The organism is Bradyrhizobium sp. S3.7.6 (assembly GCF_054061875.1).
In genome coordinates this window covers 1,744,148-1,857,401 of the sequence record NZ_JBSSEQ010000001.1, presented here as the reverse complement: position 1 = coordinate 1,857,401, position 113,254 = coordinate 1,744,148, and the positions used below count along the sequence as shown (strand labels likewise).

The 113,254-nt window shown below is 64.4% G+C and carries 100 protein-coding genes and 4 pseudogenes (2 of these 104 cut by a window edge); 59 read left to right on the top strand and 45 right to left on the bottom strand.

Translation table 11 applies throughout. The features are described from left to right. From urtE to urtA, 5 genes and pseudogenes are all read right to left on the bottom strand, one after another. On the bottom strand, positions 1–98 hold the start of the coding sequence (gene urtE, locus ACVJ5M_RS08775) for an urea ABC transporter ATP-binding subunit UrtE (protein WP_014498215.1). The gene continues 598 nt to the left of window position 1, outside the view; the window shows 98 of its 696 coding nt (coding positions 1–98); it begins with the start codon at positions 96–98; the stop codon falls past the left edge of the window. Between the two features lie 3 nt (positions 99–101). Then, complete coding sequence (gene urtD, locus ACVJ5M_RS08770; RefSeq protein WP_014498216.1) at positions 102–863, bottom strand: urea ABC transporter ATP-binding protein UrtD; 762 nt, start codon at positions 861–863, stop codon at positions 102–104. Between the two features lie 5 nt (positions 864–868). Beyond that, positions 869–2,035, bottom strand: a complete 1,167-nt coding sequence (gene urtC, locus ACVJ5M_RS08765) for an urea ABC transporter permease subunit UrtC (RefSeq protein ID WP_063980977.1) — start codon at positions 2,033–2,035, stop codon at positions 869–871. Beyond that, on the bottom strand, positions 2,032–3,639 hold the full coding sequence (gene urtB, locus ACVJ5M_RS08760; RefSeq protein ID WP_063980976.1) for an urea ABC transporter permease subunit UrtB: 1,608 nt from the start codon (positions 3,637–3,639) through the stop codon (positions 2,032–2,034). The genes urtC and urtB overlap by 4 nt, the downstream gene beginning before the upstream one ends. Before the next feature lie 82 nt (positions 3,640–3,721). Further along, positions 3,722–5,045: pseudogene (urtA, locus tag ACVJ5M_RS08755) on the bottom strand (urea ABC transporter substrate-binding protein). 507 nt (positions 5,046–5,552) lie between these two features. Between urtA and ACVJ5M_RS08750 the strand changes: the two are divergent. The 3 genes from ACVJ5M_RS08750 to ACVJ5M_RS08740 all read left to right on the top strand — a co-directional run bounded on the left by ACVJ5M_RS08750 (position 5,553) and on the right by ACVJ5M_RS08740 (position 7,915). Further along, on the top strand, positions 5,553–7,124 hold the full coding sequence (locus tag ACVJ5M_RS08750) for a DEAD/DEAH box helicase (protein ID WP_063980974.1): 1,572 nt from the start codon (positions 5,553–5,555) through the stop codon (positions 7,122–7,124). A gap of 23 nt (positions 7,125–7,147) precedes the next feature. Continuing rightward, positions 7,148–7,435 carry a translation initiation factor IF-1 gene (gene infA / locus ACVJ5M_RS08745; RefSeq protein ID WP_008131890.1) on the top strand — a complete coding sequence of 96 codons (288 nt, stop codon included), beginning with the start codon at positions 7,148–7,150 and terminating at the stop codon, positions 7,433–7,435. A gap of 267 nt (positions 7,436–7,702) precedes the next feature. Then, positions 7,703–7,915, top strand: coding sequence for a cold-shock protein (locus tag ACVJ5M_RS08740; RefSeq protein ID WP_028148374.1), 213 nt, complete (start codon positions 7,703–7,705; stop codon positions 7,913–7,915). A 188-nt stretch (positions 7,916–8,103) separates the two neighbouring features. Here the strand turns inward: ACVJ5M_RS08740 and ACVJ5M_RS08735 are convergent, their stop codons facing one another. Together ACVJ5M_RS08735 and ACVJ5M_RS08730 are read right to left on the bottom strand one after the other, a co-directional pair. After that, positions 8,104–8,601: a pilus assembly protein N-terminal domain-containing protein gene (locus ACVJ5M_RS08735; protein ID WP_063980973.1), complete on the bottom strand. Its 498-nt coding sequence runs from the start codon at positions 8,599–8,601 to the stop codon at positions 8,104–8,106. Positions 8,602–8,758: 157 nt separating this feature from the next. Beyond that, positions 8,759–9,586: a sterol desaturase family protein gene (locus ACVJ5M_RS08730; RefSeq protein ID WP_063980972.1), complete on the bottom strand. Its 828-nt coding sequence runs from the start codon at positions 9,584–9,586 to the stop codon at positions 8,759–8,761. 269 nt (positions 9,587–9,855) lie between these two features. On the opposite strand from ACVJ5M_RS08730, the gene ACVJ5M_RS08725 reads away from it, so the two are divergent. The 10 genes from ACVJ5M_RS08725 (at position 9,856) to ACVJ5M_RS08680 (ending at position 18,773) form a co-directional block, all read left to right on the top strand. Next, positions 9,856–10,020: a Flp family type IVb pilin gene (locus ACVJ5M_RS08725; RefSeq protein ID WP_014498224.1), complete on the top strand. Its 165-nt coding sequence runs from the start codon at positions 9,856–9,858 to the stop codon at positions 10,018–10,020. A gap of 55 nt (positions 10,021–10,075) precedes the next feature. Continuing rightward, the gene (locus tag ACVJ5M_RS08720) at positions 10,076–10,237 is read left to right on the top strand and encodes a hypothetical protein (RefSeq protein WP_354124360.1); all 162 of its coding nucleotides are present in this window, start codon (positions 10,076–10,078) and stop codon (positions 10,235–10,237) included. A gap of 123 nt (positions 10,238–10,360) precedes the next feature. After that, on the top strand, positions 10,361–10,885 hold the full coding sequence (locus tag ACVJ5M_RS08715) for an A24 family peptidase (RefSeq protein ID WP_014498226.1): 525 nt from the start codon (positions 10,361–10,363) through the stop codon (positions 10,883–10,885). A gap of 126 nt (positions 10,886–11,011) precedes the next feature. After that, on the top strand, positions 11,012–11,806 hold the full coding sequence (gene cpaB, locus ACVJ5M_RS08710; RefSeq protein ID WP_063980971.1) for a Flp pilus assembly protein CpaB: 795 nt from the start codon (positions 11,012–11,014) through the stop codon (positions 11,804–11,806). 11 nt (positions 11,807–11,817) lie between these two features. Continuing rightward, positions 11,818–13,293, top strand: coding sequence for a type II and III secretion system protein family protein (locus ACVJ5M_RS08705; protein ID WP_063986077.1), 1,476 nt, complete (start codon positions 11,818–11,820; stop codon positions 13,291–13,293). Between the two features lie 20 nt (positions 13,294–13,313). Beyond that, on the top strand, positions 13,314–14,048 hold the full coding sequence (locus ACVJ5M_RS08700) for a CpaD family pilus assembly protein (RefSeq protein WP_063980970.1): 735 nt from the start codon (positions 13,314–13,316) through the stop codon (positions 14,046–14,048). Next, positions 14,045–15,310: an AAA family ATPase gene (locus ACVJ5M_RS08695; protein WP_063980969.1), complete on the top strand. Its 1,266-nt coding sequence runs from the start codon at positions 14,045–14,047 to the stop codon at positions 15,308–15,310. Before ACVJ5M_RS08700 ends, ACVJ5M_RS08695 begins: the two co-directional genes overlap by 4 nt. 21 nt (positions 15,311–15,331) lie before the next feature. After that, a complete protein-coding gene (locus ACVJ5M_RS08690; protein WP_071916702.1) occupies positions 15,332–16,795 on the top strand; it encodes a CpaF family protein in 1,464 nt (487 codons plus the stop codon). A gap of 16 nt (positions 16,796–16,811) precedes the next feature. Beyond that, positions 16,812–17,789 (top strand): type II secretion system F family protein, encoded by a 978-nt coding sequence (locus ACVJ5M_RS08685; protein ID WP_063980967.1) that lies wholly within the window; start codon positions 16,812–16,814, stop codon positions 17,787–17,789. 9 nt (positions 17,790–17,798) lie between these two features. Further along, positions 17,799–18,773, top strand: a complete 975-nt coding sequence (locus ACVJ5M_RS08680; protein WP_063980966.1) for a type II secretion system F family protein — start codon at positions 17,799–17,801, stop codon at positions 18,771–18,773. A 62-nt stretch (positions 18,774–18,835) separates the two neighbouring features. Here ACVJ5M_RS08680 and ACVJ5M_RS08675 read toward each other — a convergent pair whose 3' ends face one another. The 3 genes from ACVJ5M_RS08675 to ACVJ5M_RS08665 all read right to left on the bottom strand — a co-directional run bounded on the left by ACVJ5M_RS08675 (position 18,836) and on the right by ACVJ5M_RS08665 (position 21,696). Then, complete coding sequence (locus tag ACVJ5M_RS08675) at positions 18,836–19,648, bottom strand: tetratricopeptide repeat protein (RefSeq protein WP_063980965.1); 813 nt, start codon at positions 19,646–19,648, stop codon at positions 18,836–18,838. A 94-nt stretch (positions 19,649–19,742) separates the two neighbouring features. Continuing rightward, the gene (locus tag ACVJ5M_RS08670; RefSeq protein WP_354100150.1) at positions 19,743–21,242 is read right to left on the bottom strand and encodes a metallophosphoesterase family protein; all 1,500 of its coding nucleotides are present in this window, start codon (positions 21,240–21,242) and stop codon (positions 19,743–19,745) included. A gap of 250 nt (positions 21,243–21,492) precedes the next feature. Further along, the gene (locus ACVJ5M_RS08665; protein ID WP_063980964.1) at positions 21,493–21,696 is read right to left on the bottom strand and encodes a hypothetical protein; all 204 of its coding nucleotides are present in this window, start codon (positions 21,694–21,696) and stop codon (positions 21,493–21,495) included. A 219-nt stretch (positions 21,697–21,915) separates the two neighbouring features. On the opposite strand from ACVJ5M_RS08665, the gene ACVJ5M_RS08660 reads away from it, so the two are divergent. Both ACVJ5M_RS08660 and ACVJ5M_RS08655 read left to right on the top strand, forming a co-directional pair. Beyond that, positions 21,916–23,289, top strand: a complete 1,374-nt coding sequence (locus ACVJ5M_RS08660) for a leucyl aminopeptidase family protein (RefSeq protein WP_063980963.1) — start codon at positions 21,916–21,918, stop codon at positions 23,287–23,289. After that, positions 23,282–24,136 (top strand): C40 family peptidase, encoded by an 855-nt coding sequence (locus ACVJ5M_RS08655; protein WP_063980962.1) that lies wholly within the window; start codon positions 23,282–23,284, stop codon positions 24,134–24,136. Before ACVJ5M_RS08660 ends, ACVJ5M_RS08655 begins: the two co-directional genes overlap by 8 nt. A 100-nt stretch (positions 24,137–24,236) precedes the next feature. Here the strand turns inward: ACVJ5M_RS08655 and ACVJ5M_RS08650 are convergent, their stop codons facing one another. The 6 genes from ACVJ5M_RS08650 to ACVJ5M_RS08625 all read right to left on the bottom strand — a co-directional run bounded on the left by ACVJ5M_RS08650 (position 24,237) and on the right by ACVJ5M_RS08625 (position 32,738). Further along, positions 24,237–25,874 (bottom strand): ABC transporter ATP-binding protein, encoded by a 1,638-nt coding sequence (locus ACVJ5M_RS08650; protein WP_063980961.1) that lies wholly within the window; start codon positions 25,872–25,874, stop codon positions 24,237–24,239. Between the two features lie 7 nt (positions 25,875–25,881). Beyond that, positions 25,882–27,060, bottom strand: a complete 1,179-nt coding sequence (locus tag ACVJ5M_RS08645) for an ABC transporter permease (RefSeq protein ID WP_063980960.1) — start codon at positions 27,058–27,060, stop codon at positions 25,882–25,884. Beyond that, the gene (locus ACVJ5M_RS08640) at positions 27,060–28,169 is read right to left on the bottom strand and encodes a microcin C ABC transporter permease YejB (protein ID WP_028148358.1); all 1,110 of its coding nucleotides are present in this window, start codon (positions 28,167–28,169) and stop codon (positions 27,060–27,062) included. The genes ACVJ5M_RS08645 and ACVJ5M_RS08640 overlap by 1 nt, the downstream gene beginning before the upstream one ends. A 2-nt stretch (positions 28,170–28,171) precedes the next feature. Further along, positions 28,172–30,055 carry an extracellular solute-binding protein gene (locus ACVJ5M_RS08635; protein ID WP_063986075.1) on the bottom strand — a complete coding sequence of 628 codons (1,884 nt, stop codon included), beginning with the start codon at positions 30,053–30,055 and terminating at the stop codon, positions 28,172–28,174. Between the two features lie 14 nt (positions 30,056–30,069). Then, entirely contained in the window at positions 30,070–31,971 is a 1,902-nt protein-coding gene (locus tag ACVJ5M_RS08630; protein ID WP_063980959.1) for an extracellular solute-binding protein, read from the bottom strand. Between the two features lie 212 nt (positions 31,972–32,183). Further along, positions 32,184–32,738 carry a c-type cytochrome gene (locus ACVJ5M_RS08625; RefSeq protein ID WP_063980958.1) on the bottom strand — a complete coding sequence of 185 codons (555 nt, stop codon included), beginning with the start codon at positions 32,736–32,738 and terminating at the stop codon, positions 32,184–32,186. A 219-nt stretch (positions 32,739–32,957) separates the two neighbouring features. Between ACVJ5M_RS08625 and ACVJ5M_RS08620 the strand changes: the two genes are divergently transcribed. Both ACVJ5M_RS08620 and ACVJ5M_RS08615 read left to right on the top strand, forming a co-directional pair. Continuing rightward, complete coding sequence (locus ACVJ5M_RS08620) at positions 32,958–33,698, top strand: 3-deoxy-manno-octulosonate cytidylyltransferase (RefSeq protein WP_063980957.1); 741 nt, start codon at positions 32,958–32,960, stop codon at positions 33,696–33,698. A 21-nt stretch (positions 33,699–33,719) separates the two neighbouring features. Next, a complete protein-coding gene (locus tag ACVJ5M_RS08615; protein WP_014498246.1) occupies positions 33,720–34,580 on the top strand; it encodes a prephenate dehydratase in 861 nt (286 codons plus the stop codon). Positions 34,581–34,702: 122 nt separating this feature from the next. On the opposite strand, the gene ACVJ5M_RS08610 is transcribed toward ACVJ5M_RS08615, so the two are convergent. Beyond that, positions 34,703–35,716 carry an LLM class flavin-dependent oxidoreductase gene (locus ACVJ5M_RS08610; RefSeq protein ID WP_063980956.1) on the bottom strand — a complete coding sequence of 338 codons (1,014 nt, stop codon included), beginning with the start codon at positions 35,714–35,716 and terminating at the stop codon, positions 34,703–34,705. A 399-nt stretch (positions 35,717–36,115) separates the two neighbouring features. On the opposite strand from ACVJ5M_RS08610, the gene metF reads away from it, so the two are divergent. From metF to ACVJ5M_RS08595, 3 genes are all read left to right on the top strand, one after another. Then, entirely contained in the window at positions 36,116–37,057 is a 942-nt protein-coding gene (metF, locus tag ACVJ5M_RS08605) for a methylenetetrahydrofolate reductase [NAD(P)H] (RefSeq protein WP_063980955.1), read from the top strand. Between the two features lie 6 nt (positions 37,058–37,063). After that, positions 37,064–40,912: a methionine synthase gene (metH, locus tag ACVJ5M_RS08600; protein ID WP_063980954.1), complete on the top strand. Its 3,849-nt coding sequence runs from the start codon at positions 37,064–37,066 to the stop codon at positions 40,910–40,912. 686 nt (positions 40,913–41,598) lie between these two features. After that, positions 41,599–42,387, top strand: coding sequence for a hypothetical protein (locus ACVJ5M_RS08595; RefSeq protein ID WP_063980953.1), 789 nt, complete (start codon positions 41,599–41,601; stop codon positions 42,385–42,387). A gap of 12 nt (positions 42,388–42,399) precedes the next feature. On the opposite strand, the gene ACVJ5M_RS08590 is transcribed toward ACVJ5M_RS08595, so the two are convergent. Beyond that, the gene (locus ACVJ5M_RS08590) at positions 42,400–43,029 is read right to left on the bottom strand and encodes a glutathione S-transferase family protein (protein ID WP_063980952.1); all 630 of its coding nucleotides are present in this window, start codon (positions 43,027–43,029) and stop codon (positions 42,400–42,402) included. 195 nt (positions 43,030–43,224) lie between these two features. Here ACVJ5M_RS08590 and ACVJ5M_RS08585 point away from each other — a divergent pair, with 195 nt between their 5' ends. Continuing rightward, on the top strand, positions 43,225–44,379 hold the full coding sequence (locus ACVJ5M_RS08585) for a BBP7 family outer membrane beta-barrel protein (protein ID WP_063980951.1): 1,155 nt from the start codon (positions 43,225–43,227) through the stop codon (positions 44,377–44,379). A 103-nt stretch (positions 44,380–44,482) separates the two neighbouring features. Here ACVJ5M_RS08585 and ACVJ5M_RS08580 read toward each other — a convergent pair whose 3' ends face one another. The 3 genes from ACVJ5M_RS08580 to glpK form a co-directional block, all read right to left on the bottom strand. Then, positions 44,483–45,076 carry a GNAT family N-acetyltransferase gene (locus ACVJ5M_RS08580; RefSeq protein WP_063980950.1) on the bottom strand — a complete coding sequence of 198 codons (594 nt, stop codon included), beginning with the start codon at positions 45,074–45,076 and terminating at the stop codon, positions 44,483–44,485. A 194-nt stretch (positions 45,077–45,270) separates the two neighbouring features. Beyond that, a complete protein-coding gene (locus tag ACVJ5M_RS08575; protein WP_063980949.1) occupies positions 45,271–47,718 on the bottom strand; it encodes a penicillin acylase family protein in 2,448 nt (815 codons plus the stop codon). A gap of 122 nt (positions 47,719–47,840) precedes the next feature. Further along, positions 47,841–49,346: a glycerol kinase GlpK gene (gene glpK / locus ACVJ5M_RS08570; protein ID WP_063980948.1), complete on the bottom strand. Its 1,506-nt coding sequence runs from the start codon at positions 49,344–49,346 to the stop codon at positions 47,841–47,843. A 310-nt stretch (positions 49,347–49,656) separates the two neighbouring features. Between glpK and ACVJ5M_RS08565 the strand changes: the two genes are divergently transcribed. Beyond that, entirely contained in the window at positions 49,657–50,616 is a 960-nt protein-coding gene (locus ACVJ5M_RS08565; protein ID WP_283016890.1) for an IS5 family transposase, read from the top strand. A gap of 128 nt (positions 50,617–50,744) precedes the next feature. Here the strand turns inward: ACVJ5M_RS08565 and ACVJ5M_RS08560 are convergent, their stop codons facing one another. The 6 genes from ACVJ5M_RS08560 to ACVJ5M_RS08535 all read right to left on the bottom strand — a co-directional run bounded on the left by ACVJ5M_RS08560 (position 50,745) and on the right by ACVJ5M_RS08535 (position 59,321). Next, on the bottom strand, positions 50,745–51,518 hold the full coding sequence (locus tag ACVJ5M_RS08560; protein ID WP_039156171.1) for an SDR family NAD(P)-dependent oxidoreductase: 774 nt from the start codon (positions 51,516–51,518) through the stop codon (positions 50,745–50,747). A 162-nt stretch (positions 51,519–51,680) separates the two neighbouring features. Then, complete coding sequence (gene pimD / locus ACVJ5M_RS08555) at positions 51,681–52,823, bottom strand: pimeloyl-CoA dehydrogenase small subunit (RefSeq protein ID WP_063980947.1); 1,143 nt, start codon at positions 52,821–52,823, stop codon at positions 51,681–51,683. A 132-nt stretch (positions 52,824–52,955) separates the two neighbouring features. Further along, entirely contained in the window at positions 52,956–54,146 is a 1,191-nt protein-coding gene (gene pimC, locus ACVJ5M_RS08550) for a pimeloyl-CoA dehydrogenase large subunit (RefSeq protein WP_063980946.1), read from the bottom strand. Between the two features lie 52 nt (positions 54,147–54,198). Continuing rightward, positions 54,199–55,386 carry an acetyl-CoA C-acyltransferase gene (locus ACVJ5M_RS08545; protein WP_063980945.1) on the bottom strand — a complete coding sequence of 396 codons (1,188 nt, stop codon included), beginning with the start codon at positions 55,384–55,386 and terminating at the stop codon, positions 54,199–54,201. Then, positions 55,383–57,065: a dicarboxylate--CoA ligase PimA gene (gene pimA / locus ACVJ5M_RS08540; RefSeq protein ID WP_283017995.1), complete on the bottom strand. Its 1,683-nt coding sequence runs from the start codon at positions 57,063–57,065 to the stop codon at positions 55,383–55,385. The genes ACVJ5M_RS08545 and pimA overlap by 4 nt, the downstream gene beginning before the upstream one ends. Before the next feature lie 159 nt (positions 57,066–57,224). Next, positions 57,225–59,321 carry a 3-hydroxyacyl-CoA dehydrogenase NAD-binding domain-containing protein gene (locus ACVJ5M_RS08535; RefSeq protein WP_063980943.1) on the bottom strand — a complete coding sequence of 699 codons (2,097 nt, stop codon included), beginning with the start codon at positions 59,319–59,321 and terminating at the stop codon, positions 57,225–57,227. Between the two features lie 130 nt (positions 59,322–59,451). Between ACVJ5M_RS08535 and ACVJ5M_RS08530 the strand changes: the two genes are divergently transcribed. From ACVJ5M_RS08530 to ACVJ5M_RS08490, 9 genes and pseudogenes are all read left to right on the top strand, one after another. Next, complete coding sequence (locus ACVJ5M_RS08530; RefSeq protein WP_063980942.1) at positions 59,452–60,318, top strand: IclR family transcriptional regulator; 867 nt, start codon at positions 59,452–59,454, stop codon at positions 60,316–60,318. Positions 60,319–60,384: 66 nt separating this feature from the next. Continuing rightward, entirely contained in the window at positions 60,385–61,182 is a 798-nt protein-coding gene (locus ACVJ5M_RS08525; RefSeq protein WP_063980941.1) for an ABC transporter ATP-binding protein, read from the top strand. After that, a complete protein-coding gene (locus ACVJ5M_RS08520) occupies positions 61,179–61,892 on the top strand; it encodes an ABC transporter ATP-binding protein (RefSeq protein WP_014498266.1) in 714 nt (237 codons plus the stop codon). The genes ACVJ5M_RS08525 and ACVJ5M_RS08520 overlap by 4 nt, the downstream gene beginning before the upstream one ends. A gap of 12 nt (positions 61,893–61,904) precedes the next feature. Beyond that, the gene (locus ACVJ5M_RS08515) at positions 61,905–62,783 is read left to right on the top strand and encodes a branched-chain amino acid ABC transporter permease (RefSeq protein ID WP_354097732.1); all 879 of its coding nucleotides are present in this window, start codon (positions 61,905–61,907) and stop codon (positions 62,781–62,783) included. A 2-nt stretch (positions 62,784–62,785) separates the two neighbouring features. Next, positions 62,786–63,806, top strand: a pseudogene (locus tag ACVJ5M_RS08510) (branched-chain amino acid ABC transporter permease). Positions 63,807–63,846: 40 nt separating this feature from the next. Beyond that, positions 63,847–65,076, top strand: a complete 1,230-nt coding sequence (locus tag ACVJ5M_RS08505; protein ID WP_063980939.1) for an ABC transporter substrate-binding protein — start codon at positions 63,847–63,849, stop codon at positions 65,074–65,076. A gap of 142 nt (positions 65,077–65,218) precedes the next feature. Then, on the top strand, positions 65,219–66,445 hold the full coding sequence (locus ACVJ5M_RS08500) for an ABC transporter substrate-binding protein (protein ID WP_456679279.1): 1,227 nt from the start codon (positions 65,219–65,221) through the stop codon (positions 66,443–66,445). Between the two features lie 240 nt (positions 66,446–66,685). Beyond that, the gene (locus ACVJ5M_RS08495) at positions 66,686–67,915 is read left to right on the top strand and encodes an ABC transporter substrate-binding protein (RefSeq protein ID WP_063980937.1); all 1,230 of its coding nucleotides are present in this window, start codon (positions 66,686–66,688) and stop codon (positions 67,913–67,915) included. 183 nt (positions 67,916–68,098) lie between these two features. Continuing rightward, on the top strand, positions 68,099–69,382 hold the full coding sequence (locus ACVJ5M_RS08490; protein WP_283017993.1) for a glycerate kinase type-2 family protein: 1,284 nt from the start codon (positions 68,099–68,101) through the stop codon (positions 69,380–69,382). Between the two features lie 131 nt (positions 69,383–69,513). On the opposite strand, the gene ACVJ5M_RS08485 is transcribed toward ACVJ5M_RS08490, so the two are convergent. Next, a complete protein-coding gene (locus ACVJ5M_RS08485; RefSeq protein WP_071916733.1) occupies positions 69,514–70,035 on the bottom strand; it encodes a MarR family winged helix-turn-helix transcriptional regulator in 522 nt (173 codons plus the stop codon). A gap of 177 nt (positions 70,036–70,212) precedes the next feature. On the opposite strand from ACVJ5M_RS08485, the gene ACVJ5M_RS08480 reads away from it, so the two are divergent. The 3 genes from ACVJ5M_RS08480 to ACVJ5M_RS08470 are packed head-to-tail and all read left to right on the top strand — an operon-like array spanning position 70,213 to position 73,756. Beyond that, entirely contained in the window at positions 70,213–71,253 is a 1,041-nt protein-coding gene (locus ACVJ5M_RS08480) for a branched-chain amino acid ABC transporter permease (RefSeq protein ID WP_063980936.1), read from the top strand. Positions 71,254–71,258: 5 nt separating this feature from the next. Next, positions 71,259–73,028 (top strand): branched-chain amino acid ABC transporter ATP-binding protein/permease, encoded by a 1,770-nt coding sequence (locus ACVJ5M_RS08475; protein ID WP_063980935.1) that lies wholly within the window; start codon positions 71,259–71,261, stop codon positions 73,026–73,028. Further along, a complete protein-coding gene (locus ACVJ5M_RS08470; protein WP_063980934.1) occupies positions 73,025–73,756 on the top strand; it encodes an ABC transporter ATP-binding protein in 732 nt (243 codons plus the stop codon). The genes ACVJ5M_RS08475 and ACVJ5M_RS08470 overlap by 4 nt, the downstream gene beginning before the upstream one ends. Before the next feature lie 192 nt (positions 73,757–73,948). Here the strand turns inward: ACVJ5M_RS08470 and ACVJ5M_RS08465 are convergent, their stop codons facing one another. Continuing rightward, a complete protein-coding gene (locus ACVJ5M_RS08465) occupies positions 73,949–74,584 on the bottom strand; it encodes a pyridoxamine 5'-phosphate oxidase family protein (protein WP_283017992.1) in 636 nt (211 codons plus the stop codon). 121 nt (positions 74,585–74,705) lie between these two features. Here ACVJ5M_RS08465 and ACVJ5M_RS08460 point away from each other — a divergent pair, with 121 nt between their 5' ends. Then, positions 74,706–75,590 (top strand): LysR family transcriptional regulator, encoded by an 885-nt coding sequence (locus tag ACVJ5M_RS08460; RefSeq protein ID WP_063980932.1) that lies wholly within the window; start codon positions 74,706–74,708, stop codon positions 75,588–75,590. 145 nt (positions 75,591–75,735) lie between these two features. Here ACVJ5M_RS08460 and ACVJ5M_RS08455 read toward each other — a convergent pair whose 3' ends face one another. Further along, entirely contained in the window at positions 75,736–76,155 is a 420-nt protein-coding gene (locus tag ACVJ5M_RS08455) for a PaaI family thioesterase (RefSeq protein ID WP_354099847.1), read from the bottom strand. A 332-nt stretch (positions 76,156–76,487) separates the two neighbouring features. Next, a complete protein-coding gene (pobA, locus tag ACVJ5M_RS08450) occupies positions 76,488–77,657 on the bottom strand; it encodes a 4-hydroxybenzoate 3-monooxygenase (RefSeq protein WP_063980930.1) in 1,170 nt (389 codons plus the stop codon). Positions 77,658–77,917: 260 nt separating this feature from the next. Between pobA and ACVJ5M_RS08445 the strand changes: the two genes are divergently transcribed. The 9 genes from ACVJ5M_RS08445 (at position 77,918) to ACVJ5M_RS08405 (ending at position 87,091) form a co-directional block, all read left to right on the top strand. Continuing rightward, positions 77,918–78,934, top strand: coding sequence for a TRAP transporter substrate-binding protein (locus ACVJ5M_RS08445; RefSeq protein WP_063980929.1), 1,017 nt, complete (start codon positions 77,918–77,920; stop codon positions 78,932–78,934). 228 nt (positions 78,935–79,162) lie between these two features. Continuing rightward, complete coding sequence (locus ACVJ5M_RS08440; RefSeq protein ID WP_014498282.1) at positions 79,163–79,672, top strand: TRAP transporter small permease; 510 nt, start codon at positions 79,163–79,165, stop codon at positions 79,670–79,672. A 2-nt stretch (positions 79,673–79,674) separates the two neighbouring features. Continuing rightward, positions 79,675–80,994, top strand: a complete 1,320-nt coding sequence (locus ACVJ5M_RS08435; protein WP_028151951.1) for a TRAP transporter large permease — start codon at positions 79,675–79,677, stop codon at positions 80,992–80,994. Between the two features lie 211 nt (positions 80,995–81,205). Then, the gene (locus ACVJ5M_RS08430; protein WP_063980928.1) at positions 81,206–81,667 is read left to right on the top strand and encodes a DUF3237 domain-containing protein; all 462 of its coding nucleotides are present in this window, start codon (positions 81,206–81,208) and stop codon (positions 81,665–81,667) included. 260 nt (positions 81,668–81,927) lie between these two features. Continuing rightward, positions 81,928–82,737 carry a crotonase/enoyl-CoA hydratase family protein gene (locus ACVJ5M_RS08425; protein ID WP_063980927.1) on the top strand — a complete coding sequence of 270 codons (810 nt, stop codon included), beginning with the start codon at positions 81,928–81,930 and terminating at the stop codon, positions 82,735–82,737. Continuing rightward, entirely contained in the window at positions 82,734–84,617 is a 1,884-nt protein-coding gene (locus ACVJ5M_RS08420; protein ID WP_283017991.1) for a feruloyl-CoA synthase, read from the top strand. Before ACVJ5M_RS08425 ends, ACVJ5M_RS08420 begins: the two co-directional genes overlap by 4 nt. Positions 84,618–84,642: 25 nt before the next feature. After that, entirely contained in the window at positions 84,643–85,404 is a 762-nt protein-coding gene (locus ACVJ5M_RS08415) for a 3-hydroxyacyl-CoA dehydrogenase (RefSeq protein ID WP_038933541.1), read from the top strand. A 25-nt stretch (positions 85,405–85,429) separates the two neighbouring features. After that, positions 85,430–85,861 carry an acyl-CoA thioesterase gene (locus ACVJ5M_RS08410; protein ID WP_063980925.1) on the top strand — a complete coding sequence of 144 codons (432 nt, stop codon included), beginning with the start codon at positions 85,430–85,432 and terminating at the stop codon, positions 85,859–85,861. 78 nt (positions 85,862–85,939) lie between these two features. Next, positions 85,940–87,091: an ABC transporter substrate-binding protein gene (locus ACVJ5M_RS08405; protein WP_028151958.1), complete on the top strand. Its 1,152-nt coding sequence runs from the start codon at positions 85,940–85,942 to the stop codon at positions 87,089–87,091. A 314-nt stretch (positions 87,092–87,405) separates the two neighbouring features. Here the strand turns inward: ACVJ5M_RS08405 and ACVJ5M_RS08400 are convergent, their stop codons facing one another. Then, positions 87,406–88,134, bottom strand: coding sequence for a glutathione S-transferase family protein (locus ACVJ5M_RS08400; protein ID WP_028157342.1), 729 nt, complete (start codon positions 88,132–88,134; stop codon positions 87,406–87,408). A gap of 68 nt (positions 88,135–88,202) precedes the next feature. Then, positions 88,203–88,475: a hypothetical protein gene (locus ACVJ5M_RS08395; RefSeq protein WP_063980923.1), complete on the bottom strand. Its 273-nt coding sequence runs from the start codon at positions 88,473–88,475 to the stop codon at positions 88,203–88,205. A gap of 112 nt (positions 88,476–88,587) precedes the next feature. On the opposite strand from ACVJ5M_RS08395, the gene ACVJ5M_RS08390 reads away from it, so the two are divergent. Beyond that, positions 88,588–89,286 (top strand): helix-turn-helix transcriptional regulator, encoded by a 699-nt coding sequence (locus ACVJ5M_RS08390; protein ID WP_063980922.1) that lies wholly within the window; start codon positions 88,588–88,590, stop codon positions 89,284–89,286. A 5-nt stretch (positions 89,287–89,291) separates the two neighbouring features. Next, positions 89,292–89,615, top strand: coding sequence for a YkgJ family cysteine cluster protein (locus ACVJ5M_RS08385; protein ID WP_063986074.1), 324 nt, complete (start codon positions 89,292–89,294; stop codon positions 89,613–89,615). On the opposite strand, the gene ACVJ5M_RS08380 is transcribed toward ACVJ5M_RS08385, so the two are convergent. After that, positions 89,612–90,025 carry a hypothetical protein gene (locus ACVJ5M_RS08380; protein WP_028148857.1) on the bottom strand — a complete coding sequence of 138 codons (414 nt, stop codon included), beginning with the start codon at positions 90,023–90,025 and terminating at the stop codon, positions 89,612–89,614. The genes ACVJ5M_RS08385 and ACVJ5M_RS08380 overlap by 4 nt on opposite strands. 379 nt (positions 90,026–90,404) lie before the next feature. Then, positions 90,405–90,752 carry a DUF3307 domain-containing protein gene (locus tag ACVJ5M_RS08375; protein ID WP_038933545.1) on the bottom strand — a complete coding sequence of 116 codons (348 nt, stop codon included), beginning with the start codon at positions 90,750–90,752 and terminating at the stop codon, positions 90,405–90,407. A gap of 403 nt (positions 90,753–91,155) precedes the next feature. Here ACVJ5M_RS08375 and ACVJ5M_RS08370 point away from each other — a divergent pair, with 403 nt between their 5' ends. The 4 genes and pseudogenes from ACVJ5M_RS08370 to ACVJ5M_RS08355 all read left to right on the top strand — a co-directional run bounded on the left by ACVJ5M_RS08370 (position 91,156) and on the right by ACVJ5M_RS08355 (position 95,000). Then, positions 91,156–92,601, top strand: a complete 1,446-nt coding sequence (locus ACVJ5M_RS08370) for a TAXI family TRAP transporter solute-binding subunit (protein ID WP_354099846.1) — start codon at positions 91,156–91,158, stop codon at positions 92,599–92,601. A gap of 114 nt (positions 92,602–92,715) precedes the next feature. Further along, positions 92,716–92,933 (top strand): annotated as a pseudogene (locus tag ACVJ5M_RS08365) (hypothetical protein). Positions 92,934–93,092: 159 nt separating this feature from the next. Then, a complete protein-coding gene (locus tag ACVJ5M_RS08360; RefSeq protein ID WP_063980920.1) occupies positions 93,093–94,202 on the top strand; it encodes a cyclic nucleotide-gated ion channel in 1,110 nt (369 codons plus the stop codon). Between the two features lie 12 nt (positions 94,203–94,214). Continuing rightward, entirely contained in the window at positions 94,215–95,000 is a 786-nt protein-coding gene (locus tag ACVJ5M_RS08355) for an enoyl-CoA hydratase/isomerase family protein (RefSeq protein WP_063980919.1), read from the top strand. Here ACVJ5M_RS08355 and ACVJ5M_RS08350 read toward each other — a convergent pair whose 3' ends face one another. Together ACVJ5M_RS08350 and ACVJ5M_RS08345 are read right to left on the bottom strand one after the other, a co-directional pair. Next, complete coding sequence (locus ACVJ5M_RS08350) at positions 95,001–95,435, bottom strand: DUF6157 family protein (protein WP_063980918.1); 435 nt, start codon at positions 95,433–95,435, stop codon at positions 95,001–95,003. 17 nt (positions 95,436–95,452) lie between these two features. Further along, complete coding sequence (locus tag ACVJ5M_RS08345) at positions 95,453–96,097, bottom strand: glutathione S-transferase family protein (protein WP_063980917.1); 645 nt, start codon at positions 96,095–96,097, stop codon at positions 95,453–95,455. Between the two features lie 84 nt (positions 96,098–96,181). On the opposite strand from ACVJ5M_RS08345, the gene ACVJ5M_RS08340 reads away from it, so the two are divergent. After that, positions 96,182–97,165 (top strand): helix-turn-helix transcriptional regulator, encoded by a 984-nt coding sequence (locus ACVJ5M_RS08340; RefSeq protein WP_063980916.1) that lies wholly within the window; start codon positions 96,182–96,184, stop codon positions 97,163–97,165. Between the two features lie 138 nt (positions 97,166–97,303). After that, entirely contained in the window at positions 97,304–97,537 is a 234-nt protein-coding gene (locus ACVJ5M_RS08335) for a hypothetical protein (RefSeq protein ID WP_014498305.1), read from the top strand. Between the two features lie 56 nt (positions 97,538–97,593). On the opposite strand, the gene ACVJ5M_RS08330 is transcribed toward ACVJ5M_RS08335, so the two are convergent. From ACVJ5M_RS08330 to ACVJ5M_RS08320, 3 genes and pseudogenes are all read right to left on the bottom strand, one after another. After that, positions 97,594–98,541, bottom strand: a complete 948-nt coding sequence (locus ACVJ5M_RS08330; RefSeq protein WP_063980915.1) for a fatty acid desaturase — start codon at positions 98,539–98,541, stop codon at positions 97,594–97,596. Positions 98,542–98,556: 15 nt separating this feature from the next. Beyond that, a pseudogene (locus ACVJ5M_RS08325) lies at positions 98,557–99,575 on the bottom strand (alpha/beta fold hydrolase). A 157-nt stretch (positions 99,576–99,732) separates the two neighbouring features. Beyond that, entirely contained in the window at positions 99,733–100,536 is an 804-nt protein-coding gene (locus tag ACVJ5M_RS08320; RefSeq protein WP_354097734.1) for an MBL fold metallo-hydrolase, read from the bottom strand. Positions 100,537–100,664: 128 nt separating this feature from the next. Here ACVJ5M_RS08320 and ACVJ5M_RS08315 point away from each other — a divergent pair, with 128 nt between their 5' ends. Further along, positions 100,665–100,910 (top strand): hypothetical protein, encoded by a 246-nt coding sequence (locus ACVJ5M_RS08315; protein WP_063980913.1) that lies wholly within the window; start codon positions 100,665–100,667, stop codon positions 100,908–100,910. Positions 100,911–101,267: 357 nt separating this feature from the next. Here the strand turns inward: ACVJ5M_RS08315 and ACVJ5M_RS08310 are convergent, their stop codons facing one another. Then, positions 101,268–101,408, bottom strand: coding sequence for a hypothetical protein (locus tag ACVJ5M_RS08310; RefSeq protein ID WP_245328534.1), 141 nt, complete (start codon positions 101,406–101,408; stop codon positions 101,268–101,270). Here ACVJ5M_RS08310 and ACVJ5M_RS08305 point away from each other — a divergent pair. After that, positions 101,407–102,096 carry a helix-turn-helix domain-containing protein gene (locus ACVJ5M_RS08305; protein ID WP_245328533.1) on the top strand — a complete coding sequence of 230 codons (690 nt, stop codon included), beginning with the start codon at positions 101,407–101,409 and terminating at the stop codon, positions 102,094–102,096. The two genes, ACVJ5M_RS08310 and ACVJ5M_RS08305, sit on opposite strands and share 2 nt — an antisense overlap. Here the strand turns inward: ACVJ5M_RS08305 and ACVJ5M_RS08300 are convergent. The 3 genes from ACVJ5M_RS08300 to ACVJ5M_RS08290 all read right to left on the bottom strand — a co-directional run bounded on the left by ACVJ5M_RS08300 (position 102,093) and on the right by ACVJ5M_RS08290 (position 105,566). Continuing rightward, positions 102,093–103,100, bottom strand: a complete 1,008-nt coding sequence (locus ACVJ5M_RS08300) for a zinc-dependent alcohol dehydrogenase family protein (protein ID WP_063980911.1) — start codon at positions 103,098–103,100, stop codon at positions 102,093–102,095. The genes ACVJ5M_RS08305 and ACVJ5M_RS08300 overlap by 4 nt on opposite strands. 16 nt (positions 103,101–103,116) lie before the next feature. Then, positions 103,117–104,730 (bottom strand): acyl-CoA synthetase, encoded by a 1,614-nt coding sequence (locus tag ACVJ5M_RS08295; protein WP_063980910.1) that lies wholly within the window; start codon positions 104,728–104,730, stop codon positions 103,117–103,119. 68 nt (positions 104,731–104,798) lie between these two features. Beyond that, positions 104,799–105,566, bottom strand: a complete 768-nt coding sequence (locus ACVJ5M_RS08290; protein ID WP_283017990.1) for a FadR/GntR family transcriptional regulator — start codon at positions 105,564–105,566, stop codon at positions 104,799–104,801. Between the two features lie 165 nt (positions 105,567–105,731). Here ACVJ5M_RS08290 and ACVJ5M_RS08285 point away from each other — a divergent pair, with 165 nt between their 5' ends. Further along, complete coding sequence (locus ACVJ5M_RS08285; protein ID WP_085403529.1) at positions 105,732–106,937, top strand: ABC transporter substrate-binding protein; 1,206 nt, start codon at positions 105,732–105,734, stop codon at positions 106,935–106,937. Between the two features lie 42 nt (positions 106,938–106,979). Here ACVJ5M_RS08285 and ACVJ5M_RS08280 read toward each other — a convergent pair whose 3' ends face one another. Beyond that, a complete protein-coding gene (locus tag ACVJ5M_RS08280) occupies positions 106,980–107,924 on the bottom strand; it encodes a helix-turn-helix domain-containing protein (protein ID WP_063980908.1) in 945 nt (314 codons plus the stop codon). A gap of 261 nt (positions 107,925–108,185) precedes the next feature. Here ACVJ5M_RS08280 and ACVJ5M_RS08275 point away from each other — a divergent pair, with 261 nt between their 5' ends. The 4 genes from ACVJ5M_RS08275 to ACVJ5M_RS08260 form a co-directional block, all read left to right on the top strand. Then, a complete protein-coding gene (locus ACVJ5M_RS08275; protein ID WP_063986072.1) occupies positions 108,186–110,087 on the top strand; it encodes an AMP-binding protein in 1,902 nt (633 codons plus the stop codon). Positions 110,088–110,127: 40 nt separating this feature from the next. Then, a complete protein-coding gene (locus tag ACVJ5M_RS08270; RefSeq protein ID WP_014498319.1) occupies positions 110,128–111,099 on the top strand; it encodes an ABC transporter permease in 972 nt (323 codons plus the stop codon). 41 nt (positions 111,100–111,140) lie between these two features. After that, positions 111,141–112,157: a sugar ABC transporter substrate-binding protein gene (locus ACVJ5M_RS08265; RefSeq protein ID WP_063980907.1), complete on the top strand. Its 1,017-nt coding sequence runs from the start codon at positions 111,141–111,143 to the stop codon at positions 112,155–112,157. Between the two features lie 77 nt (positions 112,158–112,234). Next, on the top strand, positions 112,235–113,254 hold the 5' end (the start) of the coding sequence (locus ACVJ5M_RS08260; protein ID WP_063980906.1) for an ABC transporter permease subunit. The gene runs 1,104 nt beyond the window's last position; only the first 1,020 of its 2,124 coding nucleotides appear in the window; its start codon is at positions 112,235–112,237; its stop codon lies beyond the right edge, outside the window.

Genomic DNA, 113,254 nt, shown 5'->3' with positions numbered 1-113,254 from the left:
AGCACGCAGGTGACCTTGCCGGGCTCCGCGGCGATGGAGACGCCGCGCAGCGCCTGCGCCGCGCCGTAGAACAGGTTGATGTCCTTGACCTCAAGCATCGCTCAGCGCCCCAGATAGACTTCGATGACCCGCTCGTTGGACGAGACCTGGTCGATGGTTCCTTCCGCAAGCACGGTGCCTTCATGCAGGCAGGTGACCTTGACGCCGAGCTCGCGCACGAACGTCATGTCGTGCTCGACGACCATCACGGTGTGGGTCTTGTTGATTTCTTTCAGCAGCTCGGCGGTGAGATGGGTCTCGACGTCAGTCATGCCCGCGACGGGCTCGTCGACGAGCAGCAGCTTCGGATCCTGCGCCAGCAGCATGCCGATCTCGAGCCACTGCTTCTGACCGTGGCTGAGGCTGCCGGCGAGCCGGTTGCGGGCATCGGTGAGGCGGATCGTCTCCAGCACCTTGTCGATGCGCTCGGACTCCGCCCTGCTGCCGCGCCAGAACAGCGTGCCCTTGACGCTGTGGTCGACATTGAGCGCGAGCAGGAGGTTGTCCTGCACGGTCTGGCTCTCGAACACGGTCGGCTTCTGGAATTTGCGGCCGATGCCGAGCTCGGCGATGCGGGTCTCGTCCAGACGCGTCAAATCGGTGACGCCGTCGAACAGCACCGTGCCCTCGTCGGGCTTGGTCTTGCCGGTGATGATGTCCATCATCGTGGTCTTGCCGGCACCGTTCGGGCCGATGATGGCGCGCATCTCGCCGGGCGCGAGCGTCAGCGACAGATTGTTGATGGCGTGGAAGCCGTCGAACGAGACGTGCACGCCGTCGAGATAGAGCATCGCGGAGGTCGCGCGTGTATCCATCACGTTCATTGCGCCTACTCCGCCATCTTGGGTTCGGTGACGCCATCTTCGGCCGCGGCGCTCGCGCTGGCTGCGGTGCGTTTTTCTTTGGACGACTCCCACCAGGCATTGAAGGTGCCGACGATGCCCTTCGGCAGCAGCAGCGTCACCAGGATGAACAGCGCGCCCAGCATGAACAGCCAGTAGGGCGCGAGCATGCCCGAGGTGAAGAACGTTTTTGCATAGTTAACGACGACGGCGCCGAGTGCCGCGCCGATCAGCGTACCGCGCCCGCCGACCGCAACCCAGATCACCGCCTCGATCGAATTGCCGGGTGCGAATTCGCTCGGGTTGATGATGCCGACCTGGGGCACGTAGAGCGCACCGGCAACGCCGGCCATGCAGGCCGACAACGTGAACACGAACAGCTTGTAGGATTCGACGCGGTACCCGAGGAACCGGCTGCGCGATTCCGCGTCGCGAATTGCGATCAGAACCTTGCCGAGCTTGGAGGACACGACGGAGCGGCAGATCAGGAAGCTCAGGATGAGCGCCAGGCAGCTCAGCGCAAACAGCGCGGCACGGGTGCCCTCGGCCTGGACGTTGAAGCCGAGGATGTCCTTGAAGTCGGTCAGGCCGTTGTTGCCGCCGAAGCCGAAATCATTGCGGAAGAAGGCAAGCAGCAGCGCATAGGTCATCGCCTGCGTGATGATCGACAGGTACACGCCGGTGACGCGGGAGCGGAAGGCGAGCCAGCCGAAGCAGAAGGCGAGCAGGCCCGGCACGAACAGCACCATCAGCGCCGCAAACCAGAACATGTCGAAGCCGTACCAGTACCAGGGCAGCTTCGAATAGTTCAGGAACACCATGAAGTCGGGCAGGATCGGGTTGCCGTAGACGCCGCGGGTGCCGATCTGCCGCATCAGGTACATGCCCATCGCGTAGCCGCCGAGCGCGAAGAAGGCGCCGTGGCCGAGCGAGAGGATGCCGCAATAGCCCCAGATCAGATCGATCGAAAGCGCGAGGATCGCGTAGCAGACATATTTGCCCCAGAGCGCGACCAGATAGGTCGGCACCTGCAGGAACGAGCCCGCGGGCAGCAGCAGGTTTGAGAGCGGGATGAGGATGCCGCAGACCGCGACGATGGCGAGAAAGATCGTCGCGCCGCGGTCCAGCGATCGGGTCAGCATGTGAGGGGTCATGCTTCCACCGCACGGCCCTTGAGCGCGAACAGGCCGCGCGGCCGCTTTTGAATGAACAGGATGATGAGAACGAGGATCGCGATCTTGCCGAGCACGGCGCCGGCGACCGGCTCCAGGAACTTGTTGGCGATGCCGAGTGTGAAGGCGCCGACCAGCGTGCCCCAGAGATTGCCGACGCCGCCGAACACCACGACCATGAAGCTGTCGATGATGTAGCTCTGGCCGAGATTGGGGCTGACATTGTCGATCTGCGACAGCGCTACGCCTGCGATGCCGGCAATACCGGAGCCGAGACCGAAGGTCAGCGCGTCGACGCGCGAGGTGGCGATGCCCATCGAGGCCGCCATGCGGCGGTTCTGCGTCACCGCGCGCATCTCGAGGCCGAGCGCGGTGTAGCGCAGCATCGCGAGCAGGATCGCGAACACCGCGAGCGTGAAGACGAGGATCCAGAGCCGGTTGTAGGTGATGGTGATCTGGCCGAGCTCGAACGCGCCGCTCATCCAGGAGGGATTGCCGACCTCGCGGTTGGTCGGGCCGAACATGGTGCGCACCGCCTGCTGCAGCACCAGCGACAGGCCCCAGGTTGCCAGCAGCGTCTCCAGCGGACGGCCATAGAGGAAACGGATGATGCTGCGCTCGATCAGCACGCCGATGCCGCCGGCGACGAGGAAGGCGAGCGGCACGGCGATCAGCAAGGAATAGTCGAACAGGCTGGGATAGCGGGTGCGGATCACCTCCTGCACCACGAAGGTGGTGTAGGCGCCGATCATCACCATCTCGCCATGCGCCATGTTGATGACGCCCATCACGCCGAAGGTGATGGCGAGGCCGATCGCGGCGAGCAGCAGCACCGAACCGAGTGAGAGGCCGTACCAGGCATTCTGCACCGTGGACCAGACCGCGAGCGAAGACTGGATCGAGCTGATTGCGCTCGCAGCGGCCTTGGTCACCGAGGCCGGCTGATCGCCCATGCCTGTCAGCAGCGCCATCGCCTCCTGGTCGCCGCGCGCCTTGAGGGTCGCGACCGCCTCGAGCTTCTCGACCTCGGTGGCATCGGACTTGAACAGCAGGATCGCGGCGCGGGCATCGCCGAGTGCGGCCTTGACCGATTTGCTGGTTTCCTTGGCGAGCGCGGCATCGACCGGCTCGAGCGCGGTCTCCTCGTGCGACTTGAAGACGGATTGCGCCGCCTGGAGGCGCGTTCCGACATCCGGCGACTGGAGCGTCAGGCTGCCGATCGCAGCGTCGACGCTGCGGCGCAGGCGGTTGTTGAGGCGCACCGCGCTGGCGCTGTCGGGAACGCTGGCGACGGGCTCGCCGGTCGCAGCATCGATCGACTTGCCGTCGGCACCGGTGACGTAAACCTTCTTGCTATCAGGGTCGGCCATGAGGCGACCGTCCTGGAGCGCGCTGATGATGGGGAAAGCCAGCTTGTTGCCGCTGCTCGCGACCACGCCGATCGCCTCATCGGTGTCGGAGAAATCGTCATTGGCGAATTTGGCGACCGCATCCTCGAACGGACCGGCAAAGGCCGGCAGTGCGAACGCGATCAGGAACAACGAGAGGACGAAGGTACAGAGACGAGCGGACAAATTGGTTGGCACTTTGAATCACCCCGGCAGAAGTGGGGAGAAGGCGGCGGAATAGCCGCCTCCTCCCGTCGTGCAATGAACCGACAGATCGGGATCAGGAGCCCGAGCCGAGGCACTTGTTGGTCTTGGTGTTGAAGTTGCCGCACTTCTTGCCGACCCAGTCGCCGACCAGGTCCTTGGAGCCATCGAGCTCCTTCGACCAGGCGTCGCCTGCGACAAGACCCGGGGTCTTCCACACCACGTCGAACTGGCCGTTGGCTTTGATTTCGCCAATGAACACCGGCTTGGTGATGTGATGGTTCGGAAGCATCTTGGAGGTGCCGCCGGTCAGGTTCTTGGCTTCGATGCCGGGCAGCGCGTCGATCACCTTGTCCGGATCGGTCGACTTCACCTTCTCGACCGCCTTGACCCACATGTCGAAACCGATGACGTGCGCTTCCATCGGATCGTTGGTCACGCGCTTCGGGTTCTTGGTGTAGGTCTGCCAGGCCTTGATGAACTTCTCGTTCTCGGGCGACTTGATCGACTGGAAGTAGTTCCAGGCGGCGAGATGACCGAGCAGCGGCTTGGTGTCGATGCCGGCGAGCTCTTCCTCACCCACCGAGAACGCGACCACCGGGATGTCCTTGGCCTTGATGCCCTGGTTGCCGAGCTCCTTGTAGAAGGGAACGTTGGCGTCGCCGTTGATGGTCGAAACCACCGCGGTCTTCTTGCCGGCCGAGCCGAACTTCTTGATGTCGGCCACGATCGTCTGCCAGTCGGAATGACCGAACGGCGTGTAGTTGATCATGATGTCTTCCTGGGCGACACCCTTCGACTTCAGGTAGGCCTCCAGGATCTTGTTGGTGGTGCGCGGATAGACGTAGTCGGTGCCCGCGAGCACCCAGCGCTTCACCTTCTCGTCCTTCATCAGATAGTCGACGGCGGGGATCGCCTGCTGGTTCGGCGCAGCACCCGTGTAGAACACGTTGCGCTCGCTCTCCTCGCCCTCGTACTGCACGGGGTAGAACAGGATGCTGTTCAGCTCCTTGAAGACCGGGAGCACGGACTTGCGCGACACCGAGGTCCAGCAGCCGAACACGACCGCGACCTTGTCCTTGGTGATCAGCTCGCGCGCCTTTTCAGCGAACAGCGGCCAGTTCGAGGCAGGATCGACCACGACGGCTTCGAGCTTCTTGCCGTTGACGCCGCCCTTCTTGTTCTGCTCGTCGATGAGGAAGAGGATGGTGTCCTTCAGCGTGGTTTCGCTGATGGCCATGGTGCCGGAGAGAGAATGAAGAGACGCCGACCTTGATGGTGTCGTCCGCGGCCTTGGCGCCAGTCAATGAAGCCAGACCCATCATCAGTCCGGCGGTCGCGGCGAGAACGCCACGGCGGCTAAATGACGCCGCTATATCGTGAGTGGATTTGTTAAGCATGGATGTATCATCTCCCTGACGCAGACGTGAAAAAGACGCTGCGAAACGGCCCCACGGCCGCCTGCGATTAATGGAATCGCAAGAACCATGCCATGGGCTGGGCACATGCCAACCTATTGGTCAGATTATATAATTTCGCTGCAATCCAACTTTCGCCGCAGTCCGATTGCCCAAATCTTGGGCGAATAAAATGTATGCCAATGCGGCAGACAGGTTATTTTTTAAGCAAAACAATAACCCTGTCTAAATTTCCGGCATAACTATTTCTGCACTGCAATCACGGTTTGAGGCCGCGTTGCCTTGAAACCGCCCCCTGAATGTTCCATATGGAGGTTCGAGACCTCTTGCGAATCAAGGGGTCGTAGCGAGCCGCGTGTTCTTAAGCCCTTTCCGGGCCTCTGGCTTGCCCCATCCCATCAAGCCATCCGACACCCCAAACACGCAGGTGTCCATTCGACACCCTTATTGCGCGTGCCCCGCTGATTGCGCCGGGCGCTCGCTTTCGACATGGAAAGAACCCATCTTTTGACTTCCTTTCAGGACTTCGGCCTTGCCGAACCCATCGCGCGTGCTCTCGCCGAAGAGAATTACGTCACCCCCACCCCCATCCAGGCCCAGACGATTCCCACGGCACTGACCGGCCGCGACGTCGTCGGCATCGCCCAGACCGGCACCGGCAAGACCGCGTCCTTCGCGCTGCCGATCCTGCACCGCCTGCTCGAGAACCGCATCAAGCCGCAGCCGAAGACCTGCCGCGTGCTGGTGCTCTCGCCCACCCGCGAGCTGTCCGGCCAGATCCTCGACAGTTTCAACGCCTACGGCCGCCACATCCGGCTGTCCTCGACGCTCGCCATCGGCGGCGTGCCGATGGGCCGCCAGGTTCGCGCGCTGATGCCTGGCCTCGAGGTCTTGGTGGCGACCCCCGGCCGGCTGCTCGACCTCGTACAGAGCAACGGGCTGAAGCTTGGAAGCGTCGAATTCCTCGTGCTCGACGAGGCCGACCGCATGCTCGACATGGGCTTCATCAACGACATCCGTAAAATCGTCGCCAAGCTGCCGATCAAGCGGCAGACGCTGTTCTTCTCGGCCACCATGCCGAAGGATATAGCCGAGCTCGCCGACGCGATGCTGCGGGACCCCGCCCGCGTTGCGGTCACCCCGGTGTCCTCGACCGCCGAGCGGATCAACCAGCGCATCATCCAGGTCGATTTCTCCGCCAAGCCCGCCTTCCTGACCAAGCTCCTGAAGGACGAGCCGGTCAATCGCGCGCTGGTCTTCACCCGCACCAAGCATGGTGCCGACAAGGTCGTGAAGACGCTTGAGAAGGCTGGCATCGCCGCCAGCGCCATCCATGGCAACAAGTCGCAGAACCATCGCGAGCGGACGCTCGCCCAGTTCCGTTCGGGCGAGATCCGCACCCTGGTCGCCACCGACATCGCCGCCCGCGGTATCGATGTCGACGGCATCAGCCACGTCATCAATTTCGACCTGCCGAACGTGCCGGAGACCTATGTGCACCGCATCGGCCGCACCGCGCGCGCCGGCGCCGACGGCACCGCGATCTCGCTGGTCGCCGGCGGCGAGGAACTCAGCTATCTCCGCGACATCGAGCGGCTGATCAAGGTAACGCTATCGCGTGAGGATCACCGCACCGATGCCGGGCGCCGCGATGCGGGTCCGCCCCCGCCGCAGCAACGACAGGGCCGGCCGGGCCGCCCGGGCCAGCGTCCGCAAGGCGCAAGGCATGGTGAGGGACGTCACACTGACGGACGACGCACCGACGAAAGGCATGCCGACGGACGCCACCATAGCGCCGCCAAGCATGGCGACGGAAGGCCCGGCGAAGGTCGGCACGGTGACGGAAGGCATGTTGACGGACGTCCCGGTGGTAGCCAGAAGGTCTCGAAGGGGTCTCGCCGCCAACGGTCCGGTGGTAAGACGCATTCTTCCCCAACCGAGCGCCCGGAACAGCGTTCCGCGCATAGCGCCGGCAAGCCCGATGGGATACAAGGCGTGGCCTTTTTACGCCGCGAGAGTCGGCCGATGGGCCAACCGACCCGCAAACCCTATTCGCACTAGCCGTCCACGACCTGGAGAAATTCATGGCTAAGGAAGAGCTGATCCAGTTCGAAGGACTGGTCACCGAAATCCTCCCCGACGCGCGCTACCGCGTGCAGCTCGACGCCGGGCACGAGATCGTCGCCTACACCGCCGGCAAGATGAAGAAGAACCGCATCAAGACGCTGGCGGGTGACCGCGTGACCGTGGAAATGTCGCCCTACGACCTCGAGAAGGGCCGGCTGATTTTCCGCCACAAGGACGAACGTCCGAGTGGCGTGGGCGGGCCTCCCCGTCCCGGACAGCGCGGTGGCCAGTTCCGCCGCCGTTGATCCGCTTCCGGCATCTCGGCTGCGAAAGTAAAATTCTGACCTGTATGCTGATCCGCCGTGTCGATCGCGGCGGATCAAAAAATCGTGCACGTCAGGATTGTTTTGGTGCCTTAATTCCAATAAAATCACTCATCGATTTTCGGCCGGACGACATTGGCATCCACCGGTACAGCCGGTTCAGACACGCTGACGACCCTTCCAGAAACTCGATCTAACCCGCCTGCGAAAGTAGGCTTCGACACTGCACATCTGAGAAGGAACTACCCCGTGAGCATGGGAACCGTGAAGTGGTTTAACGCGACCAAGGGCTTTGGCTTCATCCAGCCCGACGATGGCGGCCAGGACGTCTTCGTACACATCAGCGCCGTCGAGCGCGCCGGTCTCGGCACGCTGCGTGAAGGTCAGAAGGTCTCTTACGAGATCGTGGCCGACCGTCGTTCCGGCAAGTCGGCAGCGGACAACCTCCGCGCCGCCGGTTGAGCCCACGGGCCTTTGGCCCGGACGGCTCTAGCGAGCAAGCAAAAGGAAAAGGCCGTGCGCAACGCACGGCCTTTTTTTTATGTCCGAAAGAGCGGATGGACTCAGCAGATCGTACCGGCCGCATCCGCGCTGTCGTGGACGCTGGACAACGCGTCGGTCTTGCCAGTTCGTCTTGCGAGCTCGTCTTGCTAGTTCGTTTTGGCGGCCGCGCCGGCATTGCCGCTGGCGTTGTTGCTCAACGAACCGGCCTGGCTCATCGTGTTGTTGAAATAGTTGTCGCTGTCGCCGAGCGTCACGCGGCGCTGGCACAGCGGCATGCAGCTGTAGGACTCGCGCTCGACCCCGCGATAGACGGTGACGAGCCGGTCGCTCGGACCTTCGACCTGGATCTGACGGTCGACCAGGATCTCACCGCCCCGATCAAGTGCGATGAAATTGGTGGCACCATAGCCCTTCCCGGTCACGACGATCATGCCGCCGGGCTGGAGCGTGACGTCGGCGATCAGGGGATTGCCGACCACGATGGTCGCCACCTTGCCGGGCAGCCGGACCAGCTTGGCCTGGTCGACATTGACGGCGATGGTGTCGGCGGTCGCCTCGGCAAGGCTGGCGGCCGGCGATGCCAGCACCGCAGCCGCAACCAGAAGACAAACGCGCGCATGACGGCGCAGCAACTCTTTACGCATACTCTTACCCCCGGGACGTCACAAACCGGCAGAAGCGATTCGATACACAGCGGAGCCGGTGCCCGACCCGGCTAACCTGCCCTTAATTCGTGAACGTTCCGCAAACTCGCCGACTATTGTTTGAACGGACTGGCGCTTTGCTGCCTCGGAAGATCCCTTACTGGCGGAACGGATAGGCGAGCTGGCCCCCGATCTCCTTCGGCATGGTCGCTTCGTCCTTGCCGTAGTCCTGCGGCAGTTTCCCCTCCGGCATGCGGAAGGTGCCGAACAGCACGTCCCAGATCGGAAACGTCCCGGCAAAATTGGTGTCACCGCCCTCTTCGAGCGCGGTGTGGTGCCAGCGGTGGAACACCGGCGTCGCCAGCACATATTTGAACGGCCCGAAGGTCCAGTTCAGGTTGGCGTGCACGAACGCCGAATGGAAGGTAGTGAACGGACCGAGCCAGATCATGACGTTCGGGGAGATGCCGGCCATCAGCAGCACGACGTCGACGCCGATCGTCCCGAGCATGAGATTGACGGGATGGAAGCGGGCTGCGGAAATCCACCCGATCTCCTCCGACGAATGATGGATGGCGTGGTACTTCCAGAATCCGCCGTCGTGGAACAGCCGGTGCAGCCAGTACAGCATGAAGTCAGACAGCACCAGGAACAGTATGGCCTGTACCCACAGCGGCAACTGCGCCAGCGGGCCATGGCCATTGTCGTAGAAGGCGATCAGGTCGTCGGCGTCGTGGATGTTGAAGATGGCGCCGGCACCGACGATCAGGAGTCCGATCCGCATGGTGCGGGCGAACACCGGAACGAAGAACCAGTAGCAGATGTCGGTGAGGATCTCGCGCTTGCGCCACCACGGCGCGCCGGGATTGCAGGCCCAGAAATGCTCGAGCACGGTGAAGACCGCCGCGAGCACGAAGGTGACGGGGACCATCTTCTGGATGGTCTCGCCGAGCATCAAGGCGACTTGCATGGGCAGGCTCGACATCGTCGCCTCTCTTCCAAACTTCTGATCCCGCTTAGGCCTACTCCCCGAAATTTAAGGGAGGGTGAAGTCCACGGCGCGCTTGGGGCGCATTTGGAACAGGAAGAATTTCGATTGCATCCTTAAGGCCAAATTCACTCTGGGCAAAAGCATCGGGCTGGAAGCGGGTTTGCCCGATCGAATTAACTCTACCGAAAGAGCTCGGATCTCATGTTTATCGCGTCAAGCACAGCGCCGAACGAGGCGATCACACCCCAGACGGAGTTTAGTTCATGAAGAACCTGATTGCGCGTTTCGCGAAGGATGAATCCGGCGCCACCGCCATCGAATACGGCCTGATTGCCGCCGGCATCGCACTGGCCATCATCACCGTCGTCAACAACCTCGGCAGCTCGCTGAACACCAAGTTCGGCTCGATCAGCTCCTCGCTGAAGTAAGCGACCGACCAACGACGGCAAAAGCCCCGGACTTCCGGGGCCTTTGTTTTTCTGAATGCGGCGAGTTCCAGTGGCGTTGCGCGAGTACAGAACGAAAGCCGCGGTTGCGGCGAGCGAGGCGGAGGCGGCCGAGACCTCTTCGCCAGCGTACTGGGTTTGCCTTGCGCTGCTGCTCGCGACGGCCGTCCTCGCCGCGCGCATTGCCAGCATCTGGTGAGTGCGCCTCCGGCAGGTCCCTGCTCGCAGCGCCGCTGCCGCCGTTGTCGGTTTGTTTAGCACTGCCGGCTAGCATGCGGCGACACCCCGATCCCGCGATGAACCCAAGCTCAAGACGCCGCCCATGATCCTCGACCTTGCGCGCCTTCTGCTCTTCCCGGCCCTGATGGCCTTCGCCGCCGCGAGCGATCTCTTCACGATGACCATCTCGAACCGCGTGTCGCTGGCGCTGATCGCGGGCTTCTTCGTGCTCGCGTTCGCTGGTGGCATGGCACCTTACGAGATGCTGAGCCATGTCGGCGCCGGCGCACTGCTCCTCGTCGTGGCCTTCGGCTGCTTTGCGATGGGCTGGATGGGCGGCGGCGACGCCAAGGTCGCGGCTTCGGTCGCGCTCTGGTTCGGCTTCGCGCAATTGATGGATTTCCTGCTCTACGCCTCGCTGTTCGGCGGAGCGCTGACGCTGCTCCTGCTCCAGTTCCGGCAATGGCCATTGCCTTACGGGCTGGCGGGCCAGGCCTGGCTGGCGCGGCTGCACGACAAGGAGAGCGGCATTCCTTACGGCATCGCGCTCACGCTCGGCGCGCTGATGGTCTATCCGGAGACCGAATGGGTGAAGGCGATCGACCTCGCTCACCTCGCACTGCGCTGAACCCACCGGGTAAGCCGGCGTTAAGCCGATTTAGATACGCCTCATTAACCATGCTTTGACGAATAGCTGGTCAACTGCCGATTACGGCGGCGGCTGCGTCGCGGCGTTTTGTGGAAAGTGAAGCGTATGAATAGGGCACGCATTGTCGTCCTGACGGTCGCCATCTGCGCCGGCGGTGTCGCCGCGTACCTGGCGAGCGGCTCGGACTCTGCGCCGCCACCGGCGGCTCCGGTCGCACAGCTTCCGACCGTCGACGTCCTGGTCGCCAAGAACGACATCGGCCTCGGCCAGACCGTGAAGCCGGAAGACGTGCAATGGCAGACTTGGCCGGCTGCGACCGCGAGCTCCACCTTCATCCGCCGCAACGAGCGCCCCGAGGGCGCAACCCAGGTCATCGGCTCGATCGCCCGCGCGCCCTTCATCCAGGGTGAGCCGATCCGCGACCAGAAGCTGGTCAGGGCCGAAGGCTCCGGCTTCATGGCGGCGATCCTGCCGACCGGCATGCGCGCGATCTCGACCGAGATCTCGCCGGAGACCGGCGCGGGCGGCTTCATCCTGCCCAACGACCGCGTCGACGTGCTTCTGACGCGCCGCCTCAAGAACGCCGACCAGGGCGCCGGCGCCCAGGACATCGTCACGTCCGAGATCATCCTGGCCAACGTCCGCGTGCTGGCCATCGACCAGGCGCCGAAGGAAAAGGACGGCCAGAACGCCGTGGTGGGCAAGACCGTCACGCTCGAGCTCAATCCCGCGCAGACGGCGACGCTCTCCGCGGCCCGGCAGAGCGGCACGCTGTCGCTCGCGCTGCGCAGCATCGCCGACGTCAAGATGAGCGAGATCACGCTCGATGATTCCGCGAAGCGCGATGGCGTTTCGATCATTCGCTACGGCATCCCAAGCGCGACGGCGAAGGCACGATGAGGACTGTCGATATGAAATGCAGGGCAGATTTGGCGACGATGCGAACCTCAATGGTCCGCGCCCTGTCGTTTTCGGCCGCCTTCGCGCTGACGCTCAACCCGGTGCTCACCCCGGCGATCGCCGCCGACTACCGCCCCGTGGCGCAGGTCGCGGCCGACGGTCAGATGAACGCACGCTTCCTCTCGCTCGGCGTCGGCAAGTCGATCGTGATCGACCTGCCGCGCGACATCAAGGACGTGCTCGTCGCCGATCCCAAGATCGCCAATGCGGTGGTCCGCTCGTCGCAGCGCGCCTACATCATCGGCGCCTCGGTCGGCCAGACCAACATTGTGTTCTTCGATTCCGCCGGCCAGCAGATCGCGGCCTATGACATCGCGGTCAAGCGCGACCTCAACGGCCTGCGCGCAGCGCTCAAGCAGGTCCTGCCCAATTCCGACATCCAGATCGACGGCCTCGGCGACGGTGTCGTCCTGACAGGCTCGGCGGCGAACCCGCTGGAAGCGCAGCAGGCCAATGATCTCGCCGCGCGCCTCGCCGGCGGTGCCGAAAAGGTGGTGAACTCGATCGTGGTCCGCGGCCGCGACCAGGTCATGCTGAAGGTGACCGTCGCCGAAGTCGCGCGCACCATCATCAAGCAGCTTGGCATCGATCTCACGGCGAACCTGAACTACGGCACCTCGGTGGTGAGCTTCACCAACTCCAACCCCTTCACGGCTCTTGGCAAGAACCTGGTGGACGGCAACGCCCTGACCACGAAGTTCGGCGCGACGCCGTCGGTGCAGGCGACCCTGCGCGCGATGGAGAGCGCCGGCGTGATCCGGACGCTGGCCGAGCCGAACCTGACCGCGATCTCCGGTGAGTCCGCGACCTTCATCGCCGGCGGCGAATTCCCGGTACCGGCGGGCTATGCGTGCGATCCCACCACGCATGTCTGTACCACCCAGATCAGCTTCAAGAAGTTCGGTATCTCGCTCAACTTCACCCCCATCGTGCTGAGCGAGGGCAAGATCAGCCTGCGCGTGATGACCGAGGTCTCGGAACTGTCGAACGAAAATTCGATCACGCTGTCGCAGGCTGTGACCTCGAACTCGGTGAACTCGCTGACGGTGCCCTCGATCAAGACCCGCCGCGCCGAAACCTCGCTCGAAATTCCCTCCGGCGGCGCGATGGCCATGGCCGGCCTGATCCAGCAGCAGACCAAGCAGGCGGTCAGCGGGTTGCCGGGACTGATGCAGCTCCCGATCCTCGGTACGCTGTTCCGCAGCCGTGACTTCGTCAACAACGCGACCGAGCTGGTGGTGATCGTGACACCTTATGTCGTTCGCGCCGCGTCGCCAAAGGACCTGTCGCGGCCGGATGACGGCTTCGCCGCGCCTGCAGACCCGCAGGCCGAGCTGCTCGGCAATATCAACCGCATCTACGGCGTGCCCGGCCGGACCGAACCGGCCAAGAACTACCGCGGCACCTACGGCTTCATTACCGACTGAGGCGGAACGGGGATTTCACGATGATCACAGCACCACCCCAGATTCGCAAACGCGCCATCCGTTTCGGTGGCGCGCTCGTCGGCTTGGCGCTCGCCCTCGGCGGCTGCCAGCACAACGAAGCGGTCACGGCCTCCATCCCCGACGATTACAAGCAGCGCCATCCGATCGCGATCGAGGAGCAGAACCGCTCGATCGTCGTCTTCGTCGGCCACGCCCGCGGCGGATTGACCGCCGCCCAGCGCGCCGACGTGATGGGCGTCGCCTCGGCCTGGCTGCACGAAGGCACCGGCGCCATCCGCATCGACGTGCCGTCCGGTACGCCCAACGCGCGTCCGGTCGCGGACACGATGCGCGAGATCCAGGCGATGCTGGCGGGCGCGGGCGTTCCGCCGCGGGGCGTCAACATTCGCCCCTACCAGCCGGAAGACAGGCGCTTCCTGCCGCCGATCCGGCTCACCTATTCCAAGATCGCCGCGATCGCCGGTCCCTGTGGCCTGTGGCCGGACGACATCGGCCCCTCGATGAAGAACAAGAGCTGGTTCGAGAACAAGGACTATTACAATTACGGCTGCGCCTATCAGCGCAACATGGCGGCGATGATCGACAATCCGTCGGACCTCGAGCAGCCGCGGCCTGAAACGCCGTCCTATACGGCGCGTCGCACCACGGCCTTCGAGAAGTATCGCAAGGGAACGACGACGGCGACCACCTATCCTGAGGCCGAAAAGGCCAAACTCAGCGACACCGGCAAATGATCAGCTACGCTCGCCAGACTCAACAAGAGCAGTCCGAGGCGCCGACGCCGGTCGAGGAGCATATTGCTCCCTCACCGCGCGTGTCGGTCCAGGCTTTCTGCGAGACCGTCGAGACCGCTGCCGCGGTGCAGTCGGCCGGCGAAGACCGTCGTCTCGGCAAGGCCCATCTGAAGATCCAGATGGGCGGCATGGCGGCCGCGATCGAAGCCTACCGCTCGGCGCCGACGCCGAACGTGATCGTGCTCGAGAGCGACGGCCGCAACGATCTTCTGACCGGCCTCGACCATCTCGCCACGGTCTGCGACGCCGGCACCCGCGTGGTCGTGATCGGCCGCATCAACGACGTCACGCTCTACCGCGAGCTGGTGCGCCGCGGCGTCAGCGACTACGTGCTCGCGCCGGTCGGCGCGATCGACGTCGTGCGCTCGATCTGCAACCTGTTCTCGGCGCCCGAAGCCAAGGCGGTCGGCCGCATCATTGCCGTGGTCGGCGCCAAGGGCGGCGTCGGCGCGTCCACCATCTCCCACAACGTCGCGTGGGCGATCGCGCGCGACCTCGCAATGGACTCGGTCGTCGCCGATCTCGACCTCGCCTTCGGCACCGCCGGGCTCGACTACAACCAGGACCCGCCGCAAGGTATTGCGGATGCCGTGTTCTCGCCGGATCGCGTCGACACCGCCTTCATCGACCGCCTGCTGTCGAAATGCACCGACCATCTCAGCCTGCTGGCGGCGCCGGCGACGCTCGACCGGGTCTATGATTTCGGCACCGACGCCTTCGATGCCGTGTTCGACACGCTGCGCTCCACCATGCCGTGCATCGTGCTCGACGTTCCGCATCAATGGTCGGGCTGGACCAAGCGCGCCCTGATCGGGGCGGACGACATCCTGATTGTGGCAGCGCCTGATCTCGCCAATCTGCGCAACACCAAGAACCTGTTCGATCTGCTGAAGGCCTCGCGGCCCAACGATCGGCCTCCGCTCTACTGCCTGAACCAGGTCGGCGTCCCGAAACGGCCCGAAATTGCCGCCGCCGAGTTCGCCAAGGCGATCGAGAGCCAGCCGGTCGTCTCGATCCCGTTCGAACCGCAGATCTTCGGCTCGGCCGCCAACAACGGCCAGATGATCGCGGAGATCTCCGCCAACCACAAGTCGATCGAAATGTTCCTTCAAATCGCCCAGCGCCTGACCGGCCGCAGCGAGACGAAGAAGCAAAAGTCTTCCTTGCTTTCACCCCTGATTGACAAGTTGCGGGGAAAATAAGCCGCCGCATGGAGTTGTTAAGTGTTCGGTAAGCGTAGCGGAACAGACACCGATACTCGGGCTCCCAAGCCCGGCGCCGTGTCGCCAGAGCCTGCCCAGGCTCCGGCGCCCGCGGTGTCGCGCGCGCCGCCCCCGCCGGCCGTCGCCTCGCCGCCGCTTGCCCCCGCGCGGCCGGCGCCGGCCATGGAATCCCGCCGCTCGGACAATTACTACGAGGTCAAGGCAACGATCTTCGGTGCGCTGATCGAGGCCATCGACCTCGCCCAGCTCGCCAAGCTCGACTCCGAGTCCGCGCGCGAGGAAATCCGCGACATCGTCAACGAGATCATCGCGATCAAGAACATCGTGATGTCGATCGCCGAGCAGGAAGAGCTGCTCGACGATATCTGCAACGACGTTCTCGGCTACGGCCCGCTGGAGCCTCTGCTGTCGCGCGACGACATCGCCGACATCATGGTCAACGGCGCCGACACCGTCTACATCGAGGTCGCCGGCAAGATCCAGCGCACCGGTATCCGCTTCCGCGACAACCAGCAGCTCCTCAACATCTGCCAGCGCATCGTCAGCCAGGTCGGCCGGCGCGTCGACGAATCCTCGCCGATCTGCGACGCGCGCCTCGCCGACGGCTCCCGCGTCAACGCCATCGTGCCGCCGCTGTCGATCGACGGGCCCACGCTCACCATTCGAAAATTCAGGAAGGACAAGCTGACGCTGGATCAGCTGGTCAGGTTCGGCGCGATCTCGCCGGAGGGCGCGGAAATCCTCCAGATCATCGGCCGCGTCCGCTGCAACGTGCTGATCTCCGGCGGCACCGGCTCCGGCAAGACCACGCTGCTCAACTGCCTGACCAACTACATCGAGCACGACGAGCGCATCATCACCTGCGAGGACGCGGCCGAGCTCCAGCTCCAGCAGCCGCACGTGGTGCGACTCGAAACCCGTCCGCCCAACATCGAGGGCGAAGGCCAGGTCACCATGCGCGAATTGGTGCGCAACTGCCTGCGTATGCGCCCCGAACGCATCATCGTCGGCGAAGTCCGCGGACCCGAGGCGTTCGACCTGCTCCAGGCCATGAACACCGGTCATGACGGCTCGATGGGCACGCTCCACGCCAACAATCCGCGCGAAGCACTGTCGCGCTGCGAATCCATGATCACGATGGGCGGCTTCTCACTGCCCTCGCGCACCATCCGCGAGATGATCTGCGCTTCGATCGACGTCATCGTCCAGGCCGCGCGCCTGCGCGACGGCTCGCGCCGCATCACGCACATCACCGAGGTGATGGGCATGGAAGGCGACACCATCATCACCCAGGACATCTTCCTCTACGACATGGTCGGCGAGGACGCCAACGGCAAGATCATCGGCCGGCACCGCTCGACCGGCATCGGCCGCCCGAAATTCTGGGAGCGTGCGCGCTATTACGGCGACGAGAAGCGCCTTGCCGCCGCGCTCGATGCGGCGGAAGTCGCGCCGAAGACATGAGCAGATCGGCGCAGCCATGAACATGCAGGTCCTTGCCCTCGCCTTCCTAGCCACCGCCGCCGTCGGCGGCATCGCCTGGGTGTTCCTTTATCCGCTCCTGTCCGGAGAACGGAAGGCGGAAAACCGCCGTGCCTCGATCGCGCGCGCCGATGCGCCCGCGGCCAAGCAGACCGAAAAGAGCCAGCGGTCGCGCCGCGAGCAGGTCGAGACGTCGCTCAAGGATCTCGAGGCGCGGCGCCAGCAGGAGAAGAGCGTTCCGCTCGGTGTTCGCCTGTCGCAGGCAGGGCTCGACTGGACGCCACAGAAATTCTGGATCGTGTCCGCCGTCGTGGCGGGAGTGCTGTTCGCGGCCGCCATGTTCGTTGGCGGCGGCCTGCTTGGCGCCGCGGGCCTTGCCTTCGCCGGCGGCTTCGGCCTGCCGCGCTGGGCGCTGGGCTTCCTGAAGAAGCGACGCGAAAACAAATTCCTGGCGGCGCTGCCCGATGCGGTCGACGTGATCGTTCGCGGCATCAAGGCGGGCCTGCCACTGTTCGAATCGATCAAGGTCGTCGCCGCCGACTCGCCTGAGCCGCTGCGCAGCGAGTTCCTGGCCATCATCGAGACCCAGGCGATCGGCATGCCGCTCGGCGAGGCCTGCTCGCGTCTGTACGAGCGCATGCCGCTGCCGGAAGCCAACTTCTTCGGCATCGTCATCTCGATCCAGCAAAAATCCGGCGGCAACCTCTCCGAAGCGCTCGGCAACCTCTCCAAGGTGCTGCGCGACCGCAAGAAGATGAAGGAAAAGATCCAGGCGATGTCGATGGAGGCCAAGGCCTCGGCCGGCATCATCGGCTCGCTGCCGCCGATCGTGATGTTCCTCGTCTATCTCACGACTCCGCACTACATCTCGCTGCTTTGGACCCATCCGACCGGCCAGCTCATGCTGGTCGGCTGCGTCGTCTGGATGTCGATTGGCATCATGGTGATGAAGAAGATGATCAATTTCGATTTCTAACGGTGCCGTATGGTCGAATTCCTCGTTTCGAAACTGCATGATGTCCGCTTCATGACCATGCTGCTGGCGGCCATCGCCGCCAGCGCCACCGTCTATACGCTGGTGATGCCGCTTTTCGCCGGCGAAGGCCTCGCCAAGCGCATGAAGGCGGTGGCGAGTGAGCGCGAGCGCATCCGCCAGCGCGAGCGCGAGCGCCTCAACAAGAGCGAGAAGGTCTCGCTGCGCCAAACGCCGAAGCAGGTCGTCTCCCGGGTCGTCGAGGACTTCAACCTCACCAAATGGCTCGCGCAGGAAGCCGCGCGCGACAAGCTCATCATGGCGGGCTATCGCGGCCAGGCGCCCTACATCACCTTCCTCTTCGCCCGCATGGTGGCTCCGCTCGTGCTGTTCGTCGGCTCGATCATCTACGTGTTCCTGATCGCGCATATGCAGCAGTCGATGCCGATCAAGATCGGCATCTGCATCGGCGCGGCCTATCTCGGCCTTCAGGCGCCCATGCTGTTCCTCAAGAATGCGATCTCCAAGCGCCAGCTATCGATCAAGCGCGCCTTCCCCGATGCGCTCGACCTGCTCCTGATCTGTATCGAATCCGGCATGTCGGTCGAAATGGCGTTCCGGAAGGTCGCTACCGAAATCGTTGGCCAGTCGATCGCGCTGTCCGAGGAGTTCACCCTGACCACGGCCGAGCTGTCCTATTTGCAGGATCGCAAGGTCGCCTATGAGAACCTGGCGCGGCGCACCGGGCTCGAGGGCGTCAAGTCGGTGTGTCTCGCGCTTCAGCAGGCGGAGCGCTACGGCACCCCGCTCGGGCATTCCTTGCGCGTCATGGCGCAGGAAAACCGCGACATGCGCATGAACGAGGCCGAGAAGAAGGCCGCCGCGCTGCCGCCGAAGTTGACGGTGCCGATGATCCTGTTCTTCCTGCCGGTGCTGTTCGTCGTCATTCTCGGACCGACCGGCATCAAGATCAGCGAGCTGCACTGACGTCGAGACGCGGACCGCGCGCGGTCCGCCGGCAGCTTCAGGATTGCAAGATCAGGTTCTGATCAATCGGGCTGGCTGAGCGAGGCGACCGGCGTCCGCTTCGGTGCGCCGCGCGGAGCGTCGCTGCGGCTCAGCATTTCCTTGAGGTAAGCGACATTGGCCGCGGCCTGGTCGGGCGGCAGGTCGGCCTTCACGATCGTCTCGGCTTCGGCGAAGCGGCCCTGGAGACCGATGACGAGGCCGAGATTCTGCCGCACCCGGGTACTGGCGCGCGGCGAGGCGTAGGCCTGCCGCAACGCCTCTTCGGCCTTCGGCAGGTCCTTCGACAACATGTAGGACAGGCCGAGATTGGAGAGCACGCCGGGATCGCCTGGTGCGATCCTCAGCGCGCTCGCATAATAGGAACGCGCCTCGTCGTGGCGGCCCATCTGATCGAGCGCGGTGCCCTGCACCGAGAGCAGGCGCCAGTCCGGATTGTCGGGCGAGTGCGCCTTCGACAGCACATCGAAGGCTTGCTGAAAATTGCCGTTGTCGGCGAGCGCGCGGCCATACTGCGCGAGCAGCGCCTTGTTGCCGGGATTGGCGATGGTCGCCTGCTCGAGCACGGCGGCGGCCTGGGCGCGCTGGCCGTTGGCGCGCAAGGCCTGGCCGTAGCCGAGCGCCGCGTCGGCGTCCTTGGGATTGGCACGGTAGCGCTCGCCATAGACGTCGACGGCGCGCGCGGGATCGGCGGGGGCGGCTTCCGTCCGCGGCCCGACAGAGCCTGTGACGTCGGAGAGTTTCGACATGGCCGTGCAGCCGCCGAGGCCCATGGCCACTGCCGCCACCAGCGAAGTGGACGCGAGAAGCCGGGCAAGACTGAACCGTTGACGCATGACGCTTTTGACTCACGAGCCGATTGATCGAGCCGAACGCGCCAGCAATAGACTGTTAACCCTAACGGCCGGTTAACGTCAGCCTGGCTGCCCCTCACGGCGGTGTCTGCGGCGGCGGCTCGCCACCGAGGGCCAGCTCGAGACCGAGCACCCTCACCGGCTCGTTCAGGTCGTGCAGCAGCAATTGCAGCCGCCGCGCCTGGGCAACATCGACGCCCGCGCTCGGCATCCCGGGCCATTCGCGCCGGAAGTCGTCGCGGTTGACCAGCCGCTTCGCAAGCAGCTCGTCGAGCTGAACATCGTCAATGCCGAGCACATCGGCGCAGTGCTCGATCAGGCGGCGCAGCAGCAACTTCACCGCGGCCAGCGCTCCGGCGTCATCCCTGCGCTCCGATCTCGCGAACTTGCCCTCGATATCGGCCCAGCCCCATGAGGTCACGAGATAGGCGTGGAGCGCGCTCGGCCAGTCCACCTCGCTGTCGGCATAGAAAGCGCGGCGCATCAGGAGCCGGCGAGCCTGTGCGGCGACTTGATCACGCTTCAGCATCGCACATGAGGCGATCTCGATGGCCGACTGGACGGCGGGATCACGCGAAAAATCCCGTCCTGCCGGCAACCTGATGACGCCGTCCGGCAGGTTCGAGTCGAGCAGCCCGAAGGTGCCGTCGTTGCGCGGCCGCGAATAGCGCGTGATCGCGAACTGGTGCTCCGTGCGGCCGGCCTGGGACGATGCGCCAAAATGAATGATGTTGAAGCCGGCATCGTCACCGGCCTGCCCGGTCGAGGACGGACAGGAGAGCACGTAGATCGTACGCCAGAAGGCTTCGCCGCTTTCGCTCCGCGTGGCACGCGGATCCGGAATCGAATAGCGGGTGAGCCCCTCGACATGCCGGTGTCCGTGCAGGACCAGATTGACGTTGAGCGACGTCGCCGCTTCGAGGAACGTTGCGGGCGCCGCGAGATACATCAGCGGTTCGTCGGGGACGCCGAGAAACCGCTTTCCTTCGCCGGTCGCCTGCGGCAGCGGATGATGATGCAACGCCAGTACGCGCACCAGGTTTTCCGCCGGCTCGGCATAGTCGGCGCGCCCCACGGATCCCATGCTGCCCGCGAGCTCGACGCTCAGCCGGGCGGAATCCGCGACAAGCGCGCTGTAGGCGCTCTCGTCGACATGGCCGCTCGCGAGCGTCGAGAGGCTCGCGCGGTTGGAGTCCAGCAGCACCAGATCGAGGCCGGCCTGGCGGTAATAGACGCTCTTCGAGCTCCGCGGCAGATGCAAATAATCATAGACGTCGTGGCGGCCCGCGCGCTGGCTCGGGCGCTTGACGTCGTGATTGCCCGCGACCGCCTGGATGTCGGTGAACAGTCCGGTCTGCCGGAAGGACGCGATGACGGCGAGCGCTTCGTCCAGCGCGCGCGGCGTCGGGTCGTCCACGAGATCACCCGTGATCAGCAGAATGCGATCGGGAACGTCCGCGAAGTCCGCCATCGCCTGGCGGATTGCGGCACCGAGCGCCTCGGTCGTCGCCAGCAGCCGGCCTGACCCGTCCAGATGCAGGTCGGAAATCTGCGCAATAACGAACGCTCTATCCATTTTGCGCCGCTCATTTGCGAATGCTGCGCCGCCCAAACGATGAGAAGAATGCTTTCGACGAACAGGTTTGGCCGGATATCAAGCCGGCCCGCCGCGTTGTTGCGCTCGGCAGAACCGCACGGCACAATCTAAAATATCCATCAATAATGCCACAACCGCGGCGCTAGTAAAGCCCCGCGGCCGCGCGCTCGTGAACGGCAGTTCTCAGCATGGGTACGAGATCCGCCCGGCGATGGTTTCGCTCACCCGATCAATATTCGATGGCAAGCCGCTTGCGGATTTCGTCGATGCGCTTGTCGAGCGCATCGAACCGCGCGTGGACGGAGCGGTCGTGGAGATAGAAGACGTAACCGCCGGCAAGGAATGCGAAGATCCAGTGATGATGCTCGACATAACCAAAAATCGCCTCGACGACCTGGCCGATGAATGTGACCACGCTCCACACAAATTCCATTGCAGTTTCCTCCCGGCAGGCCTCGTCTTCGGCCGCCGGTCATCTCCTGCACACTTTCCCAGTCGATCCGGCGGCCGTTGCCGGAACCTAGCATGGGCCCCTTGCGGCGAGTAGCGGGTCGCTGAACGGTGACAGCAAAGCCGATTGCAGCCGCGGCGAAACTCTGCGAAGTCTCGTCCGTTCGCATGACCTGCTTGATCTGACGATCCGGACCCGCCAATGCCTTCTGTCTTCGAGACATCGCCCACCGCCATCCCGATCACCTTCGTCACCAAGTCGAGCTGGGATCAGGTCGCCGAGAAATTGCCGCCGGTGCAGCGCCAGTTCGCCGCCGCGAGCGCCTTTGCCGCCAAGCCGGGTGGCTATCTCGCGCTGCCCGCCCCGGACGGAGCGATCGCGCAAGTGCTGTTCGGACTCGAGGACGAGGGCGCGAGATCACGCGACCTGTTCCGGCCGGGCGCCCTGCCTGGCCTGCTGCCGCCGGGCATCTATCACTTTGCCAATGCCCCCCACGATGCGCGGTTGGCGTCGCTCGCCTTTGCACTCGGCAGCTACCGCTTCGCCCGCTACCGCAAGGCTGACCGCCCCGCCGTCCGGCTGGTACCGCCCGATGGCGTCGACGCGGCCGAGATCAATCGCATGGCGGATGCCGCGATGCTGGCGCGCGATCTCATCAACACGCCGGCTAACGACATGGGCCCGGAAGAGCTCGCCGCGGCCGCGCAAGCGCTCGCCACGGAATTCGGTGCGAGCTTTGCCTGCACCATCGGCGAGGATCTGAGGACGAATTTTCCACTGATCCACGCCGTCGGCATGGCCTCCGACCGCGCGCCGCGGCTGATCGACATCGTCTGGGGCGATCCGGCCGATCCCAAGGTGACGCTGGTCGGCAAGGGCGTCTGCTTCGACACCGGCGGGCTCGACCTCAAGCCGTCGAGCGGCATGCTGATCATGAAGAAGGACATGGGCGGTGCCGCCAACGTGCTGGCGCTCGCGCGCATGGTGATGGATGCGAAGCTCAAGGTCCGCCTGCGCGTGCTGATTCCGGCGGTCGAAAATGCCGTCTCCAGCAATGCCTTCCGGCCGCTCGACATCTTCACCTCGCGCAAGGGCATCACGGTCGAGATCGGCAACACCGACGCGGAGGGCCGGCTCGTGCTCGCCGACGCGCTGGCGCTGGCCGACGAGGAAAAGCCGGACCTTCTGATCGATTTGGGCACGCTGACTGGCGCGGCGCGCGTCGCGCTGGGGCCGGATTTACCGCCCTTTTACACCAATGATGAGACGCTGGCCGCCGACGTCGCGCGTTGCGCGGCGAAGGAGAACGATCCGTTGTGGCGCATGCCGCTGTGGCCGCCTTACGATGCGTGGCTGGACTCCAAGACCGCCACCATCACCAACGCACCCTCCGGCGGCTTTGCCGGCTCGATCACCTGCGCGCTGTTCTTGCAACGGTTCGTCGAGCAGGCAAAGAGCTGGCTTCATGTGGATATTTACGGCTGGACCCCGTCGGCGAAGCCGGCGCGGCCCGAAGGCGGCGAATGCCAGGCCGCGCGCGCCATCTACACATTACTGAGCGAGCGCTATGCATGATCCAGCACACGATCCAAGGCTGACACCGGCGCGCGGCGACCTCGCCGCGAAATATCTCGAAGGCAAGGTGCAAGCCGACCGCTTCGTCACGGGCGAGGAATTCGAGGTCTTCGAGGCGATCGCACCCGTGCGCGAGCAGCCGTCGTCGAACGCGATGCTGATGACGGAGGCGCTGCGCGGCGAACGCGTCACGGTCTACGATCGCAATGGCGAGGGCTGGGCCTGGGGCCAGCTTGGTGGCGATGGTTATGTCGGCTGGCTGCCTGATGCAGCGCTGATGAAGCCATCGGCCGCCCCGACCCACAAGGTGAGCGCGCTCCGGACATTCGCCTTCCCCGGTCCCTCGATCAAGCTGCCGCCGGCCGGCACGCTCGCGCTGGGCTCGAAGATTGCGGTGGTGCGCGAGGACGGCAGCTTCGCCGTGACGCGCGACGGACAATATCTGCCGAAGGCCCATCTCGCCCGGCTCGATCATCGCGAGCCGGACTTCGTCGCGGTCGCCGAGCGCTTCGTCGGCACGCCCTATCTCTGGGGCGGCAAGAGCAGCCTCGGTATCGATTGCTCCGGACTCGTGCAGGTCTCGCTGACAGCAGCAGGCATCGGCTGCCCGCGCGACAGCGACATGCAACAGGCAGGGCTCGGCCGCGCGCTGGAGCCGCATGAGCGGACCAAGCTGCAACGCGGCGATCTCATTTTCTGGAAGGGACATGTCGCCATCGTCCGCGATGGCAGCACCATGGTTCACGCCAACGCCCATCACATGGCAACCGCGATCGAGGCGACCGAACCGGCGATCGCGCGGATCAAGGCAGCAGGCAGCGAAATCGTCACGATCAAGCGGCTGTAGCACGACTTCGTGGGATGGGTAGAGCGCAGCGAAACCCATCGTTCTCACCACGCGCTGCGATGCGATGGGTTTCGCTTCGCTCTACCCATCCGACTGAAGACTAGGTCGCCACCGCCCCGTTCCCCGCCGTCTCCAGCCGGAACGCCGCCGCGAAGAGCGCGCGCGTGTAATCCGTCTTCGGGCTCTTGAACAGTTCGGCGGCCTGTCCCTCCTCGACCACCTTGCCGCCGCGCATCACGATGAGATGGCTGGCGAGCGAGGCGACGACGCGCAAATCGTGCGAGATGAACATGTAGGTGAGATCGCGCCTGCGCTGGAGTTCCCGCAAGAGGTCGACCATCTGCGCTTGAATCAGCATGTCGAGTGCGCTGGTCGGCTCGTCCAGCACGACGAAATCCGGCTCCAGCACCACCGCGCGCGCGATGCTGATGCGCTGGCGCTGGCCGCCGGAAAATTCATGCGGATAGCGATAGCGGGTGTCCGCCTTCAACCCGACGTCCTCGAGTGCCTTGACGACGCGCTCCTCACGCTCCTCGCGCGACAGCTTTGGCTGGTGCACGGTGAGGCCCTCGGCGATGATGTCGGCAACCGACATGCGCGGGCTGAGCGAGCCGAACGGATCCTGGAACACGATCTGCATGTCGCGCCGGAAGGGGCGCATCTCCTTGAAGCGCAGGCCCTGGATATCTTTGCCGAGGAACACGATGCGCCCGTTCGAGGAAATCAGCCGCATCAGGGCGAGCCCGAGCGTGGTCTTGCCCGAGCCGGACTCGCCGACAACGCCGAGCGTCTCGCCCTTGCGTACGGCAATGCTGACGCCGTCGACCGCCTTGATGTGGCCGACCGTCTTGCGCATCAGGCCGCGCTTGATCGGAAACCAGACCTTCAAATCATCGGCGGACATCACCACCGGTGCATTCGGCTGCGGCGGCGCCGGATCGGGCTTCGGCTCCGCCGCGAGCAGGTCGCGCGTATAGGGATGGTTCGGGGTCCTGAAGACCTGCTCGACCGGCCCCTGCTCGACGATCTCACCGCCCTTCATGACACAGACTTGGTCGGCGATGCGGCGCACGATGCCGAGATCGTGGGTGATGAACAGCAGGCTCATGCCGAGCCGTGAGCGAATTTCCGCGAGCAGCGTCAGGATCTGCGCCTGCACGGTGACGTCGAGCGCCGTGGTCGGCTCGTCCGCGATCAAGAGGTCCGGCTCGTTGGCGAGCGCCATCGCGATCATCACGCGCTGGCGCTGACCACCGGAGAGCTGGTGCGGATAGCTGTTGAGCCGCGTTTCAGGCTCGGGAATGCCGACCTGCGTCAGCAGTTCCAGCGTCCGCTTGCGCGCCTCGGCATTGCTGGTCGGATTGTGGAGCTGGATGATCTCGCCAATCTGCGCCTCGATCGTGTGCAACGGATTGAGCGAGGTCATCGGTTCCTGGAAGATGATGGAGATATCGCTGCCGCGAATCTCCCGCATCTGCTGCTCGGACTGGTCGATCAGCTCCCGCCCCTTGAAGCGGATGCTGCCCGAGGGATGCGAGGCATTCGGATAGGGCAGGAGCTTCAGGATCGAGAGCGCGCTGACCGACTTGCCGGAACCGGACTCGCCGACCAGTGCGACGCATTCGCCGCGCTTGATCTGGAACGAGACCTTGTCGACCGCGAGCGTGGTGGCGCCGCCCTGGTGGAAGGCCACCGAGAGGTCGCGGACGGCAAGCAGGGGCTGGTTGATCGCGTCCATCACGCCCTCACTTGAACGTCTTGCGCGGATCGAAGGCGTCGCGCACGGCTTCGCCGATGAAGATCAAGAGCGACAGCATGATCGCGACCGAGAAGAAGCCGGAGAAACCAAGCCAGGGCGCCTGCACGTTGGACTTGCCCTGCGACAGCAGTTCGCCGAGCGACGGCGAGCCGGGCGGCAACCCGAAGCCGAGGAAATCGAGGGCCGTGAGCGTCATGACCGACGAGGAGACGATGAACGGAAGGAACGTCATCGTCGCGACCATCGCGTTCGGCAGCAGATGCTTGAACATGATCACGGCGTTCGACACGCCGAGGGCGCGCGCGGCCTGGATGTACTCGAAATTGCGCCCGCGCAGGAACTCCGCGCGCACGAGCCCGACCAGCGACACCCAGGAAAACAGGAGCAGGATGCCGAGCAGCACGAAGAAGCCAGGCACGAGCACCGACGAGAGGATCAGCAAGAGGTAGAGCGAAGGGATCGCAGTCCATATCTCGATGAAACGCTGGAACAACAGATCGACCCAGCCGCCGAAATAGCCCTGCACCGCGCCGGCCGCGATGCCGACGACGGAGGAGACAATGGTCAGGCACAGGCCGAACAGCACCGAGATACGGAAACCGTAGATCAGGCGCGCAACCACGTCGCGGCCCTGATCGTCGGTGCCGAGCCAGTTGTATTCGAGGTCGCGGCAGCTCTTGAGGCCCTTCTTCTCGACGACAGGCTTGCACTGCGCCTCCGTCAGCATCCAGGTCGGCGGCGACGGCGCCGGCGTCGGCAGGTCGAGATTGTGGGTGTCGTAGGAATAGCGGATCAGCGGCCAGACGATGCTGCCACCCTTGTCCTTGATCAGCTTCTGCAAATAGGGATCGCGGTAGTCGGCCGCCGTCTCGAAGTCGCCACCGAAGGTCGTCTCGGAATAGGTGACGAAGGCCGGCCAGTAGAGATGGCCGTCGTACTTGATCAGGAATGGCCGGTCATTGGCGATCAGCTCGGCAAACAGCGACACCACGAACAGGATCATGAAGATCCAGAACGACCAGTAACCGCGCCGGTTCGCCCTAAAATTCTGCCAGCGCCGCCGGTTGAGCGGAGATGGCACGAACGGCTTGCGTGTGATCGGCACGGCATCGCCGAGCGGCGACTTTGCGGTGGTTTCGATCGGGGTCGGGGCGGTCAGTGTCATCAGACCTCCCGTGCCTCGAAATCGATCCGCGGATCGATCCACATGTAGGTCAGGTCAGAGATGAGGTTGATCACGAGGCCGACAAGCGAAAAGATGAAGAGCGTGCCGAACACCACGGGATAGTCGCGGTTGAGAACGCTCTCGAAACTGAGCAGTCCGAGCCCATCCAGTGAGAAGATGGTCTCGATCAGAAGCGAGCCCGAGAAGAAAGCGTGAATGAAGGTGCTGGGAAAGCCCGCGATCACGATGAGCATCGCGTTGCGGAAGACGTGGCCATAGAGCACCCGATTCTCGCTGCAGCCCTTTGCGCGCGCGGTCATCACGTATTGCTTGCGGATCTCATCCAGAAACGAGTTCTTGGTCAGGAACGTCATGGTGGTGAACGCGCCGAGCCCCATGGCGATCAGCGGCAGCGTCAAATGCCAGAAGTAATCGATGATCTTCCAGTACCAGGGAAATTGCGACCAGCCGTCTGACGTCAGTCCGCGCAATGGGAACCAGTTGAAGAACGAGCCCCCGGCGAACAGGATGATCAGGAGGATCGCGAACAGGAAGCCGGGAATCGCGTAGCCGAGCACGAGCACGCTCGACGTCCAGGTATCGAAGCGCGTTCCGTCCTTGACTGCCTTCCGGATGCCGAGCGGAATCGAGATCAGGTAGGTTAGCAGCGTCAGCCAGATGCCAAGCGAGATCGAGACCGGGAGCTTTTCCTTGATCAGCTGGAGCACGCTGACATCGCGAAAATAGCTGTTGCCGAAATCGAAGCGGGCGAAATTCCACACCATCAGCGCGAAGCGTTCGGGGGCCGGCTTGTCGAAGCCGAATTGCTTCTCCAGCTTCTTGATGAAGTCAGGGTCCAGGCCCTGCGCGCCGCGATATTTCGAATTGATGGCGTCGCCACCAGCGCCCAGCTGACCGGGCGCGCGCTGAGCGAAATCACCGCCGCCCGAGATGCGCGAGCTGCCGCCGGTGTCGGCGCCCGAGAGCTGCGCGATGACGCGCTCGACCGGGCCGCCCGGCGCGAATTGCACGACGACGAAGGAGACGAAGAGGATCCCGAGCAGGGTCGGGATCATCAGGAGGATGCGGCGGGCGATATAGGCGCTCATGATTATTTCGCCTGCTCGAGCTTGGTCGCCTTGGCGGCATCGAACCACCAGTTCTCCGGCGCACCGACGCCTTGCGCATATTTCGCCGGCTTGTCGGGATGGCTGAACTGGTCCCAATAGGCCACGCGATGAAAGTTTGCGTACCACTGAGGCACCCAGTAGCGCCCGGCCCGGAACACGCGATCGAAGGCGCGGCAGGCCGTGGTCAGCTCCGCCCTGGTCTGGGCGGCAATGATCTTCTCGATCAGCGCGTCGATGATCGGATCGGAGATGCCGGCGAGATTGTAGGAGCCTTTGGTCTTGGCCGCCTGGGAGGAGAAGAACGCCCGCATGGCGTCGCCGGGCGTCGCCGACATCGAGAAGCGTTGGATCGTCATGTCGAAATCGAAATCCTCGAGCCGCGCGCGGTACTGCACGGCATCGACCAGGCGAAACGTGGCGTCGATGCCGAGCGTTGCGAGGTTCTTCAGGTACGGCCCGTGATGCGGCTGGATCGACTGCTCGTCGTTCAGGAACTCGATCGTGAAAGGCTCGCCATTGGGCAGCACCCGCTTGCGATCCTTGACGACGTAGCCCGCCTCGTTGAGCAGCTCGCCCGCCTTGCGCAGCAGGCTGCGGTCCTGTCCCGATCCGTCCGACACCGGCGGCACGAAAGGCTGGCCGAACACTTCGTCAGGCACCTTGCCGCGGAAGGGCTCGAGCAGCGCGAGCTCTTCGGGCGAAGGCGGGCCTGATACCATCATGTCGGAGTTCTGGAATGGCGAGTGCGTGCGCGCATAGGCGCCGTACATGATCGACTTGTTGGTCCATTCGAAGTCGAAGGCGTAGGTCAGCGCCTCCCGCACGCGCGGATCCTTGAACTTGTCGCGGCGGATGTTGATGAACCAGCCCTGCGCACCCGACGGGGTCTCGTCCGGCAGCTGCTCGCGCTTGACCCGGCCGTCCTTGATCGCCGGGAAATCATAGCGTGTGGCCCAGATGCGCGAGGTGAGCTCCTCGCGGAACAGATAGTTCTTGCCGGTGAAGCCTTCGAAGGCAACGTCGCGGTCGCGGTAGAATTCGTAGCGCACCGTGTCGAAATTGTAGCTGCCGCGGCAGACCGGCAGGTCGGCGCCCCACCAGTCCTTGACGCGCTCATATTCGACATAGCGGTTCACCTCGAACCTGCCGACCTTGTACGGGCCGGAGCCCAGCGGCGTATCGAGCGTCGATTCATCGAAGGCGCGCGTGGCATAATAGGCCTTCGAGAAGATCGGCAGGCTTGCGACATAGAGCGGCACGTCGCGCGCGCGGTTCGGCGCGAAGGTGACGGCCACGGTGGCGTCGTCCAGCGCCTCGGCCTTCACGAAATCGCGGAGCTGCACGACGATCAGCGGATGGCCCTTCTCCTTCAGCGTGTTGAGCGAGAAGGCGACGTCATGCGCGGTGAGCCGGGAGCCGTCGTGGAAGCGGGCCTCGGGCCGTATCGTGAAGGTGTAGGTCAGCTTGTCCGGCGAGATTCGCACCGATTTCGCCGCAAGCCCGTACATCGCGTCGGGCTCGTCATTGGCCCGCGCCATCAACGGCGCGAAGGTCATGTCCATACCCTGCGCACCTTCGCCCTTCAGGATGTAAGCGTTGAGCGAAGAGAACGTGAAGTAGGACTGGTTGTAGGCCCGCACCGAGGGAATGAGCGAGAACGCGCCGCCCTTCGGCGCGTCGACATTGACGTAGCCGAAATGGTGGAAATCGGCGGCATATTTGAGATCGCCGAAGGCCGAGATGCCGTGCGCCTCGGTCCCCGCTTCGGATGCGCGCGCGCCATGTAGCAGCGGTGCGCCGAGGGACACGCCGACGGCGCTACCGACACCCAAGACCAGCACATGGCGGCGTGACATCTGCGTCATGCGGGGGATGTCCTTCACGACTTCTTTGCGATCCGTGCCGCCTTGTCTGCGTCGTACCACCAGATGAACGGGAAGCCGGACTGACCGTATTTGGGCAATTCCGCCGGTCGGCCGAAGCGATCCCAGCGCGCGGTGCGGATCTTCGAATAGGTCCATTGCGGAACGACGTAGTTATTCCACAGCAGCACGCGGTCGAGCGCTTTGGTTGCCGCGACGAGATCGTCGCGACCCGTGGCGTAGATCAGCCTCTCGATCAGCTTGTCAATCGCCGGATTCTTGATGCCGGCAATATTGCGCGAACCAGCGATGTCGGCCGTCTTGGACGACCAGAACTCGCGCTGCTCGTTGCCCGGCGACTGCGACTCGCCCCATGAGTTGGTGACGACGTCGAAATCCCAGTCCCGAGTCCTGTTCTCGTATTGAGTCGGGTCGACCGTGCGCACGCTGACCGCGATGCCGAGTCGTTCCAGCGACGGCTTGTAGAACAGCGTGACCCGCTCGAAGCTCGGATCCTGATTCAGCAGCTCCAGGGTGAACTGCGCACCGGTCTTGACATCGACCAGCTTGCGGTCGCGCACCTCGTAACCGGCCTCCTTGAACAGGCGCAGCGCCTCGCGAAGATTGTCGCGCACGGCTTCCGGACTGCCGCCGACCGGATTGGTATAGGCCGTCGTGAAGACTTCAGGCGGAACATCGGCGCGAACGGTCTCGAGGATCTCGAGCTCCTTGCCTTGCGGCAACCCGGTCGCCATGAGCTCGTCGATACCGTCGAAATAGCTGCTGACGCGCTTGTACTGACCGTAGAAGATCTGCTTGTTCATCTCCTCGAAGTCGAACGCATAGTTGAGCGCGCGACGGACGCGAGGATCTTTGAATTTGGCGCGGCGCAGGTTCGGCACGAAAGCCTGCATCACACCCGAGCTGCGATTGGCGAACTCCTCGAGGATCACCCGCTTTTCGGTCACGGCCGGGAAGTCGTAGGCTGTCGCCCAGTTCTTCGCACTGTTCTCGGTGCGCCAGTCCACCTGATCGGCCTTGAAAGCCTCGATCGCCACGGTGGCATCGCGGAAATACTCGTAGCGCATCTCGTCGAAATTGTTGCGGCCCACATTGGTGGCGAAATCGCGCCCCCAATAATCCTTGACGCGCTCCAGCGCGATCGACCGTCCCGCCACGAATTCCTTGACCTTGTAGGGACCGGAACCGAGCGGTATTTCGAGCGTGGTCGCGGAGACATCGCGCTTGCGGCCTTGCGCGTCGGTCCCCTCCCACCAATGCTTCGGCAAAACCGTGAGCTGCCCGACGATCTGCGGCAGCTCGCGGTTGCCCGGTGCGTCGAACACGAACTTCACCTCGCGCTCACCGACCTTCTCGGCCTTCACCACATGGCTGTAATAGGCCGAGTACATCGGGTGATGCTTCTTGAAGGCATCCAGCGAGAAGATCACGTCGTCCGCAGTGACCGGCTTGCCGTCATGCCATTTGGCCTGCGGCCGCAAACGATAGGTGACGAAGGAAAAGTCGGCCGGGTGGCTGACGGCCTCGGCCAGCGCGCCGTATTCGGTCGAGACTTCGTCGAGCGAGGTCGTCGTGAGGGATTCGTAGATGAACGCGACGGCACCGGCGACCTGCCCCTTCACTCCCGCCACTACGATATTGAAATTATCGAAAGTGCCGACGGCGATCTGGCGCGCGACACCGCCTTTGGGCGCTTCCGGATTGACGTAATCGAAGCGCTTGAAGTCGGCGGGATATTTGACCTGTCCGAACAGCGACAGCGCGTGGCGCCAGGGCGCCTCACTGGCGGATTGCGCCGCGGCCGTGCCGATGACGGGAAGGCCCCCTACGGAACCGAGGGCGGGGAGCGCTACGGCGGCAGTGCCGGTGAGCAGGAGATCGCGTCGGGTAATGGCCAAATCAACATTCCTGGTCTTGAAGGAGGTTACCCCTTTAAGTGCTCAATATAGGCGAGGTTTCGACGGAATATGTTGCTTTTTCCTCATGTTGGAAGTCCCGGCGGCCTGTCGGATGCGGCCAAACGCCCCGATAAACTCACCGCGAGGCCCGGATAAGCGAACGGCCAGGCTTTTCAGCCTGGCCGCACATTCAAGATCGGTTTTTGACGGCCTTACTTCGACGCCGTCGGGATCGGCTGAGGATGCTCTGACAGCGAATTCAGATAGGCGATGACGTCGGCGCGCTCGGAGTCCTTCGGGATGCCGGCGAAGCCCATCGCGGTGCCCGGGATGAAGCCCTTCGGATTGGCAATGAACTTGTTGAGGTCGTCGAACGACCAGGTGCCGCCCTTGGCCTTCATGGCGGCCGAGAAGTTGAAGCCGTTGCGGCCCTCGCCCCTGGCTTCGCCGACGACGCCATAGAGGTTCGGACCGACGCGATTCGGGCCGCCCTTCTCGAAGGTGTGGCAGGCGCCGCATTTCTTGGCAGCCGAAGCGCCCTTTTCGACGGAAGCGGTCTGGAGCAGCTTTTCGATCGGCTCGGAGGGCGCAGCAGCGGCGCCACCTTCCTTGCCGTGGCCGGCGTCTTCCTTCACGGCAATCTCGAAACCCGGCTTCTCGAGCGGCTTCGGCGTGAACAGCGCCTGGGCGGCGAAGCTCGTCACCAGCAGGATGAGACAGGTGCCCAGCACGGCACCGAGAATCTTATTGAGTTCGAAAGAGTCCATTTCCGGCCAGGCCCCACACCACAGTAAGGAAATAGCGGCCGAGCGGCCGCCAGGACGAGCCTCGGGAGAATCAAACGTTCCTTGTTGTTTCCCCGAGTTTTGCCATTGAGATATCGGTTTGCCCGGGGTCTGGCAACCCGTATAAGCGACCCGGCTTTCAGCCCGTCCCCACCCCATTTCTCGACGCGGAAAACCTCTCGTTTCCAGGCCCTTGACCCGATGATCGATCCCCGCATCCTGGTGCTGATCCCGGCCCGCATGGCCGCCACCCGCCTGCCCGGCAAGCCGCTCGCAGACATCGCGGGCCTGCCGATGATCGTGCATGTGATGCGGCGGGCAGAGGCCGCCGGCATCGGCCGGGTCGCGGTCGCGACCGATACGGACGAGATCGCCTCCGTGGTCACCGCCCATGGCGGCGAAGCCGTGATGACCCGCCCGGAGCACCCCTCTGGCTCGGACCGCATCCACGAGGCGATGCAGAAGCTCGATCCCTCAGGCAAGGCCGAGATCGTGGTCAATCTCCAGGGCGATTTCCCGACCATCACGATCGACAACATCCGCGAGGTGCTGCCGCCGCTGCAAGATCCGGCCGTGGACATCGCGACGCTGGCCTCGCAGATCCACACCCAGGAGGAGGACCTCGCGCCGAGCGTCGTGAAGGCGATCGGAACCTCGCTCGGCGGCCGGCGCATGCGCGCGCTTTATTTCACCCGCGCGACCGCGCCGACCGGCGACGGACCGCGCTACCACCATATCGGCCTCTACGCCTATCGCCGCGCCGCGCTGGAGCGCTACGTCTCACTGCCGCCGTCCCCGCTGGAATTGCAGGAGAAGCTCGAGCAGCTCCGGGCGCTGGAGGCCGGGATGCGGATCGACTTCACCATCGTCGATACCGTGCCCCGCGGGGTCGATACGCCGGCGGACCTCGAGACCGCGCGCAGCATCCTTTCCAAATCCTGAGCCGCTGTTACAAGGCCGATCATGAGCAAGCTGAAAATCGCATTCCAGGGCGAACCTGGGGCAAATTCCCACATCGCCATCGTCGAGGCCTATCCCGACGCCGAGCCGATGCCCTGCGCCACCTTCGAGGACGCGCTGTCGGCGATCTCGTCGGGCGAGGCCGATCTCGGCATGATCCCGATCGAGAATTCGGTCGCGGGGCGCGTCGCCGACATCCATCATCTGCTGCCGGCCTCCGGCCTCTTCATCATCGGCGAATGGTTTCTACCGGTCCGCCATCAGCTGATGGCGGTGAAGGGGACGAAGCTCGAGGACATCAAGAGCGTCGAGAGCCACGTGCATGCGCTCGGCCAGTGCCGGCGCATCATCCGCAAGCTCGGCATCAAGCCGATCGTGCACGCCGACACCGCCGGCAGCGCCCGCGACATCTCCGAGCGCAACGACAAGGCCGTCGCCGCGATCGCCTCGCGGCTTGCGGCAAAGATCTACGGCCTCGACATCCTGGCCGAGGACATCGAGGACGAGGCGCACAACACCACGCGCTTCGTGGTGCTGGCGCGCGAGCCGAAATGGGCGGCGCAGGGCTCGGGGCCGCTGGTCACGACTTTTGTATTTCGTGTGCGCAACTTGCCCGCTGCGCTCTACAAGGCGCTCGGCGGCTTTGCCACCAACGGCGTCAACATGACCAAGCTCGAAAGCTACATGGTCGACGGCAATTTCTTCGCCACACAGTTTTATGCCGACGTCGACGGCCACCCTGAAGACAAGGGACTGGCGTTCGCGATCGAGGAGCTGAAATTCTTCTCGCGCGAATTCCGCATCGTCGGCGTGTATCCGGGACACCCCTTCCGCGCGACGTTCAGCGAAACGCAACAGGATTGATTGCGTGTCCCGGACGCGCGAAGCGCGAGCCGGGATCCAGGGGCGGCGATACCCGGAGCGCGATGGGCCCCGGCTCTGCAGCGCACCGCTTCGCGCTGCGCCGCGTCCGGGGCACGAGAGCTTTACGCGGCCGCTTTCAGTCCGAACGCCTCGGCCAGCAGCGAATACGACTTCTTACGCGCGTCGTGATCGTACACGGCCGTAATCACCATCAACTCGTCCGGTTTGCTCGCATCGATCAACGGCTGCAGCTTCTTCTGCACCGTCGCCGGATTGCCAACGAAGAGGCGTGAACGGTTGCGCGAGATCGAAATGCGCTCGGCGTCCGTATAGGGATAGGCCAGCGCCTCCTCGACACTCGGCAGCGGCAGATATTGCCCGCGGTCGCGGCGCAGGCGGTTGAGATCGAACGAGGTGGCGAGCTTTTCGGCCTCCTCATCCGTGTCGGCCGCGATCACGGCGACCGCGAGGATCGCGCGCGGGCTCGCGCTCCAGGCCGAGGGCTGGAAACGGTTGCGGTAATGCACCATCGCATCGATCGCGTCATGGGACGCGAAGTGATGGGCGAAGGCGAAACCCATGCCGACTTGCGCAGCGAGCTCCGAGGAATAGTCGCTGGAGCCGAGCAGCCAGATCGGCGGCAGCTTGGTGTCGTCGGGCATCGCGACGACGTTGTTGTAGGGGTGCCCTGCGGGAAATTCGCGGGTCTCCCACAGAATCAGTTCGTGCAGCCGCTCCAGGAAGTCGTCGCCCTCGCGGCGGTCGAGACGGCTGCGCAGGGCGTAGGCCGTGGCGCCGTCGGTACCGGGGGCGCGGCCGAGACCGAGATCGATGCGGCCGGGAAACAGCGCCTCCAGCATCTTGAAGCGCTCGGCCACCACGAGCGGGGCGTGGTTGGGCAGCATCACCCCGCCGGAGCCGACGCGGATGTGCTTCGTCACCGCCGCGATCTGCCCGATCATCACGTCGGGCGCCGGGCTCGCCACCGAGGCGAGGTTGTGATGCTCGGCGAGCCAGTAGCGGACATAGCCAAGCCCATCGACATGGCGCGCCAGATCGATGCTGTTGCGCAGCGCCGCGGCGGGTCTTGTACCTGTGGTGACGACGGAGAGGTCGAGGACTGAGAGCGGGATCATGGCGCGCTAAGGTAGTGAAGGCCGGCGCGGCGGCAATGGGCAGACTGCGCAGGTCTGGCGTGTGCGGGCCGCGAACCCGCACGGCAGCGCCAGTTGAGGCGATGGGACGAGATTTGTCGCGGCAACACCATCTTCACACTGCCCACACCCCCTATTTGCTCCCGCCCGCCGCCAAAACCGTTGCAATTTGTTGATTTATATAACATTTTGTCATATCCGCGTACTTCCCACTCGCACCCTCATCCGTTCAATATTTCCACCGTTACCGGTGAAAGTGGGCGACTTCCCATCACCGATGGGCTGTCGAGTGCGACCGCTTTGGCTTATCTTGCCCGCATCCAATCGAGACCTGACTGCCGGCCGCCGAAAGCCGGACGAGCCCCTGGAGTGAGTGGTGCCATGACTGATCTGACGACGCCTGCCCGAGCCGAAGGGCAAGACGGGCACCTCCAAAACGGGCACCTCACCTCGAAGCGGCCTGCAATCTCCTTCGAGTTCTTTCCGCCCAAGACGGAAGAGATGGAGCGCAATCTCTGGGAGACCATCAACCGGCTCGCTCCGCTCGACCCGAAATTCGTCTCCGTGACCTATGGGGCCGGCGGCTCGACCCGCGAGCGCACCCATTCGACCATCACCCGCATCCTCAAGGAGACCGCGCTGCTGCCGGCCGCGCATTTGACCTGCGTCGGCGCCTCGCGCGGGGAGATCGACGAGATCGTCGATCGCTATCACGAGGTCGGCGTCCGCCACATCGTCGGCCTGCGCGGCGATCCCGCCGGCGGCATCGGCACGCCCTATTCCAGCCATCCCGACGGCTACCAGAGTTCCGCCGACCTCGTTGCGGGCATCAAGAAGCGGCACGGCGACATCGAAGTGTCCGTATCCGCCTATCCCGAGAAGCACCCTGAAGCGCGCGACTTCGACGCCGACATCGACACGCTGAAGGCCAAGGTCGATGCGGGTGCGACGCGCGCGATCACGCAGGTGTTCTTCGATAACGACCTCTACTTCCGCTACCTCGACCGCGTCCGTGCCCGAGGCATCGACATCCCGATCGTGCCCGGCATCATGCCCATGCACAATTTCAAGCAGGCCCGCAATTTCGTCACCCGCGCCGGCACCTCCGTGCCGGATTGGCTGGCGGAGAAATTCGACGGCCTCGACGACGACGCCGAGACCCGCAAGCTGGTGGCCGCGACCGTTGCCGCCGGCCAGGTGCAGAAGCTGGCGAAGCGCGGCGTCGACACCTTCCATTTCTACACCATGAACCGCGCCGATCTCGTGTTCGCGATCAGCCATTTGCTCGGCATCCGCGCCAAGAGCGCGCAGAAGGCGGCTTAAGATAAAATGACCACTCCCGTTTCTCCCAAGCGAACTGCCCTGCTCAATGCCGCCCGCGAGCGCATCCTCGTGCTCGACGGCGCCATGGGCACGATGATCCAGAACCTCCAGTTCGACGAGGCCGCCTTCCGCGGCGAGCGCTTCAAGGATTTCCATCGCGACCTGCGCGGCAACAACGATCTGTTGATCCTGACCCAGCCGCAGGCGATCGAGGACATCCACGCCGCCTATTTGCGCGCCGGCGCCGACATCGTCGCGACCAACACTTTCTCGACGACCTCGATCGCGCAGGCCGATTACGACCTCACCGACATCGTCTACGAGATGGCGCGCGAAGGCGCCCGCCTCGCCGGCAATGCCGCTCGTCGCATCGAGGCCGAGGACGGCAAGCCGCGCTTCGTTGCGGGGGCCATCGGCCCGACCAACCGCACCGCCTCGATCTCGCCCGACGTTTCCAATCCCGGCTACCGGGCCGTCACGTTCGACGATTTGCGCAAATCCTATGGCGAGCAGATCAACGGCATGCTCGACGGCGGTGTCGATCTGCTGCTGGTCGAGACCATCTTCGACACGCTGAACGCCAAGGCGGCGCTCTATGCGATCGCGGAAATCACCGAAGAGCGCGGCATCGACGTGCCCGTGATGGTGTCGGGCACCATCACCGACAAATCGGGCCGCCTGCTGTCGGGCCAGATGCCGGAAGCGTTCTGGAATTCGGTGCGGCACGCAAAACCCGTCACCATCGGCTTCAACTGCGCGCTCGGTGCGGAAGATCTGCGCGCCCACATCGCCGACATCGGCCGCGTCGCCGACACCTTGGTGTGTGCCTATCCGAACGCCGGCCTGCCCAACGAATTCGGTCAGTACGACGAGACCCCGGAGTACATGGCGCGCCTGGTCGGCGAATTCGCGCGCGATGGCCTCGTCAACATCGTCGGCGGCTGCTGCGGCACCACGCCGGACCATATCGCGGCGATTGCGGCGGCCGTCGCCCCGCACAAGCCGCGTATCGTGCCGGAAATCGAACCTCGCTTAAGGCTCTCCGGCCTCGAGCCATTCATCCTGACGGACGCCATCCCGTTCGTGAACGTCGGCGAGCGCACCAACGTCACCGGCTCCGCTCGCTTCCGCAAGCTGATCACCGCCGGCGACTACACCGCCGCGCTGCAGGTCGCCCGCGACCAGGTCGAGAACGGCGCGCAGATCATCGACGTCAACATGGACGAAGGGCTTCTGGATTCGGAAGCCGCGATGGTGACCTTCCTCAATCTCGTCGCCGCCGAGCCCGACATCGCTCGGGTCCCCGTGATGGTCGATTCCTCGAAATTCTCGGTGATCGAGGCCGGCCTGAAATGCGTGCAGGGCAAGCCGGTCGTCAACTCGATCTCGATGAAGGAAGGCGAGGAGAAGTTCATTCACGAGGCGAAGATCGCCCGGCGCCATGGCGCAGCCGTGGTGGTGATGGCGTTCGATGAGGTCGGCCAGGCCGACACGTTCGCGCGCAAGACCGAGATCTGCAAGCGCGCCTATGACATCCTGGTGGACCGCGTCGGCTTCCCGCCTGAGGACATCATCTTCGATCCGAACATCTTCGCGATCGCGACCGGCATCGAGGAGCACAACAATTACGGCGTCGACTTCATCGAGGCGACGCGCTGGATCCGCCAAAACCTGCCGCACGCGCATATTTCTGGCGGCGTCTCCAATCTGTCGTTCTCGTTCCGCGGCAACGAGCCGGTGCGCGAGGCGATGCACTCGGTGTTCCTGTATCACGCCATCAAGGCGGGCATGGACATGGGCATCGTCAATGCCGGGCAGATGATCGTCTATGACGACATCGATGCCGAGCTGCGCCAGGTGTGCGAGGACGTCATCCTCAATCGCGACCCCGGCGCGTCCGAGCGCCTGCTGGCGCTCGCGGAGAAATTCCGCGGCAACAAGACCCAGACCAAGGAAGCCGACCTCGCCTGGCGCGAATGGCCGGTGGCGAAGCGGCTGTCGCATTCGCTGGTCCACGGCATCACCGAATTCATCGAAGTGGACACCGAGGAGGCCCGCAAGGCATCCAAGCGTCCGCTCGACGTGATCGAGGGCCCCTTGATGGCCGGCATGAACGTGGTCGGCGACCTCTTCGGCGACGGCAAGATGTTCCTGCCGCAGGTGGTGAAGTCCGCGCGCGTGATGAAGCAAGCGGTGGCGTGGCTGATGCCGTTCATGGAGGAAGAGAAGGCGCGCAACCTCGCCAACGGCATCGGCACCGAAGGCTCCTCGTCCGCCGGCAAGATCGTGCTCGCGACCGTCAAGGGCGACGTCCACGACATCGGCAAGAACATCGTCGGCATCGTGCTCCAGTGCAACAATTTCGAGGTCATCGACCTCGGCGTGATGGTGCCGGCGGCCAAGATCGTCGAGACCGTGAAGGCGGAGAAGGCCGACATCGTCGGGCTATCAGGCCTGATCACGCCCTCGCTCGACGAGATGGCGTTCTTCGCCGGCGAATTGCAGCGCGAAGGTTTGAAGCTGCCGCTGCTGATCGGCGGCGCCACCACGAGCCGCGTGCACACGGCGGTCAAGATCGACCCGAGCTACCGCGCCGGTCCCGTCGTCCACGTCAACGACGCCAGCCGCGCCGTCGGCGTCGCCTCCTCGCTGCTCTCGCCAGAGAAGCGCGAGGCTTATGCCGCCGAAGTGCGTGCCGAATACGCAAAAATCTCGGACGCGCATCTGCGCGCGCAGGCGGACAAGAAGCGCCTGAAGCTCGCGGCCGCGCGCGCCAACCGCGTGCCGGTCGACTTTGCCAAGAACAAGCCGGTGAAGCCGACCTTCTTGGGCATCCGCAGCTTTGACGAATACGATCTCGCCGAGCTCGTGCCCTATATCGACTGGACGCCGTTCTTCCAGACCTGGGAGCTTGCCGGCCGCTTCCCCGCCATCCTTGACGATTCCAAGGTCGGCGAAGTCGCACGCTCGCTCTACGACGACGCGCGCAAGATGCTCGATCTGATCGTCAAGGAAAAGTGGTTCAGGGCGCGCGCCACCGTCGGCTTCTGGCCGGCGAATGCGCAAGGCGACGACATCGTGCTCTATGCCGACGAAAGCCGGACCAAGCAGATCGCGACGCTGCACACGCTGCGCCAGCAGCTCGAGAAGCGCGAGGGCCGGTTCAACGCCGCGCTCGCCGACTTCGTCGCGCCCGCCGGCGTCCCCGATTATGTCGGCGGCTTCGTCGTCACGGCCGGCATCGGCGAGGACGTGGTCGCCGACCGCTTCAAGATGGCCAATGACGACTACTCCTCGATCCTGTGCAAGGCGCTGGCCGACCGCCTCGCCGAGGCCTTTGCGGAACGCATGCACGCCCGCGCGCGCCGCGAGTTCTGGGCTTATGCACCGGACGAAGCACTCTCCTGCGACGATCTGATCCTCGAGAAGTACCAGGGCATCCGCCCAGCGCCGGGCTATCCCGCGCAGCCCGATCACACGGAGAAGGCGACGCTGTTCGAGCTGCTCGATGCGGAGGCGACTGCCGGCGTGAAGCTGACCGAGAGCTTTGCGATGTGGCCGGGCTCTTCCGTGTCGGGGCTCTATTTCGCGAACCCCGAGAGCTATTATTTCGGCGTCGGCAAGATCGAGCGTGACCAGGTCGAGGACTATGCCGCACGCAAGGGCATGACGGTGGCGGAAACCGAGCGCTGGCTCGCGCCGGTGCTGAACTACATCCCGTCGCAGCAGACCGACAAGGCCTTCGCGGCGACACCCGCAAACGACGAGACGTCGAAGGACCTCGCCTCGCATCCGCCCGGCTGCACCTGCGCGGTGCATCTCGTCTGGCAGAAGAAGCGCGCGGGGGCGGGGTAGGCCCCGCCTTCGCTTCCCAAGACTAAAAAAGTGAAAAACAACCCCATGCACAGTAGAGGTGGGGTTGAAAGGCTTGAAGAATTTCGGTCTTGCCGAAACGGCTTGCTCCGTCGGGCAAAACACCGGTAATATTCCATCATCGCCTGCCGTGCCGATGGATGCCACGCGCGCGTCCCCATCCTCCCCTGGAGGGGGATTTCGCATGCAGCGAACCGGAATGCGGACCGAGGTGGGTGACGGTCTCTCCGCGTGAACACTACCCGTGTTGAGAGGTCACCCCACCCCGCTCGCGCTTCGCGCGAACGACCCTCCCCCTCCAGGGGAGGGTAGAGACCTCACTCTTTCGGCAGCGCCGGCTGCACGATCTCCCTGGACGGCGCCTGCGCCTCGCAACAACCGGCAGTGCGCGACGCAAAGAGCGGCCTGCTCCTTTCTGACACACCACCAGGACGAGTCGCGGTCCGGAATTCGGCTCACCGGCAATTTCGCGCAGGAACCGGGCGGTGTGAACTCGTTCACTTGTCCGCTCAACCTTGATTCGCTACTCTATCGGTCTACTACCTTCAAACCGATGGTTTGCTTGGGATCGAGCATATGACGCAGTTCATTGCACTGTTCGTCGCCGCGATCGCCCTTGTCGTGCTGCCCACGATTGCCGCGGCTGACTGTCCGAAAGGCTACGTGCCATGCGGCGAACGAAACCAGTTGTGCTGCCCGCGAAAGTAGCAAGTCGCAAATGGCTTTGGCTTGGTAGCCTCGTCTTTGTCGCGACCGGCCTGGTGATGGTTGCAGCCTGGGTCGGATACCCGCGAAAGAAACAGACGATTGCGGCCATCCTCTCCGAGACCGGATATTTCGAGGTGGTCCCGCCGAGCACGTTCGGCGGTCCCGGCACCATCAACACGATCGAATATCTGAGCAATGGCCGGCTGGAGCTGCATCCGACCTGCGATATCGACCCCGCGCTGCTGGCCGACAAGATCCGGAAATCACCGACCGTGGACCGGGACCTGAAGCAGTCGCTCGAGAAGAATCTCGACGTGTCCGCGCAGGTCAGGGACAAGCTGTCGGCGGTCGCCGGAATGCAGCAAGTTGATTCAATTCACCTCAAGCTCGAGAACGCCAACATTCTCCTGATCTCCGACGAGTCGCTGATATCGACCCGCAATGCATTGCTGAAGGCCGAATGCGAGGACGCGATCGCCCTGAACCTTTCGAGCGGCGGAGTCGTCTGCCAGACGCGGTCCGTGCTGGAGGCCGACGTCGTCTACGAGATCAAATATCACAACACCATTTCGATGGAGGAGCGGGCCAAGCTGACATCCGAGATCGCGGCGAAGCTCGAGCTGGACGCCCACCAGGGATCGGACGACAAGGTGTCCGGCTCTCAATTGTTCTTTGGCATAAGGCTGTCGCCGAATCCGATCGTCCTGAAGTCCGCGGCGGGCGAGATCAAGCCCTGCAACAGGAGATAGGACGCCGCGCTTTCACCCTTTCGGCGGGGCCAGCGGCTGCACGATCTCCTTGAACGGTGCCAGCGCCTCGCAGCGTTCGGCGTGCGCCGACAGCGCCGGATAGCGCGATGGCTCGAACAGAAGCGGATGCGCTTCGCGGGTGAAGCGCACGACGCAGGCAACCGCAATGTCGGCGTGGCCGATCCGGTCGCCCAGCCAATACGCCGTCGTCCCCCCGGCGCGCTCGGCCTCCAGCACGCCGAGCACGTCGCCGATCTGCGCCTGGCAGCGCTCGACCCAGAGCGCAAGCTGCTCCTTCCGCAGCACGCGCTCATAGAGCAGGCTCACCGCCTTGTCGCCAAGGCCGGTGGCGAGCGCGCAGATCCGCAGGTGCTTCCGTCGCTCGGCGCCGCCGCGCGGCAGCATCGCCTTTTCAGGCCCGACGAGCTCATCGAGATAATCGAGAATGATCGTGCTCTCGATCAGCGCCTCGCCGTCGTCGAGCACCAGGGTCGGCACGCGGCGCAGCGGATTATACGGCGCGATCTTGTCGGCGTCGCCGAAGGTGGACCATGGCCGGTGCTCAAAGGCGAGGCCGTAGAGCCGCAGCGCGATCGCGACACGGCGGACGAAGGGAGAATCGTATTGGCCAATCAGGAACATGGTTCTCGCTCACTAGTCAGTGCCGGGGCTCGAAGCCGGCCATTCACCTTCTTCACAAGGCTATTATCGAACGACACAGCCAGCGAGCGGTGCCCAACGGCAACAGCTACACATTTTCGTCTCGGCACCGCCTCAACTCCAGCTTGCCGAACAAATTGTCGCATGGTTCATTCCGCGGACCCAGAGGGAAGCCAAATGAATCGGCGGGCATTGAGAGCGGCAGCGGTCGGCCTGGCTCTTACGGCGATCGTGCCCGACGTCACGTCAGCAGCCGATCTGCCGATGAAGGCGCCGCCCAAACCTGCCGACTTCAATCCGTTCTGGGCCGAGGCCGACTACCTTGCCTGGAGCGTGACGGGCGACAAGCTGCCGGCGCTGGTGACCACGAGCCCGGTCGGCACGCCGCTGGGAGTTGTCGGCGTGCTCGGCCAGCCCACGACGACCGTGCTGTTCGGCAATTCCAGTGTGAACAACGACTGGCGTTCGGGCGGGCGCATCACCGCCGGCTACTGGTTCGATCCGCAGCGCAGCCGCGGCATCGAAGCCTCGTTCTTCGGGCTGGAGAATCTCTCGACCGGATTTGCGACCGACACCAATGCCAATCCGATCCTGGCACGGCCCTTCACCAATGCGCTGACGGGATTTCCCGACGCGCTGATCGCGGGATTTCCGGGGCTGGCCACCGGCAGTGCCAGCGCGAGCGAAACCTCGCGCCTGCTCGGCGCCGGCGCGCTCTATCGCTGGGATCTCGGCGCGTGGAGCGGACAGCGCGTCAGCGCGCTGGTTGGCTATCGCTATCTGCGGTCGACCGACACGCTGACGATCTCCAATACTGCGACCATTCTTGCCTTCGGCACCTTCAGCCCCACCGACAATTTCAAGGCGTCGAGCAATTTCCACGGCCTCGATCTCGGCCTCACCGGCGACTGGCGCAATGGCCCGTGGTCGCTGGAGTGGCGCGGCAAGGTGGCGCTCGGCGCCAATCTCAACAGTGCCGACATTTCGGGCTCGACCGCCTCGACCGTGGCCGGCGTCACCACTACGGCCCCCGGCGGCTTCCTCGCGCTGTCGAGCAATATAGGCCATTACGACCAAACCCGCTTCGCCGTGGTGCCGGAGCTGTCGTTGAAGGCGGGATATCAGGTTGCGCCCGGCTGGCGGCTGATCACCGGCTACGACGTGATGTACTGGACCGGCGTACAGCGCGCCGGCGGGCTGATCGACACCACCGTCAATCCGAACCTCGCGCCACCGCCGGCCGGCGGCGGGCCGAACCGGCCCGCGCCGGTGCTCAACACGACGAACCTGCTTGCGCAGGGGTTCAGTTTCGGCGTGCGGTATAATTATTGAGGGCGTGTAGCCCGGATGGAGCGCAGCGTAATCCGGGATTCTGTCAGCGTGCGAGAAAAACCCGGATTGCGCTTCGCTCCATCCGGGCTACGGGCCACGAACATCACTCGATGATCGGCACATGCTTCGCCGCCGTCCGCGACGCCGTGCCATCGAGGCGCGGATCGTTGGCGATTTCGATCTGGCGGCGGAACGCACGAAATCCCGAGCGCTGATAGAACGCGATCGCCGACGGATGGTCGAAGGTGCAGGTGTGCACCCAGACACGGCGTACGTCGCCAGACCATGCGCGCTCCAGCGCGCGGTTCATCAGGAAGCGGGCGGAGCCGGTGCCGATCAGCTTCGCCGTGACGCCGAAATAGACCAACTCGCACTGGCCGGGCTCGCGGAAATCTAGTTCGAGCAAGCCTTCATCGCGGCCGTCCGCGACCAGTGTGTAGACCTCGACACCCGCTGCGTGGATGATCGCGGCGAGCTCCGCGTCGTTCATGCGCATCCGCGAAAACCACAGCCACTCTTCGCCCACGCGGCGGTGGAGATCGCGATACCAATGAAGCGCGGGCGCGTCGACCTTGCGCAAGGACCACGCGCCTGGAGGATCGTCGCGGCGCGCGGGAGGTGCGGTCATCTCCAGGTGGGTGACGACCGCGGCGATCTTGCCGGCGGGGATGTCGGAATAGCCGTCAGGGATGAGCATGGGGCCTCTCAGAAAGACATGACGAACAGCTCGCTTGCGGCCCATCCTTCGAGACGCCCGCTTACGGCGGGCCCTCAGGATGAGGTCGCGTTTGGCGGCGGGATATCAGACCCTCATGGTGAGGAGCCCGCCTAAGCGGGCGTCCCGGACCATGCAGGCCGCGCTCTTCCGGCACTCTCCAGCCAACAAGTCGCTCATCGCGGCGTCAAAATGATCGCTTCCGCGGTCGCGGCTTCGACGGCCGGGCGGCTGTAGAGCAGCGGGACATATTGGCCCGTGGCCCAGAGCGGAGCGAGGTCGCGATAATGGGCGCTGAAGGGATCGCCGGATTGGCCGGGCGTGTTGATGGTGCGGCTCGCATCCCAATTGCCGACGTCGAGCACCATGCGGAACGATGCGCCGGCGAACAGCTGGTAATCGGCGCGGCGGTAGGTGGCCGCGCGCGGCACATTGGCGGCACCGCCATAGGCGAGCGGGCCGACCGAGAGCTGCGCGGCGGTGGCCTTGTCGGCGAGCGGCATCAAGGCATGGTCGAACTTCGCGACATGCAGCCGGCCCCAGCGCCAGGTCGAGGCATCCGGCCCGAGCTTGCCCGCGACGTCGGCCACTGCGGCGCCGAGGCTGTCGCGCAGGATCTGGTCGCGCGCGGCAGCGGGATCGGCGCCGAACGAGGCATCGGGAGATTCCAGATAGGCGACCAACGCCGAAATGCTCGACGCCTCCGGCGCGATCAGATCGGCGGCCTTGGGAGCCGTGGTCTTCAGCAGCACCGGCCCAAGATGATTGGCGATCCAGACCTCGAACACGGCAGCCGCCGCGCTGTCGGCGGCATCGCGCGCGTCCCACGGCTTGAGCAGATCGAGACCCTTCTTCACATTGGGATCGTCGGAGGTGAGCGGCTGCAACAGCTTGACGAGGCGCCGCCCGAGCATCGCGGTGTCGTCGTTCTGCAAATCCATGGCGTCGGCGAGCGTCACCTTGCTGTTGGCCGCGAGCACCTCGGTGATGCGTTGCCAGCGCGCGCTGTCGGACCATTCAAAGCCGACCTTGCGTTCGGCTATCGGGTAATCGGCCGGCAGGTTCATCTGGTTGGCGGTGGCGAGAAAGCCCTGCTTGGGCTGATAGGCCTTCGGCAATTCGTCGAGCGAGAGAAAGCCCTGCCACTCATAGCGGCCGTCGCCGGGCACCGGCATCAGGCCGTCGAAGTTGGCGCGCCGCGGCGTCTTGCCGGCGGCAACCCAGCCGATATTGCCGCGGGTGTCGGCATAGACCTGGTTCTCCGATGGCGCGCCCCAGCGCCGCATGGCGGCGAGGAAGCCGTTCCAGTCCTTCGCGGTCATGTAGTCGGAGGACCCGAAATAGGCGGAGGTGCCGGGCTCGAACCAGATCGAGCGGACGGCAAAGGCGCGCTTGTTCGCATCGTCGACGAAGATGACGGGACCGTGCCGGGTGAATTTCAGCTCGAGGTCGCGATCGGCCTCACCCTTGACCTGCTCGGTTTCGTGGACGATGCGCATGTCCTCCCAGCCATTGCCGTAGCGGTACTGGTTGGGGTTTTGCGGATTGAGCTCGTAGACGTAGAGGTCTTCCTGGTCGACGTTGAAGATGGTGAGGCCGAAGGCGATGGTGCCGTTGTGGCCGATCGAGATGCCGGGCAGCGCCGGCTCGCCGGCACCGATCACGGAGAGGCCCGGCGCATTGAGGCCGACGATGTAGCGCAGCGAGGGCACACTGTGCTCGCGATGCGGATCGTTGGCGAGGATCGGGCGGCCCGTCGCCGTGCGCGAGGCCGCGATCACCCAATTGTTGGAGCCGATGGTGTCGCGCTGCTGGTCGGCCTCGGTGAGGTATTTGTCGGGATCATGGGCGAGTGCGGCCTGCTTGTCCTTCGGTGCCGCGAAGGCCACCGGGCGCGTCGCGAGATCGTAGGCCGCGAGCACGGCCTTCGGCACGCTGCAGGGGTCGAGACCATCGGGGACTTTCGTGGTCCATGCCGGCTCGAGCTTGACCCGAAAACGATCGGCATCCAGGCCGGCCGCGCAGGCGACCAGCGAGCGCTTGACCTCGGAGGCGACATTGCGCGTCAGGCCGTGGCTGCGGATGCGGACGACGTCATCCGCCGTCCACGGATCAGGCATGGTGCCGGCGATCCTGAACTCGATCGGCAGCGGGCGCTTTCCCGCACGCACATCGGCGACATAGGCATTGACGCCGGCGACAAACGCGTCCGCATAGGTCTTCGCCTTGGGACCGTAGGCCGCCCACTCCGCATTCATGTCGCCGCGATAGAGGAACAGCCGCAGCGCCTTGTCCTGCTCGGCATAGGCCGGGCCGAAATCCTTGGCGAGCAAGCCAAGCCCGCGCTTGCGCCAGAGATCGATCTGCCAGAGCCGGTCGCGCGCGGCGTTGAAACCTTGCAGGAAGAACAGGTCGTGCTCGTTGCCGGCGTAGATGTGCGGAATGCCCCAGACGTCGACCAGGATCTGGGCGGGGGCGTCGAGGCCCGCGACGTCGGTCTTGAGCTGCCGCGCGCTGCCGAGCGGATTCGGCTTGTCGCGCGCGATGGCCGTCGAGGTGAGCAGCACGGCGCAGATCGCTGCGCCGCAGAGCTTTTGGATGACCCGGTTGAGATCCGTGTTCATTGTCTTCTCCCGTTGTTGTTATTTTAGTCCGTAGCCCGGATGGAGCGAAGCGTAATCCGGGAATCTTACTCGTGGAGAAAACCCCGGATTGCGCTTCGCTCCATCCGGGCTACGACATCCGCCTATCCCTCTCCCTCGTCGCTCGCGAGCACGCCCTTCACCGCACGCGCCCAGCCGGCGAGCTTCCGCTCGCGCGTCGCCTGGCTCATGTTCGGCTTGAAGCGGTGCTCGAGGCGCCAATTGTCGGCGAACTTTGTCGGCTCGGGATAGACGCCCGCCTGGAGGCCGGCGAGATAGGCGGCGCCCAACGCGGTGGTCTCCTGGATCACGGGGCGATCGACCGGTGCGTCCAAGAGATCGGCGAGGCGCTGCATGGTCCAGTCGGACGCGGTCATGCCACCGTCGACGCGCAGCACGACGCTCGCGACTTCCGAGCTCGGCCAGTCCGCGCGCATCGCGGCCCAGAGGTCGAAAGTCTGGTAACACACGCTCTCCAGCGCGGCGTGGGCGAGCTCGGCCGGACCGGTGTTGCGGGTGAGGCCGAACAGCGCGCCGCGCACCCGTGGATTCCAGTAGGGCGCCCCCATGCCGACGAAGGCGGGGACCAGATAGACGCTCTGCATGGAATCGGACTGGTCGGCGAGCGGTCCGGTCTCGGCGGCGTGCTTGATGATGCCGAGGCCGTCGCGCAGCCACTGCACCGCAGAACCCGCGACGAAGATCGAGCCTTCGAGCGCGTAGGTGCGCTTGCCGTCGAGCTGATAGGCGACGGTGGTGAGCAGCTTGTTCTTGGAGACGACCGGCGTGGTCCCGGTGTTGAGCAGGGCAAAACAGCCGGTGCCGTAGGTCGACTTCATCATGCCCGGGCGGAAGCAGGCCTGGCCGATGGTCGCGGCCTGCTGGTCGCCCGCGATGCCTGAGATCGCGATCGCGCCGCCGAACAGGTCCGGCGTGCTCTCGCCGAAGCGGGCGGAGGAATCCTTCACCTCGGGCAGCATCGAGCGCGGCACGCCGATGATCTCCAAGAGCTCGTCGTCCCACTGGCCGGTGTGGATGTTGAACAGCAGCGTGCGCGAGGCGTTGGTGGCGTCGGTGGCGTGCACCTTGCCGCCGGTGAGGCGCCAGAGCAGATAGCAGTCGACGGTGCCGAACATCAATTCGCCGCGCGCGGCACGCGCCCGCGCGCCGGGGACGTGGTCGAGAATCCAGGCGACCTTGGTGCCGGAGAAATAGGGATCGATGATCAGGCCGGTCTTCTGCGAGATCACGGGCTCGCGGCCGCCGGCCTTGAGTTTCGCGCAGATGTCAGCGGTGCGGCGGTCCTGCCAGACGATGGCGCGGTGCACGGCCTGGCCGGTGGCGCGGTCCCACACCACGGTGGTCTCACGCTGGTTCGTGATGCCGATCGCGGCGATGTCCTTAGGCCCGATGCCGGCCTGCTCGATCGCGTCTCGGCAGACCATGACGGTCGAGGTCCAGATGTCCTCCGGCTCATGCTCGACCCAGCCCGAGGCCGGAAAATGCTGCGGAAACTCCTGCTGCGCGCGGGCGGCAATCGAGATGTCACTGCGAAAAACGATGGCGCGCGACGAGGTGGTGCCCTGGTCGATGGCGAGGACGAAAGACATGGAGCTTACCCTGGCGTTTCCCTGAGAGGGGGTCATTGTGTCGCGCCAAAGGGAGCGGATTAGGGCGGGAAGGTCAAGATTGGATGAGCGGACACGGCCGCCTCCCCTTCTCCCCTTGTGGGAGAAGGTGGCGCGCAAAGCGCGCCGGATGAGGGGTATGCTTCAGCGAATTCAGCGGTAAGAGGGTTGCACATGGAGAGAAACCCCTCACCCGTCTCGCCGCTATGCGGCGAGCCACCCTCTCCCACAAGGGGCCTGTTGCGTAATTCGTCAATTGTGATTCCCTAGGGCAAAGCCTTGGAGGGTAGCGATGGCGGTCAAGCGGACGGGACAGCCGAGCTTTGTGGAAGCACTGATGCCGAAGGGAGCCGGCGCCAATGCGGCGCTGGATCGGCTGGCCGGCCTGGTCAAGTGGTACCGGTTCGAGAAGCTGATCGGCCATTTGCGGGATGAAGGGAGCCCCGGTCGTCCAGGCTATCCGGTGCTGGTGCTGTTTCGTGCTGTGCTGTTGCAGTCGCTGTATGGTCTTTCGGAGCGCGAACTCGAGGAAGCGCTGGGCGACCGGTTGTCGTTCAAGCGCTTCGTCGGTTTGAGCCTTGAGGATGCGACGCCCGACCATACGGTCCTGAACCGCTTCCGGAACCAGCTCGTTGAACAAGGCCTGCTGGAGAAGCTGTTTGGCGAATTGGATCGTCAGCTTGAGAATGCTGGCGTGATCCTCAAGCGCGGCACGATGCTGGATGCGACCTTGATCCAGGCAGTCTCGGCTCCGCCCAAGGCGGATCGCCCCTCAAACGACCCTGATGCCCGGTTTGCCAAACGGCAGGGCAAAAGCGGCTCGACCTTCGGTTACAAGGCTCATGTGGGTGTGGACGAAGGATCCGGCTTGATCCGCGCGGTACTGACCACACCGGCCAACATCAACGACACGACACCGGCGGACGCTTTGATTCGCGGCGATGAAGCCGTGGTCTGGGCCGATGCGGCTTACGACACCCATGCCCGACGGGCCCGGCTGAAGGCGGAAGGCAAGAAGCCCCGCATCGCTCGTCGGCCCAACAGACATCACCCGGAACTGCCGCCCAGGCTCAAACGCTACAACCTCCTCATCGCGCGCCGACGAGCCCAGGTCGAAACCACCTTCGCTACTCTCAAACGCCGCATGCGGCTGACCTGCATCCGCTACGTCGGTCTGATCAAGGCGACCGGGCAAGTCCTGCTCGCCTCAATCGCCTTCAACATGAGGCGGTGGGCCACGATCGCCGCGTGAGCTGCCCGCTCAGGGCGACAACTACAGATCTTGGCAGGCAATTGCCGGGACCAGGGCACTCGCTCCTGACGTCTTCAGCCTCAAGAGCCGATAACGCAACAGGCCCACAAGGGGAGAGGGAAGAATCCCTACACCGCTGCCGTCGTCACGCCGCCGTCGATCACGATGGTCTGGCCGGTCATGAAGCTGGACGCGTCGGAGGCGAGATAGGCGACGGCGCCGGCGATTTCGTCGGGTTCGCCGATGCGGCGAAGGGGCGTGGTGGCGGTGCGGCGCTTGAGGTTGGCTTCGTCTTCCCACAGCGCGCGGGCGAAATCGGTCTTGACCAGGCCGGGCGCGATGCAGTTGACGCGGACGCCTTTCGGGCCCCATTCGCCGGCGAGCGAGCGGCACAGCGCGAAGTCGGCGGCCTTGGAGATGCCGTAGGCGCCGATCACGGTCGAGCCGCGCAGCCCCCCGATCGAGGAGATGATGACGACGGAGCCGTTGCCGCGCTCCGCCATTTGCGGGATCGCCAGCGCGGAGAGCCAGATGTTGCTCTTGACGTTGCTGCCCATGATCTTGTCGAAGGCCTCGTCGGTGATGTCGAGCAGCGGGCCGTAATACGGATTCACCGCGGCGTTGCAGACGAGGATGTCGATCTTGCCGTAGTGCTTGATCGTGCCCGAGATCAGCGCCTCGACCTCGGCCTTGCGCGCGATGTTGCAGGGAATGACGATGGCATCGCCGCCGGCTGCGATGATGCCGTCGGCGACTTCCTTGCAGGCGTCGGCTTTGCGCGAAGAGACCACGACCTTGGCGCCTAACTTGGCGAGCAACTCGGCGGAGGAGCGGCCGATGCCGCGGCTGGAGCCGGTGACGATTGCGACCTTGCCGGTGAGATCGAACGGGGTGTTTTTCATTGTTGTTGGGCTCCGCTGATTCCATTTACTCGATGTCATCGCCCGACTTGATCGGGCGATCCAGTACTCGGCGGCTGAGTTGCGTGAACGAACTGCCGCCGCGGAGTACTGGATGCCCCGGTCAAGCCGGGGCATGACAGTCTTCGCGTGGCCTAGATCAACTCAGATCAACCCGCTCCCATCCGCGACGCGGCGCTGGTGGTAGTCGGTGTCACCAAAGCTGTTCTCGATCATGGTGAGGCGCTTGAAGTAGTGGCCGATCTTCGCCTCCATGGTCATGCCGATGCCGCCGTGGAGCTGGATCGCCTGCTGTCCGACGAACTTCAGCGACTTGCCGATCTGCACCTTGGCCGCGGCGATCGCGTTGGAACGCTCCTTGGCGTCCTCGAAATCACCCGCCATGGTCGCGAACATCGACATTGATCGCGCCTGCTCGGCGGCGACGAACATGTCGGAAGCGCGGTGCTGCAACGACTGGAACGAGCCGATCGCGACGCCGAACTGCTTGCGCGTCTTGATATACTCGACGGTGGTCTTGAGCGACTCGTCCATCAGGCCGACCGCCTCGGCACAGAGCGCAATGCGGGCTTCGTCGACGACACGCTCGATCAGCGCGAGCGAGTCGTCGGGATTGCCGAGCACCGCATCCGCGCCGACCTCGACGCCGGTGAAGGTGATGTCGGCGGCGTGCAGGCCATCCTGCGTCGGGTACGACTTCTTCGTCACGCCCTTGGCGCCCGCCGGCACCAGGAACACGCCGATGCCGGACTTGTCGCGGCGGTCGCCCTTGGTGCGGGCGGTGACAATGAGAGTTTCCGCGTTCTCGCCGTTGAGCACGACGAATTTCTCGCCGTCGATCACCCAGCCGTCACCCTTCTTCTTCGCCGTCGTGGCGACGTCGAACAGGTCGTAACGCGAGTTCTTCTCGAGCTGGGCGAACGCCAGCGTCTTGCTGCCGTCGATGATCCCGGACACGTGCGCGGCCTTCTGCGCATCGGAGCCGGCGTGGCGCAGGAAGCCGCCGCCGATCACAACCGTTGCCAGATACGGCTCAAGCACCAGCGCCTTGCCGAGCGCTTCCATCACGATCATGGTCTCGACACCGCCGCCGCCGAAGCCGCCATCGGCCTCCGCGAAGGGCAGGCCGAGCAGGCCCTGCTCGGCGAGCTTGCCCCAGACGGCCTGGCTCCAGCCGCCCTTCTCCTTCATGTACTTCTTGCGGCTCTCGAAATCATAGGAATCGGTCAGCAGGCCGTCGATGCTTTCCTTGAGAAGCCGTTGCTCCTCGTTCAGATCAAAATCCATTTCTTTGGTTCCTCGTACCCGGAATTTTTTGGTTTCGTCATCCCGGGGCGCGCGTAGCGCGAGCCCGGGATCCATACTCCCGATCGTGGTTATGGATTCCGGGCTCGCGCTGCGCGCGCCCCGGAATGACGCCTAGAGCCCCAGCACCGCCTTGGCGATGATGTTGCGCTGGATCTCGTTGGAGCCGCCGTAGATCGAGACCTTGCGGTTGTTGAAGTAGCTCGGTGCGATCTGGGCGGTCCACTCCATGGCTTCGTTCGAGCCGTCGTCGCCGTGCACGTCGTAGGGTGCTGCGAACGGGCCGATCACTTCCATCAAGAGCTCGGTGGTGGTCTGCTGGATCTCGGAGCCCTTGATCTTCAGCACCGAGGACGCCGGATTAGGCTTGCCCTTGCCGTGCTTGCCCTCGTCGGCGACGACGCGGAGCTGCGTCAGCTCGAGCGCCTTCAGCTCGATCTCGCAGGCCGCCAGCTTCTCGCGGAACGCGGCGTCCTGGATGATCGGCTTGCCGCCGGATTCGACCTTGCCGGCCAAGTCGCGGATGCGGCGCAGCCGCTCCTTGGAGACGCCGACCCGGGCAATGCCGGTGCGCTCATTGCCGAGCAGGAATTTGGCGTAGTCCCAGCCCTTGTTCTCCTCGCCGATCAGGTTCTCGTAGGGCACCTCGACGTCGTCGAAGAACACTTCGTTGACCTCGACGCCGCCGTCGATGGTCTGGATCGGACGCACGGTGACGCCCTTCGACTTCATCGAGAACACGATGAAGGAGATGCCCATCTGCTTCTTGGCGGAGGGGTCGGTGCGGCAGAGGCAGAAGATCATGTCGGCGTGCTGGGCGAGCGTGGTCCAGGTCTTCTGGCCGTTGATGATCCACTTGTCACCCTTGCGCTCGGCCTTGGTCTTGAGCGAGGCGAGATCGGAGCCGGAGCCGGGCTCGGAGAAGCCCTGGCACCACCAGTCGTCGACATTGGCGATGCGCGGCAGATACTGCTTCTTCTGCTCTTCGTTGCCGAAGGTGTAGATCACGGGGCCGACCATGCTGACGCCGAAGGCGAGCGGCTGCGGCGCCGGATAGGACTGCAGCTCCTCGTTGAAGATGTAGTGCTGCACGGAGGTCCACCCCGTCCCGCCATACTGCTTCGGCCAGTGGCTGACGCCCCAGCCCTTCTTGTTGAGGATGCGCCACCACGTCACCATCTCGTCCTTCGAGAGGTGACGGCCCTCGACCAGCTTGCGCCGCGTATCCGGCGGCACGTTGTCGCGGAAGAATGAACGCACTTCCTCGCGAAACGCCTGCTCTTCCCTAGTGAATGCGAGATCCATCGGATCCTCCTGTGAGCTTCTTTGTTTCGTCGCCGTCAGGACGACGGTGAAATTACTGCAACACCTCGAACAGCCCGGCCGCGCCCATGCCGCCGCCGACGCACATGGTGACGACCGCATACTTGGCCTTGCGGCGGCGGCCTTCGATCAGGGCGTGACCGGTCAGGCGCGCGCCCGACATGCCGTAGGGATGGCCGACCGAGATCGCGCCGCCGTCGACGTTGATCTTCTCGGGGTCGATGCCGAGCTTGTCTCGGCAATAGAGCACCTGCACCGCGAAGGCTTCGTTCAGCTCCCAGAGGCCGATGTCGTCGACGGTGAGGCCGTGGCGCTTGAGCAGGCGCGGCACGGCGAAGACCGGGCCGATGCCCATCTCGTCCGGCTCGCAGCCGGCGGAGACGAAGCCGCGGAAGATGCCGAGTGGCTTGAGGCCGCGCTTGGAGGCTTCCTTGTCGCTCATGATGACGGAGGCGCTGGCGCCGTCGGAGAGCTGGCTGGCATTGCCCGCGGTGATCGAAAAGCCTTCGCCGCGCACGGGCTTGAGGCCGGCAAGGCCTTCAGCCGTGGTCTCGGGGCGCGGGCCTTCGTCCTGCGACAAGGTCACTTCCTTCATCGACACGGCGCCGGTCGCCTTGTCGGTGACCGCCATCTGCGTCGTGATCGGCGCCAGTTCGTCCTTGAACTTGCCGCCCTGCTGGGCCGCGGCGGTGCGGCGCTGGCTCTCCAGCGAATATTCGTCCTGCTTCTCGCGCGAGATGCCGTAGCGCTTGGCGACGACCTCGGCGGTGTCGATCATGGGCATGTAGACCTCGCCCTTGATCTTGAGCAGCGCCGGATCCTGGGCGTGGAAGCCGTTCATCTTGTCGTTCTGCACGAGGCTGATCGACTCGCCGCCGCCGCCGACCGCGATCTCGACGCCGTCGAAGATCACCGAGCGCGCGGCAAGCGCGATGGCCTGGAGGCCCGAGGCGCATTGCCGGTCGATGGTGGTGCCGGCGACGGTCACGGGGAGACCTGCGCGGAGCAGCGCCTTGCGCGCGATGTTGCCGCCGGTCGCGCCCTGCTGCAGCGCCGCGCCCATCACGACGTCCTCGACCTCCTTCGGATCGACCTTGGCGCGAGCGACTGCCTCGCCGATGGCGTGGCCGAGCAGCGTCGCACCCTCGGTGGCGTTGAGCATGCCGCGATAGGCCTTGCCGATCGGGGTGCGGGCGGTGGAAACGATGACGGCGTCGGTCAAGAGCGACCTCCTGATGGGTGTTGGGTGGATTGTGCTGGTTTCTGCTGCTGGCGCAATTCGTGGCGCGACAATTTTCCGACCGGCGTGCGCGGCAGATCGTCGACGAACTCGACTGCTGCCGGCAGCTCGTGCTTGCCGACCTTGCCGGCAAGCTGCGCGCGCAGCTCGTCGAGCGAGAACGGCTTGGCGTCCGGCTTGAGCTTGATGAAGGCCTTGGCGGCCTCGCCGCGATACTGGTCGGGAATGCCGAGCACGATCACCTCGTGCACGCCCGGAATGGTGTAGATCGCCTGCTCGATCATCTGCGGATAGACGTTGAAGCCGCCGGAGATGATCATGTCCTTCTTGCGGTCGACCAGGAAGAAATAACCGTCGGTGTCGACATAGCCGATGTCGCCGGTGAGGAAGCGGCCGTCCGAAAACGACTCCGCGGACTCCTTCGCCTTGTTCCAGTAGCCCTTGGTGACGTTCGGGCCCTTGATGCGGATTTCGCCGACTTCGCCCGGCGGCAGAACTTTTGTCGGATCATCCAGCGAGACCACGTCCATCTCGATGCCGGGCAGCATCAGGCCGATCGACCCCGGCTTGTCCGGTCCCGTCGGCGGGTGGCCGGTGCCGGGCGAGCAGGTCTCGGTCATGCCCCAGCCGCTGCGCAGCTTCTTGCCGACCTTGCGCTCGAAGAAGTTCGCGATCTCCACCGGCAGCGGCGCGCCGCCGGAGCCGATGACGGCGAGCGAGGAGAAGTCGCGCTTGTCGAGATCAGGCAGCGCCGCGATCGCGATCCACATCGTCGGGACGCCCGGGAAGTACGTCGCGCGCTTGATTTCGATGTCGCGCATCACCGCCTCGACATCAAAACGCTGGTGGAGCGAGATCAGATTGCCGCGGCTGAGCGACGACAGCAGCACGACGGTGAGCGCATAGATGTGGAACAGCGGCAGCACGCAGATCACGCGCTCGACGACGTCGCCGCGCGCCGCACGCGACGGCTTGCCCCAGACATCGTAGATCGACACTGCCGAGGTGAGATTGCCGTGGGTGAGCATCGCGCCCTTGGGCAGGCCGGTGGTGCCGCCGGTATATTGCAGCAGCGCGACGTCGTCCGCCGTCACGGACGGCCACTCAGCCGGCGCGGTGGCGCCCTCGACGAAGCTCTTGAAGGTGACGATGCGGGGATCGTCGGGGATCGGCGCCTGTGGCGTGCCGACCTTGCCCCAATCGTCGTCCTCGCAGACGACCAGGCGATCGATCAGGCCCTTCTCCAGGAACTTCAGCGCGTTCGGCAGCAGCGCCGCGAGGTTGGAGGTGACGAGCAGGCGCGAGCCGGAATCCGAGACCTTGTGCGTCAGCGCGATCTCGCCGTCGAGCGGGGAGAGATGCGCGACGCGGGCACCGGCCTTGAGCGCGCCGAAGAAATTGACCGGATGGTCCGGCGTGTTGCCGAGGAACAGCGCCACGGAACTGTTCTTGCCGCAGCCGGCGCGCAGGAAGGCAGCCGCGGCACGCTCGGCCATGGCGGCGAGCTCGGTATAGCTGATCGGACGATCGCGGAATTCCAGCGCGGTGCGCGGGCCGAAATCGGCGGCGGCTTTCGACAGCAGGTCAGGCAGCGAGCCCTGGACGATGGTGTCGTCCCAACGCACGCCCTCGGGATAAAACTGTTCGCCGGGATGGGGCATTATTCTTGATTGGTTGAGCGAGCAACTAACAGAGACCGTCATTCCGGGGCGCGACAAAGTCGCGAGCCCGAAATCCACAACCACCAGCTGGGGTTATGGATTCCGGGCCTGCGCCTTGCGGCGCATCCCGGAATGACGAGGGTTGAGATGAAGCGGCCATCACGCCGCTTTCGACGCCGCGGCCAGCGACGCGAACGTCTTGCCTTCGGCCGCGAGCTTCTTCAGCAGCGGCGCGGGCTCGAGGCTCGGATCGTTGGTCTCCTTGGCGTAGAAGGAGAGACGATCGGCGATGTGCTTGAGGCCGACGGTGTCGGCCCAGAACATCGGGCCGCCGCGGTAGATCGGCCAGCCGTAGCCGTAGAGCCAGACCACGTCGATGTCGGAAGGACGCGCCGCGATGCCCTCTTCGAGGATCTTCGCGCCCTCGTTGATCATCGGGTACATCATGCGCTCGAGGATCTCCTCGTCGCTGACGACACGCTTCTTGCGGCCGAGACGGAGCAGCGTCTCGTCGATCAGCTTTTCGACCTCCGGATCGGGCAGCGCCGAGCGACTGCCTGCTTCATACTTGTAGTAGCCCTTGCCGGTCTTCTGGCCGAAGCGGCCGGCTTCGCAGAGCGCATCCGCGATCTCCGACTTGATGCCGCGGTCCTTGCGCGAGCGCCAGCCGATGTCGAGGCCGGCGAGATCGCCCATCGCGAACGGTCCCATCGGCATGCCGAATTTGGTGACCACGGCGTCGACCTGCTGCGGCAGGGCACCTTCGAACAGCAGCTTCTCGGACTGCTTGCCACGCTGCGCCAGCATGCGGTTGCCGACGAAGCCGTCGCAGACGCCGACCACGGCCGGCACCTTCGCGATCTTTCGCGCGATGGTCACGGCGGTGACCAGCGCATCCGGCGCGGTCTTGTCGGCGCGCACGATCTCGCACAGCTTCATGACGTTGGCGGGCGAGAAGAAGTGCATGCCGAGCACGTCCTGCGGCCGCTTGGTCGACTTCGCGATCTCGTCGATGTTGAGGTAGGAGGTGTTGGAGGCGAGCACGGCGCCGGGCTTGACGTATTGGTCGAGCTTGCCGAACACTTCCTTCTTCACCGCCATGGTCTCGAACACGGCCTCGATCACCAGGTCAGCATCACCGACGTTCTCGATGCCGACGACGCCGTTGATCAGCGCCATGCGCTTGGCGGGCGCGTCGGCCGGGATGCCGCCGCGCGCGGCGGTCGCTTCCCAGTTCTTCTGCATGATGCCCATGCCGCGCTTGAGCTGCTCCTCGCCGGTCTCGATCAGGGTGACGGGCACGCCGGCATTGGCAAAGGACATCGCAATGCCGCCGCCCATGGTGCCGGCACCGAGGATGGCGACGCGGTTCACGGGCCGCGACTTGGTGCCTTCAGGGACGCCGGCGATCTTGCTGGCCTCGCGCTCGGCGAAGAAAGCATAACGCTGCGCCTTGGACTGGTCGCTGGAGACGAGCTTGAGGAAGCCCTCGCGCTCCTTCTTCAGCCCCTCGTCGAACGGCAGGTCGATGGCGTAGCCGACGGCGTCGGCGGCGGCGAACGGCGCCTCCAGGCCGCGCGACTTCTTGGTCATGGCGGCGACCGCATTGGTGAAGATCGAGCGGTCGGCCTTGGCCGCCGCGAGCTTGGAATCGTCGTCGCGCAAGCGCCGCAGAGGGCGCTTCTCGGCGAGCAGCTTGCGCACGAAGGCCTCGCCGCCGGAGGCCGGACCTTCGACGATCTCCTCGATCAGGCCGTTCTTGAGCGCTTCGGCGGCACCGATCGGATCGCCGCCGACGATCATCTTGACCGCGAGTTCCGGCCCGACCGCGCGCGGCAGGCGCTGGGTGCCGCCGGCGCCCGGCAGCAGGCCGAGCTTCACCTCGGGCAGCCCGAGCTTGGCTTCCTTCACGGCCACGCGGAAATGACAGGCCAGCGCGACCTCGAGGCCACCGCCGAGCGCGGTGCCATGGATCGCGGCGACGACCGGCTTGGGCGAGTTCTCGATCTCGGCGAGGACGTCGTTGAGGGCGGGCGGCTTCGGCGGCTTGCCGAACTCGGTGATGTCGGCACCGGCGATAAAGGTGCGGCCGGCGCAGGTCAGGACGATGCCCTTGATCGCGGGATCGGCGATCGCGGCCTTGATGCATTCGAGAATACCGCCACGCACTGCGGCACTCAGCGCATTGACCGGAGGACTGTTGACCGTGACGATCCCGACTTCGTCATGACGCTCAAGCTTGACCACTTCGCTCACGGCTTCCCTCCTTGGTGGGGATTTACTTTTGTTCGATTTCGCGGTGCGGAATTTAATTCCGCATCTTGACGGCAGGGTTATTTTGAAGCACGGACGTTGTCAACGACTCCGCGCAAGAAGCAGATCAGGGATGAAGCGTACAGGCAAGAAGACTGCGACCGATCGGAATTTCGTCGTCGCGCTTTCCCGCGGACTAGATGTTTTGCGCGCATTCCAACCCAGCGACGGACTTCTCGGCAACCAGGAGATCGCCGCGCGGACGAACCTGCCCAAGCCGACCGTTTCGCGCCTGACCTACACGTTGACGAAGCTCGGTTATCTGACACCGGTTCCCCGTTTCGAGAAGTATCAGCTCGCGCCCGCCGCGATGGCGCTCGGCTATGCGGCGTTATCCAATCTCGGCGTTCGGCATTTGTCCGAGCCATTTCGCGAGGAATTGATGCGCGCGACCGGCGGCGCCGTCGCGATCGGCGGCCGCGACCGTCACAGCATGATCTATTTCGGGCAAAGTCGCGGCAGCGAGACGGTCGGCGTTCAACTTGACGTCGGCTCCCGCGTGCCGATTGCAACCAGCGCGATGGGCCGTGCCTATTTCTGGGCGCTCGATGACGAGGGGCGCGCCGAGGTGTCCCGCATCCTGCGCGAACATTACGGCAGCCGGTGGCCGAAGATGCGCGACGGATTGGAACGTTCCGGCGAGACCGTTGCGAAATACGGTTTCGCGATGTCCGTCGGCGACTGGCACGACGACATCGGTGCCGCCGGCGTCGCGCTCAAGCTCAACGACGGAACCGGACCTTACGCATTCAATTGCGGCGCGCCCGCATTCCGCTTCACGGAAGAGCGTTTGATCAACGACATTGGACCGCGTCTGCTGGCGATGGTAAGGAACATTGAAGCGGCACTCGGGGGACTGATGCCGCAATCCAAAAAAGAAGTCAGCAAAAAGCTGAAATCAGGAGGAAAAGTTGCGCGTGTGGCCGAGGGGTTCAGATAGCCTTTGTCATCACCGGGAGCGGTTCGCATCGCCCCTTCGCCCACTGACGTGTGTGGGCGAGACGAGATGACGCAGGCACAGCTCGCGCAGGGGACATCGCCCCTGCTCGCGGTTCGCGACGTCAGCGTCGTGTTCGGCGGCATCATCGCGCTCAACGGCGTGTCCTTTGACATGCACAAGGGTCAGATCCTCGGATTGATCGGCCCCAACGGCGCCGGCAAGACCACGCTCTTCAACTGCCTCTCGCGGCTCTATCAGCCGTCGTCGGGCGACATCCTGATGGAAGGCGTGAGCATCCTGTCGCGGCCTCCGCACCGGATCGCCGAGATCGGCATCGGCCGCACCTTCCAGAACGTGGCGCTGTTTCCGAACCTCTCGGTGATGGACAACGTCCGCGTCGGCGCCCATTCGAAGACCTCCAGCGACATCATCAGCGACTCGCTTCGGCTCGCCTGGGTCCGGCGCAGCGAGACCGAGGTCAACAAGAAGGTGCAGGAGATCCTCGCCTATCTCAAGCTCGAGGACGTCGCCCACACCATCGTGTCCGGCCTGCCCTTCGGCACGCAGAAACGCGTCGAGCTGGCGCGCGCGCTCGCGGCCGACCCGAAGATCCTGCTGCTCGACGAGCCGGCCGGCGGCCTCAACCACGAGGAAGTCTATCTGCTCGGCGACCTCATCCGCCGCATCCGCGACGACCGCCACATGACCGTGCTGCTGGTCGAGCACCACATGGGCCTCGTGATGTCGATCGCCGACCACGTCGTCGCGCTGAATTTCGGCAAGAAGCTCGCGGAAGGCACGCCGGCCCAGGTGCAGGCGGACCCCGACGTCATCAAGGCCTATCTCGGGAGCAAGGACCAATGACGACGCTGCTCAACGTCAAGGACCTGCGCGCCTATTACGGCCAGGTCCAGGCGCTCCATGGCCTGTCCTTCTCGCTCAACGAAGGATCGTTGACGACGCTGCTCGGCGCCAATGGCGCCGGCAAGACCACCACCCTGCGCGCGATCTGCAACATGGTGCGTTCCACCGGCGCGATCGAGTTCGAAGGCAAGCCGCTCAGCAACCGCTCCACCGAGAGCATCGTGCGGTTCGGCATCGCCCACGTGCCGCAGGGCCGCGGCACCTTCACGACCATGACGGTCGAGGAGAACCTCCAGCTCGGGGCCATCACCCGCAAGGACAGCGCCGGCATCGTTTCCGACATCGAGCGCATGTACGCGCATTTCCCGGTGCTGAAGCAGCGCCACACCCAGCAGGCCGGCACGCTCTCGGGCGGCGAGCAGCAGATGCTCGCGGTCGCCCGTGCGCTGATGCTGCGGCCGCGCCTGATGCTGCTCGACGAGCCGTCCTTCGGACTGGCGCCGCTGGTCGTGCGCGACCTGTTCGGCATCCTCGGCAAGATCAACCGCGAGGACAAGGTGTCGATCCTGGTGGTCGAGCAGAACGCCCAGCTCGCGCTCGAGCTCGCCGACCAGGCCTATGTGATCGAGACCGGACGCATCGTGATGTCGGGCAATGCCAAGGACATCGCGAACAACGAAGAAATCCGCAAATCCTATCTGGGTTACTGAGGAGCCGGCACGATGGAGCTGTTCACCAACCAAGTGCTGGCCGGCATCGCCACGGGCGCGATCTACGCCTGCATGGCGCTCGCCGTGGTCATGATCTACCAGGCGATCGACCATCTCAACTTCGCGCAGGGCGAGATGGCGATGTTCTCGACCTTCATCTCCTGGCAGCTGATGCAATGGGGCGTGCCTTACTGGGCCGCCTTCATCCTCACGCTGGCGCTCTCCTTCGTCGCCGGCATCGCGATCGAGCGCATCCTGTTCAAGCCGCTGGCGAAAGCGCCGGTGCTGACCAACGTCGCCGGCTTCATCGCCCTGTTCGCAATCATCAACTCCTCGGCCGGCCTGATCTGGGACTTCACCATCAAGCAGTACCCGACCCCGTTCGGCTCCGCGCCGTTCCTGGGCAGCCAGCTGATCTCGACCCACCAGGCCGGCATGATCGCCGTCACGGTGCTGCTGCTGCTCGGCCTCTACTTCTTCTTCCAGTACACGCGCATCGGCCTGGCCATGCGCGCGGCCGCCTCGGTGCCTGAATCGGCCCGCCTCGTCGGCATCAACACGAGCTGGATGATCGCGCTCGGCTGGGGCATGGCGACCGCGATCGGCGCGATCGCCGGCATGCTGATCGCCCCCGTCGTGTTCCTCGAGCCCAACATGATGGGCGGCGTGCTGATCTACGGCTTTGCCGCCGCGGTGCTCGGCGGTCTCACCAGCCCGTTCGGCGCCGTGGTCGGCGGCTTCCTGGTCGGGATCTTCGAGAACCTCGCCGGCACCTACATCCCCGGCGTCGGCAATGAGCTGAAGCTCCCGATCGCGCTCGCGCTGATCATCTCCGTCCTGGTCGTCAAACCCGCTGGCCTGTTCGGCCGGCACATCGTCAAGCGAGTTTGATCATGAGCGCTGCAGAAGAAGTCGTTGCAGAAGGCCACGAGGCGGTCGAGGCTGTTCCGAAGCGGGCCATGACGCTGGGCACCGGCACCTCGCTGGTGGTGCTCGCGGCACTGCTGATCGCACCCCGTTTTCGTCAAGAACTTCATCATCTTCCAGATGACGATGCTCCTGATCTACGGGCTCGCGGTGCTGGCGCTGAACATCCTGACCGGCGGAAGCGGCCAGTTCTCGCTCGGCCAGAGCGCGTTCTACGCGGTCGGTGCCTATACGACAGCGGTGCTGATGGAGCACTTCAACGTCAATTACGCGCTGACGCTGCCGATCGCCGGCGTCGTCTGTTTCGGCTTCGGCTTCCTGTTCGGGCAGCCGGCGCTGCGGCTCTCCGGCGTCTACCTCGCGCTTGCGACCTTCGCGCTCGCCACCGCCATGCCGCAGCTCCTCAAGCTGAACTTCCTCGAGCACTGGACCGGCGGCGTGCAGGGCCTCGTCGTCACCAAGCCGGATGCGCCGTTCGGGCTGCCGATGTCGCAGGACATGTGGCTGTACTACTTCACGCTCGTGGTCGTGATTGCGATCTACATCTTCTCGGTGAACCTGCTGCGCTCCCGCTCGGGCCGCGCCTTCATGGCGATCCGCGACAACGAGATCGCGGCCTCCGCGATGGGCGTCGACGTCGCGCTGTACAAGACGCTGGCCTTCGGCGTCTCCGCCGCCATCACCGGCATCGCCGGCTCGCTTGGCGCCATTGCGGTGCAGTTCGTCGCGCCCGACAGCTACACCATCACGCTCGCAATCTCGCTGTTCCTCGGCATGGTCGTCGGCGGCGTCGGCTGGCTGCCCGGCTCGATCGTCGGCGCTGCCTTCATCATTTTCGTACCGAACATCGCGGAGGGCATCTCCAAGGGCCTCTCCGGCGCGGTGTTCGGCGTGCTCCTGTTCCTCGTCATCTACCTCGTGCCGCATGGCGCAAGGCAAGTCGCGATCCTGGGCCAGCAACTCGCCGGTCGGCTCAGGAAGAACTGAAACGTCCATCCAGACTGTTGTTTTAACCAAGGAGACCCAATTGCTTTTCGGAAGAATACTGCGAACCACCGCACTCGTAACGGCGGTCGCGACCCTCACCTCCGGCGCAGCACTTGCCCAGAAGAAATACGACACCGGCGCGTCCGATACCGAGATCAAGATCGGCAACATCATGCCGTACAGCGGTCCGGCGTCTGCCTATGGCATCATCGGCAAGACCGAAGAAGCCTATTTCAAGATGATCAACGACAAGGGCGGCATCAACGGCCGCAAGATCAACTTCGTCACCTATGACGACGCCTATTCGCCGCCGAAGGCCGTCGAGCAGGTCCGCAAGCTGGTCGAGAGCGACGAAGTGCTGGCCGTGTACAATCCGCTCGGCACGCCCTCGAACACCGCGATCCAGAAGTACCTGAACGCCAAGAAGATCCCGCAGCTGTTCGTCGCCACCGGCGCCACCAAGTGGAACGACGCGAAGAACTTCCCCTGGACCATCGGCTGGCAGCCCTCCTACCAGAGCGAAGCGCAGATCTACGCGAAATGGCTGATGAAGGAAAAGCCGAACGCCAAGGTCGCGATCCTCTACCAGAACGACGATTTCGGCAAAGACTACCTCAAGGGCACCAAGGACGGTCTCGGCGCCAAGGGCGCGTCCATGATCATCATGGAAGAGAGCTACGAGGTCTCCGAGCCGTCGATCGACGGCCACATCGTCAAGATCAAGGCCGCCAATCCCGACGTGCTGCTGATCTACGCGACGCCGAAGTTCGCGGCCCAGACCATCAAGAAGACCGCCGAGCTCAGCTGGAAGCCGCTCCAGATCCTCACCAACGTGTCGATCTCGGTCGGCAGCGTGATGAAGCCGGCCGGCTTCGAGGCCTCGCAGGACGTGCTGTCGGCGGCCTATGCCAAGGATTCCACCGACCCGCAGTGGAACAACGATCCCGGCATGAAGAAGTGGAACGAGTTCGTCGACAAGTACATGCCCGGCGCCGACAAGACCGACACCGGCATGGTCTACGGCTATGGCGCGGCGTCGACCCTGGTCAAGACGCTGGAGATGTGCGGTGACGACCTCACCCGCGCCAACCTGATGAAGCAGGCCGCTTCCTTGAAGGATTTTGCACCGGACACGCTGCTGCCCGGCGTCAAGATCAACACCAGCGCCACCGACTTCGCCCCGATATCGCAGCTCCAGATGCAGCGCTTCAAGGGCGAGAAGTGGGAACTGTTCGGCGAGATCATCAGCGGCGACGTCGCTTCCGAGTGACGCTGACGCAATAGTCCAAGTCTGGTCAGTTCAAGTCTAGTCAAATCTGACAAAGCCCCCGCGGGCGACCGCGGGGGCTTTTTGTTGACGTCAGGCGTCAATCTTGTTCAATGCGGCGCCGATCCATTCCGGGTGGAGAAAGATGACTGTCGTTCGATTTCAGGTTGCGGCCGTTTCGGCCGCGCTCGCGTTGTGCACTGCGATGAGCAGCCCGGCACTGGCGCAAAAGAAATACGACAGCGGCGCTTCCGATACCGAGATCAAGATCGGCAACATCATGCCCTATAGCGGGCCGGCGTCCGCCTACGCCGCGATCGGCAAGGCCGAGGAAGCCTATTTCAACAAGATCAATGCCGAGGGCGGCATCAACGGCCGCAAGATCAAGTTCATCTCCTACGACGACGGCTATTCGCCGCCGAAGACGGTGGAGCAGGCGCGCAAGCTGGTCGAGAGCGACGGCGTGCTGCTGATCTTCGGCTCGCTCGGCACCTCCACCAACGGCGCCATCCGCAAATACATGAACGAGAAGAAGGTGCCGCAGCTGTTCGTGGCGAGCGGCGCCTCCAAGTGGAACGATCCGAAGCAATATCCGTGGACCATGGGCTGGCAGCCGAGCTACGCCAGCGAGGCGCGCATCTACGCCAAATACATCATGAAGGAGAAGCCGGACGCGAAGATCGGCGTGCTCTACCAGAACGACGATTTCGGCAAGGACTATCTGAGCGGGCTGAAGGACGGCTTAGGGGCCAAGGCGTCGATGATCGTGCTCGAAGACGGCTACGACACGTCGGAGCCCGCGATCGACGAGCACGTCGTGAAGCTGAAGGCCTCGGGCGCCGACGTCTTCCTCAGCATCACCACGCCGAAATTCGCGGCGCAGGCGATCAAGAAGGCGGCCGAGATCAACTGGCATCCGGTCCACATCATCTCCAACGTCTCGGCGTCGGTCGGCGGCGTGCTCGAGCCCGCGGGCCTGGAGATCTCGCAAGGCATCCTGTCGGCGAGCTACACCAAGGACGGCTCCGACCCGCAATGGAATGCCGATGACGGCATGAAGAAGTTCTATAATTTCCTCGCGCAGTACGACCCCAAGGCCAACAAGCTCGATGCCGGCGTGGTGTTCGGCTATGCCGCGGCCCAGACCATGGTGAAGGTGCTGCAGATGTGCGGCGACGAGCTCACCCATGAGAACGTCATGAAGCAGGCCGCTTCCTTGAAGGATTTCGAGCCCGACACGCTGCTGCCCGGCATCAAGATCAACACCTCGGCCGATAATTTCGCCCCGATCGAGCAGCTCCAGATGATGCGGTTCAAGGGCAGGAAATGGGAGCTGTTCGGCGACATCATCTCGAGTGAGCTCGGCCACTGAAGTCGCGCAACTCAAAATCGCCACCGGCTGTTTAATCAACTCAAGACAGCGGCGCCGTCTCGCAGTCGCACACCAGCGCGCGCCGGTCCTTGACTACTAAAGGAGCAGCCCCTGCGACACAGCCGCGGGGGCTTTCTGTTGAAGGCTCCCGGTAAATCGTATTGAATTGCCTCCGCGCCGCCAAAAATCATCAAGCCAAGAAAAGGGACGCACACACACCAAGAAAATAGGGAGATAGGAATGCCCGCTGTCACCGGCAAACTTGCGGCCGCGTCACTGGCGCTTGCGCTCATTGCGGCCTCGGCCTCCACTGCATCGGCCCAGAAGAAATACGATACCGGCGCGACCGACACCGAAATCAAGATCGGCAACATCATGCCCTACAGCGGACCGGCCTCCGCCTACGGCATCATCGGGCGGACCGAAGCCGCCTATTTCAAGAAGATCAACGACGAGGGCGGCATCAACGGCCGCAAGATCAATTACATCTCCTATGACGACGCCTACTCGCCGCCGAAGACGGTGGAGCAGGCCCGCAAGCTGGTCGAGAGCGACGAGGTGCTGTTCATCTTCAACTCGCTCGGCACGCCGCCGAACTCGGCGATCCACAAATACATGAACTCGAAGAAGGTGCCGCAGCTGTTCGTCGCGACCGGCGCCACCAAGTGGAACGATCCGCAGAACTTCCCCTGGACGATGGGCTGGCAGCCCAATTACCAGAGCGAGACGCAGATCTATGCGAAGTGGCTGCTCAAGAACAAGCCGGACGCCAAGATCGCGGTGCTTTACCAGAACGACGATTACGGCAAGGACTATCTCAAGGGCCTCAAGGACGGCTTAGGGTCCAAGGCCGCCTCGATGATCGTCATCGAAGAGAGCTACGAGACCTCCGAGCCGACCATCGACAATCACATCGTCAAGCTGAAGTCGACCGGCGCCGACGTCTTCATGAACATCACGACGCCGAAATTCGCCGCGCAAGCGATCAAGAAGAATGCCGAGATCGGCTGGAAGCCGCTGCACTTCCTCAACAACGTCTCGGCCTCCGTCGGCAGCGTGATGAAGCCGGCCGGCTTCGAGAACGGTCAGGACATCATCTCGGCCGACTATCTCAAGGACGTGTCGGATCCCGCGTGGAACAACGATCCCGGCATGAAGGAGTTTCTGGCGTTCATGACCAAATACTTCCCCGAGGGCGACAAGCTCGATAAGGGCACGATCGTCGGCTATGCCGTGGCGCAGACACTGGTCCAGGTCTTGAAGCAGTGCGGTGACAATCTCACGCGCGAGAACATCATGAAGCAGGCGGCGAACGTGAAGGACTTCCGCACCGAGGCGCTGCTGCCGGGCGTGAAGGTCAACACCTCGCCGACCGATTTCGCGCCGATCAGCCAGCTTCAACTCGAGAAGTTCAAGGGCGAGAAGTGGGAGCTGTTCGGAGACGTGATCAGCGCCGACGTCGGCGGCTAACCCCAAACGACAGAGAGCCCCCTGCGCAGCCATCGCAGGGGGCTTTTGCTTGCGCGCGGATTATGATCACGCGATTGCACAATCGAATGATGGTAAAGCCCGCTTACGCTTTGGCGCCTGATGCGGTAGGCAGGGAGCCGGCGATTTTGTCGCCATCATTTCAGTTCGCTGAAGGCCTTCGCCATGACCGACCGACGTCCCCTGCTCCGCGCGCTTTACGACGCCGCCGTTGCCGCCGCCCATCCCAGCACGATTCTGGCGCCGCATCTGCGGCCCGCACCTAAAGGGCGCGTGATCTGCCTCGCCGCCGGCAAGGGCGCGGGTGCGATGGCCGCGGCCGCCGAACGGCATTATCTCGACACGCTCAAGCTCGCGCCGGAGCGCCTCGTCGGCATCGCCACCACGCGCCACGGCTACGGCGTGCCGACGCGCCGCATCCGCGTGGTCGAGGCCGGCCATCCCGTGCCCGACGAGGCCGGCCTGAAGGGCGCCGCCGATACGCTCGCGCTCGCGAGCGAGGCCGGGCCCGACGATCTGCTGCTGGTGCTGCTCACCGGCGGCGGCTCGGCGAACTGGATCGCGCCGGTGGACGGCATCAGCTTCGCGCAGAAGCAGGCGGTCAACAAGGCGCTGCTCCGCTCGGGCGCGCCGATCGGCGAGATGAACACGGTCCGGAAACATTTGTCGCGGATCAAGGGCGGCCGGCTGGCGCGCGCCGGCAAGAATGCCGCCGAGATCGTGACGCTCGCGATCTCCGACGTGCCGCACGACGATCCGTCCGCCATCGCCTCCGGCCCCACCGTGCCCGATCCGACCACCCTGGCGGATGCGCGCGCGATCGTCGCGAAGTACAAGCTCGCCATCGACGACGCCGTCCGCCGCGCGCTCGACGACCCCGCCAACGAAAGTGCCAAGCCTGATGATGCCGCCTTTGCCCGCGCGCATTTCGAGCTGATCGCGCGGCCCAAGCAATCGCTCGACGCCGCGGTGAAGCTCGCCAAGGAAGCGGGCTACGAGACCATCGATCTCGGCGCCGATCTCGAAGGCGAGGCGCGCGAGGTCGCCGCCGATCACGCCAGGCTCGCGCTTCAGGCGCGCGCGCAAGGCAAGCGCCTCGCGATCCTCTCCGGCGGCGAACTCACCGTTACCGTGCGCGGCAATGGGCGCGGCGGCCCCAACCAGGAATATGCGCTGGCGCTCGCCGGCCTGCTGAAGGACACGCCTGACATTTCCGCCCTCGCCGGCGACACCGACGGCGCCGATGGAGGCGCCGGCCATCCCACCGATCCCGCCGGCGCGCTGATTGATGCTGCAACGTTCGCGAAGATGAAGGCGCTGGCGCTTCAGCCGCAGGCGTATCTGGACAACAACGACGCGACGACGTTCTTCGAGGCGACCGGCGATCTGCTGATGCCGGGACCGACACTGACGAACGTGAACGATATCCGGGTGATTTTGGTGGATTGAGGCGCCTGCCCAGGTCTCGCTGTCATTCCCCGCGAAGGCGGGGAATCCAGTACGCCGCGGCCTATCGGTTCGATCACAAACGTCTCGGAGTACTGGATCGCCCGGTCAAGCCGGGCGATGACAGCCGGGCCTCAAAACTCGTTCGCGATCTTCGAGAGCATCCCGATCAGGGCTTCGCGATTGGCCTGCCCGAGCAGCTCGTTCAGCCGGGACTCGTGCTTGGTGGCGACGAGCTTTTTCGCCCGGGTCAGCACGGCCTTACCCTTGTCGGTCAGCACCAGGATGTGCGAGCGGCGGTCGTTGGTGGAGCGGATCCGCGCGCAAAGGTCGCGGCTCTCCAGATTGTCGAGCATCGCCACGAAGTTCGGGCGCAGGATGCCGAGGGTCGAGGCAATCTCGGTCTGGTTACGGCCCGGATTCTTCTCGACCAGCAGCAGCACGGAGAACTGCGCGGGCGTGAGCTGGAGCGAGGCCATGCAGCGCAAAAAGTTCTCGAACACCTTGAGCTGCGCCCGCTTCAGCACGTAGCCGAGCTGTTCGGAGAGCTCGCCAAGCTGGAGGGCTTCAGGCTGGGCCTCGGCCGCGTCCTTGCGGCCCTTGGCCGCGTCGCCGGGCTTTTCAGAAGACTTTTCAGCGGTTTTGGAAACGGTCATCGCCTCGTGCTCGTGATCCCGCTAAATTCGGGGCGGGTCGTCCGCCCCACCCTTGAAGTTATATTTGATAATTGTTATGGACCATATCAAATATCGTCAGCGTTTCAATGGCTGTGAGCGGACCGTCCACCGCAATTGCGGAGCCCGGTCCCGATCTTTGAGGGGGAGCGTCCGGTCTTGAATACCACCATCATGCTGTTCCTGGTACAGGACGGCATCACCAATGGCGCGATCTACGCGCTGCTCGGCCTGGCGCTGGTGCTGGTGTTCGCCGTCACGCGCGTCATCCTCATTCCCCAGGGCGAATTCGTCACCTACGGCGCGCTGACCTATGCCTCGCTGGCCGCGGGCCAGATGCCGGGCACGGCAAAGCTCGCGTTGGCGCTGGGTATCGGCGCCTTCGTGTTCGACCTGTTCGTGGCGCGCAAGGCGCTGCACGGCCGCCTGATCGTGCGCAGCCTCGTCACCAACGTCGTGCTGCCGGCCATCGTGCTGGCGCTGACCATCTACTTCGCCGCCCAGAAGCCGCCGGTGGCGGTCTGCATCGCGCTGTCGCTGGTGATCGTGGCGATGATCGGCCTCTACCTCTACCGCATCGCGTTCCAGCCGCTGGCGCACACCTCCGTGCTGGTGCTGCTGATCGCATCGGTGGGCGTCCACCTCGCGCTGCAGGGACTGGGCCTGCTGTTCTTCGGCGCCGAAGGCCAGCGCGGGCCTGCCGTGCTGTCCGGCTCCTTCACGGCCGGCGCACTGCGCTTCACCGGCCAGAGCATCACCGTCTACGGTATCACCGTCGCCTTCATCATCGGGCTCTGGCTGTTCTTCGGGCTGACGCTCTACGGCAAGGCGCTGCGCGCGACCGCCGTGAACCGGCTCGGCGCCCGCCTTGCCGGCATCCGCACCACGCTGTCAGGGCAGATCGCCTTCCTGCTGGCCTCCGTCATCGGCGCGCTGTCGGGCATCATGATCGTGCCGATCACGACGCTCTATTACGACTCTGGGTTCCTGATCGGCCTCAAGGGCTTCGTTGCCGCGATCATCGGCGGCCTCGTCAGCTATCCGCTCACCGCCGTCGCGGCGCTGGTCGTCGGCATCGTCGAGGCGTTCTCGTCCTTCTACGCCTCCAACTACAAGGAAGTGATCGTCTTCATGCTGCTGATCCCCGTGCTGCTGCTGCGCTCGCTCGCCGCGCCCGCGGTCGAGGAAGAGAAGGACTGACGCGCATGCAGAGCCGGCTTCCCATCCTCCTCTTCGCGCTTCTCATGGCGGCGATCCCGCATCTCCCGGGCATGCCGCCGTTCTGGATCGTGCTGCTCGACAATATCGGCCTTGCCGCCCTCGTCGCGATGGGCCTCGTGCTGCTCACCGGCGTCGGCGGCCTGACCTCGTTTGGCCAGGCGGCTTTCGTCGGGTTCGGCGCCTACACCACCGCGGTGCTGTCGACGGCCTATGGCCTGTCGCCGTGGCTGACCTTGCCGCTGTCGCTGTTGGTCAGCGGATCGTTGGCGGTGCTGCTCGGGCTGGTGACCGTCCGTCTCTCCGGGCACTATCTGCCGCTCGGCACGCTCGCCTGGGGGCTGGGCCTGTTCTATCTCTTCAGCAAGCTGGAATTCCTGGGAAGAAACGACGGCATCTCGGCGATCCCGCCGCTGTCGATCGGCTCGTTCAAGATGCTCTCGCCCGGCTCGATCTATTACGCGATCTGGGTTGCCGTGATCCTCTCGGCCCTGCTCACGATGAACCTGCTGGATTCCCGCACCGGCCGCGCCATCCGCGCGCTGCGCCGCGGACACGTCGCAGCCGAAGCGTTCGGCGTGCACACGCCGCGCGCGAAGCTCCTGGTGTTCATCCACGCCGCGGTGCTCGCCGGCCTCTCCGGCTGGCTCTACGCGCATCTCCAGCGCGCGGTGAACCCGACGCCGTTCGGCGCGCAGGCCGGCATCGAATATCTCTTCATCGCGGTGGTCGGCGGCGCCGGCTATGTCTGGGGCGGCGTGCTGGGCGCGGCGATCGTCGTGGTCCTGAAGGAGGTGCTGCAAAGCTATTTGCCGCTGATCCTGCCGGGCTCCGGACAGGTCGAGACCATCGTGTTCGGCATCATGCTGGTGGCGCTGCTCCAGCTTGCGCCCGGCGGCGTCTGGCCCTGGCTGATGTCGTTCCTGCCCGAGCGCACCAGTGGCAAGAAGCCGGACACCTCGCTGAAACTGGAGCAGCGCACCCGCGCGGCCGGCCAGTCCGGCGTCCTGCTCCAGGTCGAGAAGGCGCGAAAGCAGTTCGGTGGCGTGATCGCGGTCAACAACGTCTCCTTCGACGTGCAGGCCCGCGAGATCGTCGCGTTGATCGGACCGAACGGCGCCGGCAAGAGCACGACGTTCAACCTGATCACCGGCGTGCTGTCGGCGACATCGGGCTCGATCTCGGTGCTCGGCAAGAAGGTCGACAGGGCGCCACCGCAGGAGATCGTCAAGCTCGGCATCTCCCGCACCTTCCAGCATGTGAAGCTCGTCCCTGATATGACCGTGCTGGAGAATGTCGCGATCGGCGCGCACCTGCGCGGCCATTCGGGACCGATCTCCTCGATGCTGCGGCTCGACCGCGCCGATGAGGCGAGGCTGCTCGCGGAGGCCGCCCGCCAGATCGAGCGCGTGGGCCTCGCCGAGCAGATGCATCAGCTCGCAGGCTCGCTCTCGCTCGGCCAGCAGCGCATCGTCGAGATCGCAAGGGCGCTGTGCGTCGATCCGATGCTGCTGCTGCTCGACGAGCCTGCCGCCGGCCTGCGCCACATGGAGAAGCAGCGCCTTGCCGCGCTGCTCCGCGAATTGCGCGACGGCGGCATGAGTGTGCTCTTGGTGGAGCACGACATGGGCTTCGTGATGAATCTCGCCGACCGCATCGTGGTGCTCGATTTCGGCACCAAGATCGCGGAAGGCACGCCCGCCACGATCAAGACCAATCCCGAAGTGATCAAGGCCTATCTCGGAGTGGCGGCATGAGCGCGCTGTTGTCCGTCGCCGACGCACATGTCGCCTATGGCAAGGTCGAGGCCGTGCGTTCGGTCTCGCTCGAGGTCGGCGCCAACCAGATCGTCACCATCGTCGGGGCCAATGGCGCCGGCAAGACCACGCTGCTCTCCGCCATCATGGGCATCTTGCCGCTGAAGGGCCGCGTCGCCTTCGCCGGGCAGGATCTGTCACGGCTCGACATCGAGGACCGCGTCGCGATGGGGCTCGGCCTCGTCCCCGAGCACCGCGAATTGTTCGTGACCATGAATGTCGAGGACAATCTGGAGCTGGGTGCCTTCCGCATCGAGCGAAGCAAGGCGAAAACCTCGATGGAGCGCGTCTACACGCTGTTTCCGCGGCTGAAGGAGCGGCGCAAGCAGTTGGCGGGCACCCTCTCCGGCGGCGAGCAGCAGATGCTCGCGATGGGCCGTGCGCTGATGGGCGAGCCCAAGCTCTTGATGCTGGACGAGCCGAGCCTCGGCCTCGCCCCGATCATCGTCGCCGACATCTTCCGCATCGTCACTGAGCTCCGCGCCAGCGGCGTCTCCGTACTGCTGGTCGAGCAGAACGCACAGGCCGCACTGAAGATCGCGGACCAGGCCTATGTCATGGAGCTCGGCGAGTTCGTGCTCAGCGGCAAGGCGAGCGATGTCGCGGCGAACGAGCGCGTCGCGGCAAGCTATCTCGGCTTCCAGCACGAAGGCGCGAGTGTGATCTGATTTCTTGGCTGGCTCCTCTTCCTTTTCCCTCGTTGGAGAAGGTGGCGCGCGTAAGCACGCCGGATGAGGGGTTCTCTCCACGAATGACAACGTGGGACCATCGCCTGCGGAGAGGCACCCCTCACCCGTCTCGCGGCTACGCCGCGAGCCACCCTCTCCCACAGGGGGAGAGGGTGTACCGTGCGAGCCGCACTAGCTTTCGCTTGAAGGCAGACTCGCTTTTCCCTTCAACGCCGCGACCTCCGCTTCCAGCTCCGCGATCCTCGCATCCCTCGCCGCCAGCGCTGCCGCGACATCCGGCGCATCGAACTTCTGCGGAATGTGCTGCGGGCAGTTGGTGTCCCACGCTGCGATCTTGAACAGGATCACCTGCTCAGGGCGCGCGCGGTACCCCTTGGGCATCAGCGACGTCGTCAGCGCCTCGTCGTCCTCGACGACGCGCGCCTCGCCCCAGATCTTGACGCGGCGGCGATGGGCGTAGTCCATCACGAAGATATAGGCCTTGGGATTCTCGGACAGGTTTCCCTGCGTAATGTATTGCCGGTTGCCGGCGTAGTCCGTGAAAGCCAGCGTCTGCTTGTCCAGCACCTTCAAAAACCCCTTGGGGCCGCCGCGGTGCTGGATGTAGGGCTGGCCATCGCCCGACGCGGTCGCGAAATAAAAGCTGTTGGCGTCAGCCAGGAACGCCGCAAGGTTCTCGTCGACCTCGGTGCGCCATCCGCGCTGCTCGGCATGAGCATAGCCTTCGCGTGATCCCTTTCGTGTCTGGATCGATTTCACCGCCGGCGTGAACGCCACGTCGCTGGCGTAGGTGTGAGTTGCCGTCATCGGAACATCTCCTGAAATCCCGGCGCATCCCTGCGTCTTTCGCTGTCTAAGGTGGACCTTCCGGCGGGCAAAACAATCTGGCCGCTTGACACTTCATCATTGCAATATATGCAATAATACCATGGACCGCCTCGAAGCCATGCACGTCTTCGTCACCGTCGCCGATCTGCGCGGTTTTGCGCCGGCGGCGCGAAAGCTGCGGCTGTCGCCTTCGGCGGTAACGCGGTTGATCGCAGCGCTGGAGGAGCATCTCGGCGCGCGGCTGCTGCAGCGCACCACCCGGCAGGTGAGATTGACCGATGTCGGCACGCGCTATCTGGAGCGCGCGCGGCGCATCCTCGCCGATGTCGAGGAGGCCGACGGCTCCGCGCGCGAGGAGCGCAACCGGCCGAGCGGCCGTCTGGTGGTGTCGGCGCCCCTCGGCTTCGGGCGGCTGCATGTCTCGCCGGTCATGACCGATTATCTCAAGCGCTATCCGGAGGTCACGGCCGAGCTCAGGCTCTCGGACAACCTCGTCAATCTCGTCGAGGACGCGGTCGATGCCGCGGTGCGGATCGGCCATCTCGCCGATTCTTGGCTGGTCGCACGCCAGGTCGGCGAGATGCGGCGGATCACGGTGGCGACGCCGGGCTACCTGAAGCGCCACGGCGAGCCGAAGACGCCACAGGAATTGCTCGCGCACCAGACCATCGCGTTCGGCCCCTACGCCAATTGGCACTTCGTGCAGGACGGCCGCGATATCGAGTGGACGCCGACGCCACGTTTTACCAGCAACAGCGCCGACGCCGCCCTGCAATATGCAGAAGCCGGCGGGGGCATCACGCGGGTGCTGGCCTATCAGGCCGCGGAGGGCCTGAAGCGCGGGCGGCTCAAAATCGTGCTGGCGAAATACGAGCAGCCGGCGCTGCCGATCCACATCGTCTATCCGACCTCGCGCCTGCTCTCGGCCAAGGTGCGGGCGTTCGTCGATCTCGTGGTGGAGACGGCGGAGTGGCGGTTTGGGTGAGGTCTCGTGTCCCGGACGCGCTGCAACGCGTAGCGTTGCTGCGCAGAGCCGGGACCCAGAAGGCCAGAGCAAGGGCTGCGGGTGGATGGGCCCCGGCTCTGCGGAGCGGCACTTCGCGCCGCACCGCGTCCGGGGCACGAGAGCCTTACCCTTTCTTCGGCACCACGCGGAACGTCCCGCTGGCGCGTGCGATCACGACGTCATCGGCCTTTGCGAGACTCTGCGCGAAACAGATCGTCTTGCCGGTCCTGATCACGTCGCTCTCGATCGCAAGCCACTGGCCGATCTCGGCAGAGCCGACAAAATCGACCGTGAGCGAGATCGTGACGAACGAGGTGGTCCAGTTCGTCATCTGCGCGCAGCTATAGCCCATGGCGTTGTCCGCGAGTGCGGCGATGAGGCCGCCATGGATCAGGCCGCGGCCGTTGGTGTGCGGCCTGGCGAGGCGCAGGCCGATGATCACGGCCTTGTCGGTTTTCTTCGCGTAGAGCGGCTCCCACGGCTCGGTGAGCGGACTATTGCGGGAAAGCGGCTCGAAGCCGTCAGGGATGTCGGTGTCGGTCATAGCGTGTCTCGCGTTGCTGGTTGGCGCCATTGAACGCGATGTGGATGACAGTTTCACTGCCTACAAAGTTTTAAACGGAATTTGCGCGGGTGTTTGAAATGGGCACTCCCGTCATTGCGAGGAGCGAAGCGACGAAGCAATCCAGACTTTCTCCGCGGAAACAGTCTGGATTGCTTCGCTTCGCTCGCAATGACGATGTGGAGAAAGCACGCGATGCCGTAGGGTGGGCAAAGGCGCATAGCGCCGTGCCCACCATCTCGTAGCAAACGCAAAAGCTGGTGGGCACGCTACGCTTTGCCCACCCTACGGCATCTACGGCATCGACCACCCTCCTAAAACGGCAGCCCCACATAGTTCTCCGACAGCGACGTCATCGCGGCCTGCGACTGCGTGACGTAGTCGAGCTCGGCGAGCTGGATGCGCCCGCCGATGGTGCCGGTGTCGGGGAATTTGTGCAGCATCGAGGTCATCCACCAGGAGAAGCGCACCGCTTTCCAGACCCGCGCCAGCGCCGTGGCGGAATAGGCGTCGATGCCGGCGTTGGATTTCTCGTCGTAGAATTCGCGGAGTGCGTTCGACAGATAATGCGCATCGCTGGCAGCTAAGTTCAGCCCCTTCGCGCCGGTCGGCGGCACGATGTGGGCGGCGTCGCCGCACAGGAACATCTTGCCGAACCGCATCGGCTCGGCGACGAAGCTGCGCAGCGGCGCAATGCTCTTCTCGATCGAGGGGCCCGTGACCAGACTGTCGGCCGCCTCCTGGTCGAGCCGGCGCTTCAATTCGTCCCAGAAGCGGTCGTCCGGCCACTGGTCGACATGGTCGTCGAGCGAGCACTGCACATAGTAGCGGCTACGGTGTGTCGAGCGCATGGTGCAGAGCGCGAAGCCGCGAGCGTGATTGGAATAGATCAGCTCGTGGCTGACAGGGGGCGTCTCGGACAGAATGCCGAGCCAGCCGAACGGATAGACCCGCTCGAACTCCTCGATCGCTGTGGCCGGGACGCTGGCGCGGCTGACGCCGTGAAAGCCATCGCAGCCGGCGACGAAGTCGCAATCGATCGTGTGGGTGACCCCGTCCTTGACATAGGTGACGCGCGGCCGACTGCCGTCGAAATCATGCGGCTGCACGTCCTTGGCCTCGTAGACCGAGGTGAGACCCGCGGCCTTGCGCGCATTCATCAGGTCGAGCGTGACCTCGGTCTGGCCATAGATCATGACCGTCTTGCCGGTCGCGGCCTTCATGTCGATGCGGTGACGGCGCCCGGAAAAGGCGAGCTCGATGCCTTCATGCACCAGGCCCTCGGCATGCGCCCGCGCGCTGGCGCCAATCTGGTCGAGCAGCGCGACGGTTCCCTCCTCCAGGAGGCCCGCGCGGATGCGGCCGAGCACGTAGTCCGGGCTCTGCCGCTCCAGAATCACATTGTCGATGCCGTATTGGTGCAGCAGTTGCCCAAGCAACAATCCGGCCGGCCCGGCCCCGATGATTGCGACTTTTGTCCGCAATACTTGCTCCTCCCGATCCTGTAGGTTTTCGCCGCGGCTCGCTTGTCGCGTCGGTCCGCGCAAGATAATTATATCATATAATCGTTGGGCAAAAGGGGAGTGCGCCCGGGCAGCGACAAATCCATGCAACATGGCTGACGTAGATGACGCGGCGGCGCGCCGCGCCAGTTCCGGCTTGAACGCGCCGGCAAATTAGATAACATGTTAATTAATGAGACCGGGCCATCGAAGCCCGCCGTCGAAACAGGGAGAGACGACCGATGAGGAAAGCCTGTCTGGCGTTGCTGCTGGCAGCAAGCGTGAGCCCCGCGTTCGCGCAGGACAAGACCTTCGATTTGAAGATCTCGCACTGGGTGCCGGCCTCGCATCCGCTGCAGAAGTCCCTGGAAGACTGGGTGGCCGCGGTGAATAAGGATTCCGGCGGCACCATCACGGGCAAGGTGTTTCCCGCCCAGCAGCTCGGCAAGGCGTTTGACCATTACGACATGGCACGCGACGGCATCGCCGACGTCACCTACGTCAATCCCGGCTATCAGCCCGGCCGCTTCCCGATCGTCGGCGCCGGCGAATTGCCGTTCCTGATCTCGGACGCCAAGGGCGGCTCGATGGGGCTGGACGCCTGGTACCGCAAATATGCCGAGAAGGAGATGAAGGACGTCAAATACTGCCTCGCCTTCGTCCACTCGCCTTCGTCGTTCCATTCCAAGACGAAGAAGATCGTGGTGCCGGAGGACGTGAAGGGCCTGAAGATCCGCCCCGCGCACGCCACCATGGCGAATTTCGTCACCTCGCTCGGCGGCACCAATGTGCAGTCCTCCGCGCCCGAAGTGCGCGACATCATCGAGCGCGGCGTCGCCGACGGCGTCACCTTCCCCTGGGGCTCCCTCGTGCTGTTCGGCATCGACAAGGTGACCAAGTACGACATGGAGGCGCCGCTCTACACCACGACCTTCGTGTTCGTGATCAACAAGGACAAGTACAACGCGATGTCCGACAAGCAGAAGGCCGCGATCGACAAGAACTGCTCGACCGAGATGGCCGGCGTGGTCGGCGAGCACTGGGGCAAGTTCGAGGACGCCGGCGTCGACAAGGTGAAGGCGGAAGCCGGCCACGAGGTCTACAAGCTGACGCCGGAGCAGACCGCCGCCTGGAAGAAGGCCGCCGATCCCTTGGTCAAGACCTGGGGCGAAGGCGCCAAGAAGGCCGGCGCCGATCCCGACGCGGCGCTTAGCGAGCTGAAGGCGTCGCTGAAGAAGTACAACGCGCTGGCGGAGTAGCGCCAAGCTGCGGCCGCGGCCGGCTCTCTTCTTCCCCTCTCCCCGTTCTTACGGGGAGAGGGTTGGGGGGCTGCCTCCGCAGAGACGGTGACAGCTCGATTCGCGGAGAGTCCCCCTCACCCGAATTCGAGCGGCGCTCGAATTCGACCTCTCCCCGCAAGCGGGGCGAGGTGAAGTGCGCGGCGAGACCGAGATCAAACAATGACAGCACACGACGTGACACCTCCCATGAAGCGCTCCTGGATGGACCGCATCATCGACACGATCGAATGGATCGCGGCCGGCTTCGTCGGCATCGTCGCGCTCGACATCTTCCTGTCGGTGCTGCTGCGCAACACGCTGAACTACTCGATCCCCGACTCGTTCGATATCGGCCGCATGCTGCTCGGCATTCTCATTTTCTGGGGCATCGCGGCGACGTCCTATCGCGGCACCCACATCACGGTCGACCTCGTCTGGGGCAATGTCGGGCCGCGCTATCAGCGCTGGATCGACGTGTTCGCGACCCTGGTGCTGCTGTTCGTCGTCACCGTGCAGACCTGGACGCTGTTCGACAAGGTGCGCGGCACCTACAACGACAACGTCCAGACCTTCGACATGCACATGCCGACCTGGCCGTTCTTCGCGGTCGCGTGGATCGGTGATGCCGCGGCCGTGCTGCTGATCGCGATCCGCACCTACCGCCTGATCTTCCATCCCGAAGATATGCACGATCCCAAATTGAAGGCGACGGAGTAATCATGAGCACCGATGCCGTCGCCTTAATCGGCTTCGTTTCCCTGTTTGTCCTGATGCTGCTGCGCGTGCCCGTCGGCATGGCGATGGGCCTCGTCGGCGTGTCCGGCTTCGCCTATCTCGTCAACGGGACGGCGGCGCTGAAGCTGGTCGGCCAGACCTCGATGCGCACGGTCACCGACTACACCTTCGGCGTCATCCCGATGTTCCTGCTGATGGGCTCCTTCGTCAGCAATTCCGGCATGAGCCGCGAGCTGTTCCGCGCCGCCAACGGTTTCGTCGGGCATCTGCGCGGCGGGCTCGGCATTGCCACCGTCGGCGCCTGCGGCGGCTTTGCCGCGATCTGCGGCTCCTCCGTCGCGACCGCCGCGACCTTCTCCGCCGTCGCCTACCCCGAGATGCGCCGCTTCGGCTATCCGCAGTCGTTCGCCACTGGCGTGATCGCCGCCGGCGGCACGCTCGGCGCGATGCTGCCGCCGTCCACCGTGCTCGCGGTCTACGGCATCATCACCGAGCAGGACATCGGAAAGCTCTTCATCGCCGGCATCATTCCGGGCCTCCTGGCGATGACCATGTACATGATCACGATCTTCCTGATCGGTCATTTCCGCCCGGACTTCCTGCCCAAGGGCAAGGTGCTGCCGTGGCGCGAGCGCTTTGCGGGCCTGAAGGACATCTGGGCGCCGGTCTTGCTGTTCGTCTTCGTGATCGGCGGCCTCTACGGCCTGCCCTTCCTGCCGCGCTTCACGCCGACGGAAGCCGGCGGCGTCGGCGCCGCGGGCGCCTTCATCATCGGCGTTGTCACCGGACGGCTCGATCGCGAGAAGATCTTGGCCTCGCTGCTGCAGGCGACGCGCACCGCGGCCGCGGTGTTCACCGTGCTGATCGGCGCGCTGATCTTCGGCTACTTCCTCACGGTGACGCAGACGCCGCAGAAGGTCACCGAATTCCTCACCGGTCTCGGCCTCGGCCCCTACGGCGTGCTGGCGCTGATCATGGTGATGTATCTCGTGCTCGGCTGCCTGATGGACGCCATGGCGATGATCATCCTCACCGTGCCGATCATTTTCCCCGTCATCACGCATCTCGGGTTTGATCCGATCTGGTTCGGCGTCATCATCGTGATGACCGTCGAGCTCGGCCTGATCCACCCGCCGGTCGGGATGAACGTCTTTGTCATCAAGAGCGTGGTGAAGGACGTCTCCTTCTCCACCATCTTCAAGGGCGTGATCCCGTTCGTGGCGACGGATCTGGTGCGGCTGGTGATTTTGATCGCGTTCCCGCTGCTGGCGACCTGGCTGCCGACACGGATGATGGCGCACTAGTGAACGCCTACGGCGCGACGCGCTGTTGTCCCCTCTCCCCTTGTGGGAGAGGGTGGCTCGCCGCGATAGCGGCGAGACGGGTGAGGGGTATCTCTCCGCCCGCACACCTGCGTTTGCGGAGACAACCCCTCATCCGGCGCTTCGCGCCACCTTCTCCCACAAGGGGAGAAGGAAGAGCACTGCGCTTGGCGCAATAGATCGGAGAGAAGCGATGACCACACCGGCGCTCGAGACCAAATACGTCTTCACCGTCACCGCAAAAATCGGCGACGTCATCACGGCCGGCGAGACCGGCATCGGCGTTCGCCGCATCATCCCGATTATCGGCGGCGAGGTGACGGGCGCGATCACCGGGAAGGTGCTGCCGTTCGGCGCCGACTTCCAGACCATCCGGCCCAACGAGCTGATCGATCTCGAAGCGAAATACGCCTTCGAGACGGATGACGGCGCTATCGTCTATGTCGAGAACAAGGGCATGCGCTTCGGCCCGGTCGAGCTGCTGCAAAAGCTCAAGCGCGGTGAGCCGGTCGATCCGAAACTGATCTATTTCCGCACGGTCCCGAAGTTCGAGACGGGGCACGAAAAATATCGCTGGCTGATGGAGCACATTTTTGTCGGCTCAGCCGCACGCCATGCGGACCGCGTGGTGATCGACGTGCATCAGGTGGTGTGACCACACGCTCCGCCGTCGTCCCTGCGAACGCAGGGACCCATACCGCGTGATCTATCAATTGCGACCGGCAGGAGTACCGAACGGCGAGTCTTCGCCAAACAACTCCCTGGGGTTATGGGTCCCTGCCTGCGCAGGGACGACACCGGGTTTGGCGTAGGGATCTTACCCACCTGACTTGCTACATCCTCAGGGACCGCACCGTCCCTCCTTGACTCCCCCAGAATTCGTTATACAACATAACTATTCTGACAAGGACGCAAATGACACAGGGAAACGCCGAGACCGCTGACGCGGGCGCCTCCGGGCTTTTGAGGATCGAGCGGGCGGACCGGGTTCTGACCGTGGGCCTGAACCGGCCGGCCAAGCGCAATGCGCTCAATGACGGCATTATCCTCGAAATCGGCGAGTGCTTTGCCTCCCTGCCCGAGGATATCGGCGCGGTCGTCATCCACGGCATCGGCGATCATTTCTCCTCCGGCCTCGACCTCTCCGAGCTTCAGGACCACGACGCGACCGGCGGCCTCCTCCATTCCCAGATGTGGCACCGGGTGTTCGACCGCATCCAGTACAGCCGCGTGCCCGTGATCGCTGCGCTCCGGGGCGCGGTGATCGGCGGCGGGCTGGAGCTGGCCTGCGCCGCCCATATCCGCGTCGCCGAGCCCTCGACCTATTTCGCCCTGCCGGAAGGGCAGCGCGGCATCTTCGTCGGCGGCGGCGGCTCGGTGCGGCTGCCGCGGCTGATCGGCGTTGCCAGGATGATGGACATGATGCTGACCGGCCGCGTCTATAGCGCGACCGAAGGCGCCTCCTACGGCTTTACGCAATATGTGACGGAGGCCGGCAACGGGCTCGGCAAGGCGCTGGAGCTTGCGACCAAGGTCGCCTCCAACGCGCCGCTGACGAACTTCGCCGTACTCCAGGCGCTGCCGATGATCGCGGAGGCCAATCCGCAGGCCGGCCTGTTGATGGAATCGCTGATGGCAACAGTTGCGCAGAGCGACAAAGAGGCAAAACGCAGGATCCGCGAATTCCTCGAACACAAGACCGCAAAGGTGAAGCCGAAGTCATGAGCGGACAGCCGTCCTCTTCCAGCATGGAGCGCGGCGCGAGCACTTCCCCGCTGCGGCCCATTTCGTTCGGCGATCCCGTCGTCAACATCGAGCGGCGCGACGACGGCACGATTTACCTGCGGCCCAAACAGCCGCTCGGCGACTATCCGGTCCGCCTCACCGACCGCCTGCATCACTGGGCGACGACGACGCCGGACCGCGTCTTCATGGCCGAGCGCGAAGGCGGTCGCGGCTGGCGCAAGATCACTTACGCCGAGCTGCTCGCCGCAAGCCGGCACATTGCGTCCGGCCTGATTGCGCGCGGCCTGTCGGCGGAGCGGCCGGTCGTCATCCTCTCAGGCAATTCGATCGACCACGCGCTGCTGGCGTTCGGCGCGTTCTATGCCGGAATTCCGTTCTGCCCGGTGTCGCCGGCCTATTCGCTGGTGTCGAAGGATTACGGCAAGCTCTCTTACCTGATGAAGCTGCTGACGCCCGGCCTCGTCTTCGCCGAGGACGCCGGCAAGTTCGCGGACGCGCTCACCGCCAATGTCTCGCTCGGCACCGAGATCGCCGCGTCCTGGGGCAGCGTGCCGGGCCGCGACGTCACCCTGCTCGCCGACCTCATGGCGACGCCGCTCCACGGCGATCTCGACGCGATACACGACAAAATCGGCCCCGACACGATCGCGAAGTTTTTGCTGACGTCGGGCTCGACCGGCAACCCCAAGGCCGTCATCAACACCCAGCGCATGATCTGCGCCAACCAGGTGATGCTGCGCGAGACTCTCGCCTTCCTCAAGGACGAGCCCCCGGTCATCATCGACTGGCTGCCCTGGAATCACACCTTTGGCGGCAACCACAATATCGGGCTGACGCTCTACAATGGCGGCTCGATGTATCTCGACGCCGGCAAGCCGGTGCCGGGCGGCATCGAGGAGACCGTGCGCAATCTCCAGGAGATTTCGCCGACGGTCTATTTCAACGTCCCCAAGGGCTATGAATCGCTGCTGCCGTATTTGCGCGACGACCAGGGCCTGCGCGCAAAGTTCTTCGACCGGCTGCACGCGATGTTCTTCTCGGGCGCCGCGCTGTCGCCATTCGTCTGGAACAGCCTCGACGAGCTCGCGGTGAAGGAGAAGGGCTACCGCGTGCCGATGCTGACGGGCCTTGGCGCCACCGAGACCGCGCCGTTCTTCATGTCGGTCAATCCGCGCACCAGCCGCTCCGGCCATGTCGGGTTGCCCGTATCGGGCAATGACGCCAAGCTGGTGCCGAACAACGGCAAGATGGAAGTGCGCGCCAAGGGGCCGAACGTAATGCCCGGCTATTGGCGCCAGCCCGACATCACCGCAAAATCCTTCGACGAGGAAGGATTTTACAAGATGGGCGACGCGCTCAAGCCCGTCGACCCCGATGATCTCAACGCCGGCTTCGATTTCGACGGCCGTGTCAGCGAAGACTTCAAGCTCGGCAGCGGAACCTGGGTCAGCGTCGGCCCGCTGCGCGCGCGCTTCGTCGCGGCCTGCGCGCCGCTGGTGCGCGACGTCGTCATCGCCGGCATCAACCGCGACGAAATCTCCGCGCTGGTGCTGCTCGATCTCGACGGCTGCCGGCTGATCAACCCGACGCTGCCGGCCGACGATCTCACCGTCACGGCCCGGGACCGGCTGGTGCGTGAAGCCTTCCGCGAGCGCCTGACACGCTTTCTGGCTTCGGCCACCGGTTCCTCGACGCGGATCACGCGCGCGATCCTGCTGGACACGCCGCTGTCGATCGACAAGGGCGAGGTCACCGACAAGGGCTCGATCAACCAGCGCGCGGTGCTCGAGCATCGCGACGCGCTGATCGAGGAGCTCTACGCTGCCAATCCATCGGACCGTGTGATATCGGTCGGCTAAGAAACCATCGCTACAGGAGAACGCCATGTTGTTGAAGGATCAGGCAGTCATCGTTACCGGCGGTGCATCGGGACTGGGCGCTGCGACCGCGCGAAAGCTGGCGGCGCAGGGCGCCAAGGTCGCGGTGTTCGACCTCAATGCCAAGCTTGCGGAGACCGTCGCCGCCGAGCTCAAGGGCGTCGCCGTGACCTGCGACGTCTCCGATGCCGCCTCGGCCGAGGCTGCGATCACGCAGGCGACCAAGGCGCATGGACCCGCGCGCGTGCTGGTCAATTGCGCCGGCATCGGCGTCGCCAAGCGCGTGGTCGGCCGCGACGGGCCGATGGCCCTTGCCGATTTCGACAAGGTGATCAAGGTCAACCTCATCGGCACCTTCAACATGCTGCGCCTCGCCGCGACCGAGATGTCCAAGCTCGAGCCGCAGGCGACCGGCGAGCGCGGCGTCATCATCAATACGGCGTCCGTTGCCGCCTATGACGGCCAGATCGGCCAGTCGGCCTATTCCGCCTCCAAGGGCGGCATCGTCGGCATGACGCTGCCGATCGCGCGCGAGCTCGCGCAGTTCGGCGTCCGCGTGCTGACCATCGCGCCCGGCCTGTTCCTGACGCCGCTGCTCGCCAACCTGCCGCAGGAAGCCCAGGACTCGCTCGCCGCCGCGATCCCGTTCCCGCGCCGGCTCGGCCACGCCGACGAGTTCGCCGCGCTCGCGCTGCACATGGTCGAGAACTCGTACCTGAACGGCGAAGTGGTGCGCCTCGACGGCTCGCTGCGCATGGCGCCGAAGTAAGGCGCAACGAAAGCAGGGTCATCGCATGTTCGTGAACCGGCGCGACGTCCAGATCCAGTGGGGCGACTGCGACCCCGCCAACATCGTCTATTACCCGCGCTATTTCGCGATGTTCGACGATTCGACCTCGACCCTGTTCGAGGTCGCCGGCTTCTCCAAGCAGGACCTGGTCCGCAAATACGGCCTAGTGGGTATCCCCATGGTCGATACGCGGGCCAAGTTCTACATCCCCTCGACCTATGGCGACTGGATCACCATCGAAACGAGGATCGAGAGCATCAAGCGCTCGAGCTTCGAGGTGAAGCACAGCGTCTACAAGGGCGAGGCGCTCGCGCTCGAGGGTTTTGAGACCCGCGTCCTGGTCGGCCGCGATCCCGTTAACCCCGACAAGCTGAAATCGGCACCGTTTCCAGCGGAAATGGTAGCCAAATTCACGGGGAGCTGGGTCTGGAGCTAAATCGCCGCATCACCAAAAGAGGGGGCTGAATTACCCCCCGATTTCTGCTTTCAAAGAAACACGTCAAGGGAGGAATAGATGAAACGCTTTTACCTGACCGCCGCCATCGCCGCGGCGACGCTTGCCCTGCCGGCTCTGCCTGCGCTGGCCCAGACCAGCGAAATCACCATCGGCATCACCACCACCACGACCGGCCCCGGCGCAGCGCTCGGCATTCCCGAGCGCAACGCGCTGGAATTCGTGCCGAAGGAGATCGGCGGCGTGCCGCTGAAGGTGATCGTGCTCGACGACGGCGGCGATCCCACCACGGCGACCACCAACGCCCGCCGCTTCGTGACCGAATCCAAGGCCGACATCATCATGGGCTCGGCGCTGACGCCGCCGACCATCGCGGTCTCCAACGTCGCCAACGAGGCCGGCATTCCGCATTTCGGCCTGGCGCCGTTCCCGATCACGCCTGAGCGCATGAAGTGGTCGGTGGCGATGCCGCAGCCGATCCCGATCGTGGGCAAGGTGCTGTACGACCACATGAAGTCGAAGGGCGTGAAGACCGTCGGCTATATCGGCTATTCCGACTCCTATGGCGACCTCTGGTTCAACGACCTGAAGGCCCAGGCCGTGCCGATGGGCATCACCATCGCCGATGAGGAGCGCTTCGCCCGCCCTGATACGTCAGTGACCGGACAGGTGCTAAAGCTCGTCGCCGCCAACCCCGATGCGATCCTGGTCGGCGCTTCCGGTACCGCGGCCGCGCTGCCGCAGACCGAGCTGCGCGAGCGCGGCTATCAGGGCCTGATCTACCAGACCCATGGCGCCGCCAGCATGGACTTCATCCGCATCGCCGGCAAAGCAGCGGAAGGCGTGCTGATGGCCTCCGGTCCCGTCATGGACCCCGAGGACCAGCCCGACGAAGCCGCCACCAAGAAGCCGGGCCTCGCGCTCAACACCGCCTATGAGGCCAAGTACGGCCCGAACAGCCGCAGCCAGTTCGCCGGTCATTCCTATGATGCGTTCGAGATCCTCAAGCGCATCATTCCGACGGCGCTGAAAACCGCAAAGCCCGGCACGCCGGAATTCCGCGAAGCGATCCGCCAGGCGCTGCTGTCCGAGAAGGAGCTGGCGGCGAGCCAGGGCGTCTACAACTTCACCGAAAAGGACCGCTACGGCCTCGACGAGCGCTCGCGCATCCTGCTCACGGTGAAGAACGGCAAGTACACGCTCGTGAGGTAAGGCGCGGCAAGAGTTTTGAGACGACGAGAGCCGGCCCGTTGGGCCGGCTCTTTTGTTTTGGGTTTGAGATTGGCGAGTGCGAAGTCGAATCGAGTCGGCCTACAGCAGCGCTCTCTCCGTTCCCTCCCCCCTTGCGGGGGAGGGGCAGGGAGAGGGGTGCCACACGGGAATTCTTTCCGTCGTGCACCCGCCCTCGATGCATCATCAACAACGGGTACCTTTTCCTGGACCACCCCTCTCCCTAGCCCTCCCCCGCAAGGGGGGAGGGAACGCACCTCCGTCGGGGCGCTAGGCGAGTCTCATCTCATCAGGCCTCAGGCCGCCTGCCGCAGCGGGGTCCAGGCGAACTCCGGATAATAATCGTCCATCATGCGGTCGACATAGGCGGTGAGGTTCGCAAATCCCTCGGCGCGCTGACGCAGGCCGGATTCGAAGAAGGGCGTCAGGATTCCGGCGAGCGCGCCGAAGGCGGTGGCATCGACACCGCAGGGCTTGTTGCCCATCAGGTAGGCCTTGTCGCCGAGCTGGACCGAGAGCGCGAACAGCGAACGTACCGCGAGATCGACATCGTCATCGGGCGCGTGGCGGCCGAGGCCGGAGAGCAGATAGTTCTCGGCGACACGGAATTGCGCATCCTCGCGCAACTTTTCGCGATTGTGCTCCGGCGCGCCGTCGAAGAAATGCGCGGGCCCCTTGGCGAAGTTGACCGGATCGACCCAGCGCGCCCCGACCAGCGCCCAGTAGACGTGATGCTCGATCATGCGCTCGAACGCCCAGGCCTGCGCCCGCTCGGCCAGCGACAGCCCGGCATCGAAATCGAAACCATAGCGGCGCTCGATATGGGCGCGGATGAAGGTGGAATCGGCCACCGCCTCGCCGCCATCGTCGATGAACGGCAGCTGCCCCTTGGGCGAGGCCGGCGGCATCGCCCGCTCCTTCCGGTAGGGCAGTCCCGCCATCTTGAGCTGGACCTCGGTCTTGGTGACGAAGGGGCTGATTTCCGGCAGGCCGAAGCCGGCGCCAAAGCCATAAAGCGTGATCATGCGAACTCTCTCCTGGACCTGCGAAATTTGGGCTTGCGAAATTTGGACTTGCGAAACTTTGAGGGAACCTAGTGACCGGCTGCTGCCACCATGGTGGCAGCAGCCGTGATATCTTCTGCGAAACGGGCCCCCCGCCAGGCGCGGGCCATGACACTACGAACGACATGGCGGGCCAGCGCGTCCGCAGCCTGGGTCAGCAAGCGTGCCATCACGCTTGCAAGAGCAAATCGGAGGTCGACGGCCATGAGATCGAACGAAACGAGGCGGCCGAGTGCCCTGGCGGACCAGACCTGTGCCCGCGACATCGGAATCGCCGGGCCAAAATGGGTTGGAATGATCATGGACAAATCCTCTTCAGTCGATGTGTTGTCCCGGTATAGACACCCCCTGCTGCCAACATCCTGTCAGCAGCAGCGCGCCATTTTCTGATCCGTCCCCGATAAGAGAATTGCCATGAGACGCGCCGACCGGCTGTTTCAGATCATCCAGGTGCTGAGGCGCACGCGTAAGCCGCTGACCGCGGACGCGATCGCGGCCGAGCTCGAGACCTCGAAGCGCACCATCTATCGCGACATCGCAACCTTGATCGGCCAGCGCGTGCCGATCCGCGGCGAAGCCGGCATGGGCTACATCCTGGAGAAGGGTTTCGACCTGCCGCCCTTGATGCTGACACCCGACGAGATCGAGGCGGCGGTGCTGGGCGCGCAATGGGTCGCGGGCCATGCCGATTCCGCGCTGGCACGCGCGGCCGAAGATTTGATGGCCAAGATCGCCGACACCGTGCCTGAGCGCTTGCGTCCCTTCGTGCTGGAGCCGGCAAGCCGCGCGCGGCCGAGCTGGAACAGGGAGCCGGATCGCCTCGACATGGCGCGCACGCGCACCCAGATCCACGAAGGCAGGAAGATCATGCTGCGCTACCGCGACGAGCAGGGCCGCCCCAGCGAGCGCATGATCTGGCCGATCTCGGTCGGCTATCTCGAAGCCGTGCGCCTGCTTGCGGCCTGGTGCGAGCTGCGCGGCGACTTCCGCAGCTTCCGCACCGACCGCGTCGTGGATGCGAACTATCTCGACGATAAATATCCGGAGCGGCGCGACGTGCTGCGCGCAAGATGGCGGCAGAGCCTGGTCTGGGGCCCGCCAAAGGACACGTGAGCGCGATGGAAGAGAATTCCCCCGTCGATCTGTCGAGCTGGTGCCAGAGCTGCGGCGCCTGCTGTGGCTATTCGGAGAACTGGCCGCGCTTCTCGATCGAGAGCGACGAGGAGCTTGCCGCAATCCCCGAGACGCTCGTCAACGCGCGCCAATCCGGCATGCGCTGCGAGGGCGATCGCTGTTCGGCGTTGCGGGGGGAGATCGGAAAGCAGACGGCCTGCGGCATTTACGAGGTCCGGCCGGAGGTGTGCCGCACCTGCATGCCGGGAGACGCCGAATGCGCGATGGCGCGGCGGAAATTCGGACTGCCGGTAATCGAGGTCGCTTAGGCTGGAACGGCTACAGCTGGAACGGCCTCGCTGACCTCGTCGTCGAACCCGTCCTCAAGCGGTGCAAGCACCGAGAGCGGCTTGGTCGACAGCGTGATCGGCTTGCGGCCCCCCGACAGCGACGGCGACGATTTGACCGTGCTTTCGCGCGACAGCGCGTAGAGCGTCGAGCCGACGCGGCCGCCATTGTCGATCAGGTCACGCTCGTTGCAGCTGGCCGCGATCGCGACCGCCAGCGAGTGCAGATGGCTGCGGCGATAGCAGAACAGCGCCAGCCTGGCGCGCGCGTCAGGGGAAACACTCTCAACCAGCCTCGGCAGGCCACTCTCGCTGGCGCGATACATCTCGCCAAGGAGCTCGTCGCGGACCGGGCAGAAATCGCTTTCATAGGCGTCGCGGCTTGAAAACATTGCGGTTCTCCTCGTTGCCGAAGATGCAGCGCAATTCTCTAATGAAAGGTTAACCACGCCGCCCGGTAGTCACCCGGGGTCCTTGCGCCCTCGTCGCGAATCGGAGGCGACCGAATGGGGGTCAGGCCACCACATCTGAGCCGAAAAGTCGGGACGCCAATGCCTCCACGGCGTCATGGCTGGGCATAGCCGTCCGAAGGACGGCGTCGCTTCCGCTCGCCTTTGTCCCGGCCATCCACGGCTGGCCACGCGGCACGAAGAACGTGGATGCCCGGGCCTTCGCCGCGCCGAAGCGGCTTCGGCCGCGCAGGCGGGACAAGCCCGGGCATGACGACCTCTTGTGAATGCCGATCGACGACTATCCGCAGGCCCGCCGGCCTCAGTTCGCCGCCATGAAGATGGAAAGGCCGAAGCCGGTCAAATGATGCAGGGCCTGGTCGACGCCGATCAGGGTCCAGAACCAGGGATGCGCCAGGTCGACACCGAAATTGGCGGAGACGAACCCCTTGGCGCGGTCGATGGTGATGTGGATCGCGAAGTCGATGAACGCGACGAACCAGAATCGCGGCGCCACCAACAGGATCAGCGGCAGCGCAACCGCGAGGTGAATCAGGCAATGCACCAGAAGCGGCAAAGCCCAGCCGTGCTTCTGGTCCTTGCCGTGCGCCATCCAGGCGGTCTGGAGCACGAAATCGGCGATGATGTGCTTGAAGGTGAGCAGCAACATCCAGCCAATGAGCGCTTCGACCGGAACCGCCGATGACATGGGTGGAAACGACAAGCTGACGCCCTCATTGACGTGACAAGAAAGACCGGAGCGTTCAGCGCAACTTCTTTTTGGACCGGTCAAATCGCCGGGACGTGTGATTTATGACATCTCCCGCGACGGAATGCAGCCGGGGGGAACTGGAAAATCGCCAACTGTGGCTAACTGGTGATAGGATGACCAATCGCCGCGGCCAGATCGAGTAAGGTTACCTCCGGCTCGAATTTTGCATTCCGGTACCGGCGCGCTATCATTGTCGGCAGAGAATATCGTTCTTTTTTCAGACGTTTAGGAATTGCAGGGCGCCCGCCGCGATCGCATCCGCGAGCCGCCCGTCACTCAGGAATAGGGCCGGAGTGCTGCCATGAGTACTGAAGGCCCAACCTCGTCACCGACCGAACCGCCGCCGCGGCGCCCCAAGGTGATCAAAACCAATCAGCAGCAGGTCTTTCTCTACGTCGTGCTGACGCTGCTGCTGTCGCTCGCCACCGTCTGGGGCGGCCGCGCCATGCTGCACAATTCGGAGACGCTGACCTTTGCCGTCGGCACCCCCAACAGCGACGAAGCGCTGTTCGCCGCCAAGCTCGCCACTTTGCTGAAGAACAACGCCTCGCGCTTCCGGATCAAGATCGTCAACAACGCAGACAATGCCAAGGCGCTCGCACAGTTCGACCGCAAGCAGGCCGACCTCGCCGTCCTTCGCACCGACACCAAGGTGCCGCTGCGGGCGCGCACGCTCGCGATCCTCGAGCACGATCTGGTGCTGCTGCTCGGTCCCGGCAACAAGAAGATCAAGTCGCTCGCCGAGTTGAAGAAGAAGAAAGTTGCCGTCCTCGCCGAGAACGAATCCTCGCTCGCCTTCGTCCGTAGCATCCTCGACATCCCCGACGGTCCGGATGCCGCCAGGATCCAGATGGCGCCGCAGGGTGCAACGCTCGACAAGCTGTTTGCGCCGGCGAGCGGCTTCGGCGCGGTGATCGCCATCGTCCATACCTCCAGGGCGGTGCGGGACAAGGCCTATGAGCAGGTCGCCAAGCGCGGCGGCTTCACACTGAACGCGATCGACGAGGCCAAGGCGCTCGCGCGCAAGATTCCCGGCATTTCCAGTGAAACGCTGACTGCGGGCACGCTGTCCGCATCGCCGGAAATTCCCGACGACGACCTCGACACGATCGGGCTCGAATGGCTGCTGGTCGCGCAATCAAGGATGTCGGCGAGCACGGCGGGCGAGCTCGCGCGCGTCGTCTATGAGAACAAATCCGCGCTCGGGCTCGACAACGGCTTCGCCAGCAGAATCGAGCCGGCCTCCGTCGAGAAGGATGCCTACGTGATGGCGCATCAGGGGGCGGCCGACTACATCAACGACGACACCAAGTCGTTCATGGATAAGTACAGCGACCTGATGTATCTGGGCGCCGCCGCGCTCAGCGTGATCGGCTCGATCTTCGCCGCGATCTACGCCAAGATCACCCGCATCGCGCCGGAGAAGGCTGGCGAGCTTTCCACCGCCGTCCTCGACATCGGCGAACGCATCGAGCACGCGCATTCGCTGGACCAGCTCGAATGTCTCCAGGACGAGCTGGAGGGCATTCTGCGCGGCGCGGTCATAGGTCTCAGGGACGGCACGATCAGTACCGACGGGCTCGACACGTTCAAGCTCGGCTACGAGTTCGTCCGCGACGAGATCGGCATGCGCCGCGACTATCTCAAACGCCACTGCGGCGAGGCCGACAAGGTCGCCCAGGATACGGCCCCTCCCCAGCAGGACGAGAGCAAGATCGTCGTGGTGAAGACAGCTCAGAGTGCCTGACCTATCGGTTTGACGGGTCTCGCAGCGGCGCCTTGCCGCGAATCCCCGGGCTGAAACCGGGAACCGTCCCCCATCCACAACCGTTTGCTCCCGGATACAACCGGAGCACGCGCGATGCGTACACTCCTCGTCATAATCCTTCTGGGCATGCTGGTAGCGGCTGGATATTTCGCCTATTCCGCAATGGCGATCGAGGGCGAGCCGATCCCGACGGAAGGCTATGTGGCGTTGGCGCTGGGAGCGGGTTTCGCCATCGTCGTCGGCATCGGCCTGATGATGTTGCTTTTTTCAGCAGCCGCCGCGGCTACGACGAGCCGCCGCATTTCAGGTAGCGCCCCGGATCCACCACGGCATCGGGCTTGCCGCGTGCCTGTCCGACGATGCTGCGGGCAGCCCCCTGCCCGTCGTTGACGGCTCCTGCCCGGGCGGGCACTTTGGCGGCGGCGTCCCAGCCGGGACCGCAAGAGACACGACCGAGCCCGCCTTCCCGCATGTCCAAGCCGCTGATCCCCGCATTGGCCCAGTTCGTGGCCGCCACGGCCGGCCGCAACATGACCAAGGCGGCCTATGTGGCGGTCGGGCTCGGCGTGGTCAGCATGGTGCTGCTGACGGTCAACCCGGCCTATGAGACGGCGCACCGCTGGGTCGACGCCCTGCTGTGGGCCTGCCTCGTCTATTTCGTGTTCGAATGGGTGGTCCGGCTGCGCCACATGGCACAGACGGGGCGCCTGTCGCTCTACATGACCTCCTCGGCCGGAGTGGTCGATGCTCTGGGCGCGCTGGCGGTGCCGGCCGCGCTCCTGATCGGCATCGAGCCGAAGACGGCGTGGCTGCTCAGCGTGCTCTGGGTGTTGAAGGTGGTGCCGGGCATTCCGGGCCTGCGGCAGCTGCGCCGGGTGCTGGTGCTGGAATCGGGCCCGCTGGTCAGCGTGCTCGTGATCTTCCTGATGGTGGTGTTCCTCGCTTCCGTCGCCGAATATTTCCTGGAGCGGGACGTGCAGCCGCAGACTTTCGGCAGCGTCCCCGCCGCGCTGTGGTGGGCTGTCGTCACGCTGACGACGACGGGCTATGGCGACGTCGTGCCGGTGACGCCGCTCGGGCGCATCGTGGCGGCCATGGTGATGATCTCCGGCCTCGGCGTGTTCGGGCTGTGGACTGGTATTCTGGCGACCGGCTTTGCCGCCGAGACCCGGCGCGACAATTTCCTCAAGACCTGGGAATCCGTCAGCAAGGTGCCGTTTTTCGCAGCGCTCGGCCCTGCTGCCATCGCCGACGTCACCCACATGCTGCGCACCATGGAGCTGCCCGCGCGGACCATGATCATCCGCAAGGGCACGCAGGGCGACTGCATGTATTTCATCGCCGCCGGCGAGGTCGAGGTCGACCTGCCCGGCAAGAAGGTCCAGCTCGGCGAGGGCGCGTTCTTCGGCGAGATGGCGCTGCTCGGCAACAACAAGCGCGGCGCCAATGTCTCGACCACGAAGGTGTCGCGGCTGCTGGTGCTCGACCTCGTCGATTTCCGCGTGCTGATGGCGCGGCACCCCGATCTCGCCGAGACCATCGATGCGGAAGCCAAGCGCCGCACACTCGAAAACAAATAAATGGAGACAAGAATGTCGGACACAGCCGACGCAGCCTCAGGCCCCGTGCTCGAACGTGACGGCGCACGCGCCACCATCCGCCTCAACCGGCCCAAACATCTCAACCGGCTCCAGGCCGAGGATCTCGGCGAGCTGGTCAGACTTTTCGACCGGATCGAGGCCGATCCTGATATCCGCGTGCTGGTGCTGACCGGCACGGGGCGGGCCTTCTCCGCGGGCTATGACCTCAACTCGGTTGCCGAGCGCGCGGTCAGCGCCAACGAGCAGCAGAGCGCGGGCTCGGCGTTCGAGGTCGTCGTCAACCGGTTGGAGGATCTCGGCGTGCCGACGATCTGCCGGCTCAATGGCGGCGTCTATGGCGGCTCGACCGACCTCGCGCTCGCCTGCGATTTCCGCATCGGCGTCGACACCGCCGAGATGTTCATGCCGGCGGCGCGGCTCGGGCTGCACTACTACAGAAGCGGCATCAAGCGTTACGTGACGCGGCTCGGCGTCGACAATGCGAAGAAGCTGTTCCTCACCGCGCAGAAAATCAGCGCGCCGGAGATGCTGCGGATCGGATACCTCACGGCCATGGTGCCGGAGGAAACGCTCGATGAAGAGGTTGACAAGCTCGCGAGCGTTCTCGCCGGCAACGCCCCGCAGGCGATGCGCGGCATGAAGCGCGCCATCAATGAATTCGCCCGCGGAGAGCTGGATGAAGCCGCCGCCGACCAGCGCCACCGCGACAGCATGCGCGGCGACGAGATCAAGGAAGGCATCAAGGCGTTCGCGAAAAAACGGCCGCCAAAATTCTGATCACGCCCGCTGCGACCGCATCGCGCGCACCTGCGTGAGCTTGGGATCGCGGACGAGCACTTGGTAGCGTTTGCTGTCGACGGCGTAAATCGCGATCCGGCCCTCACTGTCGGCATGAACGCCCCAGCCGAAGCGCTTGCCCAGGCTCGACGCCCTCATGCACGCCTGGCCCCGGGAGAAAAACGCTTCACGGGCCGCATGCTTCTCCGTCTTCGTCGCCGTCACATCGAGCTCACGTCCCGGCGCAGACGTCGCGAAGATCACGTCGTCGGAGGTGTGCTTGTAGGGTGCCTTGGCGATCATCTCGTATTGCAGGCACGCCACCGTCGGCTTTCCCGCGCGCAGCGGCGGCTCCTCGCCAGTATGCGCGGGACAGTCTTCAGCCACCCGGATGAAGGTGTTGAAGCAGTTGGTCGTGTGCATCGACTTTGCCATCTGCAACCCTGGAACATTCAACCACCCGCAGCCGCGGCATGCTGCGCCGCCATCTCGTCGTCGGCGGCATTGATCCGCTGGAACGCAGGCCGGTTCGTCATCCGTTCGGCATAACGAACGAATACATCTTTTTTCGGCACGATGCCGAACATCATCGTCCAGCTGAACGCGACACCCCACAAGATATCGGCGGCCGTCATGCGCTCGCCGAGCAGATACGGACCCTTCGACAGTTGCGCCTCGAGCGCGCCCAGCATGGTGTCGTAATCGGCATAGGGTGACTGCATGATCGGTGCCGGCTCGCGCTGCATGAACTTGTCGATCAGGGCCGGCTCGAACGATGCGCCGTAATAGGCGATCCAGCGCAGGTAAGGACCGCGCAGCGGATCGTTCAGCGCGGGCGTCAGTCCCGCCTGCGGAAACAGATCGGCGAGATAGATGGTGATCGCGACCTGCTCGGTCACCAGCGCCTCGCCGTGGCGGACCGCCGGCACCTTGCCGAGCGGATTGATGGCGAGATAGGCGCCGTGGCGCTGCTCGCCGGCCTTCATGTTGAGGACGTGGAGATCGTAGGGCGCGCCCAGCTCCTCCAGCAGCACCCGCGTGCCGGTGGCGCGGCTTTGCGGCGAATAATACAGGGTGATGCGGTTTTGATCGGTCATAACAGGTCTCCATCTGGCCGGCTGGCGATGGCGCTTGTAGCGGACCATACCTGACATCCTGTGTCAGGTATGGTTTAAGGGATCATGCGCGCGAGCAGAATGCTGTCGATCCTCACCACCCTCCAGGCCAGGGGGCAGGTCACTGCGCCCGAGCTTGCGGAAGCCTGCGAGGTCTCGGTGCGCACGATCTATCGCGACATCGACGCGCTCGCGGCGTCCGGCGTCCCCGTTTATGCCGACCGCGGCGCGGAGGGCGGCTATCGCCTGCTCGACGGTTATCGCGTGCGTTTGAACGGCCTGTCGCAGAACGAGGCGGAGGCCCTGTTCCTTGCGGGACTGCCGGGACCGGCCGCGGCGCTCGGGCTGGACGCGGCGATGATCGCCGCGCAGAACAAGCTGATGGCGGCACTCCCGGCCAACCTTCGCGAAGATGCCGGGCGGATGCAGGAGCGTTTTCACCTGGACGCCCCCGGCTGGTTCGGCGAGACGGAAGAACCCAAACATCTGCGCACCATTGCCGGCGCGGCTCTGCGCGGGACGCTGATCAGGATCCGCTACCAGAGCTGGCGCGCGGAGAAGCAGCGCCGCGTCGCACCGCTCGGGCTCGTGCTGAAGGGCGGCAGCTGGTATCTCGCCGGTCACGTCGACGGCAGCACGCGCACCTATCGCATCGCGCGCGTGCTGGACTGCACCGCGCTCGACGATCGCTTCGATCGTCCCGCCGCGTTCGATCTCGCCGCCTATTGGCAGGCTGCGACGCTTCGCCTCGAAGCCGAGATGCATCCCAATGTCGCGATCGTGCGGCTGTCGCCGTTCGGCGTCAAACTGCTCGACGCGCTGAGCCAGCCTTACGTCAAGGCGCGCACGCAACTTGAAGAGACCACGGATGCGGACGGCTGGCGCATCGCGCGCGTGCCGACCGGCAAGACGTCATGGCACGCGGCATCCGAATTGCTGCGGCTTGGGTCCGAGGCCGAAGTGCTGGAGCCCGCCGATCTCCGCGAGAAGATGGCGGAGATGACGCAGGCGATGGCTGCGCGCTATCGCGCAGCGGCGCGAAAAGCCTGACAGCGGCGCATTTCACCGAAGCCCACGAAACATTCCTGAAACACGATTCCTGCCTCGCGCCCTGAACGCGTTCGCGTCTCGGCCCGACGGAGAAGCAGGGACACAACAACGGCCTTAGCGCCACACTGGAGAATGAAAATGTTTCGTAAGCTTGCTCTTGGTCTGATCGCTGCTGGTTCGCTCGGTGCTGCCGCTCTCGCGCCCACCGCGGCTTCGGCCCACGGCTTCCATCATCACTGGGGTCCCGGCTGGGGCTTTGGCGGCGTCTACGTCAACACCGGCGTCAGCAATTGCTACCAGGAGCGCGTCGTCCGGACCCGCCATGGCCTGCGCGTCCGCGTCGTGAATGTCTGCGCCTACGGGATCTACTGATATCTGACGTCCTCGACAAAGCTCCGGTCGCATCGCGGCCGGAGTTTTGCATTGGGTTAACCAATCTGCCGATGCCGGCGAAACCAGGCCCAGGTCTCGCGCGTCGTCCTGATGTAGCCGCGGCCGCGATGGACGATCTCGTCGTCGACGATCTCGTTCAGCTTCGGCAGCGCGTGAAACGGGATCGAGGGATAGGCGTGGTGCTCGACGTGGTAGGGCATATTCCACGCGAACCATTTGACGATCGCGCTGGTGTAGGTGGTGCGCGTGTTCTGGAAGGCGCTGCGGGTGCGGTCGCAGCCGGTGTGCTCGGCATAGAGATAGGGCCGCAGGAAGGACTGCCCGATGATCAGCGGGACAATCCAGACCCAGAGCAGCAACGCCGAGGAAAACCACAGCGAGAGCGCGAGCAACAGCGCATAGAGCCCGGCATAGGCGCGCGCCTCGCGCACGATGGTGGCGCGCTTGTTTTCGGGAATCCAGGGCACGGTGACCTTGCCGGTGACGGCGTGGCCGAGCATCAACTGGAGGCGGCCGGCGACCTGAAGCAGGCCGCTATAGGCGAGCGCGAGCTGCGTGTCGGATGTCGGCTTCACGCCGACGATCAGCTCCGGGTCCTTGTCCGGATCCTGGGTGTAGCGATGATGGTCCCAGTGAAACAGGCAGTAATATTCGTAAGGTTGTCCGATGATGAAGGCCGAGGGATAGCCGACCGCAAGGTTGAGGCCACGGCTCCTGAACGCGGTCTTGTGCGCGGTCTCGTGCAGCGCCATGAACAGGAAGGCGACGAAATAGCCCTGCACCGCCATCAGCGGCAGCGCCCATAACACGCCCCAGGCTGAAGAGACCTTCCAGACCAGCGCGCCGACCAGCACTACCAGACCGTAATGGCTGAGACTTTTCGCGGCCCCCCTGAGGTTCGAGCGCACCGACAATTCGCGCAGCATCGCCGGTGTCAGCGGCTTCAGACGATGGCCGGGCTCTGAAACGGTCGCGTCAGTCATGATCGAGGACTCGCCCTATTTGCTGAGAAGCTCTGCGACCTCGGCCTTGAGGAAGGCCTGGTCGCGCGGATTGTTGACGGGTTGCCGGCGCGATGGCCGTGCAGCGACGGGATCGGATGCAGCACCGCCGATTTTGCGTTGACCAGCCTGCCCAGCTCGTCCTCGTTGTCGCGGACGTCGAAATAGCGGTCGGTCGCACCCGGCATCAGCAGCATGTGCGCCTTGATCGCGGCCAGCGCCCGATCGAGGTCGCCGCCGAATGAAGCGCAACGACTGATGTCACCGCGCTGCCAGATCCCGGCCTGCGCGAGGAGATCGTTGGCATCACGCCGGGCAAAGGTCGCGTCCCAATTCCGGACCAGATAATCCTCCAGCGAGGTGAAGCCCGCCTCGCGCCAGAGCTCGTCGCGATAGAAGCCGTGCGACATCGCCCAGCCGGCATAGACGCGCCCCATGGCGCGATAGCCGGCAACGGGCTTCTCGACGAAGCGGCCGTCGCGGAAGGCGGGATCACCGGTCAGCGCAGCCTTCACGCTTTCGAGGAAGACGTAATTATAGGGCGCGCAGCGCGCACTGCCGCAGACCACCGCGGCCCGCGCGACCATGTCGGGATGCAGCGCCGCCCAATGATAGGTCTGCATGCCGCCCATCGACCAGCCATAGACCAGCGCCAGCTTTGTGATGCCGAAGCGCTCGGTCAGCAGCCGGTGCTGGACCGCGATGGCGTCGTGATAGGTGATTTGCGGGAATGGCGCCTCGCCGGAATTCGACGGCGAGGACGACAGGCCGTTGCCGAACAGGTTCGGGATGATGATGAAGTAGCGCGTAGGGTCGAGCACGCCATCGGGCCCGATCAGCCATTCCGTGTCGTAGTGTTGGGCGCTGAACGAGGTCGGGTAGAGGATAACGTTGTCCCTGGCCGGGCTGAGGGTGCCGTAGGTCTTGTAGGCGAGCTTCATCGCGGGGAAGACGGCGCCGGATTGAAGCATGACGTCGCCGGCCTCAAAAATCTCGTAGTCGCGCTGCCCGGTCATGCGTCCAACTCCCGCTCACGCGGCCGCAACATGCGCCCGCCGAGACAACGATGCATTGTTCGTGCCGGACCGGCAAACGCATCGTTGCGTCGCGCTTAATATCTGTACTTATAGTACAGTTATTAGATCAGAACAAGGGGGGTTTGGTCGTCGCGCGTCAGGCGATGGCCGCAATGTATCGCTGCACGGACGCCGCGAATGCGGCCTTGGCACCGGAGGCGATGTTGCGGCCCCACCAGGCGCCGTAGATGCGGTCAAAGGCGAGCGGCTCCACAGCGGCTGCGATCCGCCGCACCGCGGCGGCGTTGAGTGGCATGTAGTTCGGATAGGAGTACATGAAGCTGACGAAGCGGCGGTCCATCGCCACCTGCGCGATGTCGCCCGTGAGCAGCGCGCCCTCGGCATCCGCACCGCGCGCATGGTGCAGCATGGTGGCGCCCGCGAAATGACCGCCGGTGCGCAGCAGCAGCACATCGTCGGAGATGCGCTGCTGATCGCCGGTCCAGTGCACGATGGCGGGATGCGGCCGCATCACCCACTGGCGGTCATCAGCATGGAGATAGACCGGCACGCCGCCGAACGCCTCGCTCCAGTCGGCAAACGCGCCGTAGAAGTGTGGATGCGAGATCGCGATCGCCTTCAGCCCGCCAAGCGAGCGCACATGCGCGATAGCTTCCGACGTCGCTAGCGGGACGCAGTCCCACATCAGACAGCCGTCGCCGAGCGGCACCAACAGCGCGCGCTGGCCGATGGCGAAGCTCGGCTCGGACCCGACGCCGGTGAGGCCGAGATCGTCCCGCCAGGCAAGGCGGTGCCGTTCCGCCAACGCTTCGCGTGTGAGGAAGGTTTGGCCCTTCCAGTTCACGAACTGCCGCTCGTCCTCGCAGATCGGACAGGATGCGGGCGGATTTCCGCTGTCTGAAAATTGCGCGCCGCAGGTTTCGCAGGTCCAGAGGGGCATGGCCGTGATCCAGAAGAAGAAGGGGACACCCACGAGATGACGCCGTGGCCCTCCCATCGCAAGTGCGGAGGAACCAACCCGGCTAGCACATGTTACTTTCCGGTCCGCCCCGGCGCCATTGGCCGGTCATGTCAGCCCGTCTTGTCAGCCCTGCTTGTGCAAGACCATTTGCGCCGGCAGTCGCTCAACGTCCCGATGGCATCGCGCTCCCCTCCCCGCCTCTGTCGGGCTATCTCGACTACACGTTCGGCTATGTCGCCGTGTTCGCGCTGGCGGCCATGTTCGGCGCCATCGCGATCGCCTGCGTGCTGATGATCCCCGCAAAGGCGATCGACGATCGACGATCGCGCCGCGCGCGGCTGCAAGGAGGATGATCCCGACAGCGCGCCGGATGCGTTCACCATGCTGCTCAAGCACCGGGCGCTGCTCGTGCTGGCGCTCGCGCTCGCGCTTTTTCATCTCGGCACACCGGGCTGCGGCACCAGGTCGCGGTCACAGCGCGTCATCGCGAGTGGCTTATCACGCAATCCGGCGCTTTTGCGGTTGCGGAGCACCGGCCCGACGATACAACCTGCCGTAAATCGCCAACTAACCTGCCCTTCCCGATCGATGATCCAGCCTCAACTCTCATTCGATGGCGACCCGAATGGCCAGGCCTATGAAAGATGGCGCGAGCAGTTTTGCCGCCAGGTCGCCGACGTCGATTTCGTTCCGATCGGGGAAGGACGTGTTCACCGGACCATTTCGCCGGCTATTCTTCCGCGCCTCCGACTCTCGGCCTCGTTCGGCACGCCGATGTCCTTCGTATCGCTGGGGACGAACGACGAATTGGTGATCACGATGTCGCCGAATTCGGCGCTGAGCGGGGCCATGGGACGACGTCCGCTGGAGGTCGCCGCCGGCGACGTCACGATCGGCGACCCCTCGATCAAGGGCGCCCATATCACCCAGACGACGCACGGCAACTTCCAGACCGCGCTACTGCCGCGCAAGGCGCTGCTGCGCGCGTGCCCGAATGCCGAGGACCTGATCGCGCAGTCGATCCCCGGCGCCAATCCGATCACCTCGATGTTCCTGCGATATTATGATCTCGCGCACACTTATGCCGACAAGCTCGCGCCCGCGGAGCTCGATGCGGTCTCGCAGCATTTGTTCGACCTCTCCGTGCTGATGATCGGAGCGCGCGGCGATGTCGCCGAGCAAGCTCGCATGCGCGGCCTTGCGGCGGCGCGTCTCGAAACCCTCAAATCCGACATCCTGGCCCAGCTCGACAACCCCGCGCTGTCGCTCACCGTCCTTTCAGCCGCGCACCGGATCAGCCCGCGCACGATTCAGTTGATGTTCGAGCAGGCCGGCATCACCTATAGCGGCTTCGTGCTGGAGCAGCGGCTGCTGCGCGCCGAGCGGCTGCTTCGAAATCCAAACCTGCGCGCGCGCAAGATCATCGAGATCGCGCACCTCGCCGGCTTTCACGACGTCTCCTACTTCCATCGCGCATTCCGCCGCCGCTTCGGACGGACGCCCGACGACGTCAGGAAGCTTTCTGGCGAGATGGGCTAAGGAAACTCAACCACGATCTTGCCGAAGTGACCGCCCTGCTGCATCAGCCGCAACGCGTCCGGCACGGCATCGAAGCCGAACGCACGGTCGATGACCGGCTTCATGCCATTGCGGCCGATCGCGGCCGTCATCCCCTCGAACATCCGACGGCTGCCGACTGACAAGCCGATGACGTGCAGGTTCTTGGAGAACAGGCTCGGTATCGCGATCTGCTGCGAGAAGCCGGTGAGCACGCCGATCACCAGAATGTTGCCACCGACCCTGATAGCCTCGAGCGACTGTGCAAAGGTATCCTTGCCGCCGACCTCGACGACGTGGTCGACGCCGACGCCGGTCCAGTCGGCCGCCGCCTTGCCCCATTCCGGCACCGTACGATAATTGATGGTGTGGTCGGCGCCGAGCGTTTTGGCACGTTCGAGCTTCTCGTCGCTCGACGACGTCACGATCACGCTCGCGCCGGCGAGCTTTGCGAATTGCAGCGCGAAGATCGAGACACCGCCGGTGCCCTGCACCAGCACGGTGTCACCAGGTTTCACCTTGGCCTCTTCGAACTGCGCGCGCCACGCCGTGAGGCCGGCGCAGGGCAGCGTCGCCGCTTCCAGGAATGAAAGGTGCGATGGAATGCGGCTGACGCCCTCGGCATCGAGCAGCATCACCTCCTGCAACACGCCCGGCCGCGTGCCGCCGAGCGCATAGCGGCGGCTGGTCGCCGATACCTTTCCGTCGATCCAGGACTGGAAGAACATCGGACAGACGCGATCGCCAACCGCGACGCGGGCAACGCCGTCGCCGACCGCGATGACTTCGCCGGCACCATCCGAGAACGGGATCAGCGGCAATCGTGAGACGCCGCCCTTGCCCTGCACCGTGAGCAGATCACGATAGTTGAGCGATGCCGCCTTCATCCGCACCGCGACCTGGCCGGGGCCAGGCGTGGGCTCGGGCAGATCGACCAGCTCCAGCCCCTCGATCGACCAGTCGCGCTCGACCTGCCAGACCTTCATGGCGACCGCTCCGTGCTTACGCCCCAAAATTCTTCTGGATCGCCTTGTCGAGCGTCTCGCCGCCGACGAAGCGTTGGCGCAATTCGCGCTTGAGCAGCTTGCCGCTCGGGTTCTTCGGCAGGCTGTCGACGAAGATGACGCGCTTGGGCACCTTGAAATGCGCCATCTGGCCGGCGCAGTGCTTGATGACGGCGTCCTCCTCCAGCGTCTCGCCGGTCTTGACCACGACGATCGCGGTCACCGCCTCGATCCAGCGCGGATCGGGCAGGCCAACCACGGCAACCTCGGAGACCGCAGGGATGCGGTAGACCATCTCCTCGACCTCGCGACTCGCGACATTCTCGCCACCGGTCTTGATCATGTCCTTGACGCGGTCGACCACAGTGATGTGGCCCTCGGCATCGACGGTGGCGAGATCGCCGGAGTGAAACCAGCCGCCGGTGAAGGCCGCCGCGGTCTTCACGGGGTCATTATAATAGCCGGAGAGAAGATGCGGCGAGCGGTGCACGATCTCCCCGACCTCGGCGACTTTCACGTCTTCCATCGCCGTGTTGACCACGCGCGTCTCGACGTTGAGCACGGGCTTGCCGGCCGAACCGGCCTTGCGCAGCTGGTCCTCGGGCCGCAGCACGGTCGCGAGTGGCGCGATCTCGGTCTGGCCGTAGAAATTCCAGAATTTGACATTGGGCAGGCGGCGCTGAAGTTCGAGCAGCACCTCCACCGGCATGATCGAGGCGCCATAATAGCCCTTCTGAAGCGTCGACAGATCGGTCTTGTCGAAGTTCGGCGAGCGCAGCATCGCGATCCAGATCGTCGGCGGCGCGAAGAAGGACGTGATCTTGTGCGCCTGGATCAGCGCCAGGATATTGTCGGCGGTCGGTTTGCCCGTGATCACGCCGGAGGCACCGAGATAGATCTGCGGCCCCAGGAAGACGTCGAGCTGGGCGCAGTGATAGAGCGGCAGCGCGTGCAGGAACTTGTCGTCCGCGCTCATGCCGCCGTCGATGATGCAGCTCACGTACTGCCACATCACGGCTTCATGGGTCAGCATCGCGCCCTTGGGCAGCGATTCCGTGCCGCTGGTGTAGACGATCTGTGCGAGATCGCGGCTGTCGACGGAGGCCTCCAGGAACGACCCGTCGGGGCTGAGGAGATCGTCGAAATTGGTGAGGCCCGCGGGCGCGGATGCCGGATCCTCGCCCGGCAGCCAGATCATCTTCTCGACCTCGCAATCCCTGGCGCTTGCGGCCTTTGCCGGCTCGACGAAATCGGGGCCGGTCGCAAGCAGCTTCGCGCCGGAGCTTTTCAGGATGAAATTGATCTCATCCGGGTTGAGCATGAAATTGATCGGCACCAGCACCGCACCGATCCGCGCCAGCGCGAAGCGCAACGCCGCAAACGCGTGCGAATTGCGTGAGAGCACGGCAACGCGATCGCCCTTGCTGACGCCGAGACCGAGCAGGCCGCGTCCGAGCCGGTTGCAGATCGCGTCCATCTCGGCAAACGTCCAGCTGACATGGCCGCAGCTCACTGCGAGCTTGTTCGGCTCGCGGACTGCCGAGCGGCGCAAGAGATCGCCGATGGAATGCTCGCGCGCTTTCGAGATGGTAGCCGCGATGTCGCCGGTCATGTGTTCCTCCGTGTAACGTCTTTGTTTGTTGGATTTCTTGGCTGAAATCTTGCGTCTTCATCAGGCGCCTATCTGCGCCGGGCCGCCTGGGCGTGCTCCATGTACATGTGCTCGACCGACCGATCGAGCGAGGCGATTTTCTCGAAACCGCGCCGCCAGTCCTGCAAGTGCCGGCGCGTCCAGAGCACGCCCGCCTCGCGGTCGCGGCGGCGGATTGCGTCGATCAGATGGCGATGCGCGGCGACGAGGCGTGGGCCGCCTTCGGCAACGCCGGTCACGATCATCTCTGTGGTCGGATAGAACAGCTGCGCCGCCGGCTCGCGTGCGAGCTGGAGCACGCGGTTCTGCGAGGCCTTGGCGACCAGCACGTGGAATTCGGCATCGCATTCGGCAAGCGTGGCGGGATCGCCGACCACGGCCTCGCTGCGCACGAGATTGCCGGTGAGCTCGGCGAGGTTCTCTTCGGTCGCGCGCTCCACCGCGCCTTCGATGCTCGCCACCTCCAGCGTCATCGAGGCCTCGTAGAGCTCGCGGAACGTGACCTCGTGCAGCACCAGTGCGCGGCTGAGGCGGCTTGCGAGCTTGGTGTAGCGCGGCAGGCAGGCGTGCAGACGGCGCGAGGAATCGCGGCTGATCAAGCCGCCCTCCTCAAGCACGCGGATGCCTTCGCGAATGGTCGAGCGGTTGACACCGAACTGGCGCACCAGATCATGCTCGGTGCCGATGGGATCGCCGGGCTTGATGCGCCCATTGACGATCTCGCGCTCGATGGCGTCGGCGACTTTCTGATAGGCCGGCGCGACATCGATCGGACGGAAGAGCGGCGAAATCGGCACGGTAACCCCCAATGGCGTTTGTCCGACAAACTATAGGATCGCCCCGAAGACGCGTCAAACTGCGTCATTCATGCCGCAGATGCAGCAAATTGACTCCTTGGGAACCTCGCTCTAACTTTGTCGGACAAAGGGACAGAATAGTCCCGTACAAGAGGAAACGTATCCATGAGACCTATCGCAGCACTCGTGTCTGCGGCCGGCTTGCTGTCGGCTGCCCTGATCGTCCCCGCCTCCGCCCAGCAGACCCCGCTCAAGATCGGCGTGCTCTCCGACTTCTCCTCGGTCTATTCCGACATCGGCGGCCAGGGGAATGTCGAAGCCACCAAGATGGCGATCGAGGATTTTGGCGGCCAGATGTTCGGCAAGCCGATCGAGATGGTCGCAGCCGACGTGCTCAACAAGCCCGACGTCGCCTCCACCATCGCGCGAAAGTGGTGGGAGACCGAGGGCGTCGACATGATCATCGACCTGCCCACTTCCGCCACCGCGCTCGCGGTGATGGAGCTGTCGAAGCAGTACGAGAAGGTGATGATCGTGACCGATGCGGCAAGCTCCGACATCACCGGCAAATCCTGCTCGCCCTACACCGCGCACTGGACCTATGACACCTATTCCAACGCCCACACCGTCGGCAGCGCCATCGTCAAGAACGGCGGCGACAGCTGGTTCTTCCTCACCGCGGACTACGTGTTCGGTCATTCGATCGAGCGCGACACCGGCGATGTGGTGAAGGCAGCCGGCGGCAAGGTGCTCGGCAGCGTCAAGCATCCGCTCAACACGGCCGATTTCTCGTCCTTCCTGCTTCAGGCCCAGGCCTCCAAGGCCAAGATCATCGGGCTCGCCAACGGCGGCGGCGACACCATCAACGCGATCAAGCAGGCCGGCGAGTTCGGCATCGTCGCCGGCGGCCAGAACCTGGCTGCGATCGTGATGTTCATCTCCGACGTGCACAGCCTGGGGCTCAAGCTCGCGCAGGGCCTGATCATCACCGAGGCCTATTACTGGGACCTCAATGACAAGACCCGCGCTTTCGGCAAGCGTTTCCAGGAGCGCATCAAGCGCATGCCGACGATGAACCAGGCCGCGACCTACAGCGCCACGCTGCACTACCTCAAGGCCGTGCAGGCCGCCGGCACCAAGGACACCAAGACCGTGATGGCCAAGATGCGCGAGCTGCCGGTGAAGGATGCCTTCACCGACAACGGCATCCTGCGCGAGGACGGCCGCATGGTGCACAGCATGTTCCTGTTCCAGGTGAAGAAGCCCGAGGAATCCAAGGGCCCGTGGGACTATTACAAGCTGCTCGCCGAAGTGCCGGCCGACCAGGCGTTCCGGCCGCTGAAGGACGGCGGCTGCCCGCTGGTGAAGTAACGCTGACGACCGACCTGCATCGCCTCGCGCGGTGCAGGTCCTCTAGCGGCGCCGCAAATCCGATGGGCTGTGGCCGAACTTCCTGCGGAACGCCGTGCTGAAATAGGACGAGCTGCTGAAGCCCAGCTGATAGGCAACTTCGGTAATCGACAGCGACCGCAGTTCCGGCCGCGTCAGCACGTCGTAGCAGCGCTGCAGCCGGCGATCCAAAATCCATTCGGACACCGAGACATCGGTCAGCCGAAAGAGATAATGCAGATGCCTGAGCGAGACGCCATTGCTCTTCGCAATCTTCTCCAGCGACAGATCCGCATCAGTGAGGTGCGCCTCGATCCAGGCCTTGACCGAGCGCAGGCGGGCCTGCGCAGCGCTCGCATCCTCGGAGAATTCGTCGCGCTCGCCCATGTCGAGCGCGAGCGCCAGCACGTCCATCAGCTCACCGCCCAGTCGCGTTCTCGCGGTCTCGTCCAGCGGCGCGCCTTCCGCGGCGAGCGTCGCACAGAACTCGGCGGCAATCCGGCCAAGGCCGCGGCTCGTGGCCATCGTAGTGACGACCGGCAGCCGCCCCTCGCTGAAGCGCGCCGAGAATTCCGCGCGCGGAATCTCGAGATAGAGCGATCGCACCTTGCCGACGCATTCGAGATCATAGGCTTCGGAGGCCGAGAAGATCGCGCTCACGCCGGGATTCGACAGCAGGGTCTGGCCGGCCTGGAGCACGTTGACCCGGCCCTGCTGGACGAATTCGACATAGTAGCAATCCTTGTCGAGCTTCGCGATATGCCGCTCGCGGCGCGAGATGCGCTGCTCCGACAGCAGGACGTCGGTCATCGTCACCGCGCCGAACCGTGCCTCGCGGATGAAGCCGTGATAGTCGGACCGCTCCTCGGCATTCACGTCGACATGGACGTAGACGTCGCAGATCGCGCCTTGCCACGCGGCGTAGCGTTTGGACGGCTCCAGATCGTCTGTCGAAAACACCAGGTTCATCGTCCGCCCATCCGTTGCGCCGCCATGATGAACGTCGTTTGTGCATCGCACAAGCTGGCCACGCATCGAGATTCTAGAGGGCCGCCGCCTACACGCAAGACCGTTTGCGCGGAGAAGCAAAAGCTTTGCGCTCCGGAGCAAGCCGCGCTCCGGCATGTGGCCTATGAAGAACAAAAAGCAGTCCACAAAATAGGCGGGAAACGTTCGCTTGCGTCAGGTCCAGTCAACTGCTGCACAGCTTGCCGTGCCGCCCGAATGGCGATGCCCGTGAGCAGCGCCTTGTCATCGCAAGTCACAACCCGGTTCACGCAGCCGGTCAAAACCATCGCCGATATCGAGGCGTTGGAGCAGCGGCCTTACGATTCGCTCATCCCTGCCCGCAATCTGCTCGATCTCTTCGAAGCCACGGCGCACCTGCATCCCGATCGGCCTGCACTGACGGTGCTGACCAAAGGCTCGCGCGAGCCGGGCGACGCGACGCTGACGCACCGGCAATTGCTTGCGGAGATCATCCGCGCGGCCAATCTGTTCCGGTCGCACGGGATCGGCGAGAGTGGCGGGACCGCCGCGTTCCTCTGTCCGATCCTGCCGCCACTGTTTCCCGCATTGCTCGGCGCCCAGGTCGCGGGCGTCGCCAGCTCGATCAACTATCTCCTGAACGAAGACGCAATCGCCGACCTGCTCGAGGCGCAGAACGCGACTGTGCTGGTGATCCCGGCCGAAGCGGCCGATCGCGCGATCTGGGCCAAGGCGGCCAACGTCGCGAAACGCGTCCCGTCGCTGAAGACCATTTTTGTGATGGGCGCGAACGGTCCGCTGCCTGGAGGATCTCTAAACTTCAATGAGACGGCCGCGAGCGCGCTCGGCACACTGGACTTCGCACCTTCGACCGATCGCAATGCGATCTGCGCCCTCTTCCACACCGGCGGGACCACCGGACGACCTAAGCTGGTTCGGCTGACACATGGCAACCAGATCCATGCGGCCTGGAGCTTTGCGCAGGTCCACGGACTGGATGAGCTGGACGCCGCCGTGAACGGTTTTCCGCTGTTTCACGTCGGCGGCACCATGACGCTCGGCCTGTCGATTCTCGCTGCCGGCGGTCATGTGATCATTCCCTCGCCGTACAGCCTCAGAAGTCCCGATGCGATTCGCGACTACTGGCACACGGTGGAGCGGTTTCGCGCGACCATCGTGAGCGGAGTGCCGACTTCGATTGCCGCTCTTGCCGAGGTGCCGATCGGGTCCTCCGATGTCAGCACCGTTCGCATGGCGCTCACCGGCGGGGCCGTGGCTCCCAAGGCTGTCAGCGACAGGTTTCAGGCGCGGACCGGGATTACCTTGTTCGAGACCTACGGGATGACAGAAACCGCGGCAGCGATCGCATTCAATCCCGGCCGTGGCACTCCTGTGCAAGGCAGCGTCGGCTTCAGGGCGCCGTTCGCAAAGACCAAAATCGTCGCTCTGGCCGATGCCGAACTGAAGACAGAGTGTCCGCCTCTCACCAGCGGTCTTGTCCTCGTGAGGGGACCGCAGGTGTTTCCCGGATACGTCGATCCCCAGCACGACAAGGGCGTTCTCACCGACGACCACTGGATCGTCACCGGCGACGTCGGCTATCTCACCCCGGATCAACGCCTCGTGCTGACGGGGCGCGAGAAGGACCTCATCGTACGAAGCGGTCACAACATCGACCCTGCCGCAATCGAGGACGTCGCGAACGCCTTCCCCGGTGTCCAGATGAGCTCGGCCGTCGGCATGCCCGACGCCTACGCGGGAGAGGTTCCAGTTCTCTTCGCGGTGCCCTCCCCCGGACAGACAATCGATCTGGCGCAATTGCGCGAGCATCTCGAACACAACGTCAATGAGCCTCCTGCGAGGCCGAAGCGCGTCGTCCTGCTTGAAGCTCTTCCGGTTACCGCCGTCGGGAAGATCTTCAAGCCCACGCTTCGCGATCTCGCCGTCCGGGAAAAGGTCAGGACCGAGATCGATCGCATCTTCGGCCCCGACACCGCGGCGGATATCGTCGTCGGGAAAGACGAGAAGCTCAACACAGTCGTCAGCATCTCGGTCCATTCCGGTGATCTGGATCGAACAAAGATGCTCGTCGAAAGCCTTGCAACGCTTCCACAAACCTATCGCATCGAGAACCGATCGTCCTGACGGTCGCGCAACAGCCGGGTCGAAGAAAGGCAAGACGGGGATGAAGCGCTTTCGTTTCAATCAGCAAGAGATCGTCTTCGCAGTCTTCGCGCTGCTGTTCCTTGTGTTTTCGATCTTCCTGCGCGGCTTTCTGACGCCGGACAACATGCTGACGCTGCTCCAGAACGTGGCAGTGCTCGGCATCCTCGGCCTTGCCATGGCAATCGTCGTGATCGGACGCGGCATCGACATCTCGCTGATCGCGGCCCTTGCGGTGCCGCCGGGACTGGTGCTCCAGATGGTGCAGAACGGTCATTCGCTACCGGCCTCGCTGCTGACCGCCGTCCTGCTCACGATTGCCTTTGGCCTCGTCAACGGCTGGCTGATCGCCTATGCCGAAGTCCCTTCGCTGTTTGCGACGCTGGCAACGGGCCTGTTGCTGGCCGGGCTCGGGCAGACCGCGCTGTTCCAGCTCGACGTCGTGCAATGGAGCCCGGGCATGGACGGCTTCGAGCGGCTCGGACAAGGCACCATTCTCGGCATTCCGACGTCGATCTGGATGTTCGCAATTGCCTGCATCGTGGTCGCGTTCCTGCTGCGCCAGACGCGCTGGGGCGCCTATATCTATGCGATCGGTGACAACCCCTATGCCGCGCGTGTCACCGGCATTCCCTCTCGCCCGATCATCGTCCTGCAATATGTGATCACCGCCCTGATCGGCTGCTTTGCCGGCCTCGTGATGGCGGCATCCGTCAACTCGATGCCGACCCGCATCTTCAACTCGACGCTCATCTATGACGTCATCCTGGTCGTCGTGCTTGGCGGCATCGGGCTATCAGGCGGCCGTGGCGGCGTGCTCAACGTCGTCATCGGCACGCTCGTTATCGGAACGATGCTCAACGGTATGACCATCATGGACATCTCCTACGCCGGGCAGAATCTCATCAAGGGCGTGGTGCTGCTGCTCGCCGTCATCACGGATTCCTTCCTGAATCCGCGCAACGAGGAAACGGCACAACAGGGCGACATCTGAGCGATCCAACAATAACGACAACCACAACCAAGGAGGAAGCAATGAAGCATTTCGGCAACCCGACAAAGGCAATTGTTGCCGCACTGGGTCTTGCGGCAATGACCGCGCCGGCCCTCGCCCAGCAGGGTCTGGATGAGCCGTTCCAGAAGCCGTTCAAGGAGGCGCTGGCCGGCAAGACCGTGGCCTATGTGCCGGTCGCCATGAACTTCGACCTCACGGAGGGCTGGTATGCCGGACTGAAGAAGGAGCTCGAGCCGTTCGGCGTCAAGTTCGTGATCCGCGACGCCAACTGGAATACCAACGCCGGCGCCCAGGCGGTCACCTCGCTGATCTCGGAGAAGCCGGCGGTGATGGTGGTTCATAATCCGGACGTGCAGACCTACGCCAAGCTGCTGCAGCGCGCCGAGAACGAAGGCATCTACGTCATCCAGATCAACATGGGCTCTGCCTATCGCAGCTCGGCCTTCGTCGGCGCCAATTGGGTCGAGATCGGCGAACGCCAAACCGAAGGCGTGGTCAAGGCCTGCGAGGGCAAGTCCAACAAGATCGCGATCATCCAGGGTGCGCTGTCGGCCGCCGCGAGCGCCTATACGCTGAAGGGCGTCGAGAACGTGCTCGCCAAGCATCCTGAAATCAAGGTGGTGTCGAGCCAGGCCGCCGATTGGGACGCCGCCAAGGCCAAGGCGATCACCCAAACGGTGCTGAAGCAGAATCCCGATCTCTGCGGCATCGTCGGCTTCTGGGATGGCATGGACATCGGCACGGCAGCGGCCGTCAAGGAGGCCGGCCTCACCGGCAAGGTGTTCGTGGCAACTTCGGGCGGCGGCGAGCGCAAGGGCGCGTGCGAACTGGTGAAGTCGGGCGCGTTCGATCTCAACATGAGCTACGACGTGCCGACCCAGGCCGCGCAGATGGCCGGCACCATCAAGTGGCTGCTGTCGTCGGGCGTCAAGCCCGGCTCCGTCAAGGGCTCGGAATACACGACGCTGATTCCGATCACCAAGGAGAACGCCGATAGCCAGATGGCCTGCTGGAATCTCAGCGACCTCAAGAAATAATTGTCGCGACGCAAGACCCTGGCGTCCCGGACGATCTCACGTCCGGGACGTAGTCTCGAAACTTGCAAGGTCCCGGAATGCCGATGCGCGACACTCTGACAAGCCTGCGTTACCGCTACTGGCCCGATCATCTCCTCGGTGAAATCCTGTCCAAGCGATGGACCGAGACAGCTATCCCGGTCATCCTCCTCCTGATCGTCGGCCTCGCGCTCAGCCGGTCCATCGACAATTTCCTGTCGCCGGCGAGCCTTGCCGACACCGCGCGCCAGGCTGGAGAGATCGGCTTCATTGCGCTCGGGCTGGCGCTGGTGGTCATCGTCGGCGGCATCGACCTCTCCGTCGGTTCGATCTTCGCGCTGACCGATTTCTGTGCCCTCTATCTTCTCGACGTCCTGGGCTGGCCGGTCCCGGCGGTGGTGGCGGCCACCCTGCTTTCCGGTGCGCTGCTCGGCGCCGTCAACGGCATCCTGATCGGATATTTGCGACTGCGGGCCTTCATCACCACGCTGATCACCCTGATCATCTACCGCTCGGCCTACGATCTCCTGATCCAGCGTTACTCCAACGCGATCGCGTCGGCCTTCCCCGACATTCCGTCCTGGGATTTCATCGGCAGCGGCAGCATCTTCGGCATTCCGACCGTGGCGCTCGTCTATATCGTCATCGCCATCTTCGGCCATATCTTCATGACCCGGCTGCGCCCGGGCTGGCACATCACCGCGATCGGCGGCTCGCGTCGTTCAGCTTACAATTCCGGCATTCCCGTCCGCCGCACCATCGCGCTTTGCTACGTCGCAAGCGGCGTGCTGACCAGCATTGGCGCGCTGTTCTTCGCGTCCCGGCTTGGCACCGTCGGCGGCGACATCGGCGTTGGCCTGGAGGTGATCGTGCTGACCGCGACAGTGCTCGGCGGCATCACGCTCGGCGGCGGCAAGGGCTCGGTCGCCAAATCGGCGGTCGGGGTGCTGATCGTGCTCCTGATCACCAATGGTCTGACCACCATGAACGCGCGCGGTGGCGTCAACCGGATGGCGCTTGCCGGCATCCTGCTCGTTGCTGCCATGGTCGACATCCGCTGGCAGAAGAACCGAACCCGC

Excerpts from the sequence above, each read along its gene's own strand:
- urtD (WP_014498216.1), bottom strand. The coding sequence starts at position 863 with ATGAACGTGATGGATACACGCGCGACCTCCGCGATGCTCTATCTCGAC.
- urtC (WP_063980977.1), bottom strand. The coding sequence starts at position 2,035 with ATGACCCCTCACATGCTGACCCGATCGCTGGACCGCGGCGCGACGATC.
- ACVJ5M_RS08750 (WP_063980974.1), top strand. The coding sequence starts at position 5,553 with ATGGAAAGAACCCATCTTTTGACTTCCTTTCAGGACTTCGGCCTTGCC.
- infA (WP_008131890.1), top strand. The coding sequence starts at position 7,148 with ATGGCTAAGGAAGAGCTGATCCAGTTCGAAGGACTGGTCACCGAAATC.
- ACVJ5M_RS08735 (WP_063980973.1), bottom strand. The coding sequence starts at position 8,601 with ATGCGTAAAGAGTTGCTGCGCCGTCATGCGCGCGTTTGTCTTCTGGTT.
- ACVJ5M_RS08730 (WP_063980972.1), bottom strand. The coding sequence starts at position 9,586 with ATGTCGAGCCTGCCCATGCAAGTCGCCTTGATGCTCGGCGAGACCATC.
- ACVJ5M_RS08725 (WP_014498224.1), top strand. The coding sequence starts at position 9,856 with ATGAAGAACCTGATTGCGCGTTTCGCGAAGGATGAATCCGGCGCCACC.
- ACVJ5M_RS08720 (WP_354124360.1), top strand. The coding sequence starts at position 10,076 with ATGCGGCGAGTTCCAGTGGCGTTGCGCGAGTACAGAACGAAAGCCGCG.
- ACVJ5M_RS08715 (WP_014498226.1), top strand. The coding sequence starts at position 10,361 with ATGATCCTCGACCTTGCGCGCCTTCTGCTCTTCCCGGCCCTGATGGCC.
- cpaB (WP_063980971.1), top strand. The coding sequence starts at position 11,012 with ATGAATAGGGCACGCATTGTCGTCCTGACGGTCGCCATCTGCGCCGGC.
- ACVJ5M_RS08705 (WP_063986077.1), top strand. The coding sequence starts at position 11,818 with ATGAAATGCAGGGCAGATTTGGCGACGATGCGAACCTCAATGGTCCGC.
- ACVJ5M_RS08700 (WP_063980970.1), top strand. The coding sequence starts at position 13,314 with ATGATCACAGCACCACCCCAGATTCGCAAACGCGCCATCCGTTTCGGT.
- ACVJ5M_RS08695 (WP_063980969.1), top strand. The coding sequence starts at position 14,045 with ATGATCAGCTACGCTCGCCAGACTCAACAAGAGCAGTCCGAGGCGCCG.
- ACVJ5M_RS08685 (WP_063980967.1), top strand. The coding sequence starts at position 16,812 with ATGAACATGCAGGTCCTTGCCCTCGCCTTCCTAGCCACCGCCGCCGTC.
- ACVJ5M_RS08680 (WP_063980966.1), top strand. The coding sequence starts at position 17,799 with ATGGTCGAATTCCTCGTTTCGAAACTGCATGATGTCCGCTTCATGACC.
- ACVJ5M_RS08675 (WP_063980965.1), bottom strand. The coding sequence starts at position 19,648 with ATGCGTCAACGGTTCAGTCTTGCCCGGCTTCTCGCGTCCACTTCGCTG.
- ACVJ5M_RS08670 (WP_354100150.1), bottom strand. The coding sequence starts at position 21,242 with ATGGATAGAGCGTTCGTTATTGCGCAGATTTCCGACCTGCATCTGGAC.
- ACVJ5M_RS08665 (WP_063980964.1), bottom strand. The coding sequence starts at position 21,696 with ATGGAATTTGTGTGGAGCGTGGTCACATTCATCGGCCAGGTCGTCGAG.
- ACVJ5M_RS08660 (WP_063980963.1), top strand. The coding sequence starts at position 21,916 with ATGCCTTCTGTCTTCGAGACATCGCCCACCGCCATCCCGATCACCTTC.
- ACVJ5M_RS08655 (WP_063980962.1), top strand. The coding sequence starts at position 23,282 with ATGCATGATCCAGCACACGATCCAAGGCTGACACCGGCGCGCGGCGAC.
- ACVJ5M_RS08650 (WP_063980961.1), bottom strand. The coding sequence starts at position 25,874 with ATGGACGCGATCAACCAGCCCCTGCTTGCCGTCCGCGACCTCTCGGTG.
- ACVJ5M_RS08645 (WP_063980960.1), bottom strand. The coding sequence starts at position 27,060 with ATGACACTGACCGCCCCGACCCCGATCGAAACCACCGCAAAGTCGCCG.
- ACVJ5M_RS08640 (WP_028148358.1), bottom strand. The coding sequence starts at position 28,169 with ATGAGCGCCTATATCGCCCGCCGCATCCTCCTGATGATCCCGACCCTG.
- ACVJ5M_RS08635 (WP_063986075.1), bottom strand. The coding sequence starts at position 30,055 with ATGACGCAGATGTCACGCCGCCATGTGCTGGTCTTGGGTGTCGGTAGC.
- ACVJ5M_RS08625 (WP_063980958.1), bottom strand. The coding sequence starts at position 32,738 with ATGGACTCTTTCGAACTCAATAAGATTCTCGGTGCCGTGCTGGGCACC.
- ACVJ5M_RS08620 (WP_063980957.1), top strand. The coding sequence starts at position 32,958 with ATGATCGATCCCCGCATCCTGGTGCTGATCCCGGCCCGCATGGCCGCC.
- ACVJ5M_RS08615 (WP_014498246.1), top strand. The coding sequence starts at position 33,720 with ATGAGCAAGCTGAAAATCGCATTCCAGGGCGAACCTGGGGCAAATTCC.
- ACVJ5M_RS08610 (WP_063980956.1), bottom strand. The coding sequence starts at position 35,716 with ATGATCCCGCTCTCAGTCCTCGACCTCTCCGTCGTCACCACAGGTACA.
- metF (WP_063980955.1), top strand. The coding sequence starts at position 36,116 with ATGACTGATCTGACGACGCCTGCCCGAGCCGAAGGGCAAGACGGGCAC.
- metH (WP_063980954.1), top strand. The coding sequence starts at position 37,064 with ATGACCACTCCCGTTTCTCCCAAGCGAACTGCCCTGCTCAATGCCGCC.
- ACVJ5M_RS08595 (WP_063980953.1), top strand. The coding sequence starts at position 41,599 with ATGCGGCGAACGAAACCAGTTGTGCTGCCCGCGAAAGTAGCAAGTCGC.
- ACVJ5M_RS08590 (WP_063980952.1), bottom strand. The coding sequence starts at position 43,029 with ATGTTCCTGATTGGCCAATACGATTCTCCCTTCGTCCGCCGTGTCGCG.
- ACVJ5M_RS08585 (WP_063980951.1), top strand. The coding sequence starts at position 43,225 with ATGAATCGGCGGGCATTGAGAGCGGCAGCGGTCGGCCTGGCTCTTACG.
- ACVJ5M_RS08580 (WP_063980950.1), bottom strand. The coding sequence starts at position 45,076 with ATGCTCATCCCTGACGGCTATTCCGACATCCCCGCCGGCAAGATCGCC.
- ACVJ5M_RS08575 (WP_063980949.1), bottom strand. The coding sequence starts at position 47,718 with ATGAACACGGATCTCAACCGGGTCATCCAAAAGCTCTGCGGCGCAGCG.
- glpK (WP_063980948.1), bottom strand. The coding sequence starts at position 49,346 with ATGTCTTTCGTCCTCGCCATCGACCAGGGCACCACCTCGTCGCGCGCC.
- ACVJ5M_RS08565 (WP_283016890.1), top strand. The coding sequence starts at position 49,657 with ATGGCGGTCAAGCGGACGGGACAGCCGAGCTTTGTGGAAGCACTGATG.
- ACVJ5M_RS08560 (WP_039156171.1), bottom strand. The coding sequence starts at position 51,518 with ATGAAAAACACCCCGTTCGATCTCACCGGCAAGGTCGCAATCGTCACC.
- pimD (WP_063980947.1), bottom strand. The coding sequence starts at position 52,823 with ATGGATTTTGATCTGAACGAGGAGCAACGGCTTCTCAAGGAAAGCATC.
- pimC (WP_063980946.1), bottom strand. The coding sequence starts at position 54,146 with ATGGATCTCGCATTCACTAGGGAAGAGCAGGCGTTTCGCGAGGAAGTG.
- pimA (WP_283017995.1), bottom strand. The coding sequence starts at position 57,065 with ATGCCCCATCCCGGCGAACAGTTTTATCCCGAGGGCGTGCGTTGGGAC.
- ACVJ5M_RS08530 (WP_063980942.1), top strand. The coding sequence starts at position 59,452 with ATGAAGCGTACAGGCAAGAAGACTGCGACCGATCGGAATTTCGTCGTC.
- ACVJ5M_RS08525 (WP_063980941.1), top strand. The coding sequence starts at position 60,385 with ATGACGCAGGCACAGCTCGCGCAGGGGACATCGCCCCTGCTCGCGGTT.
- ACVJ5M_RS08520 (WP_014498266.1), top strand. The coding sequence starts at position 61,179 with ATGACGACGCTGCTCAACGTCAAGGACCTGCGCGCCTATTACGGCCAG.
- ACVJ5M_RS08515 (WP_354097732.1), top strand. The coding sequence starts at position 61,905 with ATGGAGCTGTTCACCAACCAAGTGCTGGCCGGCATCGCCACGGGCGCG.
- ACVJ5M_RS08500 (WP_456679279.1), top strand. The coding sequence starts at position 65,219 with ATGACTGTCGTTCGATTTCAGGTTGCGGCCGTTTCGGCCGCGCTCGCG.
- ACVJ5M_RS08495 (WP_063980937.1), top strand. The coding sequence starts at position 66,686 with ATGCCCGCTGTCACCGGCAAACTTGCGGCCGCGTCACTGGCGCTTGCG.
- ACVJ5M_RS08490 (WP_283017993.1), top strand. The coding sequence starts at position 68,099 with ATGACCGACCGACGTCCCCTGCTCCGCGCGCTTTACGACGCCGCCGTT.
- ACVJ5M_RS08485 (WP_071916733.1), bottom strand. The coding sequence starts at position 70,035 with ATGACCGTTTCCAAAACCGCTGAAAAGTCTTCTGAAAAGCCCGGCGAC.
- ACVJ5M_RS08475 (WP_063980935.1), top strand. The coding sequence starts at position 71,259 with ATGCAGAGCCGGCTTCCCATCCTCCTCTTCGCGCTTCTCATGGCGGCG.
- ACVJ5M_RS08470 (WP_063980934.1), top strand. The coding sequence starts at position 73,025 with ATGAGCGCGCTGTTGTCCGTCGCCGACGCACATGTCGCCTATGGCAAG.
- ACVJ5M_RS08465 (WP_283017992.1), bottom strand. The coding sequence starts at position 74,584 with ATGACGGCAACTCACACCTACGCCAGCGACGTGGCGTTCACGCCGGCG.
- ACVJ5M_RS08460 (WP_063980932.1), top strand. The coding sequence starts at position 74,706 with ATGGACCGCCTCGAAGCCATGCACGTCTTCGTCACCGTCGCCGATCTG.
- ACVJ5M_RS08455 (WP_354099847.1), bottom strand. The coding sequence starts at position 76,155 with ATGACCGACACCGACATCCCTGACGGCTTCGAGCCGCTTTCCCGCAAT.
- ACVJ5M_RS08445 (WP_063980929.1), top strand. The coding sequence starts at position 77,918 with ATGAGGAAAGCCTGTCTGGCGTTGCTGCTGGCAGCAAGCGTGAGCCCC.
- ACVJ5M_RS08440 (WP_014498282.1), top strand. The coding sequence starts at position 79,163 with ATGAAGCGCTCCTGGATGGACCGCATCATCGACACGATCGAATGGATC.
- ACVJ5M_RS08435 (WP_028151951.1), top strand. The coding sequence starts at position 79,675 with ATGAGCACCGATGCCGTCGCCTTAATCGGCTTCGTTTCCCTGTTTGTC.
- ACVJ5M_RS08430 (WP_063980928.1), top strand. The coding sequence starts at position 81,206 with ATGACCACACCGGCGCTCGAGACCAAATACGTCTTCACCGTCACCGCA.
- ACVJ5M_RS08425 (WP_063980927.1), top strand. The coding sequence starts at position 81,928 with ATGACACAGGGAAACGCCGAGACCGCTGACGCGGGCGCCTCCGGGCTT.
- ACVJ5M_RS08420 (WP_283017991.1), top strand. The coding sequence starts at position 82,734 with ATGAGCGGACAGCCGTCCTCTTCCAGCATGGAGCGCGGCGCGAGCACT.
- ACVJ5M_RS08415 (WP_038933541.1), top strand. The coding sequence starts at position 84,643 with ATGTTGTTGAAGGATCAGGCAGTCATCGTTACCGGCGGTGCATCGGGA.
- ACVJ5M_RS08410 (WP_063980925.1), top strand. The coding sequence starts at position 85,430 with ATGTTCGTGAACCGGCGCGACGTCCAGATCCAGTGGGGCGACTGCGAC.
- ACVJ5M_RS08405 (WP_028151958.1), top strand. The coding sequence starts at position 85,940 with ATGAAACGCTTTTACCTGACCGCCGCCATCGCCGCGGCGACGCTTGCC.
- ACVJ5M_RS08400 (WP_028157342.1), bottom strand. The coding sequence starts at position 88,134 with ATGATCACGCTTTATGGCTTTGGCGCCGGCTTCGGCCTGCCGGAAATC.
- ACVJ5M_RS08395 (WP_063980923.1), bottom strand. The coding sequence starts at position 88,475 with ATGATCATTCCAACCCATTTTGGCCCGGCGATTCCGATGTCGCGGGCA.
- ACVJ5M_RS08390 (WP_063980922.1), top strand. The coding sequence starts at position 88,588 with ATGAGACGCGCCGACCGGCTGTTTCAGATCATCCAGGTGCTGAGGCGC.
- ACVJ5M_RS08385 (WP_063986074.1), top strand. The coding sequence starts at position 89,292 with ATGGAAGAGAATTCCCCCGTCGATCTGTCGAGCTGGTGCCAGAGCTGC.
- ACVJ5M_RS08380 (WP_028148857.1), bottom strand. The coding sequence starts at position 90,025 with ATGTTTTCAAGCCGCGACGCCTATGAAAGCGATTTCTGCCCGGTCCGC.
- ACVJ5M_RS08375 (WP_038933545.1), bottom strand. The coding sequence starts at position 90,752 with ATGTTGCTGCTCACCTTCAAGCACATCATCGCCGATTTCGTGCTCCAG.
- ACVJ5M_RS08370 (WP_354099846.1), top strand. The coding sequence starts at position 91,156 with ATGAGTACTGAAGGCCCAACCTCGTCACCGACCGAACCGCCGCCGCGG.
- ACVJ5M_RS08360 (WP_063980920.1), top strand. The coding sequence starts at position 93,093 with ATGTCCAAGCCGCTGATCCCCGCATTGGCCCAGTTCGTGGCCGCCACG.
- ACVJ5M_RS08355 (WP_063980919.1), top strand. The coding sequence starts at position 94,215 with ATGTCGGACACAGCCGACGCAGCCTCAGGCCCCGTGCTCGAACGTGAC.
- ACVJ5M_RS08350 (WP_063980918.1), bottom strand. The coding sequence starts at position 95,435 with ATGGCAAAGTCGATGCACACGACCAACTGCTTCAACACCTTCATCCGG.
- ACVJ5M_RS08345 (WP_063980917.1), bottom strand. The coding sequence starts at position 96,097 with ATGACCGATCAAAACCGCATCACCCTGTATTATTCGCCGCAAAGCCGC.
- ACVJ5M_RS08340 (WP_063980916.1), top strand. The coding sequence starts at position 96,182 with ATGCGCGCGAGCAGAATGCTGTCGATCCTCACCACCCTCCAGGCCAGG.
- ACVJ5M_RS08335 (WP_014498305.1), top strand. The coding sequence starts at position 97,304 with ATGTTTCGTAAGCTTGCTCTTGGTCTGATCGCTGCTGGTTCGCTCGGT.
- ACVJ5M_RS08330 (WP_063980915.1), bottom strand. The coding sequence starts at position 98,541 with ATGACTGACGCGACCGTTTCAGAGCCCGGCCATCGTCTGAAGCCGCTG.
- ACVJ5M_RS08320 (WP_354097734.1), bottom strand. The coding sequence starts at position 100,536 with ATGCCCCTCTGGACCTGCGAAACCTGCGGCGCGCAATTTTCAGACAGC.
- ACVJ5M_RS08315 (WP_063980913.1), top strand. The coding sequence starts at position 100,665 with ATGTCAGCCCGTCTTGTCAGCCCTGCTTGTGCAAGACCATTTGCGCCG.
- ACVJ5M_RS08305 (WP_245328533.1), top strand. The coding sequence starts at position 101,407 with ATGGGACGACGTCCGCTGGAGGTCGCCGCCGGCGACGTCACGATCGGC.
- ACVJ5M_RS08310 (WP_245328534.1), bottom strand. The coding sequence starts at position 101,408 with ATGGCCCCGCTCAGCGCCGAATTCGGCGACATCGTGATCACCAATTCG.
- ACVJ5M_RS08300 (WP_063980911.1), bottom strand. The coding sequence starts at position 103,100 with ATGAAGGTCTGGCAGGTCGAGCGCGACTGGTCGATCGAGGGGCTGGAG.
- ACVJ5M_RS08295 (WP_063980910.1), bottom strand. The coding sequence starts at position 104,730 with ATGACCGGCGACATCGCGGCTACCATCTCGAAAGCGCGCGAGCATTCC.
- ACVJ5M_RS08285 (WP_085403529.1), top strand. The coding sequence starts at position 105,732 with ATGAGACCTATCGCAGCACTCGTGTCTGCGGCCGGCTTGCTGTCGGCT.
- ACVJ5M_RS08280 (WP_063980908.1), bottom strand. The coding sequence starts at position 107,924 with ATGAACCTGGTGTTTTCGACAGACGATCTGGAGCCGTCCAAACGCTAC.
- ACVJ5M_RS08275 (WP_063986072.1), top strand. The coding sequence starts at position 108,186 with ATGCCCGTGAGCAGCGCCTTGTCATCGCAAGTCACAACCCGGTTCACG.
- ACVJ5M_RS08270 (WP_014498319.1), top strand. The coding sequence starts at position 110,128 with ATGAAGCGCTTTCGTTTCAATCAGCAAGAGATCGTCTTCGCAGTCTTC.
- ACVJ5M_RS08265 (WP_063980907.1), top strand. The coding sequence starts at position 111,141 with ATGAAGCATTTCGGCAACCCGACAAAGGCAATTGTTGCCGCACTGGGT.